The sequence below is a fragment of the Streptomyces sp. NPDC048751 genome (genome assembly GCF_043198595.1).
Classification (GTDB): domain Bacteria; phylum Actinomycetota; class Actinomycetes; order Streptomycetales; family Streptomycetaceae; genus Streptomyces.
The window spans coordinates 507,988-622,001 of the sequence record NZ_JBICUX010000001.1 but is presented as its reverse complement, the minus strand read 5'-3'; the positions used below and the strand labels follow the sequence as shown (position 1 = coordinate 622,001).

Below are 114,014 nucleotides of genomic sequence, written 5' to 3'. Positions count from 1 at the left end.
GCAGCCCAGGTCGTCGAGGGCACCCGGGCGGATGTCCACGACGACCGGCGAGGGGATGAGCCTGGTCAGTAGTGGCACGCGATCTCCCGTCCCCGGGCGAGGTCGTCGTGGTTGTCGATCTCGACCCACGGGACGTCACCGATCGGTGCGACGTCGATGCGGAAGCCGCGGTGCACGAGCTCCTGGTAGCCGTGCTCGTAGAACTGCTGCGGGTCGGTCTCCCACACGGTCTTCAGCGCGTCGGCCAGGTCGGCGGCCGCGTCGCCCTCGATGAGGGTGACGCCGATGTACTCGCCGGTGGCCTCGGCCGGGTCCATGAGCTTGGTGATCTTCTGGACGCCCTGGTCGGGGTCGACGACGACCTTCATCTCCTCGTCCGCGAGGGACTTCACGGTGTCGAGGGCGAGGATGATCCTCTTGCCGTCGCCGCGGGCGGCGAGCAGCGTCTTCTCGACGGAGACCGGATGGACGGTGTCGCCGTTGGCGAGGATCACACCGTCCTTGAGGGCGTCACGGCCGCACCACAGGGAGTAGGCGTTGTTCCACTCCTCGGCCTTGTCGTTGTCGATGAGGGTGAGCTTGAGGCCGTACTTCTCCTCCAGGGCCGCCTTGCGCGCGTAGACGGCCTCCTTGCGGTAGCCGACGATGATCGCGACCTCGGTCAGACCGATCTCGGCGAAGTTGCCGAGGGTGAGGTCGAGGACCGTCGGTTCGCCCTCTATGCCCGCGGGCCCCACCGGCACCAGCGCCTTGGGCAGGCTGTCGGTGTAGGGGCGCAGACGCCGTCCGGCGCCGGCCGCCAGCACGAGGCCGATCATGCGGGTTCTCCTTCATCGTGTACGGCGGGCGCGCCACCCTTGTGGGCGGCGACCCAGTAGCGGATGCTCTCGACGAGCACCACCAGGGCGACGGCCACGGCGAGGGCCGTGAGCGCCGCCGTGAACTGCGAGGCGGTGAGAAGCGCGGCGAGGACGGTGACGAGCAGCGTCCGTCCTTCGTGCCCCCCGATGGCGCGCACCAGCCAGGCCGGGGGCGCTCCGGCGTCGCCGCGGATGCGGTACACCGTGTCGTAGTGATGGTAGGCGACAGCCGCCACCAGCCCGAAAGCCGCAGGAAGGGCCCCGTTCACCTCCGCTTTGGCGGCGAGGACGAGGACGGTGCCGTATTCGGCGGCCCTGAACAGCGGCGGAACCATCCAGTCCAGGGCGCCCTTGAGGGGGCGCTGGACGGCCGCGGCGGACATGAAGACGTAACCGACGGCACACAGGACGGTCTGCCATCCGGCGCCCCACAGCCCGGCCGAGAGGACCACCAGAAGCGCTCCGGCAGCGGCCGCGTAGACCCCACCGCGCGGATACGTGCCGCGCGCGGTGCGCAGGAGCAGTTCGGTGAGCGGTCCGCTGTCCGCGAGGTCCGCCAGCGCCTTGGCCGCCCGGTCGGTGCGCTGTGCCTTGCGCGTCAGGGAGCGGAGCAGCCGGCCCGCCGTGGTGTACGTCCCCGCGAAGGCGCAGCCGACCAGCAGGGCGTAGAAGGTGATCCGGGGGGTGGTGGCCGCCGTGAGTACGGCGATCATGGCCCATCGTTCGCCGATGGGCAGGACTATCATCCGGCGCAGCCAGACGGTCCAGCCGACGCTGTCGAGCTTGTCGGAGAGGGCGGCGGTGGGGCTGGTGTTGGCGGTGGCGTCGTGGTTGGCCTCGTTGAAGGAGAAGTCCACGATGTGCCGGCAGCTCTGCAGGACCATCGCGCCGAGGGCGAGGGCCCACACGTCGTCACCACTGCGGGCCGCACCGAGGGCGAGACCGGCGTAGTAGGCGTACTCCTTGGCGCGGTCGAAGGTGGCGTCGAGCCAGGCGCCGAGCGTGGAGTACTGCAGCGAGTAGCGGGCGAGCTGGCCGTCGGTGCAGTCCAGGACGAACGACGCGATCAGCAGGACACCGGCGGCGACGTACCCGCCACGGGTGCCGGTGGCCGCGCAGCCGGCCGCGATGAGCGCGGTGAGCAGGGACGCGGTGGTGACCTGGTTGGGGGTCAGGCCGCGGCGGGCGCACCAGCGGGCGATGTAGCGGGAGTAGGGGCTGATGAAGTAGGTGGTGAAGAAGCCGTCGTGGGCCTTCACGGCCGACTTCAGGCGTACGGCCTCGTCGTCGACGGCGGCGACGGCCTGCCGTGCCTCGTTGCGGGCCTGCGGGTCGGCGGGGACGGTGGCGACGAGACTGCCGAGCGTGGGGTGGTGGACCGGTGTGCCGTCGGCGTCCAGAGCGGTGACGACGCGGTCGGCGAGGCTGTCGACGTCCCCCACGCTCGACTTGGCTCGCGCGGGGGCACCCCCACGTGCGGTACCGCCGTCGCTCGCGGAGTTCTCGCGGGCCATCGCCCGGGTCAGCGCCTGTCGGCCGGCCGCCTGCGCGGTCACCGCGCCGGGGATCGCGGCGAGCGGGAAGCGGGGGTCGGTGAGGGCGAGGCGCAGCGCGTGCAGATGGCCGACGAAGCGGGCGTCGACCACGGCGACCCGCTGCTCGGTCGGCACCTGGGCGAGGAGCGTCTCCGCGTCCGTGGGGTCGGCCGCGGCCCGGACGTCGAAACCGAGGGACCGCAGATCCCCCTCGATCGACGATCCGGGGACCGGCTGACCGGTGAGGATGGCGGTCGGCAACCGAACTCACTCCCTGGGTCCCCGACGCGTCCGCGCCGGTCGTGTGCACGATGGGGGGCGCCCCTTGGCTGCAGCAGAGGTGATGGCTGCACCAGGTGGGCGGCGTGTCGGCAGAGGCTATCGGATGCCGGGAAACAGGCGTTCACCGCCTGTTCATGACACCGTTGGAGAGGTCCGTACCCGGCCTTTGCCGAGATCATCATCGGTGATGCGCGGCCCGGCCCACAAACCGCGCCCCTTACACCTCGCATCCGGGACATTGCGCCTGCCTCGCGGGGGTCGGCATAAGGTGGGCGACCATGACGTGGCTGATCACCGGCGGAGCCGGATACATCGGGGCCCATGTGGCACGGGCCATGGCCGGCGCCGGGGAGCGGGTCGTCGCGCTGGACGACCTGTCGGCGGGGGTTCCCTCGCGACTGCCGGCGGGTGTGCCGCTGGTACGGGGCTCGTCGTCGGACGCCGACCTGGTGAAGCGGGTCCTGGCCGAGCACGCGGTCACGGGTGTGGTGCATCTCGCCGCGCGCAAGCAGGTCGCGGAGTCGGTGGCGCGGCCGACGCGGTACTACCAGGAGAACGTGGGCGGTCTCGCCGCGCTGCTGGAGGCGGTCGCCGGGGCCGGGGTGGAGCGGTTCGTCTTCTCCTCCTCCGCGGCCGTGTACGGCAATCCCGATGTGGATCTCATCACCGAGGACACCCCGTGCGCGCCGGTGAACCCGTACGGCGAGACGAAGCTCACCGGGGAGTGGCTGGTGCGGGCGGCGGGCCGGGCGCACGGCATCGCGACGGTGTGCCTGCGCTATTTCAACGTGGCGGGCGCGGCGGCGCCCGAGCTGGCCGACACCGGCGTCTTCAACATAGTGCCGATGGTCTTCGACCGGCTCACCCGCGACGAGGCCCCGCGGATCTTCGGCGACGACTATCCGACGCCGGACGGCACCTGTGTACGCGACTACATCCATGTCGCCGATCTCGCCGAGGCGCACCTCGCGGCGGCCCGGCGGCCCGGCGGGCCCAACGGTGACCTGACGGTGAACATCGGCCGCGGCGAGGGCGTCTCGGTACGGGAACTGGTCACGCTGATCGGCGAGGTCACCGGTGACCCGCGACCCGCCCTGGTCGAGCCCCGGCGCCCGGGCGACGCCCCGCGCGCGGTCGCCTCGGCCGCGCTGGCCGCCGAGGAGCTCGGCTGGACGGCTCGGCGCGGGGTGCGCGAGATGGTCGAGTCGGCGTGGCAGGGGTGGCGGCTGCACCACGGCGGGTGAGCGCGCACCGTTCTGACCTGCGCTTCGTTCGGTGGTTCGTTCGTGTTTCGTTCCGCGGTTCGTTTCCGCAGGTCAGGGCACATGACAACGGTGTTCAGTGCCGCGTTGCCCGATACCCCCCACCCGTAGTTGACTGTGGTCCCGGAGACCACGGCGACACCTAGGAGGGCGGCTTCTCATGGGGGCTGGGCACGATCACGGGCACGCGCACTCGCACGTGCCGACGGGCGGTACGGCGACAGCGGCCTACCGCGGTCGGCTGCGGGTCGCGCTGTCGATCACGCTCACCGTCATGGTGGTCGAGATCGTCGGCGGTGTCCTCGCGGACTCGCTCGCCCTGATCGCGGACGCGGCGCACATGGCGACGGACGCGCTGGGCCTGGGCATGGCGCTGCTCGCCATCCACTTCGCGAGCCGCCCGCCGAGCGGGAACCGCACCTTCGGGTACGCCCGCGCCGAGATCCTCGCCGCGCTCGCCAACTGTCTGCTGCTGCTCGGGGTCGGCGGTTACGTCCTGTACGAGGCGATCCAGCGGTTCATCACGCCGGCCGGCACCGAGGGCGGTCTGACCATCGTGTTCGGCGCGATCGGCCTGGTCGCGAACATGATCTCGCTGACGCTGCTGATGCGCGGTCAGAAGGACAGTCTGAACGTGCGGGGCGCCTTCCTGGAAGTGGCTGCGGACGCGCTGGGCTCGCTCGCGGTGATCCTCTCCGCGCTGGTCGTCCTCGCCACGGGCTGGCAGGCCGCCGACCCCATCGCCTCGTTGGTGATCGGCCTGATGATCGTGCCGCGCACCTTCAAGCTGCTGCGCGAGACCCTCGATGTGCTGCTGGAGGCGGCCCCCAAGGACGTCGACATCGCGGAGGTACGGGCCCACATCCTCGCCCTGGACGGAGTGCAGGACGTCCACGACCTGCACGCCTGGACGATCACCTCCGGCATGCCGGTGCTGTCCGCGCACGTCGTCGTGACCTCCGACGCGCTCAACGCCATAGGGCACGAGAAGATGCTGCACGAGTTGCAGGGCTGCCTCGGCGACCACTTCGACGTCGAGCACTGCACCTTCCAGCTGGAGCCGAGCGGGCATGCGGAGCACGAGGCCCGGCTCTGCCACTGAGGCTGTCGTCACCACCGGCGTGACCACCGTCGCGACCACCACGGACGGTTCCCGCCCTGTCACGCAGGGCACGATCACCTACCGGGCCCCTCTTCCGGCGCCGGGGCGGGTGACGCGCGCCGTGAAGTGCCGGGAGTGCCGGTTTCGTACGGCAGACTTGGGGCGCGAAGACCGATGCGAAGGATGGGTATGCCGATCACACCTGCCACCGCGACGCACAGCACGTCGAGCGGCACCGAGGACGCGATTTTGCTGGAACTCGTCGACGAGAACGGTGTGACGATCGGCACCGCGGAGAAGCTGGCCGCGCACCAGCCACCCGGGCAGTTGCATCGCGCGTTCTCGGTCTTCCTCTTCGACGAGCGGGGCCGGCTGCTGCTCCAACAGCGGGCGCTCGGCAAGTACCACTCGCCCGGTGTCTGGTCCAACACCTGCTGCGGCCACCCCTACCCCGGTGAGGCACCCTTCGCGGCGGCGGCGCGCCGGACCCACGAGGAGCTCGGGGTCTCCCCGACACTGCTCGCCGAGGCGGGCACCGTCCGCTACAACCACCCGGACCCCGACTCCGGCCTCGTGGAGCAGGAGTACAACCACCTCTTCGTGGGCCTGGTGCAGTCCCCACTCCGCCCGGACTCCGGCGAGGTCGGCGCCACAGCCTTCGTCACACCGGCCGAACTGGCGGAACGCCACGCCAAGGACACGTTCTCGGCCTGGTTCATGACCGTCCTGGACGCGGCCCGCCCAGCGGTACGCGAACTGACGGGGCCGTCGGCGGGTTGGTGACGGCGGGGGTGCCGCGGGCGCAGGCGGGTTGGCCACCTCATCGGCGGTCGGGGGTCACGGGCTGCCGCCCCGCCCACGGGTGATCGGTCTCAGCCGCGCCTCGTCGGCGGGGGTGCAGAGCAGGCGACGGGCCGCCGGGGGACGCCGGCGGCCGGCCGGGCTCACGGGCCGGTGGGCTTGAGGGGGAGGGCGGCCCAGATCACCTTGCCGCCGGTTGCAGTGTGTTCGACGTCGCACACGCCGCCCGCCTCGAGGGTGATCTCGCGCACCAGGAGCAGTCCGCGTCCGCCGGTGCGGCCGTGGTCGGTCTCCAGGGCGGTGGGGCGGTAGGGGTGGTTGTCCTCGACTGACACCCGCACCCACTCCGCGCCGACGGCGACCTCCACGGCGAGCATCGGCGACAGCAGCGCCGCATGGCGGACGGCGTTCGTCACCAGCTCCGAGACGATCAGCAGAAGCCCCTGGGCCAGGTCGTCCGAGACCGGCACTCCCTGGCGGTGGAGCAGGTCCCGTACCGCGTGTCGCGCCTGCGGGACCGAGGCGTCCTCGGCGGGGGCGGTGAACCGCCAGACACCTTCGTACGGCAGCGGCTGCGGCGGCCCGTGGTTCTCCATCGTCCGGTCGCCACCCTTGCGCTCGATTGTCACCACACGACGAGTGTTGGTACCGCGCGCCCCGACTCCCGAGAACTGAACAGAAGTCAGCGAATATCGAGCGTTTCTGACCACTGGCGTATGACACCGTCAGTTGTGGGACCACTCCTGTCCTGGCCACGCCGAGCTTGCGAACTCTTCGGGTTGTACGCCACCGACCTCGTCATCGGCCTCGTCACCGTCCCTTGGACAGCCGGTCGGTGACCATGCCGACCACGCGCCGGCCGCCGAAGCCGGTGGCGATCAGACCGAGCCCGTCGAAGAGCAGCGCGAGCGAGAAGAAGCAGCCGATGACGTACTTGCTGCTGCTCGGCCAGTGCGCCAGCACCAGGGCACCCAGCAGCAGGTCGAAGGCGCCCAGGACGAGGGTCCAGCCGAACTGCGGGCCGCGCACCACGAGGCTGCCCACCACCCGGAAGAGGCCGGCGGCCAGGAACAGCAGGGCGGCGAACATGGTCAGGGCGGCGGCGGTCTCGTCGGGACTGCGGATGACCACCACGCCGGCGGCGATGTTCAGGGCCGCGACGACGGTCCCGAGCCAGAAGAAGTTGGTGCCGCGTGCCTGCACCGCGTGCAGCAGACCGACGATGCCGCCGATCAGCAGCAGCCAGCCGAACAGGATCATCGACGTGAGGGTGGCGAGGCCGGTGTAGATCAGCCCGACGAGTCCCGCGACCACCAGGAGCACGCCGAGCGCGCCGATCCAGCTGAAGTCGCGCCGGAGCTTCTCCGTCTCGCTCTTGCGGCGGGTGGACGTGGCCATGACCGCCTCCTCGCGTCTCTTCGCTTGTGATCCCCCCTCTGATTCATCCCCTCTCTCCATCGTGCCGTAACTCACCTCGTCCTTCTTGATCGCGACCTCGGCCCTGCGGATAGCATCCGCCGCATGGAGCCCCAGCTGCTGCACAGCGCCACCGACTCGGTCGCCACCGTCGTCGTCCACCACCCGGCCAAGCGCAACGCCATGACGGCCGCGATGTGGCGAGCTCTGCCCCCGCTCCTGGAGACGCTGGCCGCCGACCCGGACGTACGGGCTCTGGTGCTGACCGGCGAGGGCGAGACCTTCTGCGCGGGGGCCGACATCTCCACACTTCAGGGATCGCCGGAGGAGGCGCAGCGGCTGGCGGTGCTCGCCGAGGAGGCCCTCGCCGCCTTCCCGAAGCCGACGCTGGCGGCGATACGGGGGCACTGTGTGGGCGGCGGATCACAGCTGGCGGCAGCCTGTGATCTGCGGTTCGCCGAGGAGGGCGCGCTGTTCGGGGTGACCCCGGCGAAGCTCGGCATCGTCTACCCGGCGTCCTCGACGCGGCGGTTGGCGTCGCTGGTGGGGCCTGCCACCACCAAGTACCTGCTGTTCTCCGGTGAGTTGATCGACGCGGAGCGGGCACTGCGGACCGGTCTCGTCGACGAGGTGCTGCCCGCCGGTGAACTGGGCAAACGGGTCGCGGAGTTCACGCGGATCCTGGCGAGCCGCTCGCAGCTGACGCAGGCCGCGGCGAAGGAGTTCGCCGACGGGCGCGACGACCGGGACGCGTACTGGGCCGCGCAGGCACGCGGCAGCGGCGACACCGCGGAGGGCGTCGCCGCGTTCCTGCAGCGCAGGCAGCCGCGCTTCACATGGAGTGTGCCTACGTCAGGATGAAGCGGCTCTTGGAGCGGAACTCCTCGACGAGGTGCGCGGGCGCCTTGTGCGGTGCGCCGGCGTCGTAGGGCGGCTGCGGGTCGTACTCCGTGAGCAGCTGCACCGCCTGGGCGTGTTCGTCGCCGGCGATCCTGCCGAGCAGGGTGAGGCCCATGTCGATGCCGGAGGAGACGCCGGCGGCGGTGACGTACTTGCCGTCGAGGACGACCCGCTCCCCCGTCGGCTCGGCCCCGAACCGCGTCAGCTGGTCCAGGGCCAGCCAGTGGGACGTGGCACGGCGGCCCTTCAGGAGACCGGCGGCGGCCAGCAGCAGGGAACCGGTGCACACGGACGTCGTCCAGGTACTGGTCGCGTCGGCGGCGCGCAGCCACTCCAGCAGGGTCTCGTTCCCCATCTGCGCGGTCTGCCCCGGGCCACCCGGCACCACCACGATGTCGGGGCTCGGCACTTCGGCCAGCGCCTTGTCGGCGGTGATCGCGAGCGTTCCCGTGTCGGTACGGACGGGCCCTGTCTCCGCGGCGACGAACACGGTCTCCGCGCCCGGGAGGCGGCCGAGGGTCTCGTAGGGGCCGACGGCGTCGAGAGCGGTGAAGCGGTCGAAGAGGACGATGGCTGTCTGCACGGGCGGGTTCTCCTCTGGGTGGGCTGGGGATCAGTGGGCCGGTGCCGGGTGGAAGCGGCGGCGGTATTCGGCCGGGGACGTGCCGAGGGTTCTGATGAAGGCGCGGCGCATGGCCTCCGGGGTGCCGTAGCCGCTGGCGCGGGAGATCTCCTCGATGCCGTCGGCGGTGTCCTCCAGGAGGCGGCGGGCGTGTTCGAGGCGGACGCTGTCGACGTAGCGGCCGGGGGTCGTGCCGGTGTCGGCGTGGAAGGCGCGGGCGAAGTGGCGGGGTGAGAGGCGGGCGCGGGCGGCGAGCGCCTCGACGCTCAGGTCGGCGGCCGGGTGCTCGGTGATCCACTGCTGGACCTCGCGCAGCGGTTCGCGCCGGGCGGTCTGCGCGGCGAGCTGGGCGCTGAACTGGGCCTGGTTGCCGGGCCTGCGCAGGAAGACCACCAGATGGCGGGCGACGGTGAGCGCGGCGTCCCGGTTCAGGTCCTCCTCGACGAGGGCGAGCGCGAGGTCGATGCCGGAGGTGACACCGGCCGAGGTGAGGACGTGTCCGTCGCGTACGTAGATGGGGTCGGGGTCGACCGCGACGGCCGGGTGGTCGCGGGCGAGCTTGTCGCAGTAGGCCCAGTGGGTGGTGGCGCGGCGCCCGTCCAGCAGACCCGCGGCCGCGAGCAGGATCGCCCCGGTGCACACGGAGACGAGGCGGCGGGCGCGCGGGGCGTGGGTACGCAGCCAGTCGGTCAGGCGTGGGTCGGCGAGGCGGGTGCCCTGGCCGCCGGGGACGAGCAGGGTGTGCGGGGCGGCGACGTCCGTGAGCGCCTCGTCCGGTACGAGGGTCAGGCCGCTGGAGGTGCGCACCGGCCCGCCGTCCAGGGAGGCCGTGCGGACGCGGTACGTCCCCGGGGTGACGTTCTCCGCGCCCGCGAAGACCTCCAGGGGGCCGGTGACATCGAGGCTCTGGACGCCGTCGAAGAGGACGAAGAGAACGGTGCGCTGCGCCATGCCCTCGATTCTTGACGGGGCGGAGCATGGCCGCAATGACGGCCTTCCCACCTTTTCTGCCATGTGAGGTGGTCACTCGGCGCATGATCGGCCGCGGTCGAGGTACCCGGATGTCGTCCGGCCCCACGGCCGGCAGAGAAAGCGAATCGAAGCGAGGAAAGGGGAACTCCGTGTTCCGTGCGATCGCAGACGTGCTGCGCCAGATCGGTGGGGCGATAGCCACAGTGGTGACGCTCCCGTTCCGCGCCCTGGCCAGGCTGTTCGGCGGCGCCTCGTCCTCCGCCCACCGCGGACGGGCCTGACCCGCCGTGTCCCCGCCCTGATCCCCGAGTGTCGGTCCCACCTGCCACAATTGCCGCGCAACCTCAGTGGAGAAGGCGGTACGGGATCGTGACGACACCCGGATCCATCGGGTCCATCAACGTAGGGTCCATCGAAGGCAGGATCGCCGAGGAGCTCGGCGTACGGGAGCGGCAGGTGAAGGCCGCTGTGGAACTGCTCGACGGCGGTTCCACGGTGCCCTTCATCGCCCGCTACCGCAAGGAAGCGACCGAGATGCTCGACGACGCGCAGCTGCGCACGATCGAGGAGCGGCTGCGCTACCTGCGGGAGCTGGAGGAGCGTCGGACGGCGATCCTGGAGTCGGTGCGCGAGCAGGGCAAGCTCACCGACGAGCTGGAGGCACGGATCCGGGGTGCCGAGACCAAGGCGCGCCTGGAGGACATCTACCTGCCGTACAAGCCCAAGCGGCGCACCAAGGCGCAGATCGCGCGGGAGGCGGGACTGGAACCGCTGGCGGAGGGGCTGCTCGGTGACCCGAGTGTGGACCCCCTTGCCGCGGCCGCCGCGTTCGTCGACGCCGACAAGGGCGTGGCCGATCCGCAGGCCGCCCTGGACGGGGCGCGGGCGATCCTCACCGAGCGGTTCTCGGAGGACGCCGACCTGATCGGCGAGGTCCGCGAGCGCATGTGGGTGCGCGGGCGGCTGGCCGCCAAGGTACGGGAGGGCAAGGAGGAGGCCGGCGCCAAGTTCGCCGACTACTTCGACTTCGCCGAGCCCTTCACCGAGCTGCCCTCGCACCGCATCCTGGCGATGCTGCGCGGCGAGAAGGAGGAGGTCCTCGACCTCGTCCTGGAGCCGGAGGAGCCTTCCGAGCAGCCCGGCCCCTCGTCGTACGAGGCGATCGTCGCGTCGAGGTTCGGGATCGCCGACCGCGGCCGCCCCGCCGACAAGTGGCTGACGGACACGGTCCGCTGGGGCTGGCGCACCCGCATCCTCGTCCACCTCGGCATCGACCTGCGGCTGCGGCTGCGTACGGCCGCCGAGGACGAGGCCGTGAACGTCTTCGCCGCGAACCTCCGTGACCTGCTGCTCGCCGCCCCGGCGGGCACGCGCGCGACGCTCGGCCTCGACCCGGGCTTCCGTACGGGCGTGAAGGTCGCCGTGGTCGACGCGACCGGCAAGGTCGTCGCGACGGACGTGATCTATCCGCACGTCCCGGCCAACAAGTGGGACGAGGCGATCGCCAAGCTGGCACGGCTCGCCAAGGAGCACGCCGTCGAGCTGATCGCCATCGGCAACGGCACGGCGTCCCGCGAGACCGACAAGCTCGCCGGTGAACTCATCACCAAACACCCGGAGTTGCAGCTCACCAAGGTCATGGTGTCCGAGGCGGGCGCGTCCGTGTACTCGGCCTCCGCCTTCGCCTCGCAGGAGCTGCCCGACATGGACGTGTCGCTGCGCGGCGCGGTGTCCATCGCCCGTCGGCTGCAGGACCCGCTGGCCGAGCTGGTGAAGATCGACCCGAAGTCGATCGGTGTCGGGCAGTACCAGCACGACCTGTCCGAGGTGAAGCTGTCGCGCTCGCTGGACGCGGTGGTGGAGGACTGTGTGAACGGCGTCGGTGTCGACGTCAACACGGCGTCGGCCCCGCTGCTCGCCCGGGTCTCCGGCATCACCTCCGGTCTCGCCGAGAACATCGTGTCGCACCGCGACGCCAACGGCCCGTTCACCTCCCGCTCCCAGCTGAAGAAGGTGGCGCGGCTGGGCCCGAAGGCGTACGAGCAGTGCGCGGGCTTCCTTCGCATCCGCGGCGGCGACGACCCGCTGGACTCCTCCAGCGTGCACCCGGAGGCGTACCCGGTGGTGCGCCGGATGGTGAAGACGACGGGCCAGGAGGTGGCCTCGCTCATCGGCAACACCTCGGTGCTGCGCTCGCTGAAGGCGACCGAGTTCGTGGACGAGACGTTCGGTCTGCCGACCGTGACGGACATCCTCAAGGAGCTGGAGAAGCCCGGGCGCGACCCGCGGCCCGCCTTCAAGACGGCCACCTTCAAGGAGGGCGTGGAGAAGATCTCCGACCTGTCGTCCGGGATGGTCCTGGAGGGCGTGGTGACGAACGTGGCGGCCTTCGGCGCCTTCGTGGACGTCGGTGTCCACCAGGACGGTCTGGTGCACGTCTCCGCGATGTCGAAGACGTTCGTGAAGGACCCCCGGGACGTGGTGAAGCCCGGTGACATCGTCAAGGTGAAGGTCCTCGACATCGACATCCCGCGCAAGCGGATCTCGCTGACACTGCGCCTCGACGACGAATCCGCTCCACAGGGCGGCCGTCAGAACGAGGGAGGCGAGCGGCGGCAGCGTGGCGGACGTCCGCCGCAGCAGCGCCAGAACCGGGGTGGCGGGGGCTCGCGCCAGGCGGCGCCGCCGGCCAACAGCGCCATGGCCGACGCTCTGCGCAAGGCGGGTCTGCTCGATCCCGGAAAGCGCTGAGGTCGCGGGGAGCCGCGGGTCCGTCGTGGCCGGTCGCGCGGTTCCCCGCGTCCCCTTGGGGCGCGTGCGCACGCGTCGTTGCCTACAGTGAACGGCATGATCGCGTCACACGTCATCACCTGGGACGTCACCGGGAGCAAGGGGTACGAGACCGCCTGGGTCGAGGTCGGCGCCGATGCTCTGCGGGCCCGCGGGCGGGCGGTCGGGACGACGCCGGAGCCGTACTGGGTCTCGTACGAGCTCGAGACCACGGCCGGCTTCGTGACGCAGCGGCTGCGGGTGACGGCCGAGACCGCCGAACGGACCCGCACGCTGGATCTACGGCACGACGGCCAGGGCGGCTGGACGGCCGACGGCGTGCGGGTGCCGGAGGTCGAGGGCGCCCTCGACTGCGATCTGGGGCTGTGCCCGCTCACCAACACCATGCCGGTGCTGCGGCACGAGCTGCATCGGGTGCCCGGGGAGCGGGAGTTTCTGATGGCCTGGGTGTCGGTGCCGGACCTGGCCGTACAACCGTCACGGCAGACCTACACCCATCTCGGGCGCGCCGGGGACGGCGGCGGGCGGGTGCGGTACGCCTCGGGGGACTTCCGCAGTGACGTGGAGTTCGACGCGGACGGCCTGGTCGTGGAGTACCCGCAGCTGGCGCGGCGCCTGGCGGCCGGTTAGCGCTCGGTCACCTTGCCGTCCGCCACCTCCAGGCGGCGCGTGACGTGGACCGCGTCCAGCATGCGGCGGTCGTGGGTGACCAGCAGGAGCGTGCCTTCGTAGGCGTCGAGGGCCGACTCCAGTTGCTCGATGGCCGGCAGGTCGAGGTGGTTGGTCGGCTCGTCGAGGACGAGGAGGTTGACCCCTCGGCCCTGCAGCAGTGCCAGGGCCGCGCGGGTGCGCTCGCCCGGTGAGAGCGTGGCCGCCGGGCGCAGCACGTGGTCCGACTTGAGGCCGAACTTGGCCAGCAGGGTGCGTACCTCGGCGGGTTCCGTGTCCGGGACGGCCGCGCGGAAGGCGTCCAGCAGGGCCTCCGGGCCGTGGAAGAGCCCGCGGGCCTGGTCGACCTCACCGACGAGCACGCCCGAGCCGAGGGCCGCGTGTCCGGCGTCCAGCGGGACACGGCCGAGGAGGGCGCCGAGCAGGGTCGACTTGCCGGCGCCGTTGGCACCGGTCACCGCGACCCGGTCGGCCCAGTCGATCTGGAGGGACACGGGACCGAAGGTGAAGTCCCCCCGGCGTACCTCGGCGTCGCGCAGGTTGGCCACGACCGCGCCGGAACGCGGGGCGGCCGCGATCTCCATGCGCAGCTCCCACTCCTTGCGCGGCTCCTCGACGACGTCCAACCGCTCGATCATGCGCTGGGTCTGCCGGGCCTTCGCCGCCTGCTTCTCGCTGGCCTCGCTGCGGAACTTGCGGCCGATCTTGTCGTTGTCGTTGCCCGCCTTGCGGCGGGCGTTCTTGACGCCCTTGTCCATCCAGGAGCGCTGCATCTGGGCCCGGTCCGCGAGGGCGGCGCGCTTGTCGGCGTACTCCTCGTAGTCCTCGCGGGCGTGCCGGCGGGTCACGTCCCGCTCCTCCAGGTAGGCCTCGTAACCGCCGCCGTAGAGGTTGATCTGCCCCTGGGCGAGGTCGAGTTCGAGGACCTTGGTGACCGTGCGGGTGAGGAACTCGCGGTCGTGGCTGACGACGACGGTGCCGGCGCGCAGGCCGCTCACGAAGCGTTCGAGGCGCTCCAGGCCGTCGAGGTCGAGGTCGTTGGTGGGCTCGTCGAGCAGGAAGACGTCGTAGCGGGAGAGCAGCAGGGAGGCGAGTCCGGCGCGGGCCGCCTGGCCGCCGGACAGGGAGGTCATCGGCTGGTCGAGGTCGACGCCGAGGCCCAGCGAGTCGGCGACCTCCTCCGCCCGCTCGTCGAGGTCGGCGCCGCCGAGCCCGAGCCAACGCTCCAGGCTGGTCGCGTACGCGTCGTCGGCGCCCGGCGCCCCGTCGACGAGGGCCTGCGTCGCCTCGTCCATCACCCGCTGGGCCTCGGCCACGCCGGTGCGACGCGCGAGGAACTCCCGCACGGTCTCCCCCGGCCGCCGCTCCGGCTCCTGGGGCAGATGCCCCACGGTCGCCGTGGGCGGCGACAGCCTCAGCTCCCCCTCCTCCGGCACGGTGAGCCCGGCGAGCAGCTTCAGCAGGGTGGACTTGCCCGCCCCGTTGGCACCGACCAGCCCGATCACATCCCCCGGCGCGACGACGAGGTCGAGCCCGGAGAACAGGGAGCGGTCACCGTGCCCGGCGGCGAGGTTCTTGGCGACGAGGGTGGCAGTCATCAGGGGGCGATCCTAATGGCCACCCGACGCGGCCCGCGCCCGGGTTTCCACCGAGCCGCCGCCCGACGCGCCCCGCCCAGCCCACTGCCACCCCCGCCAGGGGCTCGCAACGCACCGGCGTCTCCCTTGCCCGCGCTCTCTCGACGCACCACCGCCCCTGCCGGGACCGCAGCGCACCGTGTGCGGCGCGCGTGCCTTCGAGGTGCGCGCCGCCTCCGCGTGCGCCATGCCCGGCGCGGCCGCCCCGCGCGACGAGCACGGCCCCGCCGCATGCCACACGCCCGGCACCGCCTTCGCACGGCCCCGCGCCGGCACCGGTCGCCTCACCACCGCCACCCCACCGCGGGCTCTCAACGCGCCGTCGCGCCACCACCCCCCCTAGGGCTCCCAACCGTCGCCCGCCACCACCCCCGCCGGAACCTCAGCGTCTCATCGCCCTCACCAGCACGCTGCCCGTGGTCCGGGCCACGACGAAGGACTCGCCCTTCACTGCCTTGGGGTCCAGGGGTATGCGGTGGTGGCCCGGTTCGAGGACGGCGTCGAAGACGTCGTGGGTGTGGGCGCGGAAGAGGCGGTCGAGGCGGTAGGTGGTGATGCGGACGCGGCAGGGGGAGGTGACCTCGATGGCGGCGGCGCCGTCGGTGGCGACGAGGTCGAGGAGGCGGCGTTGTTCGGGGGGTCGGCGGTCGAGGGCGTTCTCGATCTGGGCGACCAGGAGGGGGACGATGGGGGCGAGGCCGTCGACGTAGGCGACGTCGACTCCGGCGCGGGCGAAGGAGTGGCGTACCGCGGCGCGTTCCTCCTCGCCGATGGCGCGGCCGAAGGCGACGGCGCCGTAGGCGCGCAGTTCGTCGGCGGGGACGTCGTTCGCGTCGTGGGCGATGTCGGCGCCGATGCCGATGGTGCGCAGGGCCGCCGCCAGTTTGGCGAGGACGGCGACCCGGGCCCCGATCAGCAGGACACGGCGGCGGTCGGTGGTGGGGGCGGTGTCGTCGAGCAGGGAGCCGAGGGCCGCGCGGTACTCGTCGCCGCGGAAGTGGAAGGGGCCGAGGCCGTGGTAGCCGTTGAGGTCCAGGTCGGCGTGCTCGTCGGTCTGCCAGGCGAAGTCCCGCCAGACGTAGTCGTCGCCGTGTCGCTCGATAAGGGTGGTGACCGCTCCGCAGCCCAGGTCCTCGCACTCGGGGCAGCCGTAGACGACGTAGCGTCCGCCGGGCAGGGGCGGGTCGGCCTCCAGCAGGAGGGCGCGGACCTGCGCGGTGAAGATCGCGGGCGGTACGTCGGAGGCGAGCGGGGAGACGGCGTCCAGGTCGGAGAGGCGGAACAGCAGCGGGCGCCCGTCGACGATGAAGTCCAAGAAGTCCCGGTGGACCTGGACGCCACCGTCCGCGAGAACTCCACCGGCACGCATCGCCGGTGCCAGGCCGAAGGTCGCGTACTCGGCAGACATGCTGTGAGTATCCCCAGGAAGGGGGCGAGGTGAGCACGGCATGACGTATTCCGCTAACGTCCCGGCGTGGCGAGCGAACAGAGTGGCGATGTGGTGGTCGTCGGCGGGGGCGTCATCGGTCTGACGACGGCCGTCGTGCTGGCGGAGCGCGGCAGGCGGGTGCGGGTGTGGACGCGGGACCCGGTGGAGCGGACCACCTCGGCGGTCGCGGGTGCGCTGTGGTGGCCGTACCACATCGACCCGATCGCCTCCGCGCGGGCGTGGGCGCTGCGATCCCTCGACCTGTACGAGGAGTTGGCGCGCCGTCCGGACGACACCGGTGCACGCCTGGTCGAAGGGGTACTGGGCGAGACGGAGCTGGACGAGGTCCTCGGGTGGGCGGCTGCCCGGCTGCCGGGGGTGCGGGTGTCGTCGGCCGACGAGTACGCGGGGGCGGGGGTGTGGGCGCGGCTGCCGCTCATCGACATGCCGGTCCATCTGTCGTGGCTGCGGGAGCGATTGCTGGCGGCGGGTGGCACGGTCGAGGAGCGTACGGTCGCCGCTCTCGCGGAGGCCGAGGCGCCCGTGGTGGTCAACTGCACCGGCCTGCAGGCCCGGGACCTGGTGCCGGACCCGTCCGTGTGGCCGGTGCGGGGGCAGTTGGTCGTCGTGGAGAACCCCGGGATCCGTACCTGGCTCGTCTCCACCGCTCCGGACGGCTCGACGGCGTACTTGTTCCCGCAGCCCGGGCGACTGGTGCTCGGCGGGACCGCGGACGACGACGTCTGGTCGCTGGAGCCGGACCCGGAGGTGGCCGAGGCGATCGTGCGGCGGTGCGCGGCGCTGCGGCCCGAGATCGCGGGGGCACGCATCCTGGAACACCGGGTGGGGCTGCGGCCCGCGCGGCCCACGGTCCGCCTGGAGCGCGAAGTGCTGCCGGACGGGCGGGTGTTGGTGCACAACTACGGGCACGGTGGGGCGGGGGTGACGGTGGCGTGGGGCTGCGCGGAGGAGGCGGCCCGGCTGGCCGCCCCCTCCTGAGTCACTGACTTTCCTGAGTCACTGACTTTCCTGCGTCACCGGCTCGCTACCGGCCCGGGACGCGGTCCGCGCCCTTCGGTACCCCTACGCCGTCCAGGGCCCCGGCCCCGGGAGTCGCCGGCCGTGTTCCGGACGTGGCACGGGCGAACGCCCCCGTGCCGCCGACGAACGGGACCTCGGCGGAGGTGCGGGACAGGTCGAGGGTGAGGGTCGGAGTGGTGGACGGGGGGTCGATGAGGTCCTTGTCCGTGCCCGCGACGATCAGCGCGAGGCGGTGGCCCCGGGGGACGACGTGGTCGGTGGCGGCCAGGTCGAGGGTGATCGTGTACGCCCTGCCCGGGGTGAGCGGTTCTCCCTTGCGGTCGGAGGCGTGGTTGCCGAGGTCGGCCCAGCCGCGGCTGACGATCGTGTAGTCGACGTCGGCCGTCTTGGCCTGCGTCTCCTTGAAGCAGGCGCTGTCACCGGCCGTGCTCGCGCCCCAGCAGGAGCGGTCCGTGAGGGTGGTGATGCCCTCGGCCGCGTCGGCGTAGTCGCGGATGGTGTCGGGGCCGAGGTCGACGAGGACGGCGCTCAGGTGGGCCGTCGAAGTGGTGGGGGTCGCGGTGACGGTGACCTCGGAGGAGCCGGACAGGCGCAGGTCCCGGGTCAGCGGACCGGTGGTGAAGCCGGCCTCGTCGGGGGTCGGGGTGTCGATCCGGGCGGCCCAGTCGGTCTCGGCGAGCCGCGGGTCGTCGGTGACGGTCTCGGTGCCCCTGGCCCTGCTCAGGCCGAGGGTGCCGACGCCCGGCCGGGTGCCACGGGCCGGGCGCAGGGTGGTGGTGTCCGTGCCGCGCGGCGGCCACGCCCTGGAGGTGACCCACTGGTCGGGGTGGCGTTCGATGTCGGCCATGGGCGCGCGGTCGATGCCGTTGTCGTAGCCGAGGAGTTCGTGGTCGAACCAGCGGTGCAGGGTGTCGACCCAGGTGGCGCGGCGGAAGTCGAAGGGGTCGACGTGGCCGGTCTGGGAGAGCCAGATCTTGCGCTCGACGCCGTTCTTCGCGAGGGCGTCCCACCACTGTCCGAAGTGCTTGGCGCGGACGTTGAGGTCCTGCATGCCGTGGATCAGGAAGACGCTCGCCTTCACCTTCGCGGCGTCCTTGACGTAGTCGCGCTCGGTCCACAGGCGGGTCCAGTCGCCGGTGCGCGGGGCGCCGTCGACGAGCTTCTGCTGTACGGCGGCGCACTTGGCGCGGGCCTCGGGGCTCTCGACGCGGTCGGACAGCCAGTCGGGGCCGGAGTCGTACAGCGGGGCGCCCTGGGCGAAGTAGTAGTCGTACCAGGAGGAGATCGCGGCGATCGGGACGATGGTCTTCAGGCCCTTGACCCCGGTGGCGGCGACGCCGTTGGCGATGGTGCCGTCCCAGCTCTTGCCGATCATGCCGGTGCGGCCGTTGGTCCAGGTCGCCTTGGCGCGTGTGGTGCCGGTGCGGGTCGTGTACGCCTTGGCGCGGCCGTTCAGCCAGTCGACGACGGCCTTGGCGGACTGGATGTCGGAGCGCCCGCCGACGTCGACGCAGCCGTCGGAGCGGTTGGTGCCGGAGAGGTCGACGGCGACGAAGGCGTAGCCGCGGGGCACGAAGTAGTTGTCGTAGAAGAGCGGTGCCTGGACGACGTTGTCGGCGGCGTCGTAGGTCTTCTTCTGGCTCTCGTTGCCGCGGCCGCAGCAGGAGTAGTAGGGGCTGGCGTCCATGATGACGGGGATCTTCCGGCCCTGCCGGGCGGGTTCACGCGGGCGGACGATGTCGGCGGCGACCCGGTCGGTGCTGCCGTCGCCGTCGGCGTCGAGGCCGGTGTCGACCCAGACGGCCTCGCGGACGGCGTCGTCGTAGGAGTAGACCGGACGGCTCTCCCGCGAGCCGGCCTGGGCGGGCGCGGGGGCGAGGAGGGAGGCGGCCAGCGCGGCGACGGCCGCGGTCGCGAGCGTTCTCCAGGTCGTTGAGCGCGTGCGTTTCGGCATGCGCGGGACGGTACAGGGGTCAACTCCCGGGCAGAAGAGGGCAACCGGACGTGTCCGGAGGCTTGGCGGAGTGGTGTGTCCATGTCGGCCGAATGGCGATCGTGTGACGGCGGTGGTGATGGACACGCGTGGGGGCACAGGGACTCAATAGGCTTCGAACTGACCTTCTGCCACTACGACTTGGAGCTTTCGTGCACCGCAGAATCATCGCGCCGGGCGCACTCGCCGCCGCTTCCCTGTTGCTGGCGATCCCGGCATCGGCCGCGAGCCACACCCCTGGCGCGCCGGGCATCGGCGACCCCTACTACCCGGACTACGGCAACGGCGGATACGACGTCTCCCACTACGACCTGCGGCTGAAGTACCAGCCCGCCACGGACGAGTTGGAGGGCACCGCGACGCTGCTGGCCCGCACGACGCAGGACCTGTCCCGGTTCGATCTGGACTTCCTGCTGGACGTCGACGAGGTCCGGGTCAACGGCGCGAAGGCGTCCTTCACCACCTCGGGTGAGCACGAACTGGAGATCACGCCGAAGGCACCGCTGGACAAGGGCACGGCCGTCACCGTCGTCGTGCGCTACCGCGGGGTGCCGTCGTCGAAGCAGGCGTACGGCTTCACCAGCTGGCACCGCACACCGGACGGCGGGGTCGCCGCGAACGAGCCCGAGGCGGCCTGGTGGTGGTTCCCGAGCAACGACCATCCGCTCGACAAGGCCACCTATGACGTGTCGGTGCTGGTCCCCGACGGCTCGCAGGCCATCTCCAACGGCACGCTCCAGTCCACGAGTTCCCGGCTCGGGTGGACCCGTTACAACTGGCGGTCCAACAAGCCGCAGGCCACCTATCTGGCCACCCTCGCGGTGGGCAAGTTCGACGTCACCACCGGGACGACCGAGAGCGGCATCCCGGTCGTCAACGCCTACAGCAAGGACCTGGGCGACAACTACGGCGCGGCGCGGGCGAGCATCGAGCGGACCGGGGAGATCGCCGACTGGCTGGCCGAGTACTTCGGGCCGTACCCCTTCAACGCGCTCGGCGGGTACGTGCCGAACACGACCACCGGGTACGCGCTGGAGACGCAGACCCGGCCGTACTACAGCCCGCGGCAGTTCGCGAACGGGACGAACACCTCCGTGGTCGTGCACGAGTTGGCCCACCAGTGGTACGGCGACCTCGTGTCCGTCTCCCAGTGGAAGGACATCTGGGTCAACGAGGGCTTCGCGCGGTACGCGCAGTGGCTGTGGTCCGAGCACGAGGGCGAGGGCACGGCCCAGGAGCTCGCCGACTACGTGTACGCCTCACACCCGGCCGACGACCCGTTCTGGACGGTCAAGCCCGGTGACCCGGGTCCGGAGAACCAGTTCGACATCGCGGTCTACGACCGGGGCGCGCTGGCCCTGCAGGCACTGCGCAACGAGATCGGCGACGAGGCGTTCTTCACCCTCCTGAAGGGCTGGCCCAAGGAGCACGCGTACGGCAACGCGTCGGTCGCCGACTTCCGGAAGTACGCCGAGTCGGTCTCCGGGCAGCAGTTGGGCGCGCTCTTCGACACCTGGCTGTTCCAGCCGTCGAAGCCGAGCGCTCCGGCGGCCGAGGCCGCGACGATCTCGGCCCGGTCGCTGGGTGCGGCGGGCGCGCCGGCCCGGCCCCGGTCATGGCAGAAGATCGAGGCGACGAACACCGTCCACGAGCACGGGGACGAGCACAGGGCCGGGCACGAGCAGCACTGAGGTTCGGCCCACGTGCCGCTGTGCGGCCCGGGGCGTCCGCCTCGGGCCGCACGGCCGAGACCCGCGAACTCCCGTGGTGACGGGCCGCACTAGCGCGGCGCGGCCGCCGCGGTCAGGAGTGTCTCCCGGGACAGGGCGGCGCTCTCCGTGGACGGCACGGTGCAGGCGTACGCCCCGGCCTCCGCGCCGAGCCGGGCGCATCGTCGCGGGGGCTCGCCGCTGAGGTGGCCGTAGAGGAACGCGGCCGCGAAGGCGTCGCCGGCGCGTTGGAGTCCACCACCGGCGCGGGCGGCGGCACGGCCGGTATGTGGGTCGACTCGCCGTCGGCCAGCAGGAGCGCGCCCTCGGCTCCGGCCGTGGCGACGACGATCTCGGCGCGGCCCCGCTCGGCGATGCGGCGCATGGTCGCCTCGGGGTCGGGCAGGGCGGCGGCAGAGAGGAAGACGAGGTCCGCGCCGTACGCGAACGGCTCGTGGTAGGCGTTGACGCCGTCCCAGTTGTGCAGGTCGGTGGAGATCCCGATGCCCGCCTCGCGCAGCACGGGCAGGGCGGGGGCGCACGGGTGGGTGATGGACACGTGGACGTGACGGCTCGCGGTGGCCAGGGTGCGCAGGGTGTCCTCCGGGAACCGGTCGTCCGGGTGGGAGCGGCTGGTGTCGTAGAGGGAGAGGCGTCGGCCGTCGGGAGAGACGAGGTTGACCGCGCGCTTGGTGCCGGCGGGCTGCGGGACCGTGGTGAGGGCGATGCCGTGGTCGCGGTGCAGGGCGCGGACCAGTTCGCCCTCGGGGTCGTCGCCCACGAAGTCCAGGTGGTGAGTGCGCAGGCCGAGAGCTGCCAGGCCCAGGGCGACGAAGTCGCCGGTCTGCCCGGCCCTGGTGCGGATCCCGCTGTCGATCATGTAGCTGTCGGCGTACGGGAGCGGCAGCTCGGGGACGTACACGATGGTGTCCACGCCCGCGCCGCCCAGTACGAGGACGTCGATGTCACCGCTCAACTCCGCTTCTCCCCCTGGTCGTACACCGTCACGGCGGCGCCGCGCTTCACCAGCCGCTCGGCGATCAGCGGCTCGACGCGGGACCACTTCCCGCCGGCCAGGCCGCACCCTATCCGGGGCATGTGCACGGAGGCCTCGAGGGCGAGGGCCTCGTCGGCCGGGCGGGACAGCGCGACGACGAAGCCCTTCCCCCATCCCTCGATGTCGTTGCAGACGTGGGCGATCACCTTGACGCCCTTGACCGACGGCGCGGTGGCGTCACCCCGGACATACCTGATCTCCGACATGGCGCCACCGTAGGCGATACCACTGACAGTGGCCCTGACCTGCTATTTCGCGAGGTCGGACAACTCCTGGTCGGCGGCCTCGGTGACCCTGTGGCGGACCGCGAACCAGCCGGCGACGAGGGCTGCGGCGATCACCGGGACGAGAAGGAGCGTCTTGCGGCCGACCGCGGGGTCGTTCCACATCAGGCCGAGGACGGCGAGGAGGAAGGCGATCGTGGTGATCTCGGTGACCGGGCTGAAGGGGAGGCGGAACGAGGGCCGGGCGAGGAGGCCCTCCCTGGCGCGGCGGACGAAGACCAGGTGACAGATCATGATGATCACCCAGGTGCTGACGACGCCGAGCGAGGCGATGTTGAGCACGATCTCGAAGGCCTGGCTCGGTACCAGGTAGTTCAGGCCGACGCCCAGCACGCAGACCGCGCAGGTGAGCAGGATGCCGCCGTAGGGCACCTGACTGCGGTTCATGCGGGCGGTGAACTTCGGGGCGGAGCCCGCCATGGCCATGGAGCGCAGGATGCGGCCGGTGGAGTACAGGCCGGAGTTCAGGGAGGACATCGCGGCCGTGAGGACGACCAGGTTCATCACGTCGCCGGCCGCCGGGACGCCGATCTTCGACAGGACGGTCACGAACGGGCTCTGGTCGGCCGAGTAGACCGAGCCGGGCAGCAGCAGGGCGAGCAGGACGACCGAGCCGACGTAGAACAGGCCGACGCGCCACATGATCGAGTTCACCGCGCGCGGGACGACCTTCTCGGGCTCCGAGGTCTCGCCCGCCGCGACGCCGACGAGTTCGAGCGCGGCGTACGCGAAGATCACGCCCTGCATGACGAGGACGACGGGCATCACGCCGTGCGGGAGGACGCCGCCGTTGTCGGTGACCACGTCCATGCCGGGCGTCGTTCCGTCCACCTGGTGCTGGGTGGCCAGCAGGAAGATGCCGACGAGCATGAAGCCGACGAGCGTGGCGACCTTGATGATCGCGAACCAGAACTCCATCTCGCCGAAGTACTTCACCGAGATCAGGTTGACGGCCAGGACCACGGCGAGCGCGATCAGGGCGAGCACCCACTGGGGGATGTCAGTGAACATGCTCCAGTAGTGCGTGTAGAGCGCGATCGCGGTGATGTCGGCGATTCCGGTCGTCGACCAGTTCAGGAAGTACATCCATCCGGCGACGTACGCGCCCTTCTCACCGAGGAACTCGCGCGCGTACGACACGAAGGATCCCGAGGAGGGTCGGTAGAGGACCAGCTCGCCCAGGGCCCGCACGACGAAGAACGCGAAGACCCCGCAGACGAGGTAGGCCAGCGCGAGCGCCGGTCCCGCGCTGTGCAGACGGCCACCGGCGCCGAGGAAGAGGCCGGTGCCGATCGCGCCGCCGATGGCGATCATGTTGACGTGGCGGTGCTTGAGGTCCTTGCTGTAGCCGGCGTCGCCCGCGTCCGCGGGAGTTTCCGTCGCCCGGGTCCGGGTGGCGACCTGTGCCGATTGCGCGGCGTCGTTGCTGCTCACGGGTGGTACCACTCCCTGGTGCGCCCCGAGCGGGGTCTCCCTCGGGTATCCGTACGTGACTCGGCCCGTACCACCCTGTAGGCGGCACGGACCGAGACTGCGCCTTCCCGGAGGCACCCGTCGCATGTGGTAATTCACGTCACATGGCGTTACTCCTCACACGGTCCTCACGCACGGGCGGTCACTCAGCGGGCGTCGGTGAACGTCTCGCCGTTCTCGGCCTTCCGCACCAGCAGGGCGGGCGGGGTGAACCGGTCGCCGTAGCGTTCGGCGAGTTCACGCGCGCGTGCCACGAATCCGGGCAGGCCACCGTCGTAGCCGTTGATGTACTGCAGGATCCCGCCGGTCCAGCCGGGGAAGCCGATCCCGAAGATCGAGCCGATGTTGGCGTCGGCGACGGAGGTGAGGACGCCCTCCTCCAGGAGCCGGACCGTGTCGAGCGCCTCGGCGAAGAGCATGCGTTCCTGCATGTCCTGGAAGGGGATCTCGGTGCCCTCGCGCGTGAAGTGCTCGCGCAGTCCGGGCCACAGGCCGGCGCGGTGTCCGTCCTCGCCGTACTCGTAGAAGCCCGCGCCGCCGCTGCGGCCGGGGCGGCCGAACTCGTCCACCATGCGGTCGATGACGGCCTCGGCGGGGTGCGTCTGCCAGGTGCCGCCCGCCTCCTCGACGGCGCGCCGGGACTCGGCGCGGATCTTGCGCGGGAGGGTGAGCGTCAGCTCGTCCATCAGCGAGAGCACCTTCGCCGGGTAGCCCGCCTGGGCCGCCGCCTGCTCCACGGAGGCGGGCTCGACGCCCTCGCCGACCATGGCGACGCCCTCGTTGATGAAGTGCCCGATGACGCGTGAGGTGAAGAACCCGCGCGAGTCGTTGACGACGATCGGCGTCTTCTTGATCTGCCGGACCAGGTCGAAGGCGCGCGCGAGCGCCTCCTCACCGGTGTGCTCGCCCTTGATGATCTCGACGAGCGGCATCTTGTCGACGGGTGAGAAGAAGTGCAGCCCGATGAAGTCGGACTGGCGCTCCACGCCCTCGGCGAGGGCGGTGATGGGGAGGGTGGAGGTGTTGGAGCACAGCAGCGCGTCCGGCTCGACGACGTGCTGGACCTCCTGGAACACCTTGTGCTTGAGCGCCGTGTCCTCGAACACGGCCTCGATGACGGCGTCACAGCCCGCGAGGTCGGCCGCCTCGGCGGTGGGGGTGATGCGGGCGAGCAGCGCGTCCGCCTTCTCCTGCGTCGTACGGCCCTTGGCGACGGCCTTGGCGCACAGCTTCTCGGAGTAGCCCTTGCCCTTGACGGCGGCTTCCAGGGACACGTCCTTCAGGACGACGTCGATGCCCGCGCGGGCACACGAGTAGGCGATGCCGGCGCCCATCATCCCGGCGCCGAGGACGGCGACCCTGCGGACCTGGCGCGGCTCGATGCCCTGGGGGCGGTTGGCGCCGGAGTTGACGGCCTGGAGGTCGAAGAAGAACGCCTGGATCATGTTCTTCGAGGTCTGGCCCGCGGCCAGCTCCACGAAGTAGCGGCTCTCGATGGCCTGGGCGGTGTCGAAGTCGACCTGGGCGCCCTCGACGGCGGCGGCGAGGATGTTGCGCGGGGCCGGGTAGGGGGCGCCGTTCGTCTGCTTGCGCAGGGTGGCCGGGAAGGCGGGCAGGTTGGCCGCGAACTTCGGGTTGGCCGGGGTGCCGCCCGGGATGCGGTAGCCGGGCCGGTCCCAGGGCTGCTGCGACTCGGGGTGGGCGTCGATGAAGGCGCGGGCCCGGGCGAGCAGTTCCTCCGGGGTGTCGACCACCTCGTCGACCAGGCCGTTGTCCAGGGCGCGCCGGGGGCTGTACTGGGTGCCCTGGATCAGCACCTTCAGCAGCGCGTCGGCGATGCCGAGGAGGCGTACGGTGCGCACGACGCCGCCGGCGCCGGGCAGCAGGCCGAGGGTGACCTCGGGGCAGCCGATCTTGGAACCGGGCGCGTCCAGGGCCACGCGGTGGTGGCAGGTGAGGGCGAGTTCGAAGCCGCCGCCGAGGGCGGCGCCGTTGATCGCGGCGACGACCGGCTTGCCGAGGGTCTCGATGCGGCGCAGGTCGCGCTTGACGGCCATGCCGCCCTCGAACAGCTCCTGCGCGGTCTCGGGCGTGACCTTGATCAGCTCGCGCAGGTCGCCGCCTGCGAAGAAGGTCTTCTTGGCGGAGGTGAGGATGACACCGCGGATGGAGTCCTGCTCGGCCTCCAGGCGGTCCGCGATCACGGTGAGGGAGGCGCGGAACGCCTGGTTCATGGTGTTCGCGGACTGGCCGGGGTCGTCGAGGACGAGGGTGACGACGCCGGTGTCGTCCTGTTCCCAGCGGATGGTGGTGCTCTCGGTCATGACAGGGTCTCCGTAGAAGTCTCTGAAGTCTCTGGGTCCGGGATTCCGCGGGGAACTCAGATGCGCTCGACGATCGTCGCGATGCCCATGCCGCCGCCCACGCAGAGGGTGGCGAGGCCGTACCGCTTGTCCTGGCGCTCCAGTTCGTCGACGAGCGTGCCGAGGATCATCGCGCCGGTGGCGCCGAGCGGGTGGCCGAGGGCGATGGCGCCGCCGTTGACGTTGACCTTGTCCAGGGACAGGCCCATGTCCTTCGCGAAGCGCAGTACGACCGCCGCGAAGGCCTCGTTGATCTCGACGAGGTCGATGTCGTCGATGGTCAGGCCGGCCTTGGCGAGTGCCTTGCGGGTGGCGGGGGCGGGGCCGGTGAGCATGATGGTGGGCTCGGAGCCGGAGACCGCGGCGGAGACGATCCGCGCGCGCGGGCGCAGGCCGTGGCGCTCGCCGACCTCCTTGGAGCCGATCGCGACCAGGGAGGCGCCGTCGACGATGCCGGAGGAGTTGCCCGCGTGGTGGACGTGGTCGATCTTCTCCACCCAGTGGTACTTCTGCAGGGCGACGGCGTCGAAGCCGCCCAGGTCGCCGATGTCGGCGAACGACGGCTTCAGCTTGGCGAGGGAGTCGGCGGTGGTGCCGGGGCGCGGGTGCTCGTCGTGGTCGAGGACGACGAAGCCGTTGCGGTCCCTGACCGGGACGACGGACCGGTCGAAGCGGCCCTCCTTCCAGGCCGTGGCCGCCCGCTCCTGCGAGAGGGCGGCGTACTCGTCGACGTCACGCCGGGAGAAGCCCTCGATGGTGGCGATCAGGTCGGCGCCGATGCCCTGCGGCACGAAGTTGACGGCGATGTTGGTCATGGGGTCGTTGAACCAGGCGCCGCCGTCGGAGGCCATCGGCACCCGGGACATCGACTCGACGCCGCCCGCGAGGACGAGGTCCTCCCAGCCCGAACGGACCTTGGCGGCGGCCATGTTGACGGCCTCCAGGCCCGAGGCACAGAAGCGGTTCTCCTGGACGCCGGCCACGGTGTCCGGCAGTCCGGCGGCGACGGCGGCGATCCGCGCGATGTCGGAGCCCTGGTCGCCGACCGGGCCGACCACGCCGAGCACGATGTCGTCGATGGCGGCCGGGTCCAGGCCGGGGAAGCGGTCGCGGAGTTCGTGGATGAGGCCGACGACCAGGTCGATGGGCTTGGTGCCGTGCAGGGCGCCGTTCGCCTTGCCGCGACCGCGCGGGGTGCGGATCGCGTCGTACACGTACGCTTCGGTGCTCACTGGTAAGCCTTTCGGGGAGGGTGGGCCGAGCGGTGGGCCGGGTCAGCCGGCCGGGGCGTCGCTGTCTGTCGCGAGGGCTCGGTCTGCTGCCGGGACGTCGTACGGCGCCGGGGCGTCGCCCTCGGCCGACTTGATGAGCCGGGGTATCCCCCAGTCGCGTGCCACCGCCTCCGTGTCGGCGCCGGGCTGGGCGGGGCCGGTGCGGACGGTGAGCGGGGTGGCGGAGAAGCGGGGGGCGGGGGCCGGCTGGGTGATGCCGCCGTGGTCGGTGAAGGTGCCGCGGGCGGCGAGGTGCGGGTGGTGCGGTGCCTCGCGCAGGGACAGGACGGGCGCCACGCACGCGTCGGAGCCCTCGAACACGGCGGTCCACTCGTCGCGCGTGCGGGTCAGGAAGCGCGCGGAGACCGCCTGGCGCAGTTCGCCCCAACGGGTGAGGTCCTTGCGTGCCCCCGTGTGCTCGGGGAGACCGAGGAGGTCCAGGAACTCCTCGTAGAACTGCGGCTCCAGCGCGCCGACCGCCATGTACCGGCCGTCGGCGGTCTCGTAGGTGCCGTAGTACGGGCAGCCGCCGTCGAGGAGGTTGGCGCCGCGGCGGTCCTGCCAGCCGCCGGCCGCGAGCATGCCGTGGATCATCGCGGCGAGGTGGGAGGCGCCGTCGACGATGGCGGCGTCGACGACCTGTCCGGTGCCGGTGGCGCGGGCGTGATGCAGTGCGGCGAGGACACCGACGACGAGGTACAGCGAGCCGCCCGCGTAGTCGCCGAGCAGGTTGGCGGGGACGGCCGGGGGCCCGTCGGGGGCGCCGATCATGCCGAGGGTGCCGGTGAGGGCCAGGTAGGCGATGTCGTGGCCCGCGCGGTGGGCGAGGGGACCCTCCTGGCCCCAGCCGGTCATCCGGCCGTAGACCAGTTGGGGGTTGCGGGCGTGGCAGTCCTCGGGGCCGACGCCGAGGCGCTCGGCGACGCCGGGGCGGTAGCCCTCCAGGAGCACGTCGGCGCGTTCGGCGAGGTCGAGGACGCGGGCGGGGCCGTCGGCGCACTTGAGGTCGACGACCACGGAGCGCTTGTTGCGGTTGGTGACGTCGTACTCGGGGTCGATCGCGAGGACGGCGCCACCCGGGCGGTCCACGCGGACGACGTCGGCGCCGAGGTCGGCCAGGAGCATGGCGGCGAAGGGAGCGGGCCCGATGCCCGCCAGCTCGACCACGCGCACACCGGCGAGCGGGCCGTGCCCCGGCGTCCTTGCCGTCGTCATCCAGCCCCCTGCCGATACGGAGCGATGTAACCACCAGCGATGCTAGGAACGCGTTCCACCCGGCACAAGAGCGGGGCGAGCAAGCGCTTAGACACCGTACCTCGCACCGAGCGGATCGGCAGGCCCACCCGACGGGCCCCGCACTCCTCACGCTAGCCTCAGCCACCGACAACGGCGCGGAGTACACGACCCGAGGGATGTCATGAGCAGGCTGAACAGGGCGGATCGCCCCACCGACCGTCCGTACGACATCGTGCTCTTCGGGGCCACGGGTTTCGTCGGTGAACTCACCGCGGAGTACCTCGCGCGGCACGCGCCGGAGGGACTGCGGTGGGCGATCGCGGGCCGCAGCGAGGAGAAGCTCCGGCGGCTGCGCGAGCGGCTGCCCGGCGGCGCGGACGTCGGGGTGCTGCGGGCGGACGTGTCCGACCCGGCCTCGCTGCGCGCACTCGCCGAGCACGCGCGCGTGGTGGCCACGACCGTGGGGCCGTACGTCCGCTACGGCGAGGCCCTGGTCGCCGGCTGCGCGGACACCGGCGCCGACTACCTCGACCTCAGCGGTGAGCCGGAGTTCGTGGACCTGATGTACGTGCGTCACGACGCACGCGCGCGTGAGACCGGTGCCCGGCTGGTGCACGCGTGCGGGTTCGACTCCGTCCCGCACGACCTGGGCGCGTACTTCACCGTCCAGCAGCTGCCGGAGGGGGTGCCGCTGACCGTGGACGGGTACGTGACCGCCGACGCGACCTTCTCGGGCGGCACGTTCTCCTCCGCGCTGGGCCAGTTCGCGCGCGGGCGTCAGATGGTGGCGGCCGCGCGGGACCGCGGACGGCACGAGCCGCGCCTGGTGGGCCGCCGGGCGACGGCGCCGACGAGCGCGCCCCGGTTCGCCCCGGAGGTCGGCGCGTGGGCGCTGCCGCTGCCGACGATCGATCCGCAGATCGTGCGCCGCTCGGCGAGGGCGCTGGAGCGCTACGGGCCCGACTTCCGCTACCGCCACTACGCGGCCGTACGGAGCCTGCCCGTCGCCGTGGGCGGTGTCGCGGCCGTCGGGGCGCTCTTCGCGGCCGCCCAGGTGCCGCCCGCCCGGCGCTGGTTGTCCGACCGGCTCAAGCCCGGTGAGGGGCCGAGTGCCGAGAAGCGGGCGAAGAGCTGGTTCTCCGTGCGGTTCGTGGGCGAGGGAGGTGGCCGGCGGGTGTTCACGGAGGTCTCCGGCGGCGACCCCGGCTACGACGAGACGGCGAAGATGTTCGCCGAGGCGGCGCTCTCGCTCGCCTTCGACGACCTCCCGCCCACGGCCGGCCAGGTCACCACCGCGGTGGCGATGGGCGACGCCCTCATCGAACGGCTGCGCGGGGCCGGGATCACCTTCCGCGTCGCCGCGACCCGCTGACCCGCCGACCCGCTGACCCGCTGACCGCCCTATTGGATGGGCCAGACCACCAACGTGTAGATCATCCCGCCGATCCAACCGAGCCCCGCGAGCAGCGCGAGAACCAGCGCGGCGGTCACGGCACGCTCGACGGGCCGGTTCGGGTCGGCCAGAGGCTTGGGAGCACGGTGCGTCGTCATGCGCCCAAGCCTGCCGATCATGACGGGGCGGCCACATCCGTACGGATACTCAGACGCGGTACTTAGACCTGATCATCGGATCGGGTCAGTCGCTCCTCCTCCGTGAGCCGGTTCCCCCGGGGCGACCCCCTCGTACCGGCCGGGCTCAGCACCTCATTCCCGTCCGCGTGTCGCCTCCCGCAGTGCCTTCCGGCACAGGGCGTCGGCCTTGCGGGTCGTTTCCGGGAGGCGGTACTTCGGGGTGAGGGCGAGGGTGTGGGCGCAGGCGTCGGTGAGGGTGGTGCGGTGGCCCACGGAGACGAAGACCGGCTTGGTGTCCGCCCGGGTGCGCAGGGCGCGGCCGACCTCCTCGTGGGCCGCCATCAGCGGGGTCGAGGATCCGCGCGGGGTGTCGGGAGTGTCGTACGTGAAGGTGAACGGGTTCTTGGCGACGCCGATCGTGGGGAGGCCGGTGAGGACGCCGAGGTGGGTGGCGAGGCCGAAACGGCGGGGATGGGCGAGGCCGTAGCCGTCGCAGACGACCAGGCCCGGCGGGCAGGGCAGGGCGTCCAGGGCGGCCAGGACGGTGGGGAGTTCACGGAAGGCGAGCAGGCCGGGAACGTAGGGGAACGAGATCCGGCCCACCGCCGTCGTCTCGGCGACGACGTCGAGGGTCGCCGCGTCCAGGACGACGGCGGCGGCCGCCACCACGTCGAGTGCGTCGACGTAGGCGACGTCGACTCCGGTCACATGGCCCGTCCCGGGCGGTGGGCCCGGCTCGTCGAGCACCACTCTCGCCCGCAGCTCGTCCTGGACGGCGCGGGCCTCCTCCTCGGTCGCGGGCCAGCCCGCGGGCACACCTACGGTCGTCATCGTGCCGACGAGCCTACGGGCTGCGGAGTAGGCTCGCGATCATGTTCGTACTGGAACTGACGTACACCGCCCCGCTCGATGCCGTCGACGCCGTTCTGGAGGCGCATGTGGCGTGGCTCGACGAGCAGTACGCGAAGGGGTACTTCCTCGCCTCCGGGCGCAAGAACCCGCGCGACGGCGGGGTGATCCTCGCCGTCGCCGAGGACCGCGCCCGGATCGAGGAGGTCGCCGCGGGCGATCCGTTCGTCACCGCCGGCGTGTGCGCCTACCGCGTCACGGAGTTCGCCGCCACGAAGACGGCGCCGGCCTTGGAGCAGTACCGCGAGACCGTCGGCTGAGGGTCAGCCCTTGTTGCCCAGCGCGCGCTGCAACTGCTGCTTGTTCATGTCCGAACGGCCCTGGATGTTGCGCCGCTTGGCCTCCTCGTAGAGCTGGTCGTACGTGGGCCCCTGGGAGCCCTTGCCGGACCGCTGGCCGCCCCGCTTGCCGGACGACATGTCCTGGGTGGAGGTGCGGCTCGCGGTCTTCGACTCGCCGGAGCGGGCGCGTTCCTTGTTCACCGTCCGCGCGGCGATCTCCTTGGCGCGCCCGGCGCTCTCGCCCCGGTCCTGCGCGCTCTCCTTGATGTGCTCGTACTGCCGCTCCCGCTTCGGGCTCGAACCGCGTGGCATGTCCGTTCACTCCTCTCGTGCCGCTCATGCCTGTCGTGCTCGGGGAAACGGGTACCCCGTCGCGGGCGAATGTGGCACTCCGGTTCACCCGGTCGGCCCGACTCCGGTGGGGATCAGTTCTCCAGGCGCGCCACGCGGCCCTTCTCGCCCGCCGCCCAGCACCCCAGGTCGGCGGTGCAGTCCACGGTGTCGTACGAGCCCGTGTCGACCGTCCGCCAGGTGCGGCCGCCGTCGGTGGTCAGGTCCGTGCCGGTGGGGCCGACCGCGAGGGCGGCGGTGCGGCTGTGCGGGAGCCAGGCGACGCCGGAGCGGTAGGCGGGCGGGGGCGTGGTGGCGGGCCGCCAGGTGCGGCCGGCGACCCCGGTGGTGGCGGCCGCCCGCGGGGAGGGCTGGTCGGCACGGTAGTCCCCGCCGACGGCGAGACCGTGCGTACGGTCGCGGAAGGCGAGCGCGAAGACACCGCGGGCCGGGTCGCCCGCCGGGATCGGCGTGTCGCCGGCCGTCCAGGTCAGGCCGCGGTCGGCCGAGTGCAGCACGCGCGCGTGGGCGCCGCCGCCGGTGGCCAGCCAGACGTCCCGCGGGCCGGAGGAGACCAGGCACTGGCCACTGGCCGCGAACCCGGCCTCGCCGTCCAGCGCGGCCGGCATCCCGTCGTCGGGCAGCACCTTCCAGGAGCGGCCGCCGTCGCGCGTCGACAGGAGGCGGAACTTTCCGTCGACCGGGTCGCTCATCGCGAGGCCGTGGCGGCGGTCGAAGAAGGTCAGGCAGTCGTAGAAGGCCCGCGTGTCCGTGTTGCGGAAGGACTCGGTCCAGGTCGCGCCGCCGTCCTCGGTGCGGTACACGCGGGACGCCTCGCCCTCACCGATGGCCAGCACCACGGCGCGCCGCGCGTCGAACGCCTCGACGTCCCGGAACTGCAACGCGGAGGCGCCCGGCGGTGAGACGTTCCGCCAGCTCTTCCCGCCGTCCGTGGTGCGCAGCACGGTGCCCTGGGTTCCGGCCACCCAGGCGGTGTTCCGGCCGACGGCCGCGAGCCCGCGGAACCGGACGTCCGGGGTGCCGCTGTCCTTCAGGTCCCAGTGCGGGGTGCGGTGCTCCGGCGCCTGCGCCTGCGCGGGTACGGCGGTCAGGGCGGCCAGCGCCGCCCCGCAGGCCACTGCCGCGGCCACCGCCCGCGCCGTACGTCCGGTCCCTCGCCCCGTGCCTCGTCCGGTCCCGCGTCCCGTCCGTGTCGCCTGTGTCGCCTGTGTCGTGCGTCGCGTGTTCCCCAAGCGCCTCATGGCGGGCGAAGCTAGCCCACCGCCTCGGAGCCGTCCAGATGACGTCGCCCGGGCCGTCCCGAGGTGTCCCCGATCGCCCCAAGTGCCCCTTCCGGTACGGGAGGAGAGCTGCGCCACTCCTGTGAATGAACGCGGTGACCGAGGTCACTCGACTTCCTGTACACGGATTGGCCGATTCCGGCGTCTCTTCCCATGCCCGGCCTCATCCGCCCGGAAGGTCTGTCCAGCCGTCACCAAGGGAGCAAGGCGTTGTCCACCGTCATCGAGCAGCCCGTAGAGGCCCGCCTCGTCGCCGCCGCGCCGCGGATGCCGAGCATTCCCGCCACCCTGCACTACGACCGCCGTGACCCGTTCGCCGTCCGCATGACCTTCCCCGCCCCGGCCACCCTGGAGGGCGTGGAGGTCTGCTGGACGTTCGCCCGCGACCTGCTCGCCGCCGGCCTGCACGACGCCGAGGGTCACGGCGACGTCCGCGTCCGGCCGTACGGGTACGACCGTACGGTCCTGGAGTTCCACGCCCCCGAGGGCACCGCCATCGTCCACGTCCGCTCGGGCGAGATCCGCCGCTTCCTGGACGCCACGGGCGAGCTGGTGCCGGCCGGTCTGGAACACCTCCAGCTCGACCTGGACCACGACCTGGCGGAGCTGATGCGGGACGCCTGAGGCGGGCAGGGCGGCGAGCCGGTCGGGTCCCTAACGCGCCGCGCCGAGCAGCGTGTTCAGCTCGCCGTAGTCGAACGCGTCGGTCAGCGCTTCGTACGTCCCCGCCTCCAGCAGCTCCCGCGCGGCGCGGCGGACAAGGGCCTGGGCGGCCTGGGCCATGCTCGATCCGGCACTCACGCGCGCGACACCCAGTCCGGCCAGTTCCGCGACGGGGAGTGCGCCGGGACCGACCAGGACGTTCAGCGGTCCGTCGACGCCGTCCACGAGGAGCTTGACGGTCTCCCGGTCGACGGCTCCGGGGACGAAGATCCCGTCCGCGCCCGCCGCGCGGAAGGCGGCGGCCCGCTCCAGGGTGAGGTCCACTCCCCCGGCCCCCGCCAGGAAGGTGTCGATCCGGGCGTTGACGAACAGCGGGACACCCTCGGCGTCGGCGGCTTCCCGGGCGGCGGCGATCCGCTCGGCCTGCTCGGCGACCGCCCGCAGCGACCCCCCGCCCTCGTGCTGCGCGTCCTCGATGTTGATGCCGACGGCGCCCCCGGCGAGCACCGCGCGGACCGTGTCGGCGACTCCGGCCGGGTCCGAGGCGTAGCCGGCCTCGATGTCCGCGCTCACCGGGACCCGCACCGCGGCCGCGACGGCCGCGACCGCCGCCACGGCCCGGTCGCGCTCCAGCCGGTCTCCGTCGGCCGTACCGAGGGACCAGGAGACCCCGGCGCTCGTGGTGGCAACGGCTGCCGCCCCGGCGTCCTCGACGATGCGGGCACTCGCCGCGTCCCAGGCGTTCGGCAGCACCAGGGGCCGCCCCGGGACGTGCAGGGCGTGGAAGGCGAGGGCGCGGTCACGGAGGGGGTTCTCGTTCGTGGAACTGGTCGTCATGCGCATCACTCAAGCACCCGGCCCGGGGCGGGAGCTGGCGGAAATCCGACATCAGCGTGCGGTCCCCGGGACCGGCTCCGCGTAATTCCGTTGACAGCCCTTCAGGCCCTTCCTACCGTGTACAACGGTTCTGTTGCCGTCGATTGGAGAAGGACGTTGCTCGTCTGAGGTCTTGAGACACCGCTCCACACCCGTGAGGTGTGGACGCCGCGTGCGACCTCGGCATCCGAGCCGTCCTTGACGGAGCAGGGCTTTTCTCATGCCCCTGGGCTCCTCGTCCGGCCTTCGTGCGTGGTCGCCGCCCCGGTGTCTCGACACGCGTTGCTCCCCGACCGCTTCCAGCAACCGCGAGGCCCCTATGCATAGTTCCATCGCCTGTACCTCCCTCTCGTTCGCCTGGTCCGACGGCACCCCCGTCTTCGAGGACCTCGACGTCGCCTTCGCCCCCGGCAGGACCGGGCTCGTCGGCGTCAACGGCTCCGGGAAGTCCACCCTGTTGAAGCTGATCGCCGGGGAACTCACCCCGGCCGACGGCACCGTCGTCCGCGTCGCAGGCGAGGTGGGCTACCTCCCGCAGAACGTCACTCTCGACACCGCCCTGCGCGTCGACGAGGCGCTCGGTATCGCCGCCCGGCGCGCCGCGCTGCACGCCATCGAGTCGGGCGACGTGGCCGAGGCCCACTTCGAGACCGTCGGCGACGACTGGGACGTGGAGGAACGCGCCCTCGCCACACTGGGCGAACTCGGACTCGCACACGTCGATTTGGACCGTACGATCGGCGAGGTGTCGGGAGGCGAGTCCGTCCTGCTCCGGCTCGCCGCGCTGCTGCTGCGCCGACCGGACGTCCTGCTGCTCGACGAGCCCACCAACAATCTCGATCTGTACGCGCGCAGGCGGCTGTACGCGGCGGTGGCGTCCTGGCCGGGTGTGATGGTCGTGGTCAGCCACGACCGCGAACTCCTCGACCTGGTCGACCAGATCGCCGATCTGCACTCGGGTGAGATCACCTGGTACGGCGGCAACTTCTCCGCCTACGAGGAGGCGCTCGCCACCGAGCAGGAGGCGGCCGAGCGCATGGTGCGGGTCGCCGAGGCCGACTTCCGCAAGCAGAAGCGCGAACTGGTGGACGCCCAGGTCAAGTTGGCTCGCCGTAAGCGGTACGGGCAGAAGATGTGGGACAGCAAGCGCGAGCCGAAGATCGTCATGGGGGCACGCAAGCGCGCGGCGCAGGAGTCCGCGGGCAAGCACCGCATCATGCACGAGGAGAAGCTCGCCGAGGCCAGGGAACGGCTCGACGAGGCGGTGGAGGCCGTACGGGACGACGACGAGATCCGCGTCGACCTGCCCCACACGGCCGTGCCGCCGGGCCGTACCGTCCTCACCCTCATGGACCTGGAGCTGGCGTACGGCGCCCGGGTGGCCGGGGGGCTCGACCTGCGCGGGCCGGAGCGGGTCGCGCTGATCGGCCGCAACGGCGCGGGCAAGACGACGCTGCTGCGCACGATCGCCGGGGAGCTGGCACCGGTGTCGGGCGAGGCACGGGCGCACGTACCGCTGCGGTTCCTGCCGCAGCGGCTGGACGTCCTCGACGAGGAGCTGACCGTCGCCGAGAACGTGGCCCGGTTCGCGCCGGGCGCCACCAACAACCGGGTCCGGGCACGGCTGGCCCGCTTCCTGTTCCGGGGCGCCCGTGCCGACCAGCGGGCGGCGACCCTCTCCGGCGGCGAACGCTTCCGGGCCGCACTGGCCGCGCTGATGCTCGCCGAGCCCGCGCCGCAACTGCTGATGCTGGACGAGCCGACGAACAACCTCGACATGGCGAGTGTGCGCCAGCTCACCTCGGCCCTGGAGTCGTACGAGGGAGCACTGATCGTGGCCAGCCACGACCTCCCGTTCCTGCAGTCGATCGGCATCACCCGCTGGCTCCTCCTGGACGGCGAACTCACCCCCACCACACCGGAGGCGGTGGGGCAAGCGGGGCCGGCGGGCTCCTGAGGGGGCGGCGCCTCCGAGGGCTGGGAGGCGGGCTCCCGAGGGGCTCCTGACGGCCGGGAGGGCGGCCTCCCGGGGACGGGCCGGGCGGTCGCCGACTCCCCGGGCGACCGTCTCAGGACGGGCACAGGCCTGTGGGCGGGGTTTTGTGGGGGCGGACCGGCGCTGCATGATGGCCTGTCGGTGCCGCTTCACGGGCGCCGACACCCTCAGCCGATTCGGAGACCTGGACGTGCCCAGCAAGAAGGCCCTCATCCGCCGCCCCAGCCCGCGCCTCGCCGAAGGCCTGGTGACGCACATCGAGCGGGAGAAGGTCGACGCCGGGCTCGCCCTGGAGCAGTGGGAGGCCTACACGGAGGCGCTGCGCGCCCACGCCTGGGAGACGATCGAGGTGGACCCGGCCGACGACTTCCCCGACTCCGTGTTCGTCGAGGACACGGTGGTCATGTACAAGAACGTCGCCCTGATAGCGCGGCCCGGCGCCGAGTCGCGGCGCGAGGAGACCGCCGGGGTCGAGGAGGCCGTGGCCCGCCTCGGCTGCTCGGTGAACTGGATCTGGGAGCCGGGCACGCTGGACGGCGGCGACGTACTGAAGGTCGGCGACACGATCTACGTCGGCCGGGGCGGACGCACCAACGCGGCCGGCGTCCAGCAGCTGCGCGCCGCCTTCGAACCGCTCGGCGCGCGGGTCGTCGCGGTGCCCGTGAGCAAGGTGCTGCACCTGAAGTCGGCGGTCACCGCGCTGCCCGACGGGACGGTGATCGGGCACATCCCCAAGGTGGACCGGCCCGCGCTGTTCCCGCGCTTCCTGTCGGTGCCCGAGGAGGCCGGCGGGCACGTCGTCCTGCTCGGCGGCGACAAGCTGCTCATGGCGGCGAGCGCGCCCAAGACGGCCGACCTCCTCGCGGATCTCGGATTCGAGCCGGTCGTGGTGGACATCAGCGAGTTCGAGAAGCTCGAAGGATGTGTGACATGCCTCTCGGTACGATTGCGGGAGCTGTACGCCTGACCGGGTGAAAGCCGCACGCCTTCAGCCCTGGGACCTGCGCGTCCCGGGGCTGTTTTCATGCTCATGCCACCTTTTGGGTGACCTGCGGCACACCTGCTGATCAGCGCTGTTTACGACGCCCTTAACCTACGGCCTCGTAACCTACGGGTTCGTAGCCTACGATCCCGTAAGTTCGTGTAGGTTCCCGCGCCCGCAGCCGGGTTTGTTCCGCTCTGTTAGACGTCCCCCTGGAGTACCACGTGACGATCGCCACCCCTCACCTCGGCAGCCCCGCCGTCTGGACCGACGCCAAACTGCTGTACGCGCTGGAGGAAGTGGTCGAGAACGAACTCAACCGGCATCTGAAGGTCACCAAGGACTGGATGCCGCACGAGTACGTGCCGTGGAGCGACGCCCGCAACTTCCCCGGCTTCTTCGAGGACGGCGAGGCCTGGGACAAGGAGCAGTCCAAGGTCACCGAGATCGGCCGTATCGCCCTCATCGTGAACCTGCTCACCGAGGACAACCTTCCCAGCTACCACCACGAGATCGCCAGCCTCTTCGGCCGTGACGGCGCCTGGGGCACCTGGGTGCACCGCTGGACCGCGGAGGAGGGCCGGCACGGCATCGTGATGCGCGACTACCTGCTCGCCTCGCGCGCGGTGGACCCGGACAAGCTGGAGCAGTTCCGGATGTCCCACATGAGCGAGGGCTTCGAGTCCGACAACCGGCACTCGATGCTGCACTCGATCGCCTACGTCTCCTTCCAGGAGCTGGCGACCCGCATCTCGCACCGCAACACCGGCCACCAGTCGGGCGACCCGGTCTGCGACCGGATGCTGGCGCGCATCGCGACCGACGAGAACCTGCACATGGTCTTCTACCGGAACCTGCTGAAGTCCGCCTTCGAGCTCGCCCCCGACCTCACCATGCAGGCGGTGCGGGACGTCGTCGTGAACTTCCGCATGCCCGGTCACGGCATCCCCGGCTTCGAGCGGGCCGCCGCGCAGATGGCGATCGGCGAGGTCTACAACCTGCGCATCCACCACGACGACGTGCTCCAGCCCGTCCTGCGCTTCCTCAAGGTCATGGAGATCGACGGTCTCGGCCCCGAGGGGCGGCAGGCGCAGGAGGAGCTCGGTCTGTTCATGGGTGGTCTGGACGCGGAGGCCCTGAAGTTCGACGAGAAGCTGGCCGCGCGCAAGGCGCGGATGGCGGCACGCGCCGGCGCGTGATCGCTCCGCTCGCGGCGAGCGGACGGACCACCGGACAGACAGACGTAGAGCTGCGGTTCGCGAGTGACGCGAGCCGCGGCTCAGTGTGATGTGCGCCGGATCTGCAGGCGTTCCTTCTCGGAGAGGCCGCCCCATACTCCGAAGCGCTCGTCGTTGGCGAGGGCGTACTCGAGGCAGGCGGGGCGGATCTCGCACATGCCGCAGATGAGCTTCGCCTCGCGCACCGAGCTGCCCGGCTCGGGAAAGAAGAAGTCCGCCCCGGTCTGCGCGCACAGGGCCTCGGCCTGCCAGGCGGGGGCGGTCGGGGTGATCGTGTCGATGTGCATGGTCGAAATCGTGCCGGGCGGCGAAAAACGTTCGATCAACGCGGGATCAACGCCGTCGGCGCGCTGTTTCGCCCGTGGGGCCCCGCGGACGCTCGATGATGCCTCCGCCCCACCGGCCGGTGCACGGCGGCGCGCGGAGGCGGGGGCGGGTCGCGTGGGATGCCTCCGCGAGCCGGCCTGATCCCCACGACACCCCTGAGCCGCGCTCCGGCGGCGATTGTCAGTGGGCGGTGCGAGACTCGGCAGTGCTGCGGGATACGGCAGCCCGGACAGCGGGACCCTTCCGAGGAGGGCGAAGATGCTCACCACCCGTTTCGTCAACGGCGCCCCCAACTGGCTCGACGTCGGCACCACCGACATCGAGGGCGCGCGCCACTTCTACAACGCCCTCTTCGGCTGGCAGTTCCAGTCGGCGGGGCCCGAGGCCGGCGGCTACGGCTTCTTCCAGCTGCACGGGAAGACCGTGGCGGGCGGCATGCAGACCGCCCCGGACCAGGGCCCGCCGTCCTGGACGGTGTACTTCCAGACTCCGGACGCGGAGGCCACCGCCAAGGCCGCCGAGCAGGCGCACGGCAGCGTGCTGATGCCTCCGACGGACGTGATGGGCCAGGGCACCATGGCGATCCTCGCCGACCGGGCGGGCGTGCCGCTCGGTATCTGGCAGCCGGCCCTGACCAAGGGCGTGGACGTGGCGGGCGACCCCGGCTCCCTGTGCTGGGTCGAGCTGTACACACCGGACATCGCGGCCGCGGCCGCCTTCTACAACGCCGTGCTGGGTCTGGAGACCTCCGCCGTCTCCTTCCCCGGCGGCACCTACACCTGCTTCAATCCCGCCGGTGCCGGGGAGGACGCCATGTTCGGCGGTCTGGTCCCCCTGGCCGACGACCCGACGGAGGCGGCCTCCGGCCCGTACTGGCTGCCGTACTTCGAGGTCACCGGCCCGGACGTGATCGCCGGCAAGACCCAGGCCCTGGACGGCACGGTCCGCATGCCCCCGACCGACATCGAGGGAGTCGGCACGATCACCAAGCTCACCGACCCGTACGGCGCGCGCTTCGCGACGGTCAAGAGCGCGCCACGGCAGGGCTGAGAGACGCGGGCGAGGCGTTCGCCGCCGAGCGGCGGCCGGGGGGCCGGGCCGCTCTTGGCGGGCGTGCCGCGCGCCCGCACGCCGTACGAGCAGGAATGAGCGCCGACGCCCACCCGCCGGCGGCCAGAGCGCGTCGGCCACCCCAGTCTCGGTCACGGTAACGGTAACGGGAACGGCTTCACGCCCTCCGCGCTGCGGCTACTACGCCGAGGCGCGGCGCACCAGCGTCGTCGGCAGAACCACGCCCGCCGGCATGTCGGCAGCGCCCGCGCCCGCATCCCCCGCGTCCCCGCCCCCGCCATTGAGGCGACGCAGCAACACGCGGGCCATCAGGCGGCCCGCCTCCTCGATGTCCTGGCGGATGGTGGTCAGGGGTGGGTCGGTCTGTTCGGCGACGGCGAGCATGTCGTCGAAGCCGATGACGGCCACGTCGTCGGGCACGCGGCGCCCGTGTTCGCGCAGGACGCGCAGGGCACCCGCGGCGGTGAGGTCATTGGCGGCGAACACGGCGTCCAGGTCGGGGCAGCGGTCGAGGAGTTCACGCATGGCGCGTTCCCCACCGGCCGGGGTGAAGTCGCCCTCGACGACGAGCCGCGGGTCGGCGTCGGGGAGCACGTCCCGGTAGCCCTCGAGCCGGTCCACCGCGGAGGTCTGGTCGAGCGCCCCGGTGATGTGCGCGACGCGCCCGCGGCCGAGGCCGAGAAGGTGGCGCACGGCCTCGCGGGCGCCGCCTCGGTTGTCGCTGTCGACGTAGGCCACCGTCGCCCCTCCCCCGCTGCCGTCGCTCCAGCCGGGACGCCCGCCGAACACGGTCGGCACCCCCGCACCCCGGATCAGGCCGGGCAGCGGGTCGTCCAGGTGGAGGGAGAAGACGAGGGCACCGTCGACGTGGCCGCCCGCCAGGTAGCGGCCGACGCGGGCGTGGTCGTCACGCCCCTCGGTCAGCAGCAGGACGAGTTGGTTGTCGTGGGCCGTCAACTCCTTGCTGATTCCCCGCAGTTGCAGCGCGAAGAAGGGGTCGGCGAAAACGCGGGTCTCCGGTTCGGCGATGACGACGGCCACGGCGTCGTGCCGCCTCGTCACCAGGCTGCGGGCGGCCTGGTTGGGGACGTACCCGAGTTCCTCCACCGCCCGCCGGACCCGCTGGACGAGCGGCTCCCTGACACCGGCCCCACCGTTGACCACCCGGGACACGGTGGCTCGCGACACGCCCGCCCGCGCGGCCACGGCCTCCAGGGTCGGTCGCGGCGCCGTGTCGGTCACTTCGGGGCTCCTCATCGATGGGTGCGGATCAGGATAACTCTGGCAACGCGGGTGAGGTGAGAGCGCTCTTGGATCATCGAAATCCGGTTGCGCGCGGGGCCGGGCGTCCGGAGGATCACCGTATGACCATACGAAAGGCCCATGGCCGCTGACCGGCGCCTCGCCCCGTACGCCCGTCTCCCCCGCGCCCACCACGGCCGGACCGTCCTGCACAGCACGGTCGACGCGTTCGGGCGCGCGCACTGGCTGCTGCGCGGGACGCCCGTCCTGGCCGACCTGTACGACGCGGTGGTCGTCACGGTGGACGGCGACGGGTCGGAGGAGACGCACCTCAGCTCCGTACGCGCGCGCTTCCCGCTGATCGACGCGCTGCCCGACGGCGGCTTCGTCGTCGCGGACGCGCGCAGCCGCTCCGACGCCGACCAGGTGCAGGTCTTCGACGCGTTGGGCCGTCCGACGTGGGGCTTCACGGTCGGCGACGCCGTCGAGCACCTGCTGACCGACGCGTCCGGCGACCTCTGGGTGGGCCACTTCGACGAGGGCGTCATGACCGACCCGCTCAGCGAGCCGGGCGTCCGGCGCTGGAGCAGCACGGGCACACCGGTGTGGCAGTACGGTCCGCCGCCCGGGGCGGACTGGTGCCTGTGCTGCTACGCCCTCAACGTGGACCGGGGCGCGACCTGGGTGTATCCGTACTTGGACTTCCCGCTGGTGGAGGTGCGCGACGGCAGACCCGCGCGGGTGCGCGGCACTCCGGTCGGCGGTGCGTCCGGTGTGGCCGTGCACGGCGAGCGGGTCGCCTTCTACGGCGGGTACGCGGAGGACGGCGACCGGCTCGTCCTCGGCAAGTTGACCGACTCGGCGGTCGAGCCGGAGGAGGAGGTCCGGGTGCTGCGCCCGGACGGCAGCCGGTCGGAGGGCACGAGACGGGTCGTCAGCCGGGGATCACGGATCTACGTCCAGGAGGATCCCTTCACCGAGTGGGGCCTCCTCGACATCGGTTGACGCGGACGTACCCCTCAGTGCTCGTGCGTGCCATGTGGGCCGTGCGGCTCGTACCCCGGGATGGTTCCGTCCGGCTTCTTCACCAGGAACAGGCCGACCATCCCCATGTCGGAGTGGCTCTGCACATGGCAGTGGTACATCCACGCCCCGGCGCCCACGCCCTCCCCCGCGATCACCTGGAAGCCGAAGGAGTCCGCCGGGCCGACGATCTTGTTGTCGACGACCTGGCTCGGGTCGTCGGGACCGGTGAGCAGGCCCGTGCGGTTGTCGGCCCAGCGGTGACCGTGCAGGTGGAAGGTGTGGTAGTACTCGCCGTGCGTGATCACCGCGAACTCGACGCGGTCACCCACGGTGGCCTCGAAGTCCGGGCCGGAGTGCGCGGGCCTGTTGTTGATCGTCATGTCGTTGAAGACGACGGTGTGGGTGCGGTCGGGCAGCACGTCGCCCTTGCGGCGGACGATCACCGGGCCGTAGAGGCCCTTGCGGATGCCTCCTGTTCCGTGTTCCGTGCCGACGACGTGGTCGTGGTAGTGCCAGTAGCCCGCGCTGCCCGCCCGCCAGGTGCCGTCCGCGCGTCGGCCGGGGGCGTGGGTGCGCCAGGTGTAGGTGCGGGTGCCGCCGGGTTCGACGTCGCTCTTGTTCAGCTTCGTGCCGTCGCTGGAGATCTCGTAGTCCAGGCCGTGGACGTGCAGACTCGCGGCCACGTCCATCGTGTTCTCGACCTCGATGTGCAGGGTGTCGCCCTCGTTGAGCTCGATCAGCGGCCCGGGGACCGTGGCAGCGCCCTTCTCGAGGCCGTACCCCAACTGCCCGTCGGGGAGCTTCTCGGCGTACAGCTTGAGGTGCCTGACCGCGCCCCCGGCCGGCGCGGTCCGGGCCGGTGCGGCGGCGCTCACGGCCTCGGAACTCAGGGACAGCGATGTCGCCGCCACCGCGCCACCCAGCAGCACCCGCCGGTTGAACCCGCGTCTGTCCATGCGGAACTCCCCACCCTGGTACGGATTTTGCGGAGACGGACCTGTGATGAACCTGTGAGACCGTACCGGCCCCACGGCCGTTTCTCCACTCCCTGGACAAAGTTCGTGCCATTCCGGCTTTAGGTATTGGCGCGCCAGTCCTTGGGGTCTAGCTTCCTTGGCGCTGCCGCTGTGACCGAGGAGGTGCCCATGCACTTACGAGGGTTGAGCACGACAAGGGCGAGAAGACGGGTCTGGCTGACGGCCCTGACCAGCGGGGTCCTCACCGCCGGACTGGTGTCCGGCCCACCCGCCGGGGCGCTCCCGGCGCCGGACCCGTCCGGGACAACGATGTCCGTCAAGTCGCCGCCGGGCGGCGCGAACGTACGGGTGCTGATCTTCCACGGCTCCGCCGCGGCCGGGGACGAGTCGCCGGTCGTGAACGCCGGTATCGAGACGATCGAGCGGATCGGCCTGTCCGGCCCGGAGAACCAGCGCTTCGAGGTGGAGGCCACGGACGACGCCTCGGTCTTCACCGACGACACGGAGTTGGGCCGCTACAACGCCATCGTGTTCCTCACCGGCGGTGGCGATGTCCTCGACCCGGAGCAGGAGGCGGGCCTGGAGGCGTACATGGAGGCGGGCGGCGGGTTCGTCGGGATCCATGACGCGGCCCGGGCGGAACCGTACTCGGACTGGTTCACCGGGCTCGTCGGCGCCCGCCCGGCCGCCTCCAGTCCAACGGCGGTGCAACGGGCGACCGTTGAGGTCGGCGACCGGCGGCATCCGGCCACCAAGGACCTGCCGGTGCAGTGGAAGCGGCCCGACCAGTGGCTGAACTGGGTGAAGAACCCGTCGGGCGACGTGCACACCGTCGCCCGGGTCCGCGAGTCGACGTACCAGCCGGGCACGAGCAAGAACGGCTGGGACCACCCGGTCAGTTGGTGCCGGGACTACGACGGCGGCCGCTCCTTCTACACCGGCATGGGCGGCACGGTGTCGTCCTACGACGAGACCGAGTTCCGTACGCATCTGCGCGGCGCCCTGCTGTGGGCCACCCGGCTCGTGCAGGCCGACTGCAAGGCGACCATCACCGGCAACTACAAGGCGGAGCGGCTCACCCCGCCCAACCAGCCGGGGCGGAACGACCAGATCGGCGAACCGCACGGCCTGGTCACCGCACCCGACGGGCGCGTGTTCTACATCGGCCGAGGTGGCGCCGACTCCTCGCAGCCGGTGATCACCGACTGGAACAACCCCGACGTCGGCAAGGGCAAGGGGCAGGTCCACGTCTACGACCCGAAGACCAAGAAGGTGACTCTGGCGGGCGAGTTGACCGTCTTCGGCAACAAGGGCGGCGGCGACGAGCTGGTCAAGGTCGAGGAGGGCCTGCTGGGAATCGAGCTCGACCCGCGGTTCGAGGAGAACGGCTGGGTGTACCTGCACTACACCCCGCACGCGCGGATCAACCGCGACACCCGTACAGCCGAGCGGCGCGTCTCCCGCTTCACACTCGACCCCGCCACGAACAAGCTCGACCTGGGCAGTGAGAAGGTACTGCTCAAGTGGCCTGTTCAGGTGCACAGTTGCTGCCACGCGGGCGGCGGGATGGCCTGGGACTCGAAGGGCAACCTGTACATCGCCACCGGCGACAACAACTCCAGTCGCTTCAGCGACGGTTACTCCGGCAACAACCCCGAACCGAACTACAAGGGCGTCTCGTTCGCCGACGCGCGCCGCACCGCCGGCAACACCAACAACCTCAACGGCAAGATCCTGCGCATCCACCCGGAGCCCGACGGCACCTACACCCTCCCGGAGGGCAACCTCTTCACCGGCCACGAGACCGCCGAGGGCGGCGGCAAGACCCGCGGCGAGATCTACGTCATGGGCGTCCGCAACCCCGCGCGCATCTCCGTCGACAAGAAGACGGACGTCCTGTACGCGGGCTGGGTCGGCCCGGACGCAAGCGCGCCGTCGACCACCTGGGGCCCGGCCAAGTACGACACCTTCGCCGTCATCACCAAGGCGAGCAACCGGGGTTGGCCGTACTGCATGGGCAACAAGCAGCCCTATCGGGACCGGAACCTGCCTGATCCGTCGAAGCCGCTGGGCTGGTACGACTGCGACCACCCGAAGAACGAGTCGCCGAACAACGACGGCCTGGTCAACCTCCCGCCGGTCACGGGCAACAACATCTGGTACTCCCCGCAGGGCGGCGCCCCGGACTACCCGCGCGACGCGAACGGCGTCCCCTCCTACAAGCAGGAGGAGGCCACCTATCTGCTCCCGTGGCTCAAGGGCGGCGGCCAGGCGGCGATGAACGGCCCTGTCTACCGCTACGACACGGCATCCGCCGGCGCGTCCGCGTGGCCCGCGTACTGGGACGGCAAATGGTTCGTCGGCGACTTCTACGACGCCGACCAGCCGCGCAACGCCGTACTCACCGACCCGAGGACACAGGGTGACGGTGGCCTGCCCGTGCACGCCGAGTCACTGAAGAAGATCGTGCCGGTCGGCAACGACGGCATCAAGAACCTCATGGGCTGGAAGTTCGGTCCGGACGGCACCCTGTACGTCCTCGACTACGGCCGCGGCTTCTTCACCTCGGACGCCAAGTCGGCGCTGTGGCAGGTGACTTATCAGGGCGGCGGGGCCACACCGGCCGTCGGGCAACTGGCGAGGGGGACCCAGTGAGACGTCAACGCGCCATCTGGTCGGCCCTGTTGGCCGTCCTGCTCATGACGCTCGGCATGCAGGCCACGACTCCCGCCGCGGCGGATCAGCCGGCCGCCGCGCAGGTGCTCACCTGGACCGCGGGCGACGACATCACCAAGTACACCTCGGCCCCCACGACGGCGGTGGCGGGTACGGCGACGATCGTCTTCGAGAACAGCACGGCGACCGGCAACACCACCGGCATGCCGCACACGTTGACGTTCGAGACCTCCGACCCCGAGTTCAACGACGACGTCCAGCTCAACATCCTCGCGAACCCGAACGACGACCAGGGCGGCCGCCACACCGCCGAGGTCACCCTCACCCCGGGCCGCTACTTCTACCACTGCACGATCCCGGGCCACGGCCAGATGCAGGGGATCCTGGTGGTGACCGAGGGCGGCGGCGCGGACACCACGGCGCCCGAGGCGACGGCGAAGGTGACCGGGACGCAGAACGCGCAGGGCGCGTACATCGGGTCGGCGAGTGTGAGCGTCGCCGCCACCGACGAGGGCGGGTCGGGGGTCGACCGTATCCAGTACGCGGTCGGCACCGCCGGCGACTGGCTGCCGTACACCGCACCCGTCGTCGTCGACCAGGTCGGCGCCCACCAGGTCCGTTACCGGGCCTTCGACAAGGCCGGCAACGTGTCGGCGGAGAAGAGCGTCCAGTTCACCGTGGTCGCCCCGTCGACGGACGACACGGCACCGCCGGAGACCTCGGCGACGGTGAGCGGCGAGCGGAACACCGACGGTGCGTACATCGACATGGCGACCGTCACCGTCACGGCATCCGATGTCGGGTCCGGCGTCGACCGTATCCAGTACGCGGTCGGCACCACCGGCGACTGGCTGCCGTACACCGCGCCCGTCATGGTCCATCAGCTCGGCACCCACACCGTCCGCTACCGCGCCACCGACAAGGCGGGCAACGTCTCGCCCGAGAAGAGCGTCCAGTTCACCGTGGTCTCCGCGCCGCCGCGGGACACCACTCCCCCGGTGACGGGCGCGACCGTCACCGGTACGCGCAACTCCGACGGGGCGTACGTCGGGAAGGCCCGGGTCACCGTCAGCGCGACGGACCCGGGTGGCTCCGGGGTCGCCCGCGTCGAGTACTCGCTCGACGGCGGGCCCTACCTGGCGTACACCGCGCCCGTGGTGGTCGACCGGGTGGGTGCGCACACGGTGGCGTACCGGGCGAGCGACCAGGCCGGGAACACCTCGCAGGCGCGCACGGTGAGTTTCACCGTCGTGGCAGGCGGTGGCGTGCCCGCGCCCAACTGCCCCGAGTTCGACGAGCGGTTGACGGTGATCGTCGGCACGGTCGACTCGGGCGTGCCGAACCGGGTGACCGACAACCGGTGCCGGATCAACGAGTTGATCGAGGACGAGAAGGAGTGGACGTCCCACGCGCTGTTCCTGAAGCACGTGAAGACGGTCCTCGGCCGGCTCCTCGACGAAGGAGTGGTCGACGAGCGTGAGTACGAGGCCGTGCGGGACGCCGCCGGCGCGTCCGGAATCGGCAGGCCGGGGCAGACGGAGGGCTATCGCAAGCTCTTCGACGGCAGCGCGGACTCCTTCGCCAAGTGGCAGCAGGTGGGCGGCGGTTCGTTCGCGCTGAATGCCGACGGCACGATGACCAGCGGCACCACCAGGGCGGGCCTCGGCATGCTGTGGTTCCCGCAGCGCAAGTACGGCGACTTCTCGCTGAAGCTCCAGTGGCGTGACGACGCCCCGGGCACCGGCAACGCCAACTCCGGTGTGTTCGTGCGCTTCCCGTGGGTCCTCGACCATCCGGAGGAGTCACGGCCGGAGTGGGTCGCCATCAAGTACGGGCACGAGGTGCAGGTGTTGGACCGGCCCGACGGCGACATGTACAAGACGGGCTCCGTGTACGGCTTCGACCGGGTGGGGCTCGCCGGTGCGGGCGTCACCCAGAAGGGTACCTGGAACGACTACGAGATCCGCGTGGTCGACCAGCACTACTCGGTGTACCGCAACGGTGTGCTGATCAACGAGTTCGACAACATCGGCGGCCAGGACTTCTCCCCGGCCCGCGCGGACGATCCGGGCACGGACGGGCGGCGGTTCGCCTCCGGCTACATCGGGCTCCAGGTGCACAGCACGACGGATGTGGTCTCGTACCGGGACATCCGCATCAAGGAGCTGTAGGGGGCTCCCCCTTCGGGTCCTCCTGCGGGTCCTCCTTCGGCTCCTTCCTGGCCCGGCTCGGCTGTACCCGTCTGGGTTCGCCCGGCATCTTCGGATACTCGGGCGGGTACGGCAGATCGCCGAGCCCGTGTTCGTGTTCGTCCTTCGTCGCGAGTTCCAGCAGCGCGTCGAGGGAGTAGGCGTGGTCGTCCATGTCCGCGTGCACGTCGCCGAGTTCGGCGAAGCGCGCGGGCATGGTCGCGAGGTCGAAGTCCTGGGGGTGTGCCTCACCGACCTCCTCCCAGCGCAGGGGCGCGGAGACGGGGGCGTGCGGGCGCGGCCGTACGGAGTAGGCGGAGGCGATGGTGCGGTCGCGGGCGGTCTGGTTGTAGTCCAGGAAGATGCGTGCGCCGCGCTCCTCCTTCCACCACTTGATGGTCACGTGCTCCGGCATGCGGCGTTCCATCTCCCGGCCCACGGCGATGGCGGCGCGTCGGACCTGGGTGAAGGTCCAGCGGGGTTCGAGCGGCACGAAGACATGCAGGCCGCGACCGCCGGAGGTCTTGGGCCAGCCGCGCAGTCCGCCGAACTCGTCGAGGACGGCGCGCAGTTCGTGGGCGGCGCGGACGGCGTCGTCGTAGTCCGTGCCGGGCTGCGGGTCGAGGTCGATGCGGAGTTCGTCGGGGCGGTCGACGTCGTCCCGGCGCACCGGCCACGGGTGGAAGGTCAGGGTGCCGTACTGGGCGGCCCACACCACGGCCGCCTCCTCCGTGGGGCACATCTCGTCGGCGCTGCGCCCGCTCGGGAAGGTGATGTGGGCGGTCGGGATCCAGTCCGGCATGTTCTTCGGCGCCCTCTTCTGGAAGAACGACTCGCCGGCCACGCCTTCGGGGTAGCGCTCCAAAGTGGTGGGGCGGTTGCGCAGGGCGCGCAGGATGCCGGGGGCGACGGCCTGGTAGTACCGGGCGAGGTCCAGCTTGGTGAAGCCGCGCTCCGGGAAGAACACCTTGTCGGGACTGGACAGCCGTACCGTCCGACCGCCCACCTCCAGCTCCACCGCGTCACCCATGCGAGCCACGGTAGGCGGGCGGCGCACATCTCGCACACCGGGACATCGGCGCGCAGAATCGGACCATGGATCTGCCGGTCATGCCCCCAGTGAAGCCGATGCTCGCCAAGTCGGTGGCGAGGATTCCGCCGGGCATGCAGTACGAGGCGAAGTGGGACGGGTTTCGGGCGATCGTGTTCCGGGACGGGGACGAGGTGGAGCTCGGGAGCCGTACCGGGAAGCCGTTGACCAGGTATTTTCCGGAGCTGGTGGAGGCACTGCGGGAGCGGTTGCCGCAGCGGTGCGTGGTGGACGGGGAGATCGTGATCGCGCGGGAGGGACATCTGGACTTCGACGCGCTGACCGAGCGGATCCATCCGGCGGACTCGCGGGTGCGGATGCTGGCGGAGCGGACGCCGTCCTCGTTCGTGGCGTTCGATGTGTTGGCGTTGGGGGACGAGTCGTTGGTGGAGGTGCCGCTGAGCGATCGGCGGGCGCTGCTGACCCGGGCGCTGGCCGACGTGACGCCTCCGGTGCACGTGGCGCCGGCGACGACGGACGTCGAGGTGGCGCAGGAGTGGTTCGAGCGGTACGAGGGGGCGGGCCTGGACGGCGTCATCGCCAAGCCCCTCACCGTGCGCTACCTCCAGGACGAGCGGGCCATGTTCAAGGTGAAACACGAGCGCACGGCGGACGTCGTCGTGGCGGGGTACCGCTTCCACAAGAGCGGCCCGGTGGTGGGGTCGCTGCTGCTCGGCCTGTACGACGACCGGGGCGCCCTCCAGCATGTCGGCGTGTCGGCCGCGTTCGCCATGAAGCGGCGGGCCGAGCTGGTGGAGGAGCTGGAGCCGCTGCGGATGGACGACGTGACCGGGCATCCCTGGGCGGCCTGGTCGGAGGAGGCCGCCCACGAGACGGCCCGGCTGCCCGGCGCGCCGAGCCGCTGGTCGGGCCGGAAGGACCTGTCCTGGGTGCCGATCAGGCCGGAGCGGGTCGCCGAGGTGGCGTACGACCACATGGAGAACGGGGCCCGCTTCCGGCACACCGCCCGCTTCCGCCGCTGGCGCCCGGACCGGACCCCGGAGAGCTGCACGTACGCGCAGCTGGAGGAGCCGGTCCGCTACGACCTCACGGAGATCTTCGGCGAGAACCAGTGACCGGGCCGGCTCACGTGACCGGCCGGCTCACGGCTGCATGAGGATCTTGATCGCGCCGTCCTTCTTCTGCTGGAACATCCGGTACGCGTCCGGCGCCTCCGACAGCGGCACCCGGTGGGTGGCGAAGTCGTCGACACCGAGCGGGTCCTCGTCCGTCAGGTACGGGATGACCTCGTCGCTCCAGCGACGTACGTTGGCCTGGCCCATGCGCAACTGGATCTGCTTGTCGAACATGGTGAGCATCGGCAGCGGGTCGGCCATGCCGCCGTACACGCCGGACAGGGAGATCGTGCCGCCGCGACGCACCAGATCGATGGCGGTGTGGAGGGCCGCGAGCCGGTCGACGCTGAAGCGTTCCGCGAAGGGGCCGCTCAGCTTCCGCGGCAGAATCGCGGACGCCTGCTGGGCGAGCTTGGCGGCGGCGCTGCCGTGCGCCTCGGTGCCGACCGCGTCGATGACGGCGTCGGGACCGCGCCCGTCGGTCTGGTCGCGGATCGCCTCGACCAGTTCCTTCTCGTGGTCGAAGCTCCGGAGGTCGTAGGTCTCCACGCCTCGCTCGTGGGCCCGGCGCAGCCGCTCGGGCACCAGGTCGACGCCGAACACCCGCCCGGCGCCGCGGACCTGGGCGATCCGGCAGGCCATCTCGCCGATGGGGCCGAGGCCGAGAACGGCGATGCTGCCGCCCTGGGGAATGTCGGCGTACGCGACCGCCTGCCAGGCGGTGGGCAGGACGTCGGAGAGGTACACGAACCGGTCGTCGGGTGGCCCTTCGGGGACCTTGATCGGTCCGTACTGTGCCTGCGGGACCCGCAGGTACTCGGCTTGGGCGCCCGGCACCGAGCCGTAGAGGCGGGTGTAGCCGAACAGGGCGGCGCCCATGTGCTCGCTGGTCACCTGGGTGGTCTCGCACTGCGTGGGCAGCCCGGTGAGACACATCCAGCAGTTGCCGCAGGCGATCTGGAACGGCACGACCACGCGGTCGCCCGCCTGGAGGTCGGGTACTGCGGCGCCGACCTCCTCCACGATGCCCATGGGTTCGTGGCCGAGGATGTCGCCCGGCGTCATGAACGGGGTGAGCACCTCGTACAGGTGCAGGTCGGAGCCGCACAGCCCGGACGAGGTGATGCGGATGACGGCGTCCGTCGGCTCCTCGATCCGTGGATCCGGCACCGTCTCCACCCGCACGTCCCGCTTGCCCTGCCAGGTCACTGCCCTCATCGCGCCGCGCTCCCTCCGTCGCGTCCGGATCATCCGTTCTCATCCGGCCTGTCCGGTTCTGCGTCCCGCCCGGGTACCCGGACGTCACGCACCGAATCACCGTCAACGCCGAATCACCGTCCGCTCCGGACCATGACGGCGCACCCCGAGCCACCCCGTCCACGGATCAGCCCAGTGGGCGCGCACAAACAGAACCAATCAGGCATGTGCGGCATTGGGCAGATAAGCGCACAATGATTGGCACATGCGATAGGGGCAGCGGTGGGCACGAGACGCAGGGCACGCACCCGACAGGCCGCGGCGACAGCCGCGCTGCTGTCCGCCGCCGTGACGCTCTCGCTGGTCGCGGGCTGCACCGGGAAGTCCGCCTCCCCCGACGACAGCCGAGGCACGAGCCGGACGCCGACCGGGAGCCGGACCACCATGCCCTCCGCCACGGGCGTGCTCGCCGTGAAGATCGACAACGCGAGCGCGGCCCGGCCGCACACCGGCCTGAACGCCGCGGACGTCGTCTACGCCGAGCAGGTCGAGGGCGGGCTCAGCAGGCTGATGGCGGTGTACGCCACCCGGCTGCCGAAGCAGGTCGGGCCGGTGCGCAGCGCCCGCGAGTCCGATCTCGAGCTGCTTCGCCAGTTCGACCGGCCCACGCTGGCGTTCTCCGGCGCGCAGGGCAAGCTGATGCCGCTGATCGACAGGGCGCCGCTGGTGCCCGAGCCGCCGGGCCGGGTGTCCGGTGCCTACGTCCGCGACTCCGCGAGGCCCGCCCCGCACAACCTGTATCTGCGCCCCGACCGACTGCTGCCCTCCGCGCCGGGCGCGGCCGCGCTGACCACCGGCTTCCACGTGGGCCCCGCACCCTCGGGCGGCACGGCGAAGACCTCGTTCACCGTGCGCTACCCGGCGGCCCGCTTCGCCTTCACCTGGTCCGGGAGCGAGAGGGGCTGGCGGGTCGCGATGGACGGGACCGCCGCCCGCACGACCGACGGGAAGCAGTTGGCTCCGCCGACGGTCGTCGTGCAGTACGTGAAGATCCGGGCGTCCGCGTTCCACGACTTCCTCGGCAACAACACGCCGTACACGGAGACGGTGGGCTCGGGAACGGCGACGGTGCTGCGCGACGGGCGGGCGTACGACGTGGAATGGAAGCGTCCGAAGGCCGAGGACGGCACGACGTTCACGACGAAGGACGGCCGGCCGGTGAACTTCGCCGAGGGGCAGGTGTGGGTGGCCTTCGCGCAGAAGTGACCGAGGCCGGGCGCGCTCAGCGGTCCCAGGCGCTCAACGCGGGGTGACCAGCGGCTCGGCCGGATTGCGCAGCCCCTCCGCCGCGTCCGACACCCGTCGGATCAGGTCGAAGAACAGGTTCTGCTCCTCGGCGGAGAGAGGGGCGAGGAAGACCTGGTTCATTCGCGCCGTGCGCACGGTCAGCTTGCGGTGGGTGCGCACACCTTCGTCGGTGAGGCGCAGCAGGAACCGGCGGCCGTCCTGCGGGTCGCGGACCTTGTCGAGCAGCCCGCGCCGGCCGAGGCGGCTGATGACCTCGGCGATCGTGGACCGGTCGAGCCCCACCCGCTCCCCCACCGTGCGCTGGTCCAGGCCCGGTTCGGCGACGAGCGCGTTGAGGACCGCGAACTGGGGCGAGGTGATCTCCTCCGAGACCATCGTGTTCCACAGCAGGTAGTGCGCCTGCTGAAGTCGCCGGGCCAGGTGCCCGGGGTGGGTGGTCAGATCCACCGCGGCCATGTGCGCTCCCCTGGTGTGCAGTCGTCGGAGTATTCGTTGGTGTACTGAACAATACCCGGGGGTTCCGGTCTTGACGCCCCTGATGCCTGGGTGGCAGCGTGAAGACAACCTCACTGAAATACTCAGTGCCCTGATTAATTGAGCGGTCGGGGCGCTCGGAAGAGACGGGGCTTCACGGATGGACAAAGTGGTCGCCACGGCCCTGGAAGCCGTGGCCGACGTGCCCGACGGCGCGTCGCTGGCGGTGGGTGGTTTCGGGCTGAGCGGTGTGCCGAACGTGCTGATCCAGGCCCTGTACGAGCGGGGCGTGACCGGGGTGTCGGTCGTCTCCAACAACTGCGGGGCGATGGAGTCCGGCCTCGCGGTGCTGCTGGCCGCCGGGCGGATCGCCCGGGTGACCGGCTCCTACATCGGCGCGAACAAGGAGTTCGCCCGCCAGTACCTGGCCGGGGAGCTGGAGGTGGAGCTGATCCCGCAGGGCACGCTCGCCGAGCGGCTGCGGGCCGGCGGCGCCGGGATCCCCGCCTTCTACACCCCGGCCGGAGTGGGCACGCAGGTCGCCGAGGGCGGACTGCCCTGGCGCTACGACGGTGAGGGCGGCGTCGCGCTGGCCTCACCGGCGAAGGAGGTACGGGAGTTCGACGGCACGGAGTACGTGCTGGAACACGGCATCCGCACCGACTTCGCGCTGGTGCGGGCGGCGAAGGGCGACCGGCACGGCAATCTGGTCTTCAACAAGTCGTCCCGCAACTTCAACCCCCTCGCGGCCATGGCGGGCCGGGTGACGATCGCCGAGGTCGAGGAACTCGTCGAGCCCGGCGAGATCGACCCGGACGCGGTGCACCTGCCGGGGATCTTCGTGCAACGGGTCGTCGCGCTCACCCCCGAGCAGGCGGCGGACAAGAGGATCGAGCAGCGGACGGTGAGCAGCTGATGGCCTGGACACGCGAGGAGATGGCCGCCCGCGCCGCGCGCGAGCTGGAGGACGGGCAGTACGTCAACCTCGGCATCGGCCTGCCGACCCTGATCCCCAACTACCTGCCGCCGGGTGTCGAGGTGATCCTGGAGTCGGAGAACGGCATCCTCGGCACCGGGCCCTACCCCACCGAGGACCAGGTCGACCCGGACCTGATCAACGCCGGAAAGGAGACGGTCACCGTCCTGCCGGGCGCCTCCTTCTTCGACTCGGCGCTGTCCTTCGGCATGATCCGCGGCGGGCACATCGACGTCGCCGTGCTGGGCGCCATGCAGGTGTCCGAGAAGGGCGACCTCGCCAACTGGGCCATCCCGGGCAAGCTGATCACCGGGATCGGCGGGGCGATGGACCTCGTCCACGGCGCCCGTACGGTCATCGTCGTGATGACCCACACCGCCAAGGACGGCTCGGCGAAGATCCTCACCGAGTGCGCGCTGCCGCTCACGGGCAAGGGGTGTGTGAACCGGGTCATCACCGATCTGGGCGTGATCGACGTGACACCGGACGGGCTCGTGTTGACCGAGGTCGCCCCCGGAGTGAGCGTCGACGAGGTCATCGCCAAGACCGACGCCAAGCTGACCGTCTCGGAGGGCCTGCTGTGAACCCGGTCTACATCGTCGACGCCGTCCGCACCCCGATCGGCCGCTACAACGGCGCTCTCGCGGGCGTCCGCCCCGACGACCTGGCCGCCCACGCCCTGCGTGAACTCCTCGCGCGCACCCCCGCGCTGGACCCGGCCCGGATCGAGGACGTCTACTTCGGCAACGCCAACGGCGCCGGCGAGGAGAACCGCAACGTCGCCCGCATGGCCGCACTCCTCGCGGGCCTGCCCACCTCCGTGCCGGGCGTCACCGTCAACCGACTCTGTGCCTCCGGCCTGGAGGCCGTCATCCAGGCGGCCCGCGCGATCGCCGTCGGCGACGCCTCCATCGCCGTGGCGGGCGGGGTGGAGTCCATGACCCGGGCGCCGTACGTCCTGCCGAAGAGCGACAGGCCGTTCCCGGCCGCCCACACCGAGCTGTACTCGACCACGCTCGGCTGGCGCATGGTCAACCCGAGGATGGACCCGCAGTGGACCGTCCCGCTGGGCGAGTCGGCGGAACTCATCGCCGACAAGCACAAGATCAGCCGGGAGCAGCAGGACGAGTTCGCCCTGCGCAGCCACCACAAGGCGGCCGAGGCGCAGGCCGCGGGCCTGTTCGACGCCGAGCTCGTGCCGGTGTCGATCCCGCGGCGCGAGGGCGAGCCGGTGGTCGTCGGCGCCGACGAATGCGTACGCCCGGACGCCTCACTGGAGGCGATGGCCAAGCTGAAGCCCTCCTTCCGCACCGAGAACGGCACGGTGACGGCCGGGAACGCCTCGCCCCTCAACGACGGTGCCGCAGCCCTGCTCCTCGTCGACGAGGAGGGCCTGAAGGCCACCGGACGCGAACCGCTCGCCCGCGTCGGCGCGACCGGCGTCTCCGCGATCGACCCGCACTACTTCGGGCTCGCCCCCGTCGAGGCCGTCAACCGGGCGCTCGCCAAGGCCGGCAAGGGCTTCGGCGACCTGTCGGTGCTGGAACTGAACGAGGCCTTCGCCGCCCAGGTACTGGGCTGTGTGGCCGAGTGGCCCGAGTTCGACCCGGCGATCCTCAACCCGCGGGGCGGCGCCATCGCCCTCGGTCATCCGCTCGGCGCCTCCGGTGCCCGCCTCGCGGGCACGGTCGCCCACCAGTTGGCCGCCCGGGGCTCCGGCACCGGTGTCGCCACCCTCTGCATCGGCGTGGGCCAGGGCCTGGCCCTCGTCCTCGAACGCTAGGAAGGGCCGGCAAAGCCCCATGACTCTCACCCAGCACGACATCGACCAGGAGATCACGGCCGAGCGCGCCGCGTACGAGAAGCGGGTCACCGACGGCGGCCCCGTGGAGCACCACCCGCGCCGCGACTACGCCCCCTACCGCTCGTCCCTGCTGCGCCACCCGCAGCAGCCGCCCGTCGCCATCGACGTGGCCCAGGACCCGGAGCTGGTGGAGCTGGCCTCCCCGGCGTTCGGCGAGCGGGACATCACCGAGATCGACAACGACCTGACCAAACACCACCGCGGCGAGCCGATCGGTGAGCGCATCACCGTGTCGGGACGGCTGCTGGACCGGTCGGGACGCCCGATCCGCGGTCAGCTCGTCGAGATCTGGCAGGCCAACTCCGCCGGCCGGTACGCCCACCAGCGCGAGCAGCACGACGCCCCGCTGGACCCCAACTTCACGGGCGTGGGCCGCACCCTCAGCGACGACGACGGCTTCTACCGCTTCACCACGATCCAGCCCGGCCCCTACCCGTGGCGCAACCACGTCAACGCCTGGCGCCCCGCCCACATCCACTTCTCGCTGTTCGGCACGGCGTTCACGCAGCGGCTCGTGACGCAGATGTACTTCCCCAACGACCCGCTCTTCGAGTACGACCCGATCCTGCAGTCGGTGACGGACGACGCCGCCCGGCAGCGCCTGGTCGCCACCTACGACCACAGTCTCTCCGTGCCCGAGTTCTCCCTCGGCTACCACTGGGACATCGTGCTGGACGGCCCGAACGCCACCTGGATCGAGGAAGGACGCTGACCCCCATGACGAAGATCGACACAAGCAGGCCGGAGTCCGTGCTGCCCACCCCCTCGCACACGGTGGGCCCCTTCTACGGGTACGCCCTGCCGTTCCCCGGCGGCGGTGACATCGCGCCCGTCGGCCACCCGGACACGATCACCGTCCAGGGGTACGTGTACGACGGCGAGGGCAGTCCGCTTCCGGACGCCTTCGTCGAGCTGTGGGGCCCCGACCCGGACGGCAGCCTGCCGCAGGTGGACGGCTCGATCCGGCGCGACCCGTCGACCGGCGGCTACCTGGGCCGCAACGGGGTGGAGTTCACCGGCTGGGGCCGCATCCAGACCGACGTCAACGGCCACTGGTACGCGCGCACACTGCGTCCCGGGGCACGGGGGCGCAGCGCGCCGTACCTCAGCGTGTGCGTCTTCGCGCGCGGCCTGCTCGTGCACCTCTTCACCCGGATCTACCTGCCGGGCGACGAGGAGGCGCTGGCCACCGACCCGCTGCTGGCCCGCCTGGAGCCGAACCGCCGTGACACGCTGATCGCCGCGGACGGAGGCGACGGCACGTACCGTTTCGACATCCGCCTTCAGGGCGAAGGCGAGACGGTCTTCCTGGAGTTCCAGTGACTCACCCACCCCTCGGGCGGCAGGTGCCCCCGGACGAGGCCGCCGCCGGTCTGCTCGCACCCGGGTGGACCGACTCCCCCGCCGCGGCCGCCACGAGCGACGGCGCCTTCCTGAAGGCGCTGCTCGACGCGGAGGCCGCGCTCACCCGGGCGCAGGCCGAGCTGGGCCTCGCCCCGGCCGCCGCGGCGACGGCGGTGACGCGGGCGGCCGACGCCGACGGTTTCGACGTCCGGTCCCTCGCCGGGCGCGCCCGCGCCGGCGGCAACCCGGTCATCCCGCTGGTCGGCGAGCTGACCCGGGCGGTCGGCGAGGAGTACGGCCCCTACGTCCATCGGGGTGCGACCAGCCAGGACATCATGGACACGGCGACGATGCTGGTCGCCGCGCGCACGCTGGACCTCGTCCTCGCCGACCTCGCCCGTACCGAGCGCGCGCTCGCCCGGCTGGCCGCCGCACACCGCGACACCGTGCTGCCGGGACGGACGCTCACCCAGCACGCCGTACCGACGACGTTCGGGCTGAAGGCGGCCGGGTGGCGGTCGCTGGTGCTGGACGCCCGGGACCGCACGACGGTGGTACGGGACCGGCTTCCCGCCCAACTGGGAGGCGCGGCCGGTACGTTGGCCGTCTTCACGGCGTACGGCGCCGACGACCCCACCGCGCTGCCCGCCGCCTACGCCCGTGCGCTCGGGCTCGCGGAGCCGCTGTTGCCGTGGCACACCCTGCGCACACCGATCGCCGACCTCGCCGGCTGCCTGGCCTTCACGGCCGGGGCGCTGGGCAAGATCGCCGCGGATGTGCTGACCCTCGCCCGCACCGAGATCGCCGAGGTCGCGGAGGGCAGCGGCGGCGGCTCGTCGGCCATGCCTCACAAGGCGAACCCCGTACGCTCCACCCTGATCGCGGCGGCCGCCCGGCGGGCACCGCAGCTCGCGGCGACGCTCCACGCGGCGCTGGTGGCGGAGGACGAGCGGCCGGCCGGGGCCTGGCACGCCGAGTGGGAACCGCTGCGGGACCTGCTGCGGCTGGTCGGCGGCGCGGCCCGCGACGCCGCCGAACTCACCGAGGGGCTGCGGGTGAACGCGGACGCCATGCGCGAACACCTCGGGCTCACCCACGGGTTGATCGTGTCGGAGCGGCTCTCCGCCGAGCTGGCCGGCGTGCTCGGCCGCGCCCGTGCCAAGGAACTGCTCACCGACCTGGCCCGGCGCACCTACGCCGAGGACAGACCACTGGCGGAACTCCTCGCCGAGGAACCCGAGTTCAAGGGCGTCGACCTCGACCTCGACGCGATCACCGATCCCGCCCGCTACACCGGCTCCGCGGGAACCCTCACCGACCGTGCGCTGGAGCGACCTTGACCGAGAAACTCCTCAACCACCGTGCCGAGGGCCCCACTTCCGCTCCCCCGTTGCTGCTCGGGCCCTCACTGGGCACGTCGTACGCGCTGTGGGACAAGGTCGCCCCCGAGCTGTCCGTCACCCACCGGGTCGTGCGCTGGGACCTGCCGGGACACGGCGGTTCGGCGGCGGATCTGATCGGTCCCGGTGCCACGGTCGGCGACCTCGCCGAGCGGGTGCTCGCGCTGGCCGACGCGCTCGGTCTGGAACGGTTCGCGTACGCCGGGGTGTCACTGGGCGGTGCGGTCGGTCTGCATCTCGCGGTGCACCACCCCGAGCGGGTGTCGTCCCTCGCCGTGATCTGCTCCTCGGCCCACTTCAACGGCGCGAGGCCGTGGGAGGAGCGGGCGGCCCTCGTACGGCGCGAGGGGCTGGCCTCGCTCGCGGAGAGCGCGGACGCCCGCTGGTTCACGCCCGGCTTCACCGTGCCGGAGCTGGTGGAGGACCACCGGCGTGCCGACCCGGAGGCGTACGCCGCCTGCTGCGACGCGCTGGCCGCGTTCGACCTGCGGGACCGGCTCGCGGAGATCTCCGCGCCCACCCTGCTGGTCGCGGGCCGGCAGGATCCCGCGACGCCTCCGGCCCATCTGCGCGAGATCGCGGACGCGGTGCCCGGCGCGGCGCTCGTCGAGCTGCCGGGTGCCTCGCATCTGGCGCCCGCGCAGTGCCCCGAAGCGGTCCTGACCGCTGTGCGGGCCCACTTCGGCGGAGGCGCCGGCAGGGGCATGGAGGTACGGCGGCAGGTGCTCGGCGACGCCCATGTGGACCGGGCGCAGGAACGGCAGACGCCGTTCACGGCGCGCTTCCAGGACTTCATCTCGCGCTACGCCTGGGGCGAGATCTGGACCGACCCGACGCTCAGCCGCCGCGAGCGCAGCATGATCACACTGACGGCCCTCGTCGCGCACGGCCACTACGACGAGCTGGCCATGCATGTCCGGGCGGCGCGGCGCAACGGGCTCACGCCCGAGGAGATCGGCGCCGTCCTGCTCCAGACGGCCGTGTACTGCGGGGTCCCGGCGGCGAACTCGGCGTTCGCGACGGCGCAGCGGGTCCTCGCGGAGGAGGACGGTTCATGACGTCCGGTTCAGGGTGCCCCTGCTGGTCGTAGGCTCGGCAGCACCTCGCTCAGGGCGGTGCCGCGTGCCTACGGTGGAGGTATGTCCACCATCCTGATCACCGGCGCCACCTCCGGCCTCGGCCGGTACGTCGCCTTCGAGCTGGTCCGCTCCGGGCACGTCGTCCTCGCGCACGGCCGCGACCCCGAGCGCACCGGGCGGCTGGTCGAGGAGCTGCGTGCCGAGGGCGCCGCCGAGGGGTTCGTCGCCGACCTGGCCTCGCTGGCGCAGGTGCGTGAGCTGGCCGCACATGTCGGCGACGCACACCCCGACCTCGACGTCCTCATCAACAACGCGGGCGTGGGGGCGGGCGCGCCCGGCGCAGGCCGCGAACTGAGCACCGACGGCCACGAACTGCGCCTGGCCGTGAACTACTTGGCGCCCGTGACGCTGACGCGCGCCCTCCTTCCGGTACTGCGTGCGAACACACCGGCCCGGATCGTCAACGTGGGTTCGGTGGGCCAGGACCCCCTCGACTTCGACGACATCGAGTTCCGCCGCGCCTACGACGGCTTCGCGGCCTACCGCCGCGCCAAGTTCGCCCTGGCGGCCCACACCTTCGCCCTGGCCGAGCAGCTGGCGGGCACCGGCGTCTCCGTGAACGTCCTGCACCCGGCGACCTTCATGGACACGCCGATGGTCCGCGAGGGCGGAGTCACCCCCTGGAACACGGTGGCCGACGGCGCGCCGGGCGTCCTCGCGCTGGCCACGCGGGATACCGGCACGGGCGGCTACTTCGACGGGACCCGTCCGGCGCGGGCCCACGAGGGGACGTACGACCCCGCGGTACGCAAGCGGCTCGCGGCGGTGACGGAGCAACTGCTCGCGATGTGAGGCCGAGATGGCCCACGTCACCGGTGCGCACCCCCGGGTCCTCCACCCACCCGGTCGGCTAGCGCAACCCCCCACCTGTCTCCAGCACCGCCCGCGCCTGGGTCACCAGCCCGTCCGCGCCGCAGGAACGGGCCAGGGTCAGGCCCCGCTGGATCTCCGGGACCGAGCGGGAGAGGATGCCGTACTCGACGCGGGCGGCGGCGTGTTCGTACTGGGAGGGGGAGGCCTCCAGGTAGGCGACGGCCTGGGCGGCCAGGCGGACGGCGCGTTGGCCGGTTTCCAGGGTGGCGGCGCAGCGCAGGGCCTCGCCGATGGCGGTGTCGGTGCCGAAGCGTTCGGCCTGGCGGCGGACGTCGGCGGCGAGGCGCGCGGCGCGCTCGGGGTCCTCCACGGCCAGGGCACGGGCGAGGTCGACCGCCCAGGGGACCAGGACGGGGTTGTGGTGGCCCCGGGCGGCGGCCGCCTTCTCCGCGGCCTCCAGTTCGTTGACACCGTCCTGGGTGCGGCCGACGGCGAGCAGCAGTCGGCCGCGTACCGAACGGGGGTCGGGCAGCACGATCGTGGACGGGTAGGGCGGCGCGAAGCCGTACTGTTCGGCGACCCGCCAGGCCTCGTCGACATGACCGCGGGCGAGCAGGGTGTCGACCAGGTTGCAGGTCGCCGTCCAGTACAGGGGAAGCCCGCGGCCGATGCGCTCGGCGAGGCGCAGCGACTCGCGCAGGGAGGACTCGGCCTCCTTCAGGCGGCCCCGCCGACGGTGCCCGAGGCCGACGTAGGCGTGGGCGAGGGCGATGTGACCGCCGCTCCAGCCGGCCGACTCGTAGGTGCGCAGGGCCTCCGTGTAGAGGGCCTCGGCGCGGTCGAGGCGGTCGGTGTAGGCGTAGGAGTTGGCGAGCATCAGCAGCAGCTCGATGCCCCACTCGGTGTCGGTCCAGCCGAGGCCGGGGGCGAGGCGGCCGTTGACGAGGGCGCGGTCGCAGAGCTCGACGACCTCCTCCGCGTTCTCGCCGTGGGTCATGGCGTCGAAGGCGCGCAGGATGAGGAGGGCGCGCTCGGAGTTGTCGCGGCCGGTGCAGCTGCGGGCGAGCTCGGCAAGGCGCGCGGAGCGGCCGGGTGAGGCGGCCTCGCCGGCGTGTATGCCCTCCCACATGTACTGCACGGCCTGCAGCCGCAGCCGGGCCGGGCCCTCGGTGTGCCGGGCGGCCTCGGCCTCGACGGTGCGGACGGCCTCCTCCAGCTGGTCGTTGTGCAGGAGCGCCTGGGACAGGCGGAAGACGGCGTCGACGCGTTCGGGGCCGTCGAGGCCCGGCATGGCGAGCGCGGTCTGGAGGTGGCCGATGGTTTTGGACGGCGCGGTGAGCAGGGTGGCGCAGCCCAGTTCGTACAGCACCCGCGCGTGCACGTCGGGCATGGGCGGTTCCAGCAGGGCGCGTTCCAGACAGCGGCGGGCCGCGTCGGGGGCGCCGACGGCGAGGTGTTCGCGGGCGGCCTCGCGCAGCTGCTCGACGAGCTCGTCGTCGTCGTCCGGGTGGACCTGGAGGAGGTGGCGGGAGGCGGCCGCGGCACCGCGCCCGGAGTCGGTGACGACCTGGGCGGCTATGCCGTGCATGGCGGTGCGCAGGGCGTCCGGGATGGAGTTGTAGACGGCGGTCGCGATCAGCGGGTGGACGAACTCGAGGTCGCCGTCCTCGGTCCGGCCGACCGCGGGGTCGGGCGCGGTGAGGATACGGGCCTGGCACAGCAGTTCGGCACAGCGGGCGGCGTCGTCGGGGCTCATCCCGGCGAGCTGGGCGACCAGGTCGACCGTGATGTCCGCGCCGAGGATCGCGGCCGCCCAGGCGAACCGGGTGGCGTCGATGCCGAGTTCCTCGAGACGGGCGACGAGGCCGCCGCCGCGGGCCGACCTGTTCAGGGGCCGCAGTTCGGCGGCGGAGGACTCGGCCGGCTCCAGTTCGCCGTCCCGCACCTTGGCGAGGAGTTCGACGGTCTCGTACGGGTTGCCGCCGGTGACGGCCCAGACCTCGCGGCAGAACGGGGCGTCGGCGTGCTCGCCCAGGGCGGTGCGGGTGAGGCCCGCGACGGCGTCCGGGGTGAGGACGCTGAGGGTGGCCACGGGGCCGCCCGCGGTGGCGGCGACCGCGTCCAGGAGGCGGGCGCTGTCGCCGCTGACCTCGCCGGGCCTGCGGGCGACGACGACCAGGACGGACAGGTCGTCGAGGCGTTCGGCGAAGCCGGCGAGCCAGCGCAGGGTCTCCTGGTCGGCCCAGTGCGCGTCGTCGATCAGCAGGACGAGCGGCCAGTAGCGCTTGGCCAGGCGGCGCACCGCGGCGACGAGGCCGTCGCACACGCCCTGCGGGTCGGCCCGGCGTTCGCCCGGTTCCGTGATGCCGAGGGCGGGTCCCGCGATGTCGAACCAGTCGCCGAGGTACTCGCGGGCCTCCTCCGGCATCAGCGAGACGAGGGCGGGCTGCAGCAACTGCCGTACGACGTTGAAGGGGACGGACCGGAGGGTCTCGCCGCCGCGGGCGGACCACACCGTGCAGCCGCGTGCCTCGGCGAGGCGGCGGATCTCGGCCAGCAGGGCGGTCTTGCCGAGTCCCGACTCGCCGCGGAACACCAACAGGCTGCCCCCGGCCGACCGGTCGGCACAGAGCGTGTCGACCGCCCGCTCGACGGCCGCCACTTCCTCGTCGCGCTCCCAGAGGGAAGCCGAGGCGGCCGCACCGGGCCGTACCTCCGTCATCCCGCTACCTCCCCAAGTCGCCCGAACGACGTACGACCTTGAGCGTAGCCCTCCGAAGACACAAGCGGAGGGGGGTCCGACCAGCTGTTGCCGCGAGGGTGACGACGGGCGCGGCGGGAGACGGAGGACGGGCCTGCGCGGGGACGGGAGACGTCAACTTGAGCTAGCGGTCGCCGCGTTGACGTGAAGCCGGTTCCGGAGGCCCACATCGTCTCCCTCAGGGGCGCGGGGAACCGCGCGCGAACCCTCACGACCCGCGTCCCGCCGCCCCCGGCACCCGGCACCCGACACCACGCACCCGGCACGGCCCGGCCCAGCCGTCGGCAGGCCCTCTCATCCCGCTTTCACAGACACCTCATACCGTGGAGACATGACGCAGGTGACTCCTCCCGGGTGGTACCCCGACCCCGGACAGACGAATGACGGTCCCGCCACCGAGCGCTGGTGGGACGGCAGTGCATGGACGGGCCAGACCCGCGCGGCGGGCGCGCCCGCAGCATGGGGTCCCCCTGCATATCCGCCCCACCTGGGCGCGCCCCCGGCCCCCGGCCCCCGCCACGCCGTCCGCAACGGCATAGCCGTGGCCGCGGCCGCCGTGGTCCTCGCCTGCATCGGGGTGGGCGTGTACGCCCTGTCCGACAACGGCGACTCGGGCGGCACCACGGCCAACTCCCAGCAGGGCCCGGGTGGTCAGGGCGGCCCAGGCAACCCGGGCAGCGGCGGCCAGGGCGGCCCCGGCGGGAACTCCGGCGGCGGCTCGGGCGGGCAGGACGGCCAGAGCCCCTCGCCGGGCCAGTCCGAGGCGCCGAAGATCAAGAGTGGCTCGGTGTCCGACCGGATCAGCGGGATCAGCATCCCCATCCCGGACGGCTGGTACGGCCAGCAGCTCAGAGCGGGCGCGGGGGTCACGTCGAACGACTCGTACAAATGCCCCGGCGACACCTCCAAGTCCTGCACCAAGGGCGGCGCGTACTCCGCGCCGGCCGAGCTGCTGGGCACCGACGGCAGTACGCCCGAGGAGGTCGCCAAGGCGGACATCGCGAAGAACGCCGAGGAGTCGTACGGCGGCACGACCTACGGAAAGATCACCTCGCACGACGTGCTCGCCTCCCAGGCGGTGACCGTCGCCGGGCAGAAGGGCTACCTGGTCCGCTGGAAGGCGGTCACGAGCAAGGGCGCCGACGGCATCGTCGAGTCGCTCGCCTTCCCCTCGCCCGCCAACTCCAAGCTGATGGTGGTGGTCCGCTTCGGTGTGGACGCCGATCAGAAGGAGGCCGTGATCGACCAAATAACGAAGGGCATCAAGGTGTCGGAGGGCGGCGGCGACGGCCAGAACGTCTGAGCCGCCTGTACAACGACGTCCGAACCGGCCGGGTGGGGCGCCCCTCCGCTCAAGAGGAGCCCCACCCGGCCGGGTGTGCGCGCCGCCCCCGTCCCCACGGTGCGGCGCGATCAGGTCGCCGTCCGGTCATCCCACGGGCGGCGGCCTGGGTCTCAGGTGAGGCCGAGTGCCGGGAGCACGACGACTTCCACGAAGCGGACGAGGTAGTCCGGGTCGGCGTGCTCGCCGTCCAGAATCGGCCGAGCCCGCACCAGGCCCAGCAACTGGGTCGGGATGTACTCCAGCGCCGGGTGCTCGGCGGGGATCTCACCACGCTCGACCCCGCGCCGCAGGATCTCCCGCAGCGCGGCGATCTCCGGGTCGACCAGCGCCTCGCGCAGGGCCCGGGCCAGCTCCTCGTCCTGGGTGACGGCGTGACCCAGCGCCTGGAGCAGTCTGGTGTCGCTGCTCGACCAGCGGCCCGCGGCCCGCGCGGCCTCCCTCAGGTCCTCGGCGAGGGAGCCGGTGTCGATTCCGGCGAGCGGGGAGCGCCGACGGGAGCGCAGGGCGGCCACCACGAACTGCGGCTTGGTCTTCCACTGCCGGTACAGGGTGGACTTGCTGCACTTCGTGCTGGCGGCGACGCCCTCCATGGTGACGGCGTCGTACCCGCACTCGCGGAGCTGGTCGAGGAGGGCGTCGAAGAACTCCTGCTCGCGCTCCGGCGTGAGTTTGGAGCGGCGCGAGGCGGCGACCGTCCCCGGGTCGTCCGCGGCCTGCGACGTCATCGGCTGTCTCCTCGTTCGAGTGGTGCTCAAGGCTTCCCACTCAGTGTGGCGTACGTCAATCGATACGGCAGTGTACCGGTACGCGAACGTATCGGTACACTGTCGTATCGGTACGCAACCGTATCGACGGCGTCCGCGTGGGCCACGAACCCGCCGAGCACCACCACACGCACCACCGTCAGCAAAGGGGCCGGGGGATGAACGCCCGCACCGCGCCTTCAGCAGCGGAGGCCGACGCGACAGCGCGGCCCCCGCTCGTCCGTGAGCTGCTGCTCGTCGCAGGGCTCTTCCTCGTCTACAAGTTCGGCCGACAGCTGGCGACCGGCCACACCGCCGAGGCCTTCCGCAACGCGCACCGCGTGTGGGACCTGGAACGAGCCGTCCACCTGCCCGGCGAGGGCGCGGTGCAGTCCTGGCTGCTGCACGGCGACACCCTGGTGCACCTGGCGAACACCTACTACGCGACGGTCCACTTCCCGGCCACCGTGGCCTTCCTGGTCTGGCTCTACCTGCGCCGCCCCGCGCACTACGTGTGGACCCGCCGGGTCCTCGCGGCCCTCACCACGGCCGCGCTCCTGCTGCACCTCGCCCTCCCGCTGGCCCCGCCGCGCATGCTCGGCGCGACAGGCCTGATCGACACCGCGCGGACCTACGGGCCCTCCGTGTACGGCCCGCCGCGGACCGACCACCTGTCGAACCAGTTCGCCGCGATGCCGTCGCTGCACTTCGGCTGGGCGCTGATGGTGGCGATCGGCCTGATCGTCGCCACCCGGTCGCGGTGGCGGTGGCTGTGGCTGCTGCATCCGCTGGTGACGCTGCTGGTGATCGTCGGGACCGCGAACCACTACTGGCTGGACGCGATCGTCGCGGCGGCGATGCTCGGCATCGCGCTCGCTGTGATCCGCCCCCAGACTTCGCCCGAGGGAACCCCCCTCTCGCTTCGCTCGTCGCACCGCACGACGCCCGCGGCGGCCGCGGGGCGGGTACCGCGGCAGTCGGCACCGGTCGAGGAGAACGTCCTGGTCGGAGCGGGCCGATGAACGCCACCCTCGTCGCCGTCGTCCTGTCCCTCTTCTCCGCCGCCGCCTACGCCGCCGCGGCCGTCGCCCAGGAACGGCTCGCCGCCCGCCACCCCGGTTCGGGGACGCTGCGGCTGCTGGCCTCCGGCGCCTGGTGGTGGTCGGTCGGGCTCAACGCCGCCGCCGCGCTGCTGCACGTCGTGGCCCTGAGGTACGGTCCGCTCACCGTGGTGCAGCCGCTGGGCGCGCTCACCCTCGTCGCGGCGGTGCCGATGGGCGCGCGTGTCGCGGGGCGGCGGGTCACCGCGGCCGAGTGGCGGGGCACCGCGTACACGCTGGCCGGCCTGGCCGCGATCCTGGTCACGGCGTCCGGGTCGGCGCCCGACGAGGTGCTGAGCGTGTCCGAGGCGCTGACCGTGTCCGCCGTGACGGCGGGGCTGATCGGGCTGTTGGCGCGGCCCGGTGCCCGGCCCGGGCTGCGCCACGCGAGCGCGTCGGGCTTCGCCTCCGGTGTCGCCTCGGCGCTCACGCAGACGGTGACGGTGGCGGCGACCGACCGCTCGGGTCCCCTGCTGAGCGTGCAGGTGGTCGGGGTGGCGCTGCTCGTCGCGGCCTTCGCGACGGCCGGACTGATGCTGTCGCAGACCGCCTACCGGGGTGGTCTGGGCGCCCCGCTCGCGGTGGTGACGCTGGCGAACCCGGTGGCCGCGGCGGTGATCGGCCTCACGCTGCTCGGCGAGGGCCTCCAGGGCGGCGCGGCGGGTGTGCTCCTCGCGCTGGCGGGAGCGGGCCTGGCCTCCTGGGGCGTGGTGCTGCTGTCGCGGGCGACACCCGAACCCCTGCCGGCATCGGCGCCTTCCCACCCGGCGCGTGAGGAGGAGCACCCGGTGGCCGCGGTGCTGGCCCTGGCGCCCGGGTCCGCGTCACCCGAACCGGCGCTGCTGCCCCGGCCGACGTCGGAACCGGGGCATCTCACACCGCTGTAGGACCTGAGGAGGCGTCAGCCCAGACCGCGCGCGTCCTGCTTGAGCGCCGTGTCGACGGTGAGCGCCGTGGCGACGACGAGGCTGAGCAGCGGCTCGGGCAGCTGGTAGTGGATCTGCAGGACGTAGTTGTCCGCGGTGGTGAACAGCGTCTTGGCGAGACCTTCCCAGGTCTTGGTGATCCGGGCGACCTCGTTGTCGGCGTGGTCGACGATCGCGAAGTTCCACGCCCGCCAGTTCTCCGCCTTGATGGCGCCGACCTTCTGGCCGCCCGCGTTGATCGCGAAGTTGATCTTCCCGAAGACGTTCTGCTGGACGATCTCGCCGACCTGCTGCCCGTCCGGACGTTCCACGATCACCCGGGACTTGAATATCTTCCGGGGCCGCGTCAGCTTCAGGACGGGCTGACCGTAGGCGTCGCGGATCTCCAGCCTGTGAGTCATGTACTGGTCGAGGCTGAAGAGGAGGCGCATGATCTTCTTCAGGGCGCTCTGCCCTACCTGGACGACCGCGCCGATCTCACGGCCGTGCTGATCCATGACCTTGTACTCGTTGGTCACCTCGATCAGCTTGGCCTTCTGGTTGACCACCAGCACCGGCTCGCTGAAGAGGGTGCCGCCGCCGGAGCCACCGGCGGCGACCCCGGCCTGCTGCTGCACCTGACGCTGCACGCGCGGGTCGGGGCCGGCCGGCTGCTGCGGGATCTGCTGTGCGGCCACACCCTGCTGCTGGTCGGCGTTCGTGTGCTGCGTCCACTGCGCGCCGTCCCAGTAACGGAGTGTCTGGGGCACTCCGTTCGGGTCGGGATACCAGCCTGCAGGTGTGTTCGAATGCGTGGTCACCGGGGCACACTATCCCGACCCCACCAGGACCTGACCAGCCCCGGCGATCCGGCATGGTTCAGCCTTTACCCGACGGCAATCGCCGGGTCACTCACCCCTGGCCGCCCGTTCTCCACGTGCCCGGCGAACCGCCGCAGGAACGCCGGGTCGGCGTCCGAGGTGACGGTCAGGTCGTACCAGCGCGCGCTCGCGGCGAGGTCGACGGTGTGCCGGACGGTGGCGCCGGGCCGCACGGTGAAGGTCCTGGCCGGGCAGCCGTAGCCGCCGCCGACCTTCAGCCGTACCGTGCCGGAGCCCCGGTTGGTGAGGGTCAGTTCGACGTCGTCGCCGGTGTGCCGCGCGGTGACCTCGGGTCCGGCCGCCTTGCCCGGGCCCCGGAAGACGCGCAGGAAGCCGTTGGGGCCGTGCACGGTCAGGTCGTACGAGCCGTTCGAGTAGGCCGAGTTCCAGGTGTCGGCGATGGTCTTGCCGGCCTCGGTGGTGTAGCTCCACGGACCGTCGGCGCGGTTGCCCGAGGTCACCAGGAAGGCGGCACCGGCCTGGGTGCCGGAGGCGAAGGTGAGGGTGAGCTTCCCGGCCGCCGGGTCGGCCGAGGCGTCCACGTACGGCGCGTACCTGAGCGGGCGGGCGGGTCGCCGGCCCCGCTCCTGCTTGGGGAGCACCGGGTTGGCGGGCGGAGTGGGCACGTAGTCGGGGTGGCGCTCGCGGTCCGGCGGCAGGTAGCCGTCGGTGGCGGGCAGCGCGGCCGGCCGGGTGTCCTTGCGGGAGAAGTCGAACGCGGCGGTCAGATCGCCGCAGACGGTCCGCCGCCAGGGCGAGATGTTGGGCTCGTGGACGCCGAAGCGGCGCTCCATGAACCGGATGATCGAGGTGTGGTCCAGCGTCTCGGAGCAGACGTAACCGCCCTTGCTCCAGGGCGAGACGACCAGCATCGGCACCCGCTGGCCGAGCCCGTACGGCCCGGCGACGTGACCGGAGTCCCCCTTGAACAGGTCCGGGCCGACGTCGACCGTGGAGCGGCCCTGCGCGGCGGAGGCCGGCGGGAACGGCGGGAGAACGTGGTCGAAGAAGCCGTCGTTCTCGTCGTACGTGATGAACAGGGCCGTCTTCGCCCACACCTTCGGGTCGGAGGTGAGCGCGTCGAGGACCTGGGCGACGTACCAGGCGCCGTAGTTGGCGGGCCAGTTGGGGTGCTCGGTGAAGGCCTCCGGGGCGACGATCCAGGAGATCTGCGGCAGCCTGCCGCCCTTCACGTCGGCCTTCAACTGGTCGAAGTAGCCCTCGCCCTTGCGGTAGTCGGTGCCGGTGCGGGCCCTGTCGTAGAGGGGGTCGCCGGGCTTGGCGTTCTGGTACTGCTTGAAGTACAGCAGCGAGTTGTCGCCGTAGTTGCCGCGGTAGGCGTCCTGGATCCAGCCCCAGGAGCCGTTGGCGTCGAGACCGTCGCCGACGTCCTGGTAGAGCTTCCAGGAGATGCCGGCCTTCTCCAGACGCTCGGGGTACGTCGTCCAGCCGTAGCCCACCTCGTCGTTGCCGAGGACCGGGCCGCCGCCCGTGCCGTCGTTGCCGGTGTAGCCCGTCCACATGTAGTAGCGGTTGGGGTCGGTCGAGCCGATGAACGAGCAGTGGTAGGCGTCGCAGATCGTGAAGGAGTCGGCGAGGGCGTAGTGGAAGGGGATGTCGTCGCGGGTCAGGTACGCCATCGTCGTGGAGCCCTTCGAGGGCACCCACTTGTCGTACTTGCCCCCGTTGAAGGCGGCGTGTCCGTCGTTCCAGCCGTGCGGAAGGTCCTGGAGGAACGCCATGCCCAGGTCGTCGGCGTCGGGGTGGAACGGCAGGACGTCCTTGCCGCTGCCGTCCGCCTGGTGCCAGACCGACTTGCCGTTCGCCAGGGTCACCGGACGCGGGTCGCCGAAGCCGCGGACGCCCCTCAGCTTGCCGAAGTAGTGGTCGAAGGAACGGTTCTCCTGCATCAGGACGACGATGTGCTCGACGTCCTCGATCGACCCCGTGCGGTGGTTCGCGGGCAGTGCGGCGGCACGCTGGATGCTGTTCGACAGCGCGGTGAACGCCGTGGTGGCGCCCGCGAGTTGGAGGAATCTGCGCCGGTTGACGTCGGGGCTGGCTTCGGACATGGCTGAGGGACCTCTCGCCTGGAGTATGTGCGACCGGCCGGATCGTGACGGAATGCGCGCGGAAGGAGTGTTCCAGGAGCACCAAACGTCAGGGAAGGGTCTGATGGCGTGGGTGTGAAAGTCGTGCGTACGTGAGGGGTGCGGCCGACGGCACCGGGGAAGGGTGGCGCTCATGACGGAGACGCACCCGGCCCACACGCCGACGAAAAGGCCCGTACGACAGCTCCTCGCCGCCTCCGTGGGCAACGCCGTGGAGTGGTACGACTGGTACGCCTACACCTTCCTGGCCACCTACATAGCCGCCGCGGTCTTCCCCGCGGGCGCGGACAACTCGCTGGTGCCGCTGCTGTCGACGTTCGCCGTCTTCGCGGTCGGGTTCTTCATGCGGCCGGTCGGCGGTCTCCTCATGGGCACGATCGCCGACCGGCACGGGCGGCGCGCCGCACTGACGGTGACCATCCTGCTGATGGGTGGCAGCAGCCTGCTGGTCGGGCTGACCCCGACCTACGCGGCGGTCGGCGTCGCCGCCCCGGTGGTACTGGTGCTCGCCCGGCTGCTCCAGGGGCTGTCCGTGGGCGGCGAGTTCGCGGCCTCGACGACCTTCCTCGTGGAGTCGGCGGGGCCGGGCCGGCGCGGGCTGTTCTCCAGCTTCCAGTACGTGTCGACGACCGCCGGGCAGCTCGTCGCCTCCGGCATCGCGACCCTGCTCGTGGGCACGCTGAGCGAGGGGCAGATGGACGGCTGGGGCTGGCGGGTCCCCTTCGTCCTGGGGGCCGTGCTGAGCCTGGTCGGCTTCTGGATCCGGCAGGGCGCGCAGGAGACCCGCAGCGAGGAGCAGCGGGAGGCACCGCGTCCCGCCCTGCTGGAGGCGCTGCGCCGGCATCCGCGCGAGTCGCTGCTGATCTGCGGCATCACCGCGGGCGGGACCATCGCGTACTACACCTGGACGTCGTACCTGCCGACGTACGCGGAACTCAACGAGGGGATGGCCAAGTCGGACGCGCTGCTCGCGGGCACGCTCTCGCTGGCCTTCTTCGGTCTGCTCCAGCCGCTCGGCGGGCTGCTGTCCGACCGCTTCGGCCGCCGTCCGCTGCTGCTCTTCTTCGGGCTGGGCTTCGCGCTGTTGAGTGTGCCGCTGCTGCACGCCCTGACGGACTCCTTCGCCGTCCTGCTGCTCGTGCAGTGCGCGGGCATGGTCCTGCTGACGGGCTTCACCTCGATCAGCGCCGCGGTGAACGCGGAGGTCTTCCCGCCCCGGGTGCGGGCGGCCGGGATCGGCTTCCCGTACTCGCTGACGGTGGCGCTGTTCGGCGGGACGGCCCCGTACGTGGGCACGCTGTTCAAGGAGCTGGGCCACTCGGGGCTCTTCCCCTGGTACGTGGCCGCGCTGTGCCTGTTGTCGTCCCTGGTGTATCTGCGGCTGCCGGAGACGGCCCACGCGGAGCTGGAGCGGTAAGGCCCCGACCTGCGGTTCGACACCATGAAGTGACGCACCTCATACGGCCGCGAGCAAATTTTTTCCGTTCCCTGTGATCAGTCGGCGCAACCGATCCGTATTCCTCTGCGTCCGTCGCCACACCACTCAGGGAGCAGTCATGCGCATTTCACGGACCAAGGCGGGAACCGTCTTCGTGATCGGCAGCCTGACGTTGACCATCACCGCTCTCGCCTATCCCGCCATGCTCGGCCTGCAGAACACCAGCTCCGCCCAGGACCGCGTTATCGCCAACACCCGGTACGGGCCGCTCACCGAGCAGGACCGCGACTTCGTGGTCAAGGTGCGTGCGGCCGGCCTGTGGGAGTACCCGCTCGGTGAGATCACCATGCAGAAGGGCACCACGCCGGAGATGAAGGAGGCCGGTGCCCACCTGATCGTGGGGCACGCCGGTCTCGACGAGCTGTGCCGCAAGATCGCTCCCGAGCTGGGCATCACCCTGCCCAACCAGGCGAGCCCGCAGCAGCAGCAGTTCGTACAGACCGCGTCGTCGGCCAACGGCAAGGAGTTCGACCAGACCGCGTCGAACATCATGCGGATCACGCACGGTCAGATCTTCCCCACGGTGGCGAAGATCCGCGCCAACACCAAGAACACGCTCGTCCGCGAGCTCGCCGACCTCGCCAACGACACCGTGCTGGACCACATGACCGTGCTGGAGAAGACCGGGATGGTCAACTTCGAGCAGACGGTCTTCCAGCAGACCACGCCGCCGAAGCTGCCCGCGGACCAGATGACCCCGCCGGCGCCGCAGCCCGGTGCGCCGATGGTCGTCCTGACCCCGCGTCCGGACCTGAACGTCCAGACCAGCACCCCGAAGCCGACGGGCTCGGGGGCCCCGGCCCCGGCCGCGACCCCGACCGGCTGACGCGGGGCGCGCGAGCGGACACGCGGCCCCTCGTCGGGCGGTGTCCGCCCTCGGGCCGAGGTCCGGCTCACGCTGAGCGCGTGGACTCAACAGCCGGACCGGACGGGCACGTACGCGGCCGCGATCCGGTACACCCCCGGTTCGCGCACCGTCAGACGCGTGAAGCCGCCCCGCTCGCGCAGGCAGCCGCCCGCCGTGCGCAGCCACGGCGAGTAGGCGATCCGCACGGTCACCGAGCCGGCGCGCGGCATCCGCACGGACAGGTCGGCGCTGGAGGTGCGCAGCACGGTCGCGGGCGCCGACACCAGCGGTACGGCGTCCCGCACCCGGTACACCCGCCAGTGCGGGTCGCTCCACACCGGCTCCAGCCACCCGGGCCGACCGCGCACCAGCCGGGCCTCGGCCGCTCCGTAACGGTCGGGCTCGGCCGACGGCAGCGCCACGAAGCCGACGGCCCAACGGTCCAGCCACGCCCGGTAGGTCGACTCGGTGAGCGTCCCGTCGTAGAAGAGGCGGCCGCGCTCCATGTCGAGCTGGGTGTTCCAGCCGCGCGCCAGGTTGACGTACGGGGACAGCAGGGCCGACTCGCGGTGGTCGGCGGCCGGGACGGCCTCCACGCGGGCGCGGTCGGCGCCCATCCGCCGCAACGCCCGTACGACCCCGGTCGAGTCGGCGGCCCACGCGGGGACCTCGGCCGACCCGCGCAGGAAGGTGAGCGGCGTCCCCGATCCGAGCCACGCCAGGGACGCCACGAGCGCCACGGCGAGCGCGGCGCGGCGGTACCGTCGGCGCCGCTCCACGGTGAGCCCGGCGGCGAGCAGCACGGCGGGCGCGAACAGCAGCGCGAGCCGCTCCACGTTGGTCCCTATCGGCGAGGGGATCAGGTACGTCAGTACGACACCCGTCGCGTACACGGCGCCGCCCCGCCGCACGACCCGCCACTCCCGCGGCGCCAGCACGGCGACCGCCACGCCGAGCAGCCCGGGCCAGAGCGTCCGCACCGCCGGCATCGGCTGCTGCCCGGAGTACGGGAAGAGCAGCGTGGTCGCCGCCACCACCGCGAACGGCGGCACCAGGAGCGCGGCGGCCCGCGCCCGGTCCCGGACGAGACCGTGGGCCGCGCCCGCCACCACGAGGAACAGCCCGGCCACCGGACTGGCCGCCGTCGCGAGCACCGCGTACGCGTACCCCGTCGCGATCCCCGCCCGTCGCTCCCCCACGAGCACCGCACAGGCCGCGAGACCGAGGGCGACCCCGAGTGCGAACGTCTCCCGTCCCGCCGCGACGTTGCACCACAGCCCGAACGCGGCGAGCAGCGCGGGCCCCAGCGGCCGCCGGACCCCGCACCGCACCAGCAGGACGGCGGCCAGCCAGCCGCCCACCAGGCCGGACGCGACGGCGACGACGCGCACGCCGAAGGCGCCCATCAGATACGGCGAGATCACGCTGTAGTTCGCCATGTGCAGCCCGCCGAACCAGAACAGGCCGTACGCCGATCCGCCGTGCTCCGCCGCGAAGCGCGCCCAGGTCTCCTGGGCCGCGAGGTCGCCGCCGCCGGTGGCGCGGAGGAACGCCCAGGCGAGGTACAGCGGGAGCATCGCCACCGTGGCCCACAGCGGGACGCGCCATCGGCGGGCCACCGCACGGAGCCGGTGGCGGGGCGCCCCGCCACCGGGCGGGGCGGCGTCGCGCGCGGGGGCTCGGACCGACTCGACAGCGCCTGTCACAGGGGCGGCCTCTCCGTCTTTCAGAGGGGTCGGCGGCCCGGTTCGCGCGGGACACGGGGCGAAGGGACAGGCGCCGAGAAGCGTTCCCTGCCGATTCTTGGTCGCGGCCGCCGCGGCGGACATCGGCCGTTCGGCTGAAGGAACCGGCACAGATCGCGTGCGTGCCGTCCCTGTGACCGGAGGCGGGGGCGCGGGCGGTGGTGCCCGTGCCCCTTCGTCACACCGTGAGCCGCCACCCCTCCGACGGCTCGTCGCCGTCCGGTACCAGGTCGTCGAGCAGTTCGGCCGCGGCCCCGGCCCAGGTGCGTTTCCGCGCCATGACGGTGCGTACGGTGTCGGCGTCGGTGAAGGCGGCCCCGGGGCGCTGGAGCACGGCCGCCACGGCGGAGCCCCAGCGCACGGTGTCACGGTCCGGTTCGTCCGTCACCGGGAGGACGGTGCGCGCGAGGAGTTCCTTCGGCAGGCACTCCTTGAGCAGCTCACCGAGCCCGCTTCGGCGGCTGATCAGTACGGGCACGCCGTGGACGATCGCCTCCAGACCGACGAGGCCGAACCCCTCCGCCCGCGACGGCATGAGCACCAGGGTCGCGAGGCGCAGTTCGTGGTCGAGGCGCTCCCTGTCGGTCGTGAACGGCCGGAGCACGAGATTGAGCGAGGCCTGACCGGCCCAGTCCAGGATCTTCCGGTACAGCTGGTCGGCCTGGCCCTGGGTGACCCCCCGGACCATGAGCCGTACCTCGGGCTCGTCCGGGTCGCGCAGTGCGAGGGCGTGGCCGACCGCCCGGGCCGCGAGATCGAGCCCCTTGACCGCGTCGTCCTCCATGCGTCCGGTGAGGAGGATCCGCGGCGGCCCCTGGACCGGTTCGCGCGGGCGGACCAGCGAACTGTCGAAGCCCGGATCGAGTCGCAGCGGCCGGGGCACCTCCGGCCACGCCGAGAACTCCTGGACGCACAGGTCGTGCAGCCGAGGGCCGACGGCCACCACCCGGGTCGCGCCGCGCCCCAGGTCCAGATCCGTCCACTTGCGGTCCTCGGCCCGGGCGTGGAGATCGACGCCGGGTGCCTCTTTGTACCGGTCCGACTCCTCCGGCCAGTCGTGGACGAGGTGGAGCCGGGCCGCGCCCGCGAAGTTCTGCTCCGCCTGGACGAAGGCGGCCGGTCCGGTCACGCGGCCGTGGCCGATGACCACGTCCGGGGGCCGGCCGCCCGGAAGGACCGGTTTGCGCATCAGCAGGTCACGCCCCGAGGCGCCGGGCAGCGGGGGCGCGAGGGCGAGCCGTACGTGGCAGGCCTCGATGTCGTCGATCTCCTTCTGGGAGGCCGACGGGAGCAGGCAGAACACCTCGTGGCCCGCCTCGACCAGCGCCCGGCACAGTGACCGGTTCAGGGCGCTGATCCCGCCCTTGGTGGGGAACCACTCGTCGGCGACCGCCAGGATCCGCAGCCCTCGTCGGCGCGGTGCGGCGGGCACGACGCTCTCCTGCCGCAAGGACCCCCGGAACACGCCGGGCGCTGCGGGTGTGTCCGGTCCACCGGTCGCACGGGTGCCCTCGCTCGGGCGCAGGCCTTTCGCACTGGCCCTCTCCATCGCCGTGACCAGCTCCATGAGTTCGTCCGGGTCGACCTCGTGCCGCAGATGACCGGGCAGGCCCTCCCACAGCTCACGGACCTGCTCCCGGGAGTCGAGCCGGGCCCGCAGCGCGGCGAGCACCAGCTGCTCCCTGGTGTCCACCCGCACCCGGTCGACGTCGAACAGGAACGGGGTCAGCGCCGCCAGGACCAGGTCCGCCGTGCCGTTCACCCCGGCCCGCTTCAGCGCGGTCACCAGCAGCGCGGAGGCGAGCACGGTCCTGAACCGCGGGGCGGGGATGCGGATCCACCGACCGCCGCCCCGCATGGTCAGGGGTTCGTCGAGCTCGTCGTCGAGGCCGAGCCGGAGCATCCCGTCCACGCCGTCCCGGGTGGTGTCCTCGGTCAGGCCCAGCTCCGTGAGGAGACGGTCGATCTGTTCGTCGTCGACGGTCATCTCTCCGTCGGCACCGGTCAGGGGCGCGGTGAGGGACAGCAGGTCGATGGTGTCAGGCATGGGAACGTCCGCCCTGTTGGTCGATGATCCACCAGGCGCTCACGACGTGCTGGACGGCCGCGTCGATGCCCGGCAGCAGCTTGGTGAACGCCTCCGGCCGGTGCTCGGCCTGGTCCGGTCCGAGCGAGGTCAGCCAGCGCTGCGTGTACTGGCGTCCGGCCTCGCCGGTCAGCTGGAGCCAGACGATGCCCGGCAGCACGCTGACGGTGTACGAGAACAGGTGCAGTTTCCGGTCCCCGTCGACCTCGGAGCGCATCCAGGTCACTCGGGCCCGCTGCCGGAAGGTGTGCACGAGTTGGGACACGATCGGCAGGTCCGCCACCGCGTGGATGGTGTCGATGCCGTCGGAGCGGGCGGTTCCCGGCGCGTCGGTGAGGCTGGCGGCGGTGCTGAGGCAGACCACGGGCAGGGTGAAGGCCTGCACGGCCTCCGCGGGGTTGTCGGTCTCCAGCAGCCCCAGCCGGGCCACGGCCCGTCCCTCGGAGTCGTGGCCGGCCGCCTGGAGCGCGACGACGAAACCCTCGCGCTGTTCCAGGGCGTTGGGGCGCGCGAATTGGCGGGCCAGCAGGTCCGCGCGCGCCCAGACGAGCAGGACGTGCCGGCCCAACTGGTCGTGGTGGCGGGCGAAGTCGGCCGCACGGGCGGCGATCTCCGACTGGGGGACGATCTCCAGCGGCAGGGGTCCGGTGTCGTGGAGGCGGATGCGCTCCCGCTGGTGCTCCTCGATGTCGTCGGGAACCGGATCGCGTACGGTGTCCAGCTCCATACGGGCGCGCAGCTCGGGGCTGAGCCGCCCCACATCCTCGAACAGGTCGTCGATCAGGGCCCGTACGGGGGCCGTTCGTAAGGTGGGCAGGCCCTGGCGGGTCAGGCAGTCGGCCACCTCGTCGAAGAAGACGCCGAGTTCGTCCGGGCCGGAGTGCGGGCCGAGGCCCTGGGGCCCGAACGGTGGCAGGTCGAGGGCGAGGATCGTCTCCAGGCGGGCGTCGGGCCGGGCGTCCGGGGCGTTGAGGTCGCGCGTGCGGACGGCCTCGAACCCCCCGGCGTACGCCACTTCGAGGGCGGTCGGTGCCATCGCCGCCCGCAGCAGGGCGTCGATACGGAACCGGCCGGTCTCCCAGTCCAGCCCGCCGAGCAGCCGCCGGCCCCGGTCGAAGTGGCGCCGGTAGTCGGAGCTTTCGTCGAGGAAGCGCAGGGCGGCCTGGTCGTCCCCGATGGACAGGGTGGTGGCGTAGGTCTCGTGCACGAGCCGGGACGACCCCCGGCAGAAGCGGAACAGCAGCCTCAGCCGCTCCGTCAGGACACCGAGCCGGGAGAGGTCCGCCGCGAAGCGAGCCACCAGGCCCCAGGGCGTGGTGTGCTGGAGTTCGTGATGCAGTCGCTCGTGGAGCGAGACGACGACCTGCTCGTCGCGGTCGGTGAGCGCGGTGGCGTGCAGTGTCCAGGACTCGATGCCGTCGTAGGCACCCAGCACGTCGGACACATCACCACGAGCACACCAATAGGACGATTCATCAGTGGACACACAGGCAGCGTAACCGACGGCACCGACCCAACTACGGCCCGGCGACGAGGAGATGCGTCAAGGAGGAAATGCGTCGAGGAGGAGACGCTGCCCGCCCTCGACGTCACACGTCGTCGTCACCCGTGCTCGTGCGCCGCCGCCTGCTTGATCGCCTCCCGGATCCGTGAGTACGTGCCGCAGCGGCAGACGTTCTCGATGCGGTCGATGTCGGCGTCGGTCGGGCGGGCCGTCCTCTTCAGCAGGGCCGCCGCGGCCATGATCTGGCCCGGCTGGCAGAAGCCGCACTGCGCCACGTCGCAGGCCAGCCAGGCCTGTTGGACGGGGTGCAGCCGCTCGCCGTCGGCCAGGCCCTCGATCGTGGTGACCTCGCGGTCCACGCAGTCGGCGACCGGGACGACGCAGGGCTGGATCTCCGCGCCGTCCAGGTGGCTCGTACAGGCACGGCAGACGCCCACACCGCAACCGTACTTGGGTCCGGTGACGTTCAGCAGGTCCCGCAGCACCCACAGCAGGGGCATGTCGGCCGGTGCCTCGACGGTGACGGGCTTCCCGTTGAGCACGAAGGAGTAGGACGGCATCGGGACCTTCTCTAGAAGTTGATCGGGAAGCGCCGGGGCTTGGTTCCGGTGGCCCGGGCGTAGGCGTTGGCGACGGCACCGGCGGCGGCCGGCACCCCGAGTTCGCCCGCGCCGCCCGGTTCCCGCCGCGAGGGCATGATGTGCGCCTCGAACCGCAGCGGGGCGTTGTGCTGGCGGGCGTAGTGGAAGTCGGCGTAGCTGCTCTCGCGGACGGCGCCCCGGTCGATGTGCAGTCCGGCCGTCAGGACGGTGGAGATGCCGTCGATCGCGGTGCCCATGAGCTGGGCCTCGAGGCCGCGCGGGTTGACGGCCGTGCCGACGTCCGCCGCCATCACCACCTTGGTCACCCGGGGCTTCTTCGGGTCGGTGGCGTCGATCTCGACCAGGCAGGCCACGCAGGAGCCGTACTCCTCGTGGACGGCCACGCCCTGCGCCCGGCCCGCCGGCAGGGTGCGGCCCCAGTGCCCGGCGGCGGCGACCTTGTCGAGCACCGCTTTGACGGCCTTGCTCCGCAGTGTCGTACGCCGGAAGGCGACCGGGTCCTTGCCCAGGCTCCTGGCCACCTCGTCCACGACGATCTCCTCCGCGGTCCGCGACGTCCCGGAGTCCACCGACCGCCAGGGCCCGATCGGGATCGCCAGGTCGACCGAGCCGCCGTCCCCGCCGACGCGGCCGAAGTTGTACAGGCCGCTGTCGCTGGGCAGCGGGCCGGCGGCGGCACGCGCGAGGACAGGGGTCGCACCTCCCCGCGCGGGCACGGGGGCCGTCCCGCCCTGGGCGGACAGCCCTTTCCCGTCGTACGACTCGCTCACCGAGGCCGTCGAGTGGGTGAACGCCACCACCCTGCCCCCGGCGTGGCTGGCCCGGATCCGGTGATGGCTGGCCGGGCGCATCCTGCCGTGCCGGATGTCGTCGGCGCGGCTCCACATCAGCTTGACCGGCCGGCGTGCCGCCTTGGAGATGAGGGCCGCCTCGATGGCGGCGTCGTGGTTCAGCCGCCGGCCGAAGGAGCCGCCGCCCCGCACGACATGGACCCGTACCTTCGACGCGGGCAGTCCGACCGCCGAGGCGATGGCCTCGCGCGCGTCCATCGGTGTCTGGGAGGCGAACCAGATCTCGGCCCGAGTGGCCCGCACGTCCGCCACCGCGGTCAGCACCTCCATCGGCGCGTGGCTGACGAAGGCGAACTCGAACTCGCGCTCCACCTGCGTCGATCCGCGCGGCGGCGCGGGGAGCCGGGGCACGGCCGCCCGCAGCCGGGAGCGGATCGCGGCGTCGGACAGCGACGCCAGGGGGCCCGGGGCCCAGGTGATCCGCAGGGCGTCCCTCGCCTTGAAGGCGTGGTGGAAGGAGTCCGCGACGACGGCGATCCCGCCGGCGACCTTGACGACGGCGTGCACGCCGGGCATCGCGCGGGCCGCCCGGTCGTCGACGGAGACGACCTTCCCGCCGAGCGTCGGCGGCCGCGCCACCACGGTCGGCTTCGCCCCGGGCACCGTCAGGTCCCCGGCGTACTCGGCCTTGCCGGTGACGATGTCCCCGGCGTCGATCCTGGTCGTCGGCCGCCCGATCACACGGTGCCCGGACGCCGGCTTCGGTCTGCTCGACACGGCGGGCCGCTGGATCCCGGCGGCGCTCGCGGTCAGCGAGCCGAAGGTGGCGGAGCGCCCGTCCGGCGCGATCACCCTCGTGTTCCAGGTGCGCAGGGACCGCGCCGGAACATTCCAGCGCCGGGCCGCCGCGGTCACCAGCTTGGCGCGCGCGGTGGCGGCGAGCTGACGGGCCGGGCCGTACAGCGAACTGACCGAACTCGAACCGCCGGTGTACTGGTTGCCCTTGGTCCGGGCCTCGGCGAGCGGGATCTCCACGTCGACGAGCCGCGCGTCCAGCTCCTCGGCGATCATCATCGCGACCGCGGTGGTGACCCCCTGACCGACCTCGACACGCGGCAGCCGTACGACGACCTTGTTGGCCTCGGTGACCTCGAGGACCAGCATCTCCTCGTCCGTCCCGGTCACCAGGACGTCGGAGGGCCTGCGGGCCGGTTCGGCGCCCTGAGCGGGTTCCGGGTCACAGCCGAGGGGGGCCGCGACGGTCAGGGTGGATGCCGCGAGCGAGTAGACGATGAACCTGCGGCGTGACAACTGGCCGGCCAACAGACGCTCCTCTCCGAGTCCCGGGTCGTTCGGTTCGACTCCTATGAGGGGTGCTCGGGGCCGGGGGTTGCCTGCGGGACGCCGTCATCGGATTTCCACGGACGGCCGAGCGTCGGTCAGCCGTCGTCGGTCAGCCGTCGTCGGCCACCAGTTGGTCGGCCAGCCGGCGCAGGACGGCGAGGTGGTCCTCGCCTCGGCCGGTGTCGGCGACGGCCGGGGCGGTGAGCAGGGCCATGACGTCGTCCACGGCGGCACGGGCGTCCGCCGTCTCCGCCGCGGCCCCCAGGCGAACCGTCGCGAAGTCCCTGACGATCCGGACCAAGGAGCCGACGCCGTCCGGCCGGGCCCGGTGGAGCTCGCGCTGCCGCTCCAGCGCCTCGCGGGTGACGGTCAACGCCTCGGCGTGCCGACCGCTCTCCGACGCCGAACTGGACGGCGCCTGGTGGCCCCGTTCACGTGACCTGACACACGAACTCTCCGCTCTGGCGGACGTACTGGATCCGCTCTGGGGACGGATCACCCATATCGCCGTCAACCCACGCCACTGGCCGATCCGCCCTCGCAAGATCCTCGTCAACGGCCATGCGATGAAGGCCGGTTGGTTCCCGTCGGGGCAGGATCCGCACAAGATCCTGCTGCTGTCCTATACGGCGGGCCGCTGAGACCTCCTGGTGATACCTCCGGAGACCAGTGCCCCCTCGGCCGCCCGGCTGATGGCCGCCGCGAGCGCGAACACCGGCCCGCCGACGACCGCGACCGCCCTCCTGACGGCGGAACAGGCAGGCGAAACTTCCTCGTCGTACGAGGCCACCACCGGCCCGTCCGGCCGACTGGTGGTGGGGATGTGACCGTCGTCGTCGCCGACCCTGGCCGTCGGTGCCCTGATCATTCGCCGGGCAGTCCGTAGTAGGCCGGATCAGACGTGACCACTTGCCGCGGCCGCCATGAGCGGTTCCGCAGCCTCCTCGGTCGTATCCGGGGGCACGACCAGCAGGTCCCAGCGCCCCCGGCCGGGGGCGAGCAGGAGGATCGTGTGCGGGGCGGATGCCGCCACGGTCCTGCGCAGTCGTACGACCTGGTTGAAGACGAGCAATCGGCCGGGCACCGCGGACCACGTCGTTCCGTTGACGGTGACGCTGGTGATGTGGCCCCACGCGCGCGGCAATCCGGCGAGCAGCCGGGGGAGTTCGGCGAGCAGGTCGTACGAACGGGGCCACCACGCTCCGTCGATGAGCCGGGGCATGCCCCCGTGGGGGGCCAGGCGCAGGCGGAGAAGGGGATGGGAGGGAGGAGGGGGTTGCAGCGCGGTGGTCATGAATGCTCCTGTCAACTGCCGTGCGGCGGAGGAGGTGAGTGACCGGTGTCAGGCTCGGCGGGCGGCCACGCGGTCCGGAGTGGGCCAGCGCACGTCGTACACCCAGCCGAGGCGTTCGAGGAGGCGGATCACGGCGGCGGAGGGGTCGAGCTGGCCGCGGTCGACGCCGTGGCGGGCGCTGGTGGGGTCGGCGTGGTGGAGGTTGTGCCAGCTCTCACCGAACGACAGCAGGGCCAGCGGCCACAGGTTGGTGGCCCGGTCGTGGCGCCGGGTGCGGAACGGGCGCTCACCGATCATGTGACAGAGGGAGTTCACGCTCCAGGTGACGTGGTGGAGCAGCGCGATGCGCACAAGTCCCGCCCACAGCAGGGCGGTTACGCCGTACAGCCACGTACCGCCGATGGCCCAGCCCACCGCGAACGGCAGGGCGAGCGTGAGGACGCACAGCGCCGGGAAGGCGCGCGCGACGGCACGGATGTCGCGGTCGGCCAGCAGGTCGGGTGCGTACCGGTCGGCGGGTGTGCGGTCGTTGCGGAACAGCCAGCCGACGTGTGCGTGCAGCAGTCCGCGCAACTGGCCGCGCAGGTGCGTGCCGTAGCGGTACGGGGAGTGCGGATCACCCGGCCGGTCGGTGAAGGCGTGATGGCGGCGGTGGGTGGCGACCCAGCCGATGACGTCACCCTGGAAACTCATCGAACCGGCGACCGCGAGCGCGATCCGCACGGGACGGACGGCCCGGTAGCCGCCGTGGGTGAGGCCACGGTGGAAGCCGACCGTGACGCCGAGACCCGTCACCGTGTAGAGGACGAGGGCGAGCACGATGTCGGCGGGATGGATGAGGCTTCCCCACAGCAGCCAGCCGGCGAGACCGATCGCCACGAACGGCAGGACGACGATCACCGCCGTCACCGTGACGTACAAACGCTCACCGCCGTCGCGCGCGGGCGCCGGGCCGTCCAGTGGGAAGGGGGACGTCCCGTCGTAGCCCTTGGGCGGCGGGGCGGGGTCCGACGGTGTGACCGTCGTGGACGTGGTCGGACTGCGTGACATACGTGGCTCCTCGGCCTGGATGCGGATGGCGCGGCCGGGGTCACGGGCTGCCCATGAGATGGGAGTCGCGAGGACGGGGCCGGTTCGGACACCGGCATACGAAGAGCCCTCGCTTCCTCCACCGTACTCCCGCACGCTCCGGGACGAGGCGGGCCGGATCGCGTGGCCGCCGCGTTGACACGGACCATTGCCGGACGTTGACTGGCAGCACGGTGCAGGGCCATGCCACCCCGGAACACACGGCGAAGCATTTCGCCTTCCCGCCTCGCCCAGCCCCCGCGGGAACCCATCTACCGGACAACAGCGAGGCTGGCCATGACCGTTTCACGGACCATCAGGAACCAGGCACAGACGATGAAGGGCAGGATCACCGAAGAGCCCGGCCGGTTCACCCGCAACAGGCGACTGCAACGCCGGGGCAGGGCCGACCGGGTCTCCGGAAGCCTGAAACAGGCCGTCGAGAAGGCCAAGGTGGCCTTCAGGCGAAACGGAAGCGGCACCCGATGATGTACGACCAGACACGCGCCCAGCAGCCCGCGGACCGAACTCCGGGTTCGGCCGGGCGCCGCACCCCGGGCCCGGAGCCGCTGCTCCCGTCGGACGAACAGGACAAGATCGTCCAGCGCCTCCGGCACGCCCTCAACACCTTCGCCGACACCCCGCTCGAGGCGCTGGAAGAGGCCGAGAGTGCATATGACGAAGCCACCACCCAGCTCGCGAACGCCCTCGCGGAACGACGGCGTGTCCTGCGCGCCGGCTGGCAGGACCGGGATCCCGGGACGCAGTCCGAGGAACTCCGGCTCGCGCTGAGGCAGTACCGGGAGATCACTCAGCGACTGCTCCAGCTCTAGGCAGCCACATGCTCCGCACCGCGGCGGAGCGCGGAGTAGTGTGGACAGTACCGAGGGCATCTCGCACACCGGCTTTCACGCCGGGTCGTTCTCGGCGAAGGATGAAACCCGGGCCGCCGCAGAAGCGGCCCGGAGACGGGTCCGCATCATGTCGGCGACCTTGTACCCAACCCTGCCGCACCACGAGCCCGTCGCAGCCCCGGCCGCGCGTCTCGCATTGAAGACCGACGGCACCTCCCGCGGACTCCTGGACGGGGCCTGGTGGCCCCGATCCCGGGATCTGCTGAGCGAACTTCCGGCGCTCACCGACGTGTTGGACCCCTTGTGGGGCCGCATCACCCGCATCGCCGTAAACCCGAAGCGCTGGCCGGTCGTCCCCCGCACGGTTCCCGTGGACGGCCACATCGTCAAGGTCGGCTGGTTCACCCCGGAGATCGACCCGCACAAGCTGCTGCTGCTCTCCTACGGCACCGGCCGCTGGGATCTCCTGGTCATCCCGCCCGAGACCGGGGCGGAGTCGGCGGCCCGTCTGATGGCTGCCGCGTCCGACTACGACGGCCCGCCACTGACCGCGAGCGCACTCATCGCCGCGGACGAGGCCCGGCACGGCGTCTTGGCGGCCGACCAGCCACTGGACCCGGACGAGGCATGGGAGTACGAGGGCGGCGCCTCCGCGGTGTCCGCAGTCGTTCCCCAACAGACCGGTCCGCCCGGCCGGGCCAGCCGAGTGATCATCGGTATGTGAGGTGGCCGCCATGAACGCCTTCCTGACAGCCGCAGCCTTCGTGGTCCTCGTCGCAGCGGCGGCGTACGTGATCCACCGGCTCAACATCCAGCACGCCGACAGAATCGCCGCGTACCGGTACAGCTCCCCCCTGCCCGGCGGCCGCGGCCGCGGCACACCGCAGCCCCCGGTGGGACCGGACCGGTCAGAGTCACCGACCACCGGCGAACGGCGGGACCACCGCGACGGGGGCCGCGGCCGCTTCCCGCCGCGCCGCCGCCGCAGCCGTACCACTCACCACAAGTGACCAGCCGGTTTCCCCTCACCGGCCGGGCATACGGACCGCCGACTCGGCCCGTACCGACGCGTGTGCCCGGGCGCGTGCACCCGGGCCAGGGACCGCGTGAGGAGCGGCCGGGCCTCATGAACCGAGGCATCTGATCCGAGGCGTCATGACTCTTCCGCAGCTGAACATCTACCGGCACGACCGGGGCAGGCGGGCACTGATCACCCTGGCCGGTGAGATCGACCCAGCCACCGCGCCCCAGGTGCGCGCCGCTCTGGAGCGGTGCCTGCATGACGGCATCACCACCATCGACGTGGATCTGACTACCGTCGGCCGCTGCGACACCAGCGGCCTGCGCGTCTTCCTCGACGCATCGCGGCACGCCGCCGAGGCCCACACGTCCCTGCGGCTGTACTACCCGTCCCCGCAGACCGCACGGCTCCTCGCGGACACCGGCTCCGATCTTCTGCTCCTGTGACGGCTCCGGGAGAGATGTGGTGCACAGCGGCACGGAGAGCCATCCTTTCTGATCATGTGCGACACGCCGTTCTCTGGCGTAATGGGCTGTTCGGAGTGACCGGCCGCGTCACTCTGTGCGGGTTGATTACGGTCGTGTCAGGAGCCCGTGTGTCGGTGCGGGCGCTGGACTCGCGGCACGAGGTGAGCATGGACACGGTGGCCGAAGCTTTGACGACGCCGGTGTGGGGGTGCCACCGTGGCGGAAGGTGAGCGCCGACCCGACGAGGGCATGCTCGACCGGTCGGAAGGGTTCGGTGAGCGCCTGCTGGGGGTGCTGGACCGGGCACACGAGATGCCGCCGCAGCTGATCGCCCCGCTGATCGCGGAAGAGGTGGCCAGGGTCGGTGGCCGCGACGTCTCGATCCTGCTGCAGGACTACGGCCGGCTGGCGTTGGTGCCGCTGTCAGGTCGGCGGCTGCTGGTCGGCGAGCCCGAGCCGATCGATGACTCTCCCACCGGCACGGCCTTTCTGCACGCGACCATTGTCGAGGTGCCGCAGTCCGACGGCGTCCGGTACCTGCCGTTGCTGGACGGCAGCGACCAGGTGGGAGTGATGGCCCTCACCCTGGACACCGTCGATGACGACGACCGGCGGCTGCTGCGCAGGCTCGCCGGTCTGGTCGCCGACATGCTGGTCACCAAGCACAGCTACACCGATCAGTTCTTCCGCGCCCGGCGCCGTGAACCGATGAGCGTGGCCGCGGAGATCCAGTGGTCCCTGCTGCCGCCGCTGGCCATGTCCGTCCCGCAGGTCGCGGTGGCCGGAATCCTGGAGCCCGCCTACGACGTCGCGGGCGACAGCTTCGACTACGCCCTCAACGAGGACATCCTGCACGTGGCCATGGTGGATGCGATGGGCCACGGCCTGGACGCCGCCACGATGGCGACCGTCGCCGTCGGGGCCTACCGGCACGCCAGACGTGCCGACATCGGCCTGCCCGAGATCTACGCGTTCATGGACCGGGCCATCGCCGAGCAGTTCGGGCCCGACCACTTCGTCACCGCCCAGATGATGCGCCTGAACATCGCAACTGGCCACCTGCAGTGGGTCAACGCGGGCCACCCCGCACCGCTGCTCATCCGTGACCACCGGGTCGTCCGACAGCTGGCAGGCCCGACCACCCTGCCCGTCGGCTTCGGCGGTGAAGAGCCCCGGATCAGCCAGCAGATTCTCCAACGCGGCGACCGAGTGCTGTGCTTCACCGACGGCCTGATCGAGGAGCACCAAGCCGGCGAAGAACAATTCGGCGAAGAACAACTCATCCACTGGGTCAACCGCATCGAACACACAGCAAAGGGAGTACGAGCGGTGGTGCGCTCACTCTCCCACGCCCTGAAGCAGCAACGGGGCGGCCGCACCACCGACGACGCGACCCTCTTCCTGATCGAATGGCGAGGAGGCGCCGCCGACCACCTCGTGCTCCTGGAGTGAGCCGACAACCGCACCACCGAAGACAGGGCCGACGCCACAGGGACCCGCTGCCTGCCCAACCCGGTACGCACTCGCCCCTGGCTGTCCGCCGGTGCGCCCCTGACCTCGGCCGGCACCGTCCATATCCTGGGATTGGGCGGCTTCGGACCGTCCGTCACACGACGCGAGGACTACGCTGTTGTGCAGACGTCCCAGACCCCGGCGGCACGCTGTTACTGAACACAGATGGCTGCGGGGTGCGGACTCTTCGTCTGTCACCCGGCGCATCCCTGGAGGGAACTGGGTAGGTCCTCTGTCCTGCTGCGCAGGCTGTCGGACCGGCCGTTGCTCTGCCTCCGCCGAAAATACGCCCCTGCCGGAGCGCGCCCAGGGGGCCGGAACTCCGGCCGCCGGTGCCCGCCGGCGGATGGTCCTCCGAACCGAGGCGTCATGTCCCTCTCACAGCTCACCGCCCACTGCACCACCGTGACCTTCTGCGACTGCAGCGGCCGGATCCTCGACCTCGCCGGCTGCGGGCTCCTGCTCCTCGGCCTTCAGTTCGGCCACCTGCCACCTCGCCCCGGCGACACCCCGGACGCACCCCTTCCGGACCCGCCGCACCGGTCTGTCCCACTTGCACCTGTTCTCACGGGAGATGTGCGGTGAAGGCCGACCCAGGGCGGGGACAGACACGGAAGCCGAGGGATGGCGAGCCCTCAGCCATGGCTCCGGTGCGGTTGCGTCGGCTGAGCCGTTGGCTGGTGGAGGACCTGCGTGAGGATCTGGCGGGGCTGTACGTGGAGTCCCGCGCAACGCCGCCGGGTGATCCGTACCGCCGTCCCAGCCGCCAGAACTTCCTGAACCGCCTCATCACGGACATGCGCCGGCCGGAATTCGCCATGGTGATCGCCGAGACGGACAGCCTGATGGGATGCGCCTTCGGATTCCCGGTTCGCGGCGACGGCTCCTGGTGGCTCGGCTTCGACGGAGCACTACCGCGTAGCATCGAGCAACTCACCGTGTCCGGCAACGTCTTCGCGTTCGCCGACATTCTGATCCGGCCGCACCCGCAGGGCCGGGAACTCGCCCGTCGTGTGCAGGAGCGGCTGCTGACAGACCATCAGGCAACGCTCGGCGCCACCCTGGTGGACCGGGCCGATCGCCAGGCCCTCGCTGCGCTCCGCTCCTGGGGGTGGCTGGACATCGGAGAGCTTCGCAGGCCGGCGGGCGCCACCACGTTCCGCGCGCTGGTGTTTCCCCTCGGGGAACGCACCACGGCAAGGCTGGAGGGCCTTGTCGCGATGCCGGGAGGCGGTGGCCCGAGTGGGGCCTGACAGGCGGTCGGCCCGCATTCGGATGCTGGTGGCCGAGCAGGCGGTCCGACGAGGCGCCCGGGTGAGTGTGGTGGACGTGTGCACCGCGGCCGTAGCCGCGCTGCCGGTCAGCGGGGCCGGACTGTCGGCGATGTCCCGGACCGCGGCGAGCCATCCGTTGTGCAGCACCGACGACATCAGCGAGCAACTGGAAGAGCTCCAGCTCACGCTGGGCGAGGGGCCCTGCGTGGACGCCTTTGTACGCGGCTCGGCCGTCCTGGCACCCGATCTGCTCACCACCGAACTTCAGGATCATTGGGCCGTGTTCGCCGATGCGGCCCTGGAAGCCGGAGCCCGCGCGGTGTTCTCGCTCCCCCTGCAGAAAGGGGCGATCAGCCCGGGAGTTCTTGACCTGTACGCCGGCATTCCGACCGTACTGGACACGGAGGAACTGGCCGACGCGCTGGCGTTCGCCGATTTCGCGACACTGCTCCTGCTCGATACGAGGATCGACGATGCGGGCGCGCCGGCCGTCGGGCCGATGCCGGACCGCAGCTTCGAGGACCTGGGCGCGTACCGGGCGGAGATCGACCAGGCCAGCGGGATGCTCACGGTTCAGCTCGGAGTCCGCATCGAAGAAGCCTTCGTCCGGCTCCGCGCCTACGCCTATGCGCAGGGACGCCGGCTCGCCGACGTGGCCGCCGACGTGGTGGCCCGACGGCTCCGTTTCTCCCCGGACGCGGAGCCGGATCAGGCCGAAGAGGAACCCTGACGCATCGGTCCCGGCCAAGGAATGTGCCCTACTTCCCGTCCCCTCGGGCAGGGACTATCTCAATCGAGGGTGCCCACGATGGATCAACAGCTTCTGGCCAAGACCTTCGTCGAGCTGGCCGACAACCTGGTCGCCGACTTCGACCTCATCGATTTCCTGCGCCTGCTGACCGACCGCTGCGTCGGCATGCTCGACGTAAGCGCCGCCGGGGTACTGCTCGCCGACCGGGACGGCAGACTCCGCGTCATGGCCGCCTCCGACGAACAGGTGCGCCTGCTGGAGCTCTTCCAGCTGCAGAACGACGAGGGCCCCTGCCTCGAGTGCTTCCGCACCGGCGTACCGGTGATCGTCCCCGACCTCGGTACGGTGACCGCCTGCTGGCCGCGCTTCGCGGCGGCGGCCCAACGCAGCGGGTTCGGGGCAGTCCAGGCCCTGCCGATGCGGTTGCGGGACGAGATCGTCGGCGCCCTGAACCTGTTCCGCACCACCCCCGGCCCCTTCGACCCGGCCGCCACACCTGTCGCGCAGGCCCTGGCCGACGTCGCCACCATCAGCCTGCTGCAACAACGCACCGCGCAGCGCAGCACAGTGCTCAACGAACAACTGCAGACGGCGCTGAACAGCCGGGTACTGATCGAACAGGCCAAGGGGAAACTCGCCGAACGCCGGGGCATCGACATGGAGCAGGCGTTCACCGCACTGCGCGGTTACGCCCGCTCCCACAACCGACGCCTGGCCGATGTGGCCCGCGCCCTCATCGACGGCTCCGAACCCCTCACCGGTCTGGGGTTCTGACCCACGCCCTTGCCGGGGCCCGCTCCAGCGCCGCCCGTGCCCCCGAGCGTCGTCACACTGCCCTCGCGGTTCTGCGTCATCTCGCAGAAGAACCGCATGTAGAGGATCTGCCGTTCGCGTTCTGGCAGGGCCCTCAGCAGCGGGCGGAGCGCTTCACGGTTGACGATCATGTCGAAGCCTGGCTCCGTGCCACCGAGCGTGCCGGTCAGTGGGTGACTGCGCTCGGAGCGGCCGACTACGGCGTCCAAGGACAGGGAGGTGAAGCTCTGCAGCACCTCCTGGCCCAGCCGCACCTCCGCCTCGGTGAGGCCGGTGTGCGCGGCGATGTCGTGGACGGAGGGTTCGCGGCCGTAGAGCGAAGCGCACTCACGGCCGGCGGAGCGGACCTGGGTACTCAGCTCCTGTACGCGTCGCGGTACGTGCACACCCCAGAGGTGGTCACGGAAGTGCCGTTTCACTTCGCCCAGGATCGTCGGTACGGCAAAGCTCGGGAAGGCATTGCCAAGGCTCGGGTCGAAACGAGTCACCGCCTTGATCAGGCCGAGTTGGGCAACCTGCTCGAGGTCTTCGAAGGACTCGCCGCGATGACGGAAGCGCCGGGCGAGCCGTACGGCCATCGGCGCCCAGGCGCACACCACCTCCTGCCGCAGCGCGGTCCTCTCCGGGCCGTCCGGCAGGGCCGCGATACGGCGGAACGCGGCATCGGTGTCCGGGGCGTCGTCGTGGAGGTATGCGCTTCGTGGCCTCTGGGTGCGTGCATACGGCGTGGGCACGTCTCTCCTCATCGGTGGCGTCGCTCACCGTGGGAGCCGTCGGACCGCAGCGCACTGGGGAGCAGCGACAGCCGCTCCCACGGGCGTGCCTCCGGTCTGAAGCACATCGGACGAATTCCCGGGCAGCCCGCTTTCAAACAGGGCGTCAGGAACGGACGAAGAACCGCACGACACGTTTCGTCAGCGGCGCGCCAGTTGCCGTTCGCCGGCCGCACCAGGCTTGTAGGGCAGTCCGTAGTGCTTGAAAACCGCTTCCTCCTGCTCGGCGGGCAGCACGTCGTCGGTGCCGATCGAGGGGGCCTGCTTCACCAGCGTTCTGACATAGCCCACCCTGAGATAGCCCGGCCCGACGATCGCGTCCTCGAGAGGGACGAAGACCAGACGGTGCCGGGTGGGCAGTCCGGTCCGTACCGTGGCCATGGCCGGCTCATCGGTGGTGGTGTCCACATAGACCGCCTCCAGGACACCGATCTTGCGGGACTCGGTGTCGACGACATCGCGGTTGCGCCATTCTCGGACGTCGGCTGCGTGAATCATGACCTCTCCCTACTTGGACAACCCGCCTCGCCGCGTACGCTGCATCCGCTGCGGGAGCGGCTTGCCCTCCCCGGCGGCGACCAGGTCCGCGGACACCTCCGGAAGTTCGGCGTCGCACTGCCCAGCATGTCGTGGGCCGGGTCGATGACCGCACGGCCTGCCGGCGCCTGCCGCAGCTGGTCGTTCTCTGCGCGCAGTGCGGCGACATCCCGTCCCACAGGTGGGTTCCCCCACGTGGCCTCGGCCCGCAGATCCCACCACTCCTCTTGGATCACGCTTGTGCGCTGCACGGCATACACCTCTCAACGATCAGAACGCGTCCGACCGGACTGAAGCCATCCCCGGAACCTCAGGGTCCCGGGCCACTCCACGGATCACTTGCGGTGTTCGCGGTCCCGACGGTCCTCGCGCCGCCAGCGCGCCCGGTACTGACGGCTGTAGCGGCGGTCCCAGCGGTCCTGACGATCCCGGTGCGCCTGGTAGTCCCGATAGTTCCCGAGATCGGAACCGTCGCCACGGATCCAGCCTCCCCCGCGTTCGCGGCCGTGTCGGGTGGCGCCGAAGACCAACGCGGCCGCAGCCACCCACCAGATGGGGCTGATGAAGCCGAGGCCGAACAAGACCACGATGAGGATGAGGAGCAGCACGAACACGGTGGGCCTCCCCGGGAGCGGGACACAGCATCGATACCGGGGACTGGGGCCTCACTCCACAGCGTAGCCCTGCCGAACGGTTGCGGATACCGTGCGACGTCAGCGCGTCCTCTGCGGCATGAATGACTGCTTGACACCTGTCAGGGAAGGCGGCGAGGGCTGGCGTGCGACATGCCGCCCCTGCCCCCGGCAGCGTCGCACCGCCGGCACACTCCCCAGAGGGCGCACCCTGCGCATCGGTGCCGGAACCCGCCACGTCACGAGCGTGGCCGTTCCCGTACGCGCCCATCGTCCCGCGATTCCGGGTCGCACCCCGATGCGCCCCGGACAGGCACCGATCTGCTGCCCGCCGTGTCGCACGCATCCCACACCAGGCGGTACACCTGTACGCGCCGATCCTTCCCGTCTCGCCCCAGAGCGCCTCAATCGGCACGGCTCCCTGACGGAACAGCCGCTGTCGCCCGCGGTCCGAGAGCGCTACGTGACGCAATGGGCCTTCATCCAGGAGCAGTTCGTCGCATCACCGCAGCAGGCCGTCGCCGACGCAGACGCACTGCTGGCGCGCATGGCAAGAGGCCGCGGCTTCCCCGACGGCGAGCAGTTCGAGGACCAGACCGCCGCCCTCTCCGTCCGCCACGCCCACTACGTCCCTGGAAGAACAGAGGGCTACCCGGGCTCAGCGGGCGGCGACAGCCCGCAAGGGGCGGCTCGCACCGGCCCTGATCAACGGCTCAGGAGGCAGACCATGATCCATGCAGCCGACATCCGCGAGTGGCGCAACCGCAGCGTCGTCGACCCCAAGGGCCACAAGATCGGCGTACTCGAAGCGGTCTACGTCGACACCACCACCGACGAACCGGCCATGGCCACGGTCCGCACCGGACTCCCCACCCGCCACCACCTGGCCTTCGTACCCCTCGACGAGGCGATCCTCGGGCCCGGCTACGTCAAGGTCTCCTACACCAAGACACTGGTGGCTACTCGCGACGGCAAGGAGACCCGCTGCTCGCCCTCCCCCCCCACGGGCTAGCGGACAGGGCCCTGAGGCTGCCGCAGCCCGTCTAAGGATGTGCTCCCAGTACGACCTACACCCGATCCGGCTCCGTGCTATCCGCAACCGGTAGACATGCGTCAGGACCGGCCTGCGATCTCTCACTGCGGTGACCGAGAAGGGGTGCTGCCAGCTCGCTCAGAGCCGGATTAGCAGCACACCTCCGTACCTGACAACCAATCAGAACATGCGTCAAACGTGCGTCGAGATATCGCCCGTAACGCCCACAGCGCACATAACGCACACCACCCGAACCTGCAGGTCAGGCGCTCTTTGCCGCAGGCTCAAAGATCGCGACACACTCAACATGGTGCGTCATCGAAAACGCGTCAAGGAAGCACCGCGCATCAGATTGCCCTTCTCGCAACCTGCCTCCTTGACCTGCACTTACCCAGCCGGGAACACAGAAGTTGGCAGATTCGACCCGAATTCGACCCGGCATCGCTTCACCCCACGTTTGATCGGGCTTGAACTGGGGCAACGCAAAAATCTGCCGGTGTACCACCCAAGAACCGGCAAGAAATTTTCACAATCGGCACTAAGACGGGCACTAGCGGGCAATTGCGGCAGCGTCGCGAACGGATGTATTCGATCCAGTCGCCTGCGGCCACCTCGGGCGCAATCCCATCGCCAGCGCCGTCTCAGCACCCGTTCCAATGATCAACAACAGGCAGAAAAGAGCTCTGACCAGCCAATTCGCAGAAGTCCTTCCGCCTGACAGAAGCCGCCTTGCGCCGTGGACGCAGCCCTCAGGACCCTGATCCCAACCACGGCACGCGGGGCGACGGCGCCCCGCCGACAGGGACGGGAACCCCCATGCCTCACATGACCGCCTTCGCCAGGAACCAGTGGTACAGCTAGCGCACCTTTCTGACCTGCGCTTGTGTGGGGGCGATGAGGCTGTGACCTGCTAGGACGGGTTGCAGAGGCGAGCGGAGGCAGTCAGAGGAAAACGCTCTGATTCGACCCCGGTTCGACCCGGGTCGCTCGGAGGCAGTCAGAGGCAGCGGCCTCTGTAACTGGCCTTTGAGGGACCCGAGTTGGCCGGTGCGGATCACGGGTGGGCGGCTCTGGCGGTGCTCTGTTTCGATCTCGGTCGAGCTGTGATGGGGATGCCTGCCTCCGCTCGGGGCCGGGCTTACGAGGGCTTCCAGGACGGCCATCCTGGGGACCTTGCCGGCGCCGATGGAGGTCGGTTCCGGATGCCACCCGTGGTTTTAGCGGGCCTGGGTGGCGTCCACGTCTTTGCGAGACGACCCCACCGTGACAGACAGCACCCATCACGCCCTCTCTCAACGAAACTCCACCGAATTCCGCGGCATTGTCGGCCGCGCCCAACTGTCGTCGGCCGCAACCGATCTCATTCTGCTCGGCGACCTCACCGGCCGCTACGCCACCGGCAGTTACAGCCGACTCTCCTCCGACGGGCGGAACGTGATCCCGCGCGGGGACCGCCAGGGCGCGGCCGAGCACGGCCACCGGATCACCGCGGCCATCGCCTGCCACGTCGCCCGCGCCGGCGGCAGCATCGACCAGCTGACGCAACTTCTGCTGCACCCCGAGCACGAAGGCGGACGGCACACTCGCGGCATCGCACTGCGCTCCGGGCAGACACGCGCCCTGGACTACATCCGCCGGGTCTGGAAAAGCGCTTCCAAGACGATCAGCACCACCATCGCGCTGAGCTCCCGGCACGACGCGTACGAGGTCCTCGCTTCACTGCGCGACCGGATCGAGACGACACCGTGGCGTGGTGAGCGGGGACGGACCGCGCTGCGGGTGCTGCGGGCGCACCTGAACTTCGCCGAGATCGCGGGTGGCCCGCTGCACCACGCCAGTGAGCGGCAGACCGCGGAGGAAGCCGGAGTCTCCCGCACGACGCTGCGGGTCGTCTACGAGGCGATCCTGAAGCCGGGAGGGTGGTTGCGGCGTCTGCGGGTGGGTCATGGCCGGGAGGGCTCGACCTGGTACCTGGGCGACGGCAACATCGCGGGTCACGGTGACCCGGCTCTGTTGTCTCGTTTCCGGTCCACTCAGTTCCCCCCCGACCCGGCACTTGGGGAGTGGACCACCTCTGAGACGGCCACGACGGCCGACATCGACTCCACCGTCCTCGGCCGACTCATGGGCCACGACGCCTTCGCCCACCACGGCCTCGGCAGCGCCGCCCTCGTGATCATCAGTGCCCTGCATGTGCACCCCCACCAGACGGTCATGGAGCTCGTCGGCACTTCCTCGGTCTCCCGCGCCACCACCTACCGGACCCTGAAACGCCTCGCCGACCACGGCCTCGTCCAGCACACCGGGGAGACCTGGACCCTCGCACCGCGTGCGCTGGAGGGCTTCGGCATCCGCCTCCCGGACGCCGACAACGGCCACACCGCAGCGCCGGCACAGGGCTGGGACAGGGTCGCCGAGCTACACGGCACCTGGGGCGTCGCGGCGCGGCGCAAGGCCCTGCACGCGGCCGAGCGGGCGGCCTACCAGGAGGCACTGGACCGGCTTGCGGAGCACCGCAGCAGGGCTCTCGTGATCGTCCGCGACGGCCGTCAGGTCCTGGTACCCGTGCCGCGCCCCGACGAGATCCCACCGCCGTTGCACGCCCCGGGCGGGCGGGTCCTCGACCCGGCCACAGGCCGTCCGGCCGCCGACTGGCGGGTCGCCACCGACGGCCGCCTGATCCTCATCACCCCTGCAGACCAGCGCAGTTACGACGAGCTGGCCGCTGCCCATGCCGAAGCCCTTATCGAATGGGAGTCCGCAGCATGACCTCACACGCCCAGATCACGCCTCCCGAGAGCGAACCGCCAAGCCCGCAGGCCTTGCGCGCGCGATACGAGTCCGGTGCCACAGTTGACGAACTCGTAGCCGATAGCGGGCTGTCGTATGGCACGGTTCTCAACCGGCTGCACGACGCCGGGACCGTGATGCGCACCTCCTGGCAGACCCGTCGGATGCGGCAAAACCCACAAGCCCGCCGGCGCCTCGCGGCCCACCTGCGCACCCTGTACGAGCAGCACGGCGCGACCCTCACTGAACTCGCCACAGCGGCGGGAGAGACGAGGCGGAGTGCGCGGCGCCTGCTGATCGAGGCCGGCGGCACCGTACGCACCACCCAGCAGACCCTGCGGGTGCGCGCGGCAGCCCGAGCCGCCGAACGGCACAAGCTCGCGCTGTCCCTGCGGGCCCGGTACGAGGCCGGAGCCACGGTGCCGGAACTCGCCACGGAGCACAGCTACTCCATCGCCACCGTCTACCGGCTCCTGCACCAGGCAGGCACCCTCATGCGGCCCCAACACCGCCACGGCCCCACTCGCCGTGAAAGGGAACGGCCATGAGCACACCCGACGGAGCTCTCCATCGCTCCGCCCACCGCATTCCCCAGCTGCGCCGCCTCTCCGAAGGCCATCCCGGCTGCAGCCACGGCGCGCGGGCACCTCCCCTGTCCGCACGCCGACGTGCCTACCGAACAGCTCCGCACGAGACAACACCCCTTCCCGATTCAGGAGATCAAGCACACGTGAACGAGAACACCCGTCACAAGACCCTGGCCGCAGCCACAGAACACGTCTGGGACGCGTTCGTGATCGTCGTCGGCATGCTCAAGGGCGGCACCGGCAAGACCACCTCGGCCTGGTTCATCGCCCTCTACTACGCCGTCGTCCTCGGCCTGCCCACGTTGCTGCTGGACGCCGACGCGACCAGCCAGTCCGCCTACGACTGGTTCAAGGTCGCCCAGGCCGCCGGCTTCGAGGTCCCGGCCAACCTGGTTGTCGAGCGGTACCCGTTCGACGACATCGCCGAGTACATCCGGGTCAAGCGCGCCGAGTTCGGCGCGATCGTGGTAGACGCCGGCGGCGGCAGCGCCCGCATCTTCCACGAGGCCGTTACCGAGGCGAACCTGCTGCTCGTACCGGTCGCCCCCACCAAGATCGAGCGCCGCAAGCTCGTGGCCACCTTCGACGAGGCCGAGCGCGCCGCCGCCCGCAACGAGCACGGCGTCACCGCCCACGTCGTGATGGTCAAGGCCGACGACCGCACCAGCCTGCCCGGCCGGGCAAAGGACCAGCTCCTCGACCCCGACCAGGGCGAGGGCATCGGCCCCGACCGCGACGAGGCGTTCCCGCTCGCCGAGACCACCATCCATTCCTGGGTGCACTACATGGAGGCCTTCGGCGAGATCCCGACCGAGCTGAGCGAGTACGCCGAGCTGATGAAGGAGCTGACCGCGGCATGACCGAACGCATGAAGCCCCCGGCCCGCCGCACGGGCGGTCGTACCTTGGGCGGAGCCAGGAAGACGACCCCTCCGCCTCCTCCCCCAGCCGCCGAGCTCACCCCCGAGCAATACGCCGCCGAACAAGCCACACCCCAGGACCCAGGCCGCCCCACCGCCGAACCGCCGAAAGGTGAGCCCGCTCCTTCCACCGTCCCCGACGAGACCTCGGAGCAGGGCCGAATCACAGCAGCGGCCGAAGCGACGCAGACGTCCACCCAGCCGACCGTCGAGGTGGTACCGAGCGGCCCGGTGCCGGGGCCGGTCACCAGTCAGCCGGTGCGCCCCGCCTTCGTCGCCCCCGAAACGGGGATGGAAACCGCTGGCGAACGGGCAGAGCGACAAGTGCAGCATGAGCCCCCGGCGGCCGAACCTGCAGCCCCTGCGGTGCGGCCCGCGCAGCCGAGTGAGCCCGCCGCGCGACACGGCCTGTCCCCCATCACGTCCGCGGCTCCTGATGTGGCCCCGACCGCCGAGGTGGCGGTTCGTCCGGCAGCTTCTGCGGTCGCAGGGGGTACCGCGTTCCCGGTGAGGACCGATGGTCCGGGATCACACCAGGAGCAGTACGGGCGACCCGAGGCAGCACCCAGCGAGGGAACACCGTGGGCTCACGGCCCCGGCCGCCCCAAGGACATCCCCGAAACGGCTGTGATCCTCAACCAGCGCATCATCACGCGCGAGAGCCTCGACTCGTCAGTCCCCGCGGCGCTGAAGCTGAAAAAGCGGATCAAGCGCTTCGCGCTGGACAACGAACTCGACCACCTGCCCATCGGCGACATCGTCTCGGTCGCCCTCGACGAATGGCTCACTGCCCGCGGCTTCTGACGCGGCGTACATCTCGCAGGGTGTCCGCGAACGCTTCTCTCGTTCGCGGACACCCGTCCCACCGACTATTCCACTAGTCGACTAGGCGGCTAGCTAGTCGACTAGTGGGCCGGACTGGAGCAGCCCATGCCCGATCTCTCGCACCACGCCCGTCATCTGCGTGAACTGGCTGACGCTCTCGACGCGCAATCCGACCTGAACGACGACCCGTTGGCGCCTCATCCAGACACACTGGAGGTCATCAGTGGCCGCCATACCAGTCGTGGGCAGATCAACTACGCCGTTCCCGACGCCCTCCAACTCCAGCGGCGCATTCGCCGCTACCACGCGGACCACGGCGTCCAGCACGGCGACATCGTCGCCATAGCCCTCGACGCATTCCTGCGCGCCAAGGGCTATCCTCCCGACCTCACCTCGCTCAAGGCCGAACAACAGTGATCACGCCCCCGGCCCTCGATGCGCTGCGCTTTTGGCGAGGTAAGTGAAGTCCTCGAAATGTCCAGGTGCCCAGCCTCCGAGTCTTCCTCCCGCATGCGTGCCCCGGTCGTTGTCGGTGGTCCCTCCTATCCTGAGTGGACCTGGACCAGGTATGAAGGACGGAGGATCACTCCATGGGGTGTGACAACAACGCTCGGCCTCGGCCTCCCAGATCCGGCCGGGCTACGGCGGGCACTGCGGTGTCCTTCCCGGAGCACTGATCGGATGCCGCAGCGCAGCGTCCAGCAGCGGGCTGGGTTCCGGGGCGAGGCATTCGTCGACAAGGCCGTCTCCGACGCCGGCCATGTGTGGAACGACACCAAGCGTGATTTCACCATTGACGGTCAGATCGAGTTCGTGGACGCCGATCGGGAAGTCACCGGTGTCGCTGTCCTGGCCCAGGTGAAGGGCACAGAAGTCGGGTTTCGGGGCGAGACCGCGGCCGAATTCAAGTTCACGTGCAAGGCCGACCACATCGCCTACTGGCTTCGGCTGGGCCGTCCGGTCGTGCTCATCTGCGTGGACCTGCGTGTCCAGCAGGCGTGGTGGAAGCGCGTCGACACCTGGTTCGCCGACCCTGAACGCAAGGCACGGCGCGTCGTTCAGTTCGACAAGGCCGCAGACCGCTTCGACCTCGACGCCTTCAGCCAACTGTCAGCCATGCGCGTGCCCGCCGGAGAGCCGCTGCCACGGCTTGAGGGAAGCGAACAGCTGGTCTCGAACCTCCTCACGATTGACGGCTTCGCACCACTGATCTACGAGGCGTCCACGCCGTGTCGTGACCGCGGTGATGCCTGGGAGCGGATGCGTTCGAACGGCAACCAATTCGAGAGCGGCTTCGTCCTGGCCGCCGGACGGATCTACTCGCTGTGCCGACTGGACGAGGGCCCGCTCGCCGTGCTGTGCGACGGGCCGGTCACCTCCATCCCGACGCAGAACTGGGCGACCACCGAGGACCCCGACCTGCAACGGCGCTTCGTTTCCCTGTTGAACTTCACCCTGCGCTCCGCGCACCATCCCGAGCTGGTGTGGCATCCCACGAAGAAGATCGTCTACATGCAGGCCCCGCCGGACCGGTCCAGTCGGAAGATCAAAGGCCGTTACCGAGGCAGCCGCGGGCGCGCCTTCTTCACCCCGTACTTCGGCAAGGACGACACAACCAAGATCAGCTTCTGCCGTCACTACGCTGCCAGCCTGTACTTCCGGTGCTGGAGCGAACAGTGGTACCTGGAGATCAACCCCACCTACCACTTCACCATCGACGGTCGACGCGACTCCCTGTACGACGCCGAATATGTCCAGAAGATCAAGCGGCTGGAACGCAACAACGCCGTCTACCAGCTCGTACGCGCCTGGGCCGACTATCTGCAGGGCGACGACACCCTGTTCAGAAGCCGTGATGAGCGCATCCGATTCGGCCAGCTCCTGCAGCTCGACTGCGACGCCGCCATCGACGAGAGCGTCTGGATTCCGCAGGAACCAGCGCCGAAGTCGAGCGTGAACGGCCTGGCCGAGGGACTGTGGGAGCTGCCGCAGTGAAAGCACCAGTACTGCACGAGCCGGAACTGGAGTTCCGCGCCGGAAACCGCCACATCGACCCCCGCTACGGCATGAGCGTGTTCGGCCCCGCCGACGCCGACTCCCCCACCAGACCACACCGGATCCCCATCGCCCTGGTCGGCCCCTCCCATGCGGTCGACGGCATCCGAAACTGGCTCCAGCGCTGCCAGAACCACATCGACGCCAAGGACACCAAACCCGGCCAGGAGAACCTGCACCAACCGTTCCCCGGCTTCAGCACCGACTCCCCGTTCGGCGCCGAGCTCGTCTTCGACGACACCCTCGTCCGTGAAATCCCCGAACGCCAACTTCGTCGCCTGGCCCGCACCGACACAGCCTCCGCCACCAAGGACGCGGTCGAGATGTACGCCGACGCGGCCCGGTCGCTGGCGGAGACCGGACGCTGCCGCGTCGTGATCTGCGCCCGCCCTGAAGAACTCCAGGACCACGAAGAACACCCACCGTCGGAGGAGTCCACGACCGAACGCGAAGAGGAACTGCGCGAGCGAGAGACCGGAGGCGACTTCCACGACCTGCTCAAGGCCACCGCGCTCACGCTGCCGACACCCCTCCAGCTGATGCGCAAGGAAACCTGGACTGGGATCCCCAGCAGGACCAAGGGGCAAACCGTCCGCCCCCTGCAGGACGTGGCCACCAGGGCCTGGAACCTGCACACCGCGCTCTACTACAAGGCCGGCGGAACCCCCTGGCGCATGCAGCGCCACAGCTCCGACCTGGCCACCTGCTACGTCGGCGTCAGCTTCTACCGCAGCGCGAACGGAAACGAGCTGCACACCGCCGTCGCCCAGGTGTTCAACGAACGCGGCGACGGCGTCGTCGTCCGCGGCAGCACCGCACAGATCTCCAAGACCGACCGCCAGCCCCACCTGACGCTGCCCGACGCTCGGCAACTCCTGCTGGACGCACTGACCGAGTACCGCACCACCCACGGCCACCAGCCCGCACGCATCGTCGTACACAAGACCTCGAACTTCACCACAGGCGAGACCGACGGCTTCCACGAAACCGCCGACCTGCGCGACATCGACCATGTCGACCTGCTGTGGATCCAGCGGCGCGGCGCCCCACACCTGTACCGCACCGGGCAACTCCCACCGCTGCGCGGCACCAGCGTCCAACTGGACGCCCGCTCCATGCTCCTGTACACCCGCGGCTCGGTGCCGTACTTCCGGACCTACCCCGGCCTGTACGTCCCCCAGCCCCTGCTGATCCGGCCCGCAACACACGGCACAGATCTACTGACCGCCAGCACCGACATCCTCGCCCTGACCAAGATGAACTGGAACAACGCCCAGCTCGACGAACGCGACCCCCTCACCCTACGCACCGCCTACCGAGTCGGATCCATCCTCAAACACGTCCCGGCCGAGGCCCGCATCGCCACCCGCTACGCGTACTACATGTAGGCAAGGGCGCCCTCGACAGCCCGGGCGTGCTCAACGGCGCTTTCGCGGCGCGGCATGATCGGCTCGTTCGCGGGCGCCCGGAACAGCACACTGCCTGCGCCGCTCGGGCAGTCGGCCGCCGACCAGATGACGTGCAGCCGGGCTTCAGTCTGTGAGGGGGGTCGGAACCGGGCCGGCTCCCACGCTCGTCGCCCCTTCCGGGGCGGGGTGAACATGTACAGATCAAGAAAAGTCATGACTCCGACAGTGGGTGTGAGGACCCCGGCCAGCATGCTCAACAGCGTCGACACCCCGAGCCGTTGGGGCCGAGCAGACCGACCGTCTCACCGGGGCGCAGGACTGGTCCGGCAGCTCCCACTGCCCATTGCGGCGTGTCTAGTGGGGAGCGGCCGGCGCGGCAGCGTGATCGGCACTCCGTTGGCCGCCCTGATCGGCGGCATCCTTCTGGCCGCCCGCACTTCGGCGGCGTGCTGGGCGAGCACTGAGTGTTCGATCGGGCCGTGGAGGCCAAAGCCTCAGCAACTGTCTGCCAGTTGGGAATCCCTTTCGTGCCGTAATCTCCGCCTGGCGGCGGCTTCCTCACCGGTGCGTGAAGTCGGCCGCCGCCTGTCCGCGCGCTGCCGGCTCTGGCGCGGAGCAAGTATCGCGGTGCCCCAGCCGTCCACGCCTGGCTGCCGGCCGAGGGTGACGACAACGTGCCCACCCCGGGCACCCACAGCCCCGCCGTCCGGAGGAGGACGTCGCTGCGGACTTCATGCCCACCGGGTGCCCGCCCGCACGCGCCGGGTACGGCGGGCCCCGCACCAGCGCCCGCCCTTCAGGCGTTGAAGCGGTACGCCCCCGCCCGCGCCCGGTACACCTTGTACCCGGCGCCTCCGGAGGTGTCGTCGCGGAGGTGGGTGACCCCCCTGGGGGCAGTAACCGGCTTGTCCTGCGTGGGCACCCAGATCTCGGCATCCGTGTTGTAGGGGACCGTGACCACGAGTTCGATCCTGCCGTCCTCACGCCGCCGCCACTCCGAGGACACCCTGCCGCGCACCGTGTCGATCGAGGCGCTGACGTGGTCGAGAGTGGCAGGTGACAGGTCGGTGTCGTCGACGCCGTTCGGGATCTGGCTGTTGACTGCGGCCGAGGGGATGTACGGGCGGATCCGCAGCGTCTCGTAGGCGGTTGAGGTCGGCCTGATGCCGGCCAGGCTCTGGTAGAACCAGGTGGCCACGTTGGAGCGGTAGTGGTGGTTGACCGAGAGTCGGTCGGTCCACTGTTCCCACAGGGACGTGGCGCCCTTGGCGATCTGGTACACGTACCCGGGCAGCCCGGTCTGGGTGACGGCCTTGAGCGCGATGTCCGTGTAGCCGTATTCGCTGAGGATGTTGAACTCGTAGCGCGAGCCGTACATGTCGTTCTGGATGTGCTGGTCCGCGGCCGCGATCCGGTCGGCGAGCAGCTTCGCCAGGGCCTTGTTGTTCTCGGCGAGCGTCTTGGTGCCGGCCAGGTGGCGGGGGTCGTCAGTGTCCAGGTCGGAGCCGGGGACCAGGTCGAAGGCGATGGCCATGGCGTTCTCGCTGGAGATGCTGCCTTGGGTGAAGCAACCCTTGGACGCGTCCCAGTAGTTGGCGATGAACGCCTTGCGCAGGGTTCGTGCCAGCCGAGCGTAGTGGGCCGCCCGGCGCTTGCGGCCGATCATGCGTCCCACCTCGTCCATGTAGTCGCAGAAGTGGATGTAGAAGGCGAGGCTGATGACGGCGTTGCTGCCGGGGGCCTCGGCTCCGGAGTAGGCGCCCAGGGAGGCTTCGAACTTGTAGTCGTTCTCGGCGGTGAACAGCGTCTCGTAGTACTTCAGGAGCGTGTCCTGGTGGTCGTACAGCTCGGCGAAGAGGCTGCTGTTGCCGTAGTAGGTGTACAGCTCCCTCGGCACGACGAAGTAGGCCGAGTCCCAGGCGGGCACTGCCTTCCACGCGGCGTTCCAGCCGGGGGTGCGGTCGTAGCCGTAGCCGCCCTTGGCGATGGGGACGAACATGGGGAGCTGGCCGGTGGAGATCTGCGTGTCGGGGAAGTGGCGCAGGTAGTTGGTGAGGACGGCGTTGACGTCCCAGGTAAGGGACTCGGACTCGGAGCTGGCCATGGCGTCGCCGGTCCAGCCGTTCTTCTCGCGTGACGGGGTGTCGGTGGGCTTCTGTACGAGGTTGTTCTGCTCGGCCCACTCCAGGTTGCGCTGCAGGCGGTTGAGCAGGGCGTTGTCGGTGGTGAAGGTGCCGGTGCGGGCAAAGCCTGAGCGGGCGACGCCGACTGTCAGGAGGTCCGCGTCGCGCTTCAGGTCGGGGGCTCGCCCGAGGACGGCCTCGAGGTTCATGACCTCCAGATAGCGCAAGCCGAAGTGGCTGAACTGCTGCTCCCAGGTCTGCGTCGAACGGCGGCCCAGCGTGTAGTAGTGCGTCTGCAGGTTGGCGTCGTGCTGGAAGTTCTCCTCCTCGACGGAGAACGGGGAGGAGGCCGTGCCGTCGCCGCCGTTGATGCGGTTGCCACCCCGGATACGGAGGGTGAGGCCCTCTTTGCCGGAGCGGACGCCGGTGAGGGACAGTCGGACGAGGCCGGTCATGATCTGGCCGTAGTCCAGGACCCAGACGCCCGAGCCGGGTGCCGTCTCGGTGAGCGAGATCGGGCGCAGGGTCTGGTTGACCAGCACCGGTTCCGCCTCGTGGGCGCGTACCGTCACCGCTCGGAAGCCGTCGGGGATCGTCGTGGCGGGGAGCGCGCCATGGTACTCGGGGGACGGTCCGGAGCAACTGCCCGGCGGGATCAGCACGGTGGCCGGACGCCAGTCGCGACCAGTGCGGTGGCCGACCGAGCGCCACTCACCCAACTCGTCGGCGCGGCGGGCGTCGTACTTCTCCCCCGAGTAGACCGAGTCGAAGGTCGTGGGTCCGTCCGCGGTGAGCCAGTCCTTGTCAGTGACGAGGGTGGTGGCCGTGCCGTCGGTGTAGGTCACGACGAGCTTGGCGCGCAGGCGGGGTGCGCCGCTGTAGGGGGCGAGCTGCCAGTACCACTCCTGAGGGGTCGTCACCCCGTACCAGCCACGCCCGAGTTCGGCGGCGACGACGTTCTCGCGGCCCTCCCGGAGCAGTGCGGTGACGTCGAAGGTGTCGTAGAGGACGGTGCGGTCGTAGGTGCTCTGGTCGGTGAGCAGGCGGGGCACGTTGGTGTGGTCGTGGGTCGCTCGCTTGCCGTCGACGGTGAGGGGGTCGCCGTTGACGGTGAAGGTGACGTTGCCGGCGGCGCTCAGGTGCAGGCGGGCTTTGGAGACGCGGCGGCCGCGGGGCAGGGTGAAGGCGCGGCGCAACAGAGGGGCCGGGTTGGCGATGGGGAGAATCGCGTTCTTGGCGGGGATGAAGGGGTTCTTCGGCGGGAAGGTCAGGCCCGAGAGCGTTCCGATGCCGGCCTCGAACGGATTGGCGCCGGTGGTGAGGTCGACGGCGAAGTCAGGGGCGCCGGTGCCGGTCACCGTGACGTTGCGGATGGTCGCGTTGCTGCCGCCGGCGAAGCCGAAGCTGCCGTGTCGGCGGATCTGGTCGCCGGTGAGGGTGCGGCTGTCGACCTCGACGCCGTTGACCGTGGTTGTGACGGTGAGGCCCCGCGCCTCGACCTGGACGGTGTGGTCGCGGGTGGCCCAGGTGTTCTTGGTCAGGCCGGTCGAGGCGGGGAGGGTGACCGTCGCGACAGGGACGGTGCGGGTGCCCGCGGTGGTGGGGTTGGTCTCGCTCTGGGGGTCGTAGTGGTTCACGCCCCAGTCAGGCTCGGAGGTGCCGTCGTCGATCCAGGTGTTGCCGGCGTAGTGGCGGGTCGTCATGGCCAGCTGCATGTCGTCGCCGCTCTGCCTGACGGTCCAGTTCAGGCCCTCACCCCAGGTCTTGCCGATGGGTTCGGCGCGCAGCAGCAGGGACAGGCCGGCGGTGGGGTCTGTGCCGCCGCGGAAGACGACCGTCGCGGTGAGGTCTCGCCAGTCGTGGTCCTGGGGCTGGCGCCCGCCGATCCACTGCGCACCGGACCAATCCTTCTCGCCCTTCAGCAGGCCGGTCTCCCATCGCGCGGGCTCGCTCCAGGGCCCGGGAATGCCCTTCTCGTCCCAGCTGCGAACCTTCCAGAAGTACGCCTGCTCCGAGTTCAACGCGGCTCCGTCGTAAGGGACTTCGATGCTGTTGGAGCTCGCCACCTTGCCGCTGCGCCAGACGTCCTCGGTGCCGGGGGCGGTGCCGACCCGGATCTCGTACGCGCTCTGCCTGGCGACCGGAGGCACCCAGCTGAAGGCCGGCACGGTCTCGGTACTCAGCGGCTCGGTGCGGGAGTTGACCTGCAATCCGGCCGGTGCGGCAACGTGTCCGCCCGCCGCCCGGGCATACGGCGCGGCGGCGAGCGGGAGGGAGGCTCCGGCCGCCGCCGCGGTCATGATGCCGATCATGTGCCGGCGGCTCAGGGCACTTCTGTTGTCCTCGTCCACGGATCGTTCCTTTCGTGAGCAGAAGGAATTGAAACGATTCAATACCTTCCAAGTGGAAAGCTTACGAACGGCGCAGGCGAAGCACAATGATCCGATTCAGTCCGGCTTCGAGAGTCACGTCCCCGACGCGGACCGGGGCAGGTGCGCTCGTGACGACCTCGCACTCGGCCGTCCCGGTCCACTCCGGCCTCCACCGCGGCGATGGCCACGTGGTAGCTGCGCTGAGCGAGGTCGTGCGCGCTTACTCGGTGCTGCCCAGGGGGTGCTTCCGTCTTTCGTCGCGTGCAGTTCTGGCTTCTCCCTCCCTCGGTGGCGCACCACTGGGTCTGGTACTTCATCCGGGTCGCGGAGCCTCGATGTTCACTGGACGGACAGTGGCGTTGTACGGGCGGAACGGCCTTCCGATACTCGCGTGTGAGTGCTTGCCGCGGGGTCGGCAGCCGACCGTGACGAGGAGACGCCGAAGTGATCATCCAGGATGAAACCCAGCTCACCGCGGCGGTGCTTGCCGAGACCGAGCGGGCCTGCGACCCGCGTGTCAAGGAGATCATCCAGGCGCTGGTGCGCCATCTGCACGGTTTCGCCCGCGAAGTACGGCTGACCGAGAAGGAGTTCGACGCCGCCGTCAATATCGTGACCCGGCTCGGCCGGCTCACCACGGCCAGCCACAACGAGGTCAGGCTGATGGCGGGCTCGCTGGGCCTGTCGACGCTGGTGTCCCTGATGAACAATGGCACCGAGGACAGGCCCACCTCGGCGAACCTGCTCGGCCCGTTCTGGCGCCAGGGCAGTCCGACCATGAACAACGCGAATCGATCGTCCGCTCGCCCACCGAGGGACCACCACTGTTCTTCACCGGCCGGATCGTCGACACCGAGGGAAACGCGGTCGCCGGCGCGGAAGTCGACATCTGGCACGCATCACCGGCCGGCCTGTATGAAAACCAGGACCCCGAGCAGGCCGAGTGGAATCTGCGCGGCAAGTTCTTCAGCGACGAGGAAGGTGTGTTCGCCTTCCGCAGCATCAGGCCTTCCGGTTACCCGATACCGATGGACGGGCCCGTGGGCGATCTCCTGACGGCGCTCAAACGCCACCCCTTCCGGCCGGCACACCTCCACGCGCTGATCTTCAAACCGGGCTGCAAGACGATCGCGTCCCAGCTGTACAGCCACGACGACCCCATGCTGGAAACCGACGCGCAGTTCGGCGTCGTACAGAATCTCGTCGGCACGTATGTGCGCCACGAGAACGAGCCGGCACCGGACCCGGACGTGACCGAACCCTGGTACAGCCTCGAGTTCACCTTCGTCGTCGAGCCGGGTGAGGCCTGGCTGCCGACGCCACCGGTGTCGGCCAAGCGCGACACGACGTCGGACAGCGTGTGACGTGATCGTGCCATCACCCAGCAGAGGCATGCCCTGCTCCACCCGCGCGCCGCGCGACCGCGCTCCGCACCTCCCGAGAGGAAACCGGTGATCACCGAAGCAGAACGTCGCGCAGCCGCGGCTGCCCTCATGCAAGCCGACCGTGATCGTCAGCCGATCGCCCAGCTCAGCCTGACCTATCCCGATCTGGAGATCGTCGATGCTTATGCCATTCAGCAACTCTGGGCAGCGGAGCGTGTGGCGGCCGGAGCTCAGCTCGTCGGGCACAAGATCGGACTGACGTCTCGTGCCATGCAGATGGCCTCGCAGATGACGGAACCCGACTACGGTTTTCTCACCGACGACATGGTCGTGGGCGACGGCGCCTGTCTCGACGTGAGCCGCTACACAAAGCCCAGACTGGAGGTCGAGCTCGCGTTCGTACTCGGCTCGGACCTGTATGGGCCGAACCTGCGCGTCCACGACGTCCTGCGGGCGACGGAGTACGTCGTCCCCGCGCTCGAGGTCATCGACTACCGCACCGAGGTGCCGCGCGCGATCACCGACACCATCGCGGACAACGCCGCGGCCGCGGCGATGGTCGTCGGTGGGCGGGTCGTGCGTCCGATGGACGTCGATCTCCGGTGGGTGGCTGCGACGTTGGCGAAGAACGGTGTGATCGAGGAGTCCGGGGTCTCGGCCGCCGTCATGGGACACCCGGCGGCAGGCATCGCCTGGCTCGGCAACAAGCTCGCTGCGGTCGGCCAGCATCTTGAAGCCGGTCAGCTGCTGCTGTCGGGCTCGTTCACCCGGCCCGTCTCGGTCGAACCGAACACCGTCATCCACGCCGACTTCGGCCCGTTGGGCTCGATCGGGGTGGCGTTCCGGTGACCGTGGACAACCCGCTGGCCGGCGCATCGCGGCCCGCACCGGGCCAGTGGCCCCTGCCGCCGAACGCGTTCAAAGCGGCGCTCGCCCGAGGCGAGCAGATGATCGGCATATGGTGCTCGCTGGCAGACCCGTACCCGGCCGAGATCGTCGCCAGCGCCGGCTTCGACTGGCTGCTGCTCGACACCGAACACTCGCACGCCGACATCGCGACCGTGCTCTCACAGCTCCAGGCGGTCGCCCCCTATCCCTGCTCGCCCGTGGTGCGTCCCCCAGTCAACGATCCCGTCGTGATCAAGCGGCTCCTGGACGTTGGCGCGCAGTCCCTGCTGATTCCGCAGGTCGAGTCGGCCGAAGAAGCACGCGCCGCCGTCGCCGCCACCCGTTACGCCCCCACGGGCGTCCGCGGCGTGGCGGCATTGACCAGAGCCACCCGGTTCGGTCGGGTCAAGGACTATGCCGAGCTGGCGCACACCGAACTGTGCGTGCTCATCCAGGTCGAATCGCGGCACGCCCTGGAGCAGATCGGGCCGATCGCGTCCGTCGACGGCGTGGACGGGATCTTCATCGGCCCCAGCGACCTGGCCGCCAGCCTCGGTCACCCCGGAGACCCGAACGCACCTGGCGTCATCGAGGCGGTGGAGAAGGCAATCGGACGCGTGCGCGCGGCGGGCAAACCGGCCGGTGTCCTGACGACCAACCCCACGTTCGCGCGACGGTGCATCGATCTCGGGACCACGTTCACCGCCGTCGGCGTGGACGTAGGCCTGCTGGCACGCGGCGCCGACGCCCTCGCCCAGGCTTTCCGGCAACAGGCCGCGGCGGCTGCCGCGCCTGCCATCGTGGGCGGATCCTCGGAGGCTCCCATGAGGGTGGAGTCGTAGGGCCTGCCACCACAGGTCCGTCGTTCACCACGAAAGGACGTCGGCTTCGCCACGCCGTGGCCGACACAGTCCGGTAGCGGACCGCCCCTGGACTGACCAAAGTTCCGCTGTCGCCGTAGGCCTTCTCACGCATCTCTCCGCGACCCTGGCTGAGCAAGTCACGGGGATGAGTCGCAGGCCCCCCAGACTTCGCCGTCCGGCCTGCCCAGTTGGCGGGGCCCTGCCGCTCAGCGCGACGCCGAGGACAGGGGCCGGCCTCGGCGAGCGTGCCCCGGGCGGCTGCCAGGCCGGCGAGAACATCCCGGGCGACCGCGCGACTGGCGCAGGTCACGCCGTCGTAGTCGAGCGCAGTGCGCGCAAGGCCTCGTCGACGCGCACGAGTTCGTCAAGCATCACTGTCGCGGATCCGGCCATGACGTCGTTCGCAACCAAGCCCTGTTCCTCGTCGATGAGTTGGTGCACGAAAGGAATCGACACCGACTCGACGACCGGTGTCATTTTCAAGGTGGTCACGACCTGCTTGATCATCTGCGCGGCCCTGGTGCCGGCCGAGACACCGCCGTAGCTGACCAGGCCGACCGGCTTGTACTGCCACTCGCGGTGCAGGTAGTCGATGGCGTTCTTCAACTCGGCGTTGTAGCCGAAGTTGTACTCCGGCATCACGAACACGAAGGCGTCCGCCTCCGCGACCTTGGCGCTCCAGTCACGGGTGTGCTGGTGAGTGTACGTACCCAGGCGCGGGTGGTGCGGCTCGTTCATGAAGGGCAGGTCGACCTCGGCCAGGTCCACCAGCTCGATGTCGTCGAATCCACCGTGTTCCTTGGCGTGGCTCTCGAACCACTCACCGATGGTAAGGCCGATCCGGCCCGGCCGCGTGCTCGCGATGATGATCTTCAGCTTGGCCATGGGAAGTTCTCTACTCCTTTGATACGGGACGCGGGGTGTGGCGACATGTGGGTCCCAGGGCACCGGGTCGAACAGGCGTTTTCGGAGCGGATGCGACGCTCCGCACCTGGGAGCGCCCCACTCACTGCAGCGGGTTGGAGAACCTGAAGCTGCGGGCGCCGCCGATGTCGAGGAGCATGTCGACGGCGTCACGGAACCAGGCTCCTTCGGCTATTCCCGAGATGTGATCGCGCTAGTATGCGGCCGGGACCAACTGGGACAGCTCGCTGAGCTGATGCCAGGTCCGGTTGTGGTAAACCAGCGGACCCGACGCGTCACTTCGGGTGTCGGCGCCCGTTGGCGCATGGTGCGCGTGGGTGGCGTTGACGACGACGAGCGTCGAAGCCCCGGCCGTGAAGGTGGCCGCGATCCTGCCCCGGATGCTTACCGGAGCCGCGACGAAGTGCGGCTCGCCCGTCGGCAGCCGGGTCCAAGCGGCGGTGTCCGCGAAGCGGTCCGCTCCGCTCGTCGCGCAAAGACGTGCGAGGTCGACCTGACCGGCCCCCAGTAGGTGTACGACCACGGACGACGACTCCAGGATCGTCGGCGTCGACGAAGAGAGAGTCGAGGCGGAGAACACGAGAAGAGGGGGCGTTGTGCTCACTGATATCACCGATGTCGCGGTCAGGGCGACCGGACCTCGGCCGGCGTCAGCGGTCACTACCGCGACGCCGCCCGCATGGTTGCGGAACGCCTCGCGGAAATCGTCAGGCGACAGCCCCGGCTCCAGAGAAAGTTCGTCGATCAGCGCGACGTGCTGTCGCGCCTGCTTGTAATCAGTGAGTTCAGACATCGGCGGCGTCTCCAGTCAACATCGACGAAACGATGTATTCATGGAACCCGAAGGGCCGACCTGCCCTCTTGCCCGATCTCACCAAATTGTCCTTTGCCGATTGCGCCTACGAACCAACGTCTCGTCGAGCGACTGGTTGCGTGGTCGGCGCGGGAGAGCTCGCATCTGGGCCGATAACGGCCGCGAGCCGCAACGCGGCGCCCAGTTCGAGTTGCCGGGTCCTGATCTCTGGCCGAGCGGTTCCTCCGTGCACTTGACGCGAAAGTTGACGGTCTTCTTCGCCACGAACACAGCGCGAGCCACGTCCTCCGGTCGGCAGTTGGCATTGCAAGTACACCTGCAACGTCTAGCGGAGCACGCGCGGCGCTTGTTTCACGGATCGGGCTCGGTGTCGCCGGGTTCGACCGGCTCCTCCCCCTCCGCGCGGCTGATACGGCTCGCCGTTGTGGGCAGCGGGCCGAAGTTCCGGGTGGACTTGTTGCAGACGCGGTTTCCGTGCCGGTCGCCGCGGCATCTCCACCTCGAGCTCATCGGCCAGGGGCTGGCGGGCGAATTCGTTGTCGGCGTCCGCCACAGTCTCGGCTGTGGACGCGATGACTTTGTTCGTGCTTGTCGGCTTCGAACGTGATCCGGCTGCGCTGCTGGGGCGGGCGTGTTCTCAGGCGGTCGGGGGTTGTCCGGACCAGGCGGCGCGCAGGAGGTGGCCGAGGCCGTCCGCGGTGACCGCGCGCGGGTTGGCATAGGGGTTGGCCAGCGCGATCTGGACGATCCGGTCGATGGCGGTCTCGGCCATGCCGAGTTCCCGCAGGGACCGCGGGGCGCCGAGCCGATCGGCAAGGTCCCACAGATACGTGGCCGGGTCGGCGGAGGTGCCTAGGGCGCGGCCGAGCGCGGCCACCGCTTTGGGCGCCGCGTTCTGGTTGTAGGCGAGGGCGTGCGGGAGCACCACGGTGTGGGTGGGGGCGTGCGGCAGGTCGAGGGTGCCGCCGAGGGCGTGGCAGAGCTTGTGGTGCAGGGACATGGTGGTGGCGCCGAGGCAGGCGCCGCACAGCCAGGCGCCGTACTGGGCACGGGCGCGGGCGTCGAGGTCGGTGCCGTCGGCGACGAGGTCCGGGAGCGCGGCGGCCAGCGCCCGCACGCCTTCCTCGGCCATCAGGTCGATGACCGGGGAGGCGTCGGGGGCGTAGAGGGCCTCGACGGCGTGCGCGATCGCGTTCATGCCGCTGGTCGCGGAGACCGCCGCCGGCAAGGTCACGGTGAGAGCGGGGTCGTACAGCACCGAGACCGGCAGGACGCGTGGATCGCGGCCGGTGCGCTTGACGCCGTTCTCCGTCAGACCCCACACCGGCGTCATCTCGGACCCGGCGTACGTCGTCGGAACGGCGATGACCGGCAGGCCGTACCGGAGGGCGACGATCTTCCCGAGGCCGATCGCCGAACCGCCGCCGACGGCGACGCAGCCGTCCGCGCTCACCTCTTCCGCGCGTCTTTGGGCCTCGGCCGCCGACTCGGCGGGCACGTGCATCCGGGCGTGGGGGTGGATGTCCACAGCGCGCGGGCCGATGAGGTCGGCGACCATCGCGGCGAGCTCCCGCTGTCCGGGCGAGCACAGCACCATGACCCGCTTGAGGCCGGCGTGGTCGATCTCGTCGGCGAGTCGGTCGAGGGCGCCGGTGCCCAGCACCACGCGCATCGGGAGCGCCTGGTAACTGAAGTTGAGCGGGGTGTTCACCGGGCGTCCTTGTCCGTCTCGGGGGCGACGGTGATGTCGAACTCGGCCATGCGGAACGGAGCGGTGACCCGGTACTTGAAAGCCTTCTCCTCGTCGTCGACCTGTGGAAAGTCGACGACCAGGCTCTCCTTCACGGCGAAGACGGCATCCGAGTCCAGGTAGGGACCGTCGGCTACGAAGATGTGCGTTGTCAGCGGCCGGTAGCCGTCGGCCTCAACGATGAAGTGGATGTGCGCCGGGCGGTAGGGGTGCCGCCCGGCGGCGCCGAGCAGCACTCCCACCGGGCCGTCGGTCGGAATGGGGTAGTGGCTCGGCACCACCGTGCGGAACCACACGCGGCCTTCGTCATCGGACGTGAACAGTCCCCGTCCGTTGCCCAGCGGCTGGACGTCGGGCTGCTGCACGTCGTAGAAGCCGTCCTCGGTGCACTGCCACACGTCCACGCTCGCTCCGGCCAGTGGGCCGCCGTCCGCCGATGTGACGCGGAGCGACACGACACAGGGTGTTCCGGTGCCCAGGAGGTCGATGGTGTCGCCACTCTCGCGCTTGGGGGACTCGACGACGTGGAAGGGTCCAAGGACCGTGCTCTCGGTGCCGCCGCCCTGCTCGTTCACCGTCTCCACCAGCATGGAGACCCCCAGCACGTCGGAGAGCAGGATGAACTCCTGACGGGTGGGGTCACATTTCTGCCCGACGGCCGTGAGGTAGTCCACCGCGTACTCCCATTCCTCAATCGTGGGGCGCAGCTCACGGACGTAACCGTGCAGATGGCGGACGAGCCCTTGGAGCAGTTCACGCAACCGCGGGTCCGGGGTGTCGCGGAAACTGTCGACGGCCGCGGCGGTGATGGCCTTCGTCGCTTCGTCGGTTCCGGGCATGACATACCTCCAGTGGTGGCGAGCGATCGATGAAACGGTACGAAGCCCCAGCCGGGGGCAATATCCGCGAAGCGCGACCGGGAGCCGCATCACGCGACGAGTGGCAAACGGCCCTCTTTGGAGGTGCGGCCGGGAGGA

General features: G+C 71.0%; 101 protein-coding genes and 3 pseudogenes (1 of these 104 running past the window's edge). 57 read left to right on the top strand and 47 right to left on the bottom strand.

The genetic code is table 11. From position 1 onward, the window contains the following. The 3 genes in view from ACGFNV_RS02790 to ACGFNV_RS02780 are tightly spaced (each overlapping or abutting the next) and all read right to left on the bottom strand, a layout consistent with a single transcriptional unit that may run on beyond the window. Positions 1-78, bottom strand: partial view of an iron-containing alcohol dehydrogenase family protein gene (locus tag ACGFNV_RS02790; protein WP_393618824.1) — the start only. Its footprint begins 984 nt before the window's first position; the window shows 78 of its 1,062 coding nt (coding positions 1-78); its start codon is at positions 76-78; its stop codon lies off the left edge, out of view. Continuing rightward, positions 66-818 (bottom strand): sugar phosphate nucleotidyltransferase, encoded by a 753-nt coding sequence (locus ACGFNV_RS02785; protein ID WP_393618822.1) that lies wholly within the window; start codon positions 816-818, stop codon positions 66-68. The genes ACGFNV_RS02790 and ACGFNV_RS02785 overlap by 13 nt, the downstream gene beginning before the upstream one ends. Then, positions 815-2,656, bottom strand: coding sequence for a DUF5941 domain-containing protein (locus ACGFNV_RS02780; RefSeq protein ID WP_393618821.1), 1,842 nt, complete (start codon positions 2,654-2,656; stop codon positions 815-817). Before ACGFNV_RS02780 ends, ACGFNV_RS02785 begins: the two co-directional genes overlap by 4 nt. A 299-nt stretch (positions 2,657-2,955) precedes the next feature. Here ACGFNV_RS02780 and galE point away from each other — a divergent pair, with 299 nt between their 5' ends. The 3 genes from galE (at position 2,956) to idi (ending at position 5,824) form a co-directional block, all read left to right on the top strand. Further along, on the top strand, positions 2,956-3,921 hold the full coding sequence (galE, locus tag ACGFNV_RS02775) for a UDP-glucose 4-epimerase GalE (protein ID WP_393618820.1): 966 nt from the start codon (positions 2,956-2,958) through the stop codon (positions 3,919-3,921). Between the two features lie 178 nt (positions 3,922-4,099). Beyond that, on the top strand, positions 4,100-5,041 hold the full coding sequence (locus tag ACGFNV_RS02770) for a cation diffusion facilitator family transporter (RefSeq protein ID WP_393618818.1): 942 nt from the start codon (positions 4,100-4,102) through the stop codon (positions 5,039-5,041). 189 nt (positions 5,042-5,230) lie between these two features. Further along, entirely contained in the window at positions 5,231-5,824 is a 594-nt protein-coding gene (gene idi, locus ACGFNV_RS02765) for an isopentenyl-diphosphate Delta-isomerase (protein ID WP_393618816.1), read from the top strand. Between the two features lie 161 nt (positions 5,825-5,985). On the opposite strand, the gene ACGFNV_RS02760 is transcribed toward idi, so the two are convergent. Beyond that, a complete protein-coding gene (locus tag ACGFNV_RS02760) occupies positions 5,986-6,474 on the bottom strand; it encodes an ATP-binding protein (RefSeq protein ID WP_393618814.1) in 489 nt (162 codons plus the stop codon). A 178-nt stretch (positions 6,475-6,652) separates the two neighbouring features. Beyond that, on the bottom strand, positions 6,653-7,240 hold the full coding sequence (locus ACGFNV_RS02755; RefSeq protein WP_393618813.1) for an HdeD family acid-resistance protein: 588 nt from the start codon (positions 7,238-7,240) through the stop codon (positions 6,653-6,655). Positions 7,241-7,363: 123 nt separating this feature from the next. On the opposite strand from ACGFNV_RS02755, the gene ACGFNV_RS02750 reads away from it, so the two are divergent. Continuing rightward, the gene (locus ACGFNV_RS02750) at positions 7,364-8,119 is read left to right on the top strand and encodes an enoyl-CoA hydratase/isomerase family protein (protein WP_393618811.1); all 756 of its coding nucleotides are present in this window, start codon (positions 7,364-7,366) and stop codon (positions 8,117-8,119) included. Here the strand turns inward: ACGFNV_RS02750 and ACGFNV_RS02745 are convergent. Further along, a complete protein-coding gene (locus ACGFNV_RS02745; protein ID WP_393618809.1) occupies positions 8,106-8,741 on the bottom strand; it encodes a DJ-1/PfpI family protein in 636 nt (211 codons plus the stop codon). The two genes, ACGFNV_RS02750 and ACGFNV_RS02745, sit on opposite strands and share 14 nt — an antisense overlap. A gap of 30 nt (positions 8,742-8,771) precedes the next feature. Beyond that, positions 8,772-9,731 (bottom strand): GlxA family transcriptional regulator, encoded by a 960-nt coding sequence (locus ACGFNV_RS02740; RefSeq protein WP_393618807.1) that lies wholly within the window; start codon positions 9,729-9,731, stop codon positions 8,772-8,774. Positions 9,732-9,901: 170 nt separating this feature from the next. Between ACGFNV_RS02740 and ACGFNV_RS02735 the strand changes: the two genes are divergently transcribed. From ACGFNV_RS02735 to ACGFNV_RS02725, 3 genes are all read left to right on the top strand, one after another. Next, positions 9,902-10,033 carry an LPFR motif small protein gene (locus tag ACGFNV_RS02735; RefSeq protein WP_267882529.1) on the top strand — a complete coding sequence of 44 codons (132 nt, stop codon included), beginning with the start codon at positions 9,902-9,904 and terminating at the stop codon, positions 10,031-10,033. A gap of 88 nt (positions 10,034-10,121) precedes the next feature. After that, positions 10,122-12,503, top strand: coding sequence for a Tex family protein (locus tag ACGFNV_RS02730; protein ID WP_393618806.1), 2,382 nt, complete (start codon positions 10,122-10,124; stop codon positions 12,501-12,503). Between the two features lie 96 nt (positions 12,504-12,599). After that, entirely contained in the window at positions 12,600-13,172 is a 573-nt protein-coding gene (locus ACGFNV_RS02725; RefSeq protein WP_393618804.1) for a putative glycolipid-binding domain-containing protein, read from the top strand. On the opposite strand, the gene ACGFNV_RS02720 is transcribed toward ACGFNV_RS02725, so the two are convergent. Then, positions 13,169-14,809, bottom strand: coding sequence for an ABC-F family ATP-binding cassette domain-containing protein (locus ACGFNV_RS02720; protein WP_393618803.1), 1,641 nt, complete (start codon positions 14,807-14,809; stop codon positions 13,169-13,171). The two genes, ACGFNV_RS02725 and ACGFNV_RS02720, sit on opposite strands and share 4 nt — an antisense overlap. Positions 14,810-15,230: 421 nt before the next feature. Continuing rightward, on the bottom strand, positions 15,231-16,256 hold the full coding sequence (locus tag ACGFNV_RS02715; RefSeq protein ID WP_393618801.1) for an oxidoreductase: 1,026 nt from the start codon (positions 16,254-16,256) through the stop codon (positions 15,231-15,233). Positions 16,257-16,322: 66 nt separating this feature from the next. Between ACGFNV_RS02715 and ACGFNV_RS02710 the strand changes: the two genes are divergently transcribed. Continuing rightward, positions 16,323-17,276, top strand: a complete 954-nt coding sequence (locus tag ACGFNV_RS02710; RefSeq protein ID WP_393618800.1) for an FAD-dependent oxidoreductase — start codon at positions 16,323-16,325, stop codon at positions 17,274-17,276. 46 nt (positions 17,277-17,322) lie between these two features. Here the strand turns inward: ACGFNV_RS02710 and ACGFNV_RS02705 are convergent, their stop codons facing one another. After that, complete coding sequence (locus ACGFNV_RS02705; RefSeq protein ID WP_393618798.1) at positions 17,323-19,272, bottom strand: Xaa-Pro dipeptidyl-peptidase; 1,950 nt, start codon at positions 19,270-19,272, stop codon at positions 17,323-17,325. A gap of 191 nt (positions 19,273-19,463) precedes the next feature. Here ACGFNV_RS02705 and ACGFNV_RS02700 point away from each other — a divergent pair, with 191 nt between their 5' ends. Beyond that, entirely contained in the window at positions 19,464-21,002 is a 1,539-nt protein-coding gene (locus ACGFNV_RS02700) for a M1 family metallopeptidase (RefSeq protein WP_393618796.1), read from the top strand. An 89-nt stretch (positions 21,003-21,091) separates the two neighbouring features. On the opposite strand, the pseudogene ACGFNV_RS02695 reads toward ACGFNV_RS02700, so the two are convergent. From ACGFNV_RS02695 to ACGFNV_RS02670, 6 genes and pseudogenes are all read right to left on the bottom strand, one after another. Further along, positions 21,092-21,996: pseudogene (locus ACGFNV_RS02695) on the bottom strand (PfkB family carbohydrate kinase). After that, the gene (locus tag ACGFNV_RS02690) at positions 21,993-22,283 is read right to left on the bottom strand and encodes a hypothetical protein (RefSeq protein ID WP_393618795.1); all 291 of its coding nucleotides are present in this window, start codon (positions 22,281-22,283) and stop codon (positions 21,993-21,995) included. Before ACGFNV_RS02690 ends, ACGFNV_RS02695 begins: the two are co-directional and overlap by 4 nt. A 42-nt stretch (positions 22,284-22,325) precedes the next feature. Then, positions 22,326-23,795: an amino acid permease gene (locus tag ACGFNV_RS02685; protein WP_393618794.1), complete on the bottom strand. Its 1,470-nt coding sequence runs from the start codon at positions 23,793-23,795 to the stop codon at positions 22,326-22,328. Between the two features lie 185 nt (positions 23,796-23,980). Beyond that, complete coding sequence (locus ACGFNV_RS02680; protein WP_393618792.1) at positions 23,981-26,158, bottom strand: 3-hydroxyacyl-CoA dehydrogenase NAD-binding domain-containing protein; 2,178 nt, start codon at positions 26,156-26,158, stop codon at positions 23,981-23,983. Positions 26,159-26,214: 56 nt separating this feature from the next. Beyond that, positions 26,215-27,429, bottom strand: coding sequence for an acetyl-CoA C-acetyltransferase (locus ACGFNV_RS02675; RefSeq protein ID WP_393618791.1), 1,215 nt, complete (start codon positions 27,427-27,429; stop codon positions 26,215-26,217). A gap of 42 nt (positions 27,430-27,471) precedes the next feature. Then, positions 27,472-28,683 (bottom strand): CaiB/BaiF CoA transferase family protein, encoded by a 1,212-nt coding sequence (locus tag ACGFNV_RS02670; RefSeq protein ID WP_393618790.1) that lies wholly within the window; start codon positions 28,681-28,683, stop codon positions 27,472-27,474. 202 nt (positions 28,684-28,885) lie between these two features. Here ACGFNV_RS02670 and ACGFNV_RS02665 point away from each other — a divergent pair, with 202 nt between their 5' ends. Then, complete coding sequence (locus ACGFNV_RS02665; RefSeq protein WP_393618789.1) at positions 28,886-30,076, top strand: saccharopine dehydrogenase family protein; 1,191 nt, start codon at positions 28,886-28,888, stop codon at positions 30,074-30,076. A 29-nt stretch (positions 30,077-30,105) separates the two neighbouring features. On the opposite strand, the gene mmpA is transcribed toward ACGFNV_RS02665, so the two are convergent. Together mmpA and ACGFNV_RS02655 are read right to left on the bottom strand one after the other, a co-directional pair. Continuing rightward, entirely contained in the window at positions 30,106-30,255 is a 150-nt protein-coding gene (mmpA, locus tag ACGFNV_RS02660) for a morphogenic membrane protein MmpA (RefSeq protein WP_393618787.1), read from the bottom strand. A gap of 153 nt (positions 30,256-30,408) precedes the next feature. Next, positions 30,409-31,107: an endonuclease V gene (locus tag ACGFNV_RS02655; RefSeq protein ID WP_393618786.1), complete on the bottom strand. Its 699-nt coding sequence runs from the start codon at positions 31,105-31,107 to the stop codon at positions 30,409-30,411. 41 nt (positions 31,108-31,148) lie between these two features. Here ACGFNV_RS02655 and ACGFNV_RS02650 point away from each other — a divergent pair, with 41 nt between their 5' ends. After that, a complete protein-coding gene (locus tag ACGFNV_RS02650) occupies positions 31,149-31,445 on the top strand; it encodes a YciI family protein (protein ID WP_393618784.1) in 297 nt (98 codons plus the stop codon). 3 nt (positions 31,446-31,448) lie between these two features. Here ACGFNV_RS02650 and ACGFNV_RS02645 read toward each other — a convergent pair whose 3' ends face one another. Both ACGFNV_RS02645 and ACGFNV_RS02640 read right to left on the bottom strand, forming a co-directional pair. Then, a complete protein-coding gene (locus ACGFNV_RS02645) occupies positions 31,449-31,778 on the bottom strand; it encodes a plasmid stabilization protein (protein ID WP_133925605.1) in 330 nt (109 codons plus the stop codon). Between the two features lie 113 nt (positions 31,779-31,891). Beyond that, a complete protein-coding gene (locus ACGFNV_RS02640) occupies positions 31,892-32,947 on the bottom strand; it encodes a WD40/YVTN/BNR-like repeat-containing protein (RefSeq protein WP_393618782.1) in 1,056 nt (351 codons plus the stop codon). A 360-nt stretch (positions 32,948-33,307) separates the two neighbouring features. Here ACGFNV_RS02640 and ACGFNV_RS02635 point away from each other — a divergent pair, with 360 nt between their 5' ends. Continuing rightward, positions 33,308-33,721, top strand: coding sequence for an SsgA family sporulation/cell division regulator (locus ACGFNV_RS02635; RefSeq protein ID WP_133925606.1), 414 nt, complete (start codon positions 33,308-33,310; stop codon positions 33,719-33,721). 30 nt (positions 33,722-33,751) lie between these two features. Here ACGFNV_RS02635 and ACGFNV_RS02630 read toward each other — a convergent pair whose 3' ends face one another. Next, positions 33,752-34,597, bottom strand: a complete 846-nt coding sequence (locus tag ACGFNV_RS02630; RefSeq protein ID WP_393618780.1) for an isocitrate lyase/phosphoenolpyruvate mutase family protein — start codon at positions 34,595-34,597, stop codon at positions 33,752-33,754. 358 nt (positions 34,598-34,955) lie between these two features. Here ACGFNV_RS02630 and ACGFNV_RS02625 point away from each other — a divergent pair, with 358 nt between their 5' ends. The 3 genes from ACGFNV_RS02625 to ACGFNV_RS02615 all read left to right on the top strand — a co-directional run bounded on the left by ACGFNV_RS02625 (position 34,956) and on the right by ACGFNV_RS02615 (position 38,813). Further along, positions 34,956-36,593, top strand: a complete 1,638-nt coding sequence (locus tag ACGFNV_RS02625) for an ABC-F family ATP-binding cassette domain-containing protein (protein WP_393618778.1) — start codon at positions 34,956-34,958, stop codon at positions 36,591-36,593. A 229-nt stretch (positions 36,594-36,822) separates the two neighbouring features. Continuing rightward, entirely contained in the window at positions 36,823-37,599 is a 777-nt protein-coding gene (gene ddaH, locus ACGFNV_RS02620; protein WP_393618776.1) for a dimethylargininase, read from the top strand. Between the two features lie 239 nt (positions 37,600-37,838). Beyond that, positions 37,839-38,813: an acyl-ACP desaturase gene (locus tag ACGFNV_RS02615; protein ID WP_393618774.1), complete on the top strand. Its 975-nt coding sequence runs from the start codon at positions 37,839-37,841 to the stop codon at positions 38,811-38,813. Positions 38,814-38,893: 80 nt separating this feature from the next. Here the strand turns inward: ACGFNV_RS02615 and ACGFNV_RS02610 are convergent, their stop codons facing one another. Continuing rightward, positions 38,894-39,139 (bottom strand): WhiB family transcriptional regulator, encoded by a 246-nt coding sequence (locus tag ACGFNV_RS02610; RefSeq protein WP_208298897.1) that lies wholly within the window; start codon positions 39,137-39,139, stop codon positions 38,894-38,896. A gap of 298 nt (positions 39,140-39,437) precedes the next feature. Here ACGFNV_RS02610 and ACGFNV_RS02605 point away from each other — a divergent pair, with 298 nt between their 5' ends. Continuing rightward, positions 39,438-40,229, top strand: coding sequence for a VOC family protein (locus tag ACGFNV_RS02605; RefSeq protein WP_393618772.1), 792 nt, complete (start codon positions 39,438-39,440; stop codon positions 40,227-40,229). A gap of 201 nt (positions 40,230-40,430) precedes the next feature. Here the strand turns inward: ACGFNV_RS02605 and ACGFNV_RS02600 are convergent, their stop codons facing one another. Continuing rightward, positions 40,431-41,492 (bottom strand): LacI family DNA-binding transcriptional regulator, encoded by a 1,062-nt coding sequence (locus tag ACGFNV_RS02600; protein WP_393618771.1) that lies wholly within the window; start codon positions 41,490-41,492, stop codon positions 40,431-40,433. A 141-nt stretch (positions 41,493-41,633) separates the two neighbouring features. On the opposite strand from ACGFNV_RS02600, the gene ACGFNV_RS02595 reads away from it, so the two are divergent. Next, complete coding sequence (locus ACGFNV_RS02595; RefSeq protein WP_393618769.1) at positions 41,634-42,497, top strand: hypothetical protein; 864 nt, start codon at positions 41,634-41,636, stop codon at positions 42,495-42,497. 14 nt (positions 42,498-42,511) lie between these two features. On the opposite strand, the gene ACGFNV_RS02590 is transcribed toward ACGFNV_RS02595, so the two are convergent. Continuing rightward, positions 42,512-43,474 (bottom strand): multicopper oxidase domain-containing protein, encoded by a 963-nt coding sequence (locus tag ACGFNV_RS02590; protein ID WP_393618767.1) that lies wholly within the window; start codon positions 43,472-43,474, stop codon positions 42,512-42,514. A 189-nt stretch (positions 43,475-43,663) separates the two neighbouring features. On the opposite strand from ACGFNV_RS02590, the gene ACGFNV_RS02585 reads away from it, so the two are divergent. After that, the gene (locus tag ACGFNV_RS02585; protein ID WP_393618765.1) at positions 43,664-46,150 is read left to right on the top strand and encodes a ThuA domain-containing protein; all 2,487 of its coding nucleotides are present in this window, start codon (positions 43,664-43,666) and stop codon (positions 46,148-46,150) included. Positions 46,151-46,194: 44 nt separating this feature from the next. Further along, positions 46,195-48,342, top strand: a complete 2,148-nt coding sequence (locus ACGFNV_RS02580; RefSeq protein ID WP_393619981.1) for an OmpL47-type beta-barrel domain-containing protein — start codon at positions 46,195-46,197, stop codon at positions 48,340-48,342. On the opposite strand, the gene ligD is transcribed toward ACGFNV_RS02580, so the two are convergent. Continuing rightward, entirely contained in the window at positions 48,329-49,390 is a 1,062-nt protein-coding gene (gene ligD, locus ACGFNV_RS02575; protein WP_393618764.1) for a non-homologous end-joining DNA ligase, read from the bottom strand. The two genes, ACGFNV_RS02580 and ligD, sit on opposite strands and share 14 nt — an antisense overlap. 65 nt (positions 49,391-49,455) lie before the next feature. On the opposite strand from ligD, the gene ACGFNV_RS02570 reads away from it, so the two are divergent. Then, the gene (locus tag ACGFNV_RS02570) at positions 49,456-50,526 is read left to right on the top strand and encodes an ATP-dependent DNA ligase (RefSeq protein ID WP_393618763.1); all 1,071 of its coding nucleotides are present in this window, start codon (positions 49,456-49,458) and stop codon (positions 50,524-50,526) included. A 27-nt stretch (positions 50,527-50,553) separates the two neighbouring features. On the opposite strand, the gene ACGFNV_RS02565 is transcribed toward ACGFNV_RS02570, so the two are convergent. After that, complete coding sequence (locus ACGFNV_RS02565) at positions 50,554-51,744, bottom strand: zinc-dependent alcohol dehydrogenase (protein WP_393618761.1); 1,191 nt, start codon at positions 51,742-51,744, stop codon at positions 50,554-50,556. Between the two features lie 261 nt (positions 51,745-52,005). On the opposite strand from ACGFNV_RS02565, the gene ACGFNV_RS02560 reads away from it, so the two are divergent. Then, positions 52,006-52,989 carry a DUF3048 domain-containing protein gene (locus ACGFNV_RS02560; protein WP_393618759.1) on the top strand — a complete coding sequence of 328 codons (984 nt, stop codon included), beginning with the start codon at positions 52,006-52,008 and terminating at the stop codon, positions 52,987-52,989. A 33-nt stretch (positions 52,990-53,022) separates the two neighbouring features. Here the strand turns inward: ACGFNV_RS02560 and ACGFNV_RS02555 are convergent, their stop codons facing one another. Continuing rightward, positions 53,023-53,487: a MarR family winged helix-turn-helix transcriptional regulator gene (locus tag ACGFNV_RS02555; protein WP_393618757.1), complete on the bottom strand. Its 465-nt coding sequence runs from the start codon at positions 53,485-53,487 to the stop codon at positions 53,023-53,025. A gap of 178 nt (positions 53,488-53,665) precedes the next feature. On the opposite strand from ACGFNV_RS02555, the gene ACGFNV_RS02550 reads away from it, so the two are divergent. From ACGFNV_RS02550 to ACGFNV_RS02515, 8 genes are all read left to right on the top strand, one after another. After that, positions 53,666-54,421 (top strand): CoA transferase subunit A, encoded by a 756-nt coding sequence (locus ACGFNV_RS02550; protein ID WP_393618756.1) that lies wholly within the window; start codon positions 53,666-53,668, stop codon positions 54,419-54,421. Continuing rightward, positions 54,421-55,065, top strand: coding sequence for a CoA transferase subunit B (locus tag ACGFNV_RS02545; RefSeq protein WP_393618755.1), 645 nt, complete (start codon positions 54,421-54,423; stop codon positions 55,063-55,065). Before ACGFNV_RS02550 ends, ACGFNV_RS02545 begins: the two co-directional genes overlap by 1 nt. Then, positions 55,062-56,264 carry a thiolase family protein gene (locus ACGFNV_RS02540; protein ID WP_393618753.1) on the top strand — a complete coding sequence of 401 codons (1,203 nt, stop codon included), beginning with the start codon at positions 55,062-55,064 and terminating at the stop codon, positions 56,262-56,264. Before ACGFNV_RS02545 ends, ACGFNV_RS02540 begins: the two co-directional genes overlap by 4 nt. A 19-nt stretch (positions 56,265-56,283) precedes the next feature. Next, on the top strand, positions 56,284-57,057 hold the full coding sequence (gene pcaH / locus ACGFNV_RS02535; protein ID WP_393618752.1) for a protocatechuate 3,4-dioxygenase subunit beta: 774 nt from the start codon (positions 56,284-56,286) through the stop codon (positions 57,055-57,057). Between the two features lie 5 nt (positions 57,058-57,062). Beyond that, positions 57,063-57,668 carry a protocatechuate 3,4-dioxygenase subunit alpha gene (pcaG, locus tag ACGFNV_RS02530; protein WP_393618750.1) on the top strand — a complete coding sequence of 202 codons (606 nt, stop codon included), beginning with the start codon at positions 57,063-57,065 and terminating at the stop codon, positions 57,666-57,668. Next, complete coding sequence (gene pcaB / locus ACGFNV_RS02525; protein ID WP_393618748.1) at positions 57,665-59,029, top strand: 3-carboxy-cis,cis-muconate cycloisomerase; 1,365 nt, start codon at positions 57,665-57,667, stop codon at positions 59,027-59,029. The genes pcaG and pcaB overlap by 4 nt, the downstream gene beginning before the upstream one ends. Next, positions 59,026-60,147 (top strand): 3-oxoadipate enol-lactonase, encoded by a 1,122-nt coding sequence (gene pcaD / locus ACGFNV_RS02520; protein ID WP_393618746.1) that lies wholly within the window; start codon positions 59,026-59,028, stop codon positions 60,145-60,147. Before pcaB ends, pcaD begins: the two co-directional genes overlap by 4 nt. 81 nt (positions 60,148-60,228) lie before the next feature. Further along, the gene (locus ACGFNV_RS02515; protein ID WP_393618745.1) at positions 60,229-61,020 is read left to right on the top strand and encodes an SDR family NAD(P)-dependent oxidoreductase; all 792 of its coding nucleotides are present in this window, start codon (positions 60,229-60,231) and stop codon (positions 61,018-61,020) included. Between the two features lie 58 nt (positions 61,021-61,078). On the opposite strand, the gene ACGFNV_RS02510 is transcribed toward ACGFNV_RS02515, so the two are convergent. Further along, on the bottom strand, positions 61,079-63,763 hold the full coding sequence (locus tag ACGFNV_RS02510) for an ATP-binding protein (RefSeq protein WP_393618743.1): 2,685 nt from the start codon (positions 63,761-63,763) through the stop codon (positions 61,079-61,081). Positions 63,764-64,133: 370 nt separating this feature from the next. Between ACGFNV_RS02510 and ACGFNV_RS02505 the strand changes: the two genes are divergently transcribed. After that, entirely contained in the window at positions 64,134-65,105 is a 972-nt protein-coding gene (locus tag ACGFNV_RS02505; RefSeq protein ID WP_393618742.1) for a DUF2510 domain-containing protein, read from the top strand. A gap of 152 nt (positions 65,106-65,257) precedes the next feature. Here ACGFNV_RS02505 and ACGFNV_RS02500 read toward each other — a convergent pair whose 3' ends face one another. Further along, positions 65,258-65,872 carry a TetR/AcrR family transcriptional regulator gene (locus tag ACGFNV_RS02500; RefSeq protein ID WP_133925630.1) on the bottom strand — a complete coding sequence of 205 codons (615 nt, stop codon included), beginning with the start codon at positions 65,870-65,872 and terminating at the stop codon, positions 65,258-65,260. A gap of 197 nt (positions 65,873-66,069) precedes the next feature. Between ACGFNV_RS02500 and ACGFNV_RS02495 the strand changes: the two genes are divergently transcribed. Together ACGFNV_RS02495 and ACGFNV_RS02490 are read left to right on the top strand one after the other, a co-directional pair. Continuing rightward, the gene (locus ACGFNV_RS02495) at positions 66,070-66,912 is read left to right on the top strand and encodes a phosphatase PAP2 family protein (RefSeq protein WP_393618740.1); all 843 of its coding nucleotides are present in this window, start codon (positions 66,070-66,072) and stop codon (positions 66,910-66,912) included. Further along, positions 66,909-67,877: a hypothetical protein gene (locus ACGFNV_RS02490; RefSeq protein WP_393618739.1), complete on the top strand. Its 969-nt coding sequence runs from the start codon at positions 66,909-66,911 to the stop codon at positions 67,875-67,877. Before ACGFNV_RS02495 ends, ACGFNV_RS02490 begins: the two co-directional genes overlap by 4 nt. A 14-nt stretch (positions 67,878-67,891) precedes the next feature. Here ACGFNV_RS02490 and ACGFNV_RS02485 read toward each other — a convergent pair whose 3' ends face one another. Together ACGFNV_RS02485 and ACGFNV_RS02480 are read right to left on the bottom strand one after the other, a co-directional pair. Then, positions 67,892-68,716, bottom strand: coding sequence for a phospholipid scramblase-related protein (locus ACGFNV_RS02485; protein WP_393618737.1), 825 nt, complete (start codon positions 68,714-68,716; stop codon positions 67,892-67,894). A gap of 65 nt (positions 68,717-68,781) precedes the next feature. Beyond that, complete coding sequence (locus ACGFNV_RS02480) at positions 68,782-70,848, bottom strand: phosphocholine-specific phospholipase C (RefSeq protein WP_393618736.1); 2,067 nt, start codon at positions 70,846-70,848, stop codon at positions 68,782-68,784. A gap of 172 nt (positions 70,849-71,020) precedes the next feature. Here ACGFNV_RS02480 and ACGFNV_RS02475 point away from each other — a divergent pair, with 172 nt between their 5' ends. Together ACGFNV_RS02475 and ACGFNV_RS02470 are read left to right on the top strand one after the other, a co-directional pair. Then, positions 71,021-72,304, top strand: a complete 1,284-nt coding sequence (locus ACGFNV_RS02475; RefSeq protein ID WP_393618735.1) for an MFS transporter — start codon at positions 71,021-71,023, stop codon at positions 72,302-72,304. Positions 72,305-72,443: 139 nt separating this feature from the next. Then, positions 72,444-73,211 carry a DUF4142 domain-containing protein gene (locus ACGFNV_RS02470; protein ID WP_393618734.1) on the top strand — a complete coding sequence of 256 codons (768 nt, stop codon included), beginning with the start codon at positions 72,444-72,446 and terminating at the stop codon, positions 73,209-73,211. A gap of 86 nt (positions 73,212-73,297) precedes the next feature. Here ACGFNV_RS02470 and ACGFNV_RS02465 read toward each other — a convergent pair whose 3' ends face one another. The 6 genes from ACGFNV_RS02465 to ACGFNV_RS02440 form a co-directional block, all read right to left on the bottom strand. Next, complete coding sequence (locus ACGFNV_RS02465) at positions 73,298-74,851, bottom strand: hypothetical protein (RefSeq protein WP_393619980.1); 1,554 nt, start codon at positions 74,849-74,851, stop codon at positions 73,298-73,300. 304 nt (positions 74,852-75,155) lie between these two features. Beyond that, entirely contained in the window at positions 75,156-77,024 is a 1,869-nt protein-coding gene (locus ACGFNV_RS02460; protein WP_393618732.1) for a glycosyltransferase family 4 protein, read from the bottom strand. Further along, complete coding sequence (locus tag ACGFNV_RS02455) at positions 77,017-78,507, bottom strand: hypothetical protein (RefSeq protein WP_393618730.1); 1,491 nt, start codon at positions 78,505-78,507, stop codon at positions 77,017-77,019. The genes ACGFNV_RS02460 and ACGFNV_RS02455 overlap by 8 nt, the downstream gene beginning before the upstream one ends. Positions 78,508-78,665: 158 nt before the next feature. Then, complete coding sequence (locus tag ACGFNV_RS02450) at positions 78,666-79,127, bottom strand: (2Fe-2S)-binding protein (RefSeq protein WP_393618728.1); 462 nt, start codon at positions 79,125-79,127, stop codon at positions 78,666-78,668. 11 nt (positions 79,128-79,138) lie between these two features. Continuing rightward, positions 79,139-81,253 carry a molybdopterin cofactor-binding domain-containing protein gene (locus ACGFNV_RS02445; RefSeq protein WP_393619978.1) on the bottom strand — a complete coding sequence of 705 codons (2,115 nt, stop codon included), beginning with the start codon at positions 81,251-81,253 and terminating at the stop codon, positions 79,139-79,141. 160 nt (positions 81,254-81,413) lie between these two features. Beyond that, on the bottom strand, positions 81,414-81,677 hold the full coding sequence (locus ACGFNV_RS02440; RefSeq protein ID WP_393618727.1) for a hypothetical protein: 264 nt from the start codon (positions 81,675-81,677) through the stop codon (positions 81,414-81,416). On the opposite strand from ACGFNV_RS02440, the gene ACGFNV_RS02435 reads away from it, so the two are divergent. Beyond that, positions 81,667-81,945, top strand: a complete 279-nt coding sequence (locus tag ACGFNV_RS02435; RefSeq protein ID WP_393618726.1) for a DUF5994 family protein — start codon at positions 81,667-81,669, stop codon at positions 81,943-81,945. The two genes, ACGFNV_RS02440 and ACGFNV_RS02435, sit on opposite strands and share 11 nt — an antisense overlap. Before the next feature lie 9 nt (positions 81,946-81,954). Continuing rightward, entirely contained in the window at positions 81,955-82,131 is a 177-nt protein-coding gene (locus tag ACGFNV_RS02430) for a hypothetical protein (protein WP_393618725.1), read from the top strand. A 68-nt stretch (positions 82,132-82,199) separates the two neighbouring features. Here ACGFNV_RS02430 and ACGFNV_RS02425 read toward each other — a convergent pair whose 3' ends face one another. Both ACGFNV_RS02425 and ACGFNV_RS02420 read right to left on the bottom strand, forming a co-directional pair. Then, positions 82,200-82,598, bottom strand: a complete 399-nt coding sequence (locus tag ACGFNV_RS02425; protein ID WP_393618723.1) for a DUF5994 family protein — start codon at positions 82,596-82,598, stop codon at positions 82,200-82,202. 48 nt (positions 82,599-82,646) lie between these two features. Continuing rightward, positions 82,647-83,648 (bottom strand): acyl-CoA desaturase, encoded by a 1,002-nt coding sequence (locus tag ACGFNV_RS02420; RefSeq protein ID WP_393618721.1) that lies wholly within the window; start codon positions 83,646-83,648, stop codon positions 82,647-82,649. 315 nt (positions 83,649-83,963) lie between these two features. Here ACGFNV_RS02420 and ACGFNV_RS02415 point away from each other — a divergent pair, with 315 nt between their 5' ends. From ACGFNV_RS02415 to ACGFNV_RS02375, 9 genes are all read left to right on the top strand, one after another. Then, complete coding sequence (locus ACGFNV_RS02415; protein WP_393618720.1) at positions 83,964-84,155, top strand: CsbD family protein; 192 nt, start codon at positions 83,964-83,966, stop codon at positions 84,153-84,155. Next, positions 84,152-84,499 carry a hypothetical protein gene (locus tag ACGFNV_RS02410; protein ID WP_393618718.1) on the top strand — a complete coding sequence of 116 codons (348 nt, stop codon included), beginning with the start codon at positions 84,152-84,154 and terminating at the stop codon, positions 84,497-84,499. Before ACGFNV_RS02415 ends, ACGFNV_RS02410 begins: the two co-directional genes overlap by 4 nt. 40 nt (positions 84,500-84,539) lie before the next feature. Further along, positions 84,540-85,244 carry a DUF5994 family protein gene (locus tag ACGFNV_RS02405; protein ID WP_393618717.1) on the top strand — a complete coding sequence of 235 codons (705 nt, stop codon included), beginning with the start codon at positions 84,540-84,542 and terminating at the stop codon, positions 85,242-85,244. Between the two features lie 10 nt (positions 85,245-85,254). Further along, complete coding sequence (locus ACGFNV_RS02400) at positions 85,255-85,530, top strand: hypothetical protein (RefSeq protein WP_393618716.1); 276 nt, start codon at positions 85,255-85,257, stop codon at positions 85,528-85,530. Between the two features lie 145 nt (positions 85,531-85,675). Continuing rightward, positions 85,676-85,987, top strand: coding sequence for an STAS domain-containing protein (locus tag ACGFNV_RS02395; RefSeq protein ID WP_393618715.1), 312 nt, complete (start codon positions 85,676-85,678; stop codon positions 85,985-85,987). 237 nt (positions 85,988-86,224) lie between these two features. Then, the gene (locus ACGFNV_RS02390) at positions 86,225-87,460 is read left to right on the top strand and encodes a PP2C family protein-serine/threonine phosphatase (protein WP_393618713.1); all 1,236 of its coding nucleotides are present in this window, start codon (positions 86,225-86,227) and stop codon (positions 87,458-87,460) included. A gap of 701 nt (positions 87,461-88,161) precedes the next feature. Next, a complete protein-coding gene (locus ACGFNV_RS02385) occupies positions 88,162-88,773 on the top strand; it encodes a hypothetical protein (RefSeq protein ID WP_393618711.1) in 612 nt (203 codons plus the stop codon). A gap of 22 nt (positions 88,774-88,795) precedes the next feature. Then, positions 88,796-89,524: an ANTAR domain-containing protein gene (locus tag ACGFNV_RS02380; RefSeq protein WP_393618709.1), complete on the top strand. Its 729-nt coding sequence runs from the start codon at positions 88,796-88,798 to the stop codon at positions 89,522-89,524. Between the two features lie 78 nt (positions 89,525-89,602). Then, on the top strand, positions 89,603-90,319 hold the full coding sequence (locus ACGFNV_RS02375) for an ANTAR domain-containing protein (protein ID WP_393618708.1): 717 nt from the start codon (positions 89,603-89,605) through the stop codon (positions 90,317-90,319). Here ACGFNV_RS02375 and ACGFNV_RS02370 read toward each other — a convergent pair. From ACGFNV_RS02370 to ACGFNV_RS02360, 3 genes are all read right to left on the bottom strand, one after another. Further along, positions 90,232-91,092 carry a sigma-70 family RNA polymerase sigma factor gene (locus tag ACGFNV_RS02370; RefSeq protein WP_393618706.1) on the bottom strand — a complete coding sequence of 287 codons (861 nt, stop codon included), beginning with the start codon at positions 91,090-91,092 and terminating at the stop codon, positions 90,232-90,234. The two genes, ACGFNV_RS02375 and ACGFNV_RS02370, sit on opposite strands and share 88 nt — an antisense overlap. Positions 91,093-91,272: 180 nt before the next feature. Further along, positions 91,273-91,629, bottom strand: coding sequence for a PRC-barrel domain-containing protein (locus tag ACGFNV_RS02365; RefSeq protein WP_393618705.1), 357 nt, complete (start codon positions 91,627-91,629; stop codon positions 91,273-91,275). 374 nt (positions 91,630-92,003) lie between these two features. After that, positions 92,004-92,282: a hypothetical protein gene (locus ACGFNV_RS02360; RefSeq protein WP_393618703.1), complete on the bottom strand. Its 279-nt coding sequence runs from the start codon at positions 92,280-92,282 to the stop codon at positions 92,004-92,006. A gap of 745 nt (positions 92,283-93,027) precedes the next feature. Here ACGFNV_RS02360 and ACGFNV_RS02355 point away from each other — a divergent pair. The 8 genes and pseudogenes from ACGFNV_RS02355 to ACGFNV_RS02320 form a co-directional block, all read left to right on the top strand. Continuing rightward, positions 93,028-93,258: pseudogene (locus tag ACGFNV_RS02355) on the top strand (PRC-barrel domain-containing protein); the annotation flags it as partial. Between the two features lie 1,338 nt (positions 93,259-94,596). Then, a complete protein-coding gene (locus ACGFNV_RS02350; protein ID WP_393618702.1) occupies positions 94,597-96,102 on the top strand; it encodes a transcriptional regulator in 1,506 nt (501 codons plus the stop codon). Next, a complete protein-coding gene (locus tag ACGFNV_RS02345; RefSeq protein ID WP_393618701.1) occupies positions 96,099-96,671 on the top strand; it encodes a helix-turn-helix domain-containing protein in 573 nt (190 codons plus the stop codon). The genes ACGFNV_RS02350 and ACGFNV_RS02345 overlap by 4 nt, the downstream gene beginning before the upstream one ends. Positions 96,672-96,853: 182 nt before the next feature. Beyond that, the gene (locus ACGFNV_RS02340) at positions 96,854-97,570 is read left to right on the top strand and encodes a ParA family protein (protein WP_393618699.1); all 717 of its coding nucleotides are present in this window, start codon (positions 96,854-96,856) and stop codon (positions 97,568-97,570) included. Continuing rightward, the gene (locus tag ACGFNV_RS02335; protein ID WP_393618698.1) at positions 97,567-98,433 is read left to right on the top strand and encodes a hypothetical protein; all 867 of its coding nucleotides are present in this window, start codon (positions 97,567-97,569) and stop codon (positions 98,431-98,433) included. The genes ACGFNV_RS02340 and ACGFNV_RS02335 overlap by 4 nt, the downstream gene beginning before the upstream one ends. A gap of 126 nt (positions 98,434-98,559) precedes the next feature. Further along, positions 98,560-98,871 carry a hypothetical protein gene (locus ACGFNV_RS02330; protein WP_393618696.1) on the top strand — a complete coding sequence of 104 codons (312 nt, stop codon included), beginning with the start codon at positions 98,560-98,562 and terminating at the stop codon, positions 98,869-98,871. Between the two features lie 93 nt (positions 98,872-98,964). After that, a complete protein-coding gene (locus ACGFNV_RS02325; RefSeq protein WP_393618694.1) occupies positions 98,965-100,449 on the top strand; it encodes a DUF4365 domain-containing protein in 1,485 nt (494 codons plus the stop codon). Beyond that, the gene (locus tag ACGFNV_RS02320; protein ID WP_393618692.1) at positions 100,446-101,897 is read left to right on the top strand and encodes a hypothetical protein; all 1,452 of its coding nucleotides are present in this window, start codon (positions 100,446-100,448) and stop codon (positions 101,895-101,897) included. The genes ACGFNV_RS02325 and ACGFNV_RS02320 overlap by 4 nt, the downstream gene beginning before the upstream one ends. A gap of 817 nt (positions 101,898-102,714) precedes the next feature. On the opposite strand, the gene ACGFNV_RS02315 is transcribed toward ACGFNV_RS02320, so the two are convergent. Continuing rightward, on the bottom strand, positions 102,715-106,392 hold the full coding sequence (locus ACGFNV_RS02315) for a family 78 glycoside hydrolase catalytic domain (RefSeq protein ID WP_393618691.1): 3,678 nt from the start codon (positions 106,390-106,392) through the stop codon (positions 102,715-102,717). 465 nt (positions 106,393-106,857) lie between these two features. Here ACGFNV_RS02315 and ACGFNV_RS02310 point away from each other — a divergent pair. The 4 genes and pseudogenes from ACGFNV_RS02310 to ACGFNV_RS02295 form a co-directional block, all read left to right on the top strand. Continuing rightward, a pseudogene (locus tag ACGFNV_RS02310) lies at positions 106,858-107,073 on the top strand (dioxygenase); the annotation flags it as partial. A 95-nt stretch (positions 107,074-107,168) separates the two neighbouring features. Continuing rightward, a complete protein-coding gene (locus ACGFNV_RS02305) occupies positions 107,169-107,777 on the top strand; it encodes a hypothetical protein (RefSeq protein ID WP_393619977.1) in 609 nt (202 codons plus the stop codon). Between the two features lie 87 nt (positions 107,778-107,864). Beyond that, complete coding sequence (locus ACGFNV_RS02300; RefSeq protein WP_393618689.1) at positions 107,865-108,647, top strand: fumarylacetoacetate hydrolase family protein; 783 nt, start codon at positions 107,865-107,867, stop codon at positions 108,645-108,647. Then, positions 108,644-109,528 carry an aldolase/citrate lyase family protein gene (locus tag ACGFNV_RS02295; protein WP_393618687.1) on the top strand — a complete coding sequence of 295 codons (885 nt, stop codon included), beginning with the start codon at positions 108,644-108,646 and terminating at the stop codon, positions 109,526-109,528. Before ACGFNV_RS02300 ends, ACGFNV_RS02295 begins: the two co-directional genes overlap by 4 nt. Positions 109,529-109,855: 327 nt before the next feature. Here the strand turns inward: ACGFNV_RS02295 and ACGFNV_RS02290 are convergent, their stop codons facing one another. The 4 genes from ACGFNV_RS02290 to ACGFNV_RS02275 form a co-directional block, all read right to left on the bottom strand. Then, positions 109,856-110,434 (bottom strand): NADPH-dependent FMN reductase, encoded by a 579-nt coding sequence (locus ACGFNV_RS02290; protein ID WP_393618686.1) that lies wholly within the window; start codon positions 110,432-110,434, stop codon positions 109,856-109,858. A gap of 232 nt (positions 110,435-110,666) precedes the next feature. Further along, on the bottom strand, positions 110,667-111,266 hold the full coding sequence (locus tag ACGFNV_RS02285; RefSeq protein WP_393618685.1) for a flavin reductase family protein: 600 nt from the start codon (positions 111,264-111,266) through the stop codon (positions 110,667-110,669). Between the two features lie 658 nt (positions 111,267-111,924). Beyond that, the gene (locus tag ACGFNV_RS02280) at positions 111,925-112,998 is read right to left on the bottom strand and encodes a maleylacetate reductase (RefSeq protein ID WP_393618683.1); all 1,074 of its coding nucleotides are present in this window, start codon (positions 112,996-112,998) and stop codon (positions 111,925-111,927) included. Further along, entirely contained in the window at positions 112,995-113,876 is an 882-nt protein-coding gene (locus ACGFNV_RS02275; RefSeq protein WP_393618682.1) for a dioxygenase, read from the bottom strand. Before ACGFNV_RS02275 ends, ACGFNV_RS02280 begins: the two co-directional genes overlap by 4 nt. Positions 113,877-114,014 lie beyond the last annotated feature (138 nt).

Bases quoted from the DNA above. Each gene is read 5' to 3' on its own strand.
- ACGFNV_RS02785 (WP_393618822.1), bottom strand. From the start codon at position 818: ATGATCGGCCTCGTGCTGGCGGCCGGCGCCGGACGGCGTCTGCGCCCC.
- galE (WP_393618820.1), top strand. From the start codon at position 2,956: ATGACGTGGCTGATCACCGGCGGAGCCGGATACATCGGGGCCCATGTG.
- ACGFNV_RS02770 (WP_393618818.1), top strand. From the start codon at position 4,100: ATGGGGGCTGGGCACGATCACGGGCACGCGCACTCGCACGTGCCGACG.
- idi (WP_393618816.1), top strand. From the start codon at position 5,231: ATGCCGATCACACCTGCCACCGCGACGCACAGCACGTCGAGCGGCACC.
- ACGFNV_RS02755 (WP_393618813.1), bottom strand. From the start codon at position 7,240: ATGGCCACGTCCACCCGCCGCAAGAGCGAGACGGAGAAGCTCCGGCGC.
- ACGFNV_RS02750 (WP_393618811.1), top strand. From the start codon at position 7,364: ATGGAGCCCCAGCTGCTGCACAGCGCCACCGACTCGGTCGCCACCGTC.
- ACGFNV_RS02740 (WP_393618807.1), bottom strand. From the start codon at position 9,731: ATGGCGCAGCGCACCGTTCTCTTCGTCCTCTTCGACGGCGTCCAGAGC.
- ACGFNV_RS02725 (WP_393618804.1), top strand. From the start codon at position 12,600: ATGATCGCGTCACACGTCATCACCTGGGACGTCACCGGGAGCAAGGGG.
- ACGFNV_RS02720 (WP_393618803.1), bottom strand. From the start codon at position 14,809: ATGACTGCCACCCTCGTCGCCAAGAACCTCGCCGCCGGGCACGGTGAC.
- ACGFNV_RS02715 (WP_393618801.1), bottom strand. From the start codon at position 16,256: ATGTCTGCCGAGTACGCGACCTTCGGCCTGGCACCGGCGATGCGTGCC.
- ACGFNV_RS02705 (WP_393618798.1), bottom strand. From the start codon at position 19,272: ATGCCGAAACGCACGCGCTCAACGACCTGGAGAACGCTCGCGACCGCG.
- ACGFNV_RS02690 (WP_393618795.1), bottom strand. From the start codon at position 22,283: ATGTCGGAGATCAGGTATGTCCGGGGTGACGCCACCGCGCCGTCGGTC.
- ACGFNV_RS02680 (WP_393618792.1), bottom strand. From the start codon at position 26,158: ATGACCGAGAGCACCACCATCCGCTGGGAACAGGACGACACCGGCGTC.
- ACGFNV_RS02670 (WP_393618790.1), bottom strand. From the start codon at position 28,683: ATGACGACGGCAAGGACGCCGGGGCACGGCCCGCTCGCCGGTGTGCGC.
- ACGFNV_RS02665 (WP_393618789.1), top strand. From the start codon at position 28,886: ATGAGCAGGCTGAACAGGGCGGATCGCCCCACCGACCGTCCGTACGAC.
- mmpA (WP_393618787.1), bottom strand. From the start codon at position 30,255: ATGACGACGCACCGTGCTCCCAAGCCTCTGGCCGACCCGAACCGGCCC.
- ACGFNV_RS02655 (WP_393618786.1), bottom strand. From the start codon at position 31,107: ATGACGACCGTAGGTGTGCCCGCGGGCTGGCCCGCGACCGAGGAGGAG.
- ACGFNV_RS02650 (WP_393618784.1), top strand. From the start codon at position 31,149: ATGTTCGTACTGGAACTGACGTACACCGCCCCGCTCGATGCCGTCGAC.
- ACGFNV_RS02645 (WP_133925605.1), bottom strand. From the start codon at position 31,778: ATGCCACGCGGTTCGAGCCCGAAGCGGGAGCGGCAGTACGAGCACATC.
- ACGFNV_RS02630 (WP_393618780.1), bottom strand. From the start codon at position 34,597: ATGACGACCAGTTCCACGAACGAGAACCCCCTCCGTGACCGCGCCCTC.
- ACGFNV_RS02625 (WP_393618778.1), top strand. From the start codon at position 34,956: ATGCATAGTTCCATCGCCTGTACCTCCCTCTCGTTCGCCTGGTCCGAC.
- ACGFNV_RS02610 (WP_208298897.1), bottom strand. From the start codon at position 39,139: ATGCACATCGACACGATCACCCCGACCGCCCCCGCCTGGCAGGCCGAG.
- ACGFNV_RS02605 (WP_393618772.1), top strand. From the start codon at position 39,438: ATGCTCACCACCCGTTTCGTCAACGGCGCCCCCAACTGGCTCGACGTC.
- ACGFNV_RS02595 (WP_393618769.1), top strand. From the start codon at position 41,634: ATGGCCGCTGACCGGCGCCTCGCCCCGTACGCCCGTCTCCCCCGCGCC.
- ACGFNV_RS02590 (WP_393618767.1), bottom strand. From the start codon at position 43,474: ATGGACAGACGCGGGTTCAACCGGCGGGTGCTGCTGGGTGGCGCGGTG.
- ACGFNV_RS02585 (WP_393618765.1), top strand. From the start codon at position 43,664: ATGCACTTACGAGGGTTGAGCACGACAAGGGCGAGAAGACGGGTCTGG.
- ACGFNV_RS02580 (WP_393619981.1), top strand. From the start codon at position 46,195: ATGACGCTCGGCATGCAGGCCACGACTCCCGCCGCGGCGGATCAGCCG.
- ligD (WP_393618764.1), bottom strand. From the start codon at position 49,390: ATGGGTGACGCGGTGGAGCTGGAGGTGGGCGGTCGGACGGTACGGCTG.
- ACGFNV_RS02570 (WP_393618763.1), top strand. From the start codon at position 49,456: ATGGATCTGCCGGTCATGCCCCCAGTGAAGCCGATGCTCGCCAAGTCG.
- ACGFNV_RS02565 (WP_393618761.1), bottom strand. From the start codon at position 51,744: ATGAGGGCAGTGACCTGGCAGGGCAAGCGGGACGTGCGGGTGGAGACG.
- ACGFNV_RS02555 (WP_393618757.1), bottom strand. From the start codon at position 53,487: ATGGCCGCGGTGGATCTGACCACCCACCCCGGGCACCTGGCCCGGCGA.
- ACGFNV_RS02550 (WP_393618756.1), top strand. From the start codon at position 53,666: ATGGACAAAGTGGTCGCCACGGCCCTGGAAGCCGTGGCCGACGTGCCC.
- ACGFNV_RS02545 (WP_393618755.1), top strand. From the start codon at position 54,421: ATGGCCTGGACACGCGAGGAGATGGCCGCCCGCGCCGCGCGCGAGCTG.
- pcaH (WP_393618752.1), top strand. From the start codon at position 56,284: ATGACTCTCACCCAGCACGACATCGACCAGGAGATCACGGCCGAGCGC.
- pcaG (WP_393618750.1), top strand. From the start codon at position 57,063: ATGACGAAGATCGACACAAGCAGGCCGGAGTCCGTGCTGCCCACCCCC.
- ACGFNV_RS02515 (WP_393618745.1), top strand. From the start codon at position 60,229: ATGTCCACCATCCTGATCACCGGCGCCACCTCCGGCCTCGGCCGGTAC.
- ACGFNV_RS02510 (WP_393618743.1), bottom strand. From the start codon at position 63,763: ATGACGGAGGTACGGCCCGGTGCGGCCGCCTCGGCTTCCCTCTGGGAG.
- ACGFNV_RS02505 (WP_393618742.1), top strand. From the start codon at position 64,134: ATGACGCAGGTGACTCCTCCCGGGTGGTACCCCGACCCCGGACAGACG.
- ACGFNV_RS02500 (WP_133925630.1), bottom strand. From the start codon at position 65,872: ATGACGTCGCAGGCCGCGGACGACCCGGGGACGGTCGCCGCCTCGCGC.
- ACGFNV_RS02495 (WP_393618740.1), top strand. From the start codon at position 66,070: ATGAACGCCCGCACCGCGCCTTCAGCAGCGGAGGCCGACGCGACAGCG.
- ACGFNV_RS02490 (WP_393618739.1), top strand. From the start codon at position 66,909: ATGAACGCCACCCTCGTCGCCGTCGTCCTGTCCCTCTTCTCCGCCGCC.
- ACGFNV_RS02480 (WP_393618736.1), bottom strand. From the start codon at position 70,848: ATGTCCGAAGCCAGCCCCGACGTCAACCGGCGCAGATTCCTCCAACTC.
- ACGFNV_RS02475 (WP_393618735.1), top strand. From the start codon at position 71,021: ATGACGGAGACGCACCCGGCCCACACGCCGACGAAAAGGCCCGTACGA.
- ACGFNV_RS02470 (WP_393618734.1), top strand. From the start codon at position 72,444: ATGCGCATTTCACGGACCAAGGCGGGAACCGTCTTCGTGATCGGCAGC.
- ACGFNV_RS02460 (WP_393618732.1), bottom strand. From the start codon at position 77,024: ATGCCTGACACCATCGACCTGCTGTCCCTCACCGCGCCCCTGACCGGT.
- ACGFNV_RS02450 (WP_393618728.1), bottom strand. From the start codon at position 79,127: ATGCCGTCCTACTCCTTCGTGCTCAACGGGAAGCCCGTCACCGTCGAG.
- ACGFNV_RS02425 (WP_393618723.1), bottom strand. From the start codon at position 82,598: ATGACCACCGCGCTGCAACCCCCTCCTCCCTCCCATCCCCTTCTCCGC.
- ACGFNV_RS02420 (WP_393618721.1), bottom strand. From the start codon at position 83,648: ATGTCACGCAGTCCGACCACGTCCACGACGGTCACACCGTCGGACCCC.
- ACGFNV_RS02415 (WP_393618720.1), top strand. From the start codon at position 83,964: ATGACCGTTTCACGGACCATCAGGAACCAGGCACAGACGATGAAGGGC.
- ACGFNV_RS02410 (WP_393618718.1), top strand. From the start codon at position 84,152: ATGATGTACGACCAGACACGCGCCCAGCAGCCCGCGGACCGAACTCCG.
- ACGFNV_RS02400 (WP_393618716.1), top strand. From the start codon at position 85,255: ATGAACGCCTTCCTGACAGCCGCAGCCTTCGTGGTCCTCGTCGCAGCG.
- ACGFNV_RS02395 (WP_393618715.1), top strand. From the start codon at position 85,676: ATGACTCTTCCGCAGCTGAACATCTACCGGCACGACCGGGGCAGGCGG.
- ACGFNV_RS02385 (WP_393618711.1), top strand. From the start codon at position 88,162: ATGGCTCCGGTGCGGTTGCGTCGGCTGAGCCGTTGGCTGGTGGAGGAC.
- ACGFNV_RS02380 (WP_393618709.1), top strand. From the start codon at position 88,796: ATGCTGGTGGCCGAGCAGGCGGTCCGACGAGGCGCCCGGGTGAGTGTG.
- ACGFNV_RS02375 (WP_393618708.1), top strand. From the start codon at position 89,603: ATGGATCAACAGCTTCTGGCCAAGACCTTCGTCGAGCTGGCCGACAAC.
- ACGFNV_RS02365 (WP_393618705.1), bottom strand. From the start codon at position 91,629: ATGATTCACGCAGCCGACGTCCGAGAATGGCGCAACCGCGATGTCGTC.
- ACGFNV_RS02345 (WP_393618701.1), top strand. From the start codon at position 96,099: ATGACCTCACACGCCCAGATCACGCCTCCCGAGAGCGAACCGCCAAGC.
- ACGFNV_RS02335 (WP_393618698.1), top strand. From the start codon at position 97,567: ATGACCGAACGCATGAAGCCCCCGGCCCGCCGCACGGGCGGTCGTACC.
- ACGFNV_RS02330 (WP_393618696.1), top strand. From the start codon at position 98,560: ATGCCCGATCTCTCGCACCACGCCCGTCATCTGCGTGAACTGGCTGAC.
- ACGFNV_RS02325 (WP_393618694.1), top strand. From the start codon at position 98,965: ATGCGTGCCCCGGTCGTTGTCGGTGGTCCCTCCTATCCTGAGTGGACC.
- ACGFNV_RS02290 (WP_393618686.1), bottom strand. From the start codon at position 110,434: ATGGCCAAGCTGAAGATCATCATCGCGAGCACGCGGCCGGGCCGGATC.
- ACGFNV_RS02285 (WP_393618685.1), bottom strand. From the start codon at position 111,266: ATGTCTGAACTCACTGATTACAAGCAGGCGCGACAGCACGTCGCGCTG.
- ACGFNV_RS02275 (WP_393618682.1), bottom strand. From the start codon at position 113,876: ATGCCCGGAACCGACGAAGCGACGAAGGCCATCACCGCCGCGGCCGTC.